Consider the following 115,343-nt stretch of genomic DNA (forward strand, 5'->3'; position numbering starts at 1 on the left):
ATGTGAAAAAGAAATATAGCGCAGAACAGTTTGTGACAAAAGTGCGCGAGAAAGAAATTGTCACACCGCTAAAGACGAAAAGTTTAGCAGGTTTAGACATTCCAAAAGTGGCGTTGCCGAAGTTTAAAGATTACGGGGAAATTTTACGCTGGCTTTATAAAGAAAATGTTCCAGGTGCATTTCCATTTACAGCTGGTGTATTCCCGTTTAAACGGCAAGAGGAAGATCCGAAGCGACAATTTGCTGGAGAAGGTACGCCAGAGCGGACGAATCGCCGCTTCCATTACTTATGCAAAGACGACCCAGCGAAACGGTTAAGTACGGCATTCGACTCCGTGACGTTATATGGAGAAGATCCGAATGAACGTCCAGACATTTTCGGAAAAATTGGCGAGAGTGGTGTAAGCGTTTGTACGTTAGATGACATGAAAAAGTTGTACAAAGGTTTCGATTTGTGCGATCCCCTCACGTCCGTATCGATGACGATTAATGGACCTGCGCCGATCATTTTAGCGATGTTTATGAATACAGCGATCGATCAACAAGTGGAAAAGAAAGAAGCAGAGCTCGGTCGAAAACTGACGCAAGAAGAATACGAACAAGTGAAAGCGCAGACGTTACAAACGGTACGTGGAACGGTCCAAGCGGACATTTTAAAAGAAGACCAAGGGCAAAATACGTGCATTTTTTCAACCGAATTTGCTTTGCGCATGATGGGAGATATTCAACAATATTTTATCGACAATCGTGTCCGTAACTATTATTCTGTTTCCATCTCAGGCTACCATATTGCGGAAGCTGGAGCAAATCCGATTACGCAATTAGCGTTTACGCTTGCGAACGGCTTTACGTACGTCGAATATTATTTAAGCCGAGGCATGCACATTGATGACTTTGCACCAAACTTATCATTTTTCTTCAGCAACGGCCTTGATCCAGAATATACAGTAATCGGTCGAGTAGCAAGACGCATTTGGGCGGTTGCGATGCGAGAAAAATACGGGGCGAACGAACGAAGCCAAAAGTTGAAATATCACGTACAAACATCAGGACGTTCGCTTCACGCCCAAGAAATTGATTTTAATGACATTCGCACAACGTTACAGGCGCTCATGGCGCTTCATGATAACTGTAACTCGCTTCATACGAACGCTTACGACGAGGCAATCACAACGCCGACTGAAGAGTCTGTCCGTCGCGCGATGGCGATTCAGCTCATCATTACAAAAGAACATGGGCTAACGAAAAACGAAAATCCGCTACAAGGTTCATTCATTATCGAAGAATTAACAGATTTAGTTGAGGAAGCGGTGTTGAAAGAGTTTGAGCGTCTCGATGAGCGTGGCGGTGTGCTTGGCGCGATGGAAATGCAATATCAGCGTGGCAAAATTCAAGATGAATCGATGTATTACGAAATGAAAAAACATAGTGGGGAACTGCCGATCATTGGCGTAAACACATATTTAAATCCGAACGCAGCAGTCGAAGAAGAAATTGAAAGCTTGCAGCTCGCGCGGGCATCATATGAAGAAAAGCAGCTTCAACTCGAAAACTTACGCAAATTCCATGAAGAACATAAAGACGAAGTGGAAGAAGCGCTTGCGCGGTTAAAACATGTCGCGGTAAGCGGCGGAAACATTTTCGCCGAGCTGATGGAGACAGTCAAAGTCGCTAGCTTAGGACAAATTACAAAGGCGTTGTATGAAGTCGGTGGACAATATCGCCGCAATATGTAATGTCGGGGGATGTCCCGACATTTTTTTTGGGCAACGCTCTAGCATAAAGTAAATGAATTTGTTTATAATGAATGGTATGGATTTTTGTTGTTTTCATACGTTGGAGAAAGGGAGTGCGGAAAGTGAGTTTGGAGCAATACTCTCAAGAACAATTGCGAGAGATGTCTTTTGTCGAACTTGCATATTTGCTATTGTGTGAGAAAAAGCAGACGGTATCTTTTCAAGAGATGGTCGAACAGCTAGTCGCGATTAAAGGATTATCTGAAAGCGAAGTGAGCGCGCGGTTGGCGCAGTTTTATACAGATTTAAACGTCGATGGACGGTTTATTTGTATCGGGGAAACAGCTTGGGGCTTGCGCGCATGGTATCCATACGACCAAACAGAAGATGAAGCGGTACCTGTCGAGCGCGTGAAGAAGAAGAAAAAAGTGGCGGATGACTTTGATGACTTTGATGACATGATCGATGAAGACGAATTAGTATATGACGATTTAGATGAAGAATTATTAGACGATGAAGAGCTGTTAGACGATGATTTTGTATTAGATGAAGATGAAGAAGTGATCGATGATTTATTAGATGAAGAACTAGATTTAGATGACGCCCCGCTTGATGAAGAGCTGGACGTCGTCGATGAAGAATTAGAGTTAGAAGAAGACGAGGAATTATAACCTTGACTTTTTACATCGATATATGTAGAATTCTGTTTGGGCTCTTTTCATAGAGATACGTTCGCTCCCTTACATATTTGTAAGCGGAGCGTTTTTATTTTTCCCCGAATTCGCACACACTGTAACTATTCCAAATGAGTTGAGGGGGAAGGTTTGATGACGAAATATATTTTTGTAACAGGCGGCGTCGTTTCATCGCTTGGGAAAGGAATTACGGCTGCTTCACTCGGTCGATTATTAAAAAATCGTGGTTTGAAAGTAACGATTCAAAAATTTGATCCGTACATTAACGTTGACCCAGGAACGATGAGTCCGTATCAACACGGAGAAGTGTTCGTCACAGATGACGGGGCGGAAACGGACCTAGATTTAGGTCATTATGAACGCTTTATTGACATTAACTTAAACAAATACAGCAACGTGACAACAGGAAAAATTTATTCGACCGTATTGAAAAAGGAACGCCGTGGCGACTATTTAGGCGGAACAGTACAAGTTATTCCGCACATTACAAACGAAATTAAAGAACGTGTGTTCCGAGCAGGACGTGAAACGAACGCTGACGTCGTCATTACGGAAATTGGCGGAACGGTTGGCGACATCGAATCTCTTCCGTTTTTAGAAGCGATTCGTCAAATTAAAAGCGACGTCGGTCGCGACAATGTGATGTACATTCATTGTACGCTTGTGCCGTACATTAAAGCGGCAGGTGAAATGAAAACGAAACCGACGCAACATAGCGTCAAAGAATTGCGCAGCTTAGGCATTCAGCCAAACGTCATCGTCGTGCGCACAGAAATGCCGATGTCTCAAGATATGAAAGATAAAATTGCTTTATTCTGTGACATTGATCCGAAAGCGGTCATTGAAGCGCGCGATGCTGATACGTTATACGCTGTACCGCTCATGCTTCAAGAACAAAAGTTAGACCAAATTGTTTGTGAGCATTTAAAACTAAACTGCAAAGAAGCGGATATGACAGAATGGATCGCACTCGTTGAAAAAGTGCGCAATTTATCAAACAAAACAACGATTGCACTCGTTGGAAAATACGTTGAGCTTCAAGATGCGTACATTTCTGTCGTGGAAGCGTTACGTCATGCAGGATATGCGTTTGATGCGGATATAGACATTCGTTGGATTAACTCAGAGCATGTCGATCGCGACAATGTGGCGCAGTTGCTTCAAGGAGTAAATGGTATTCTCGTTCCAGGCGGATTTGGCGATCGTGGAATCGAAGGAAAAATTGAGGCGATTCGCTATGCGCGTGAGCAACGCATTCCGTTCCTTGGCATTTGTTTAGGTATGCAGTTAGCATCTGTGGAGTTTGCTCGTCATGTCGTCGGATTAAAAGATGCCCATTCAGCAGAAATTAATCCAAACACACCACATCCGATTATCGACTTATTGCCAGAACAAAAAGATATCGAAGATTTAGGGGGAACGCTTCGTCTTGGCTTGTATCCGTGCAAGCTCGTTGAGGGAACGAAAGCGTACGAAGCATATCAAGATGAAGTCATTTATGAGCGCCATCGCCATCGTTATGAATTCAACAATGAATATCGTACGATGATGGAAGAAAACGGTTTTGTCTTTTCAGGAACAAGCCCAGATGGCCGTCTTGTAGAAATTATCGAATTGAAAGATCATCCGTGGTTTGTCGCAGCGCAGTTCCATCCGGAATTCACATCTCGTCCGACGCGCCCGCAACCACTTTTCCGCGAATTTATTCGCGCATCGCTAGAAAAATAATAGAGGATGTCCGCTATGGGCATCCTCTTATTCATATTCGGCAACCATTTCTTTTGTCATTAGCACTAAACTATGATAAGCGAACAAAGCGGCGACAGCCGAAGGGAAGCCGATACGTGTGCCATCTTCTGTTGGAACGAGGGGCTGTTTTAAACATAAATCAATATGTACGTCGACGTAGTCAACGAGCGACGGTTTCGTTTCCTCTGCGATAGATGACATACCGATCGTCCATATGTTTTGTTCGTGAAGCTGTTTGGCGATGCGAATCGCTTCTTCATCTGTGCAAAAGCGCGAAACGATGAGCACGCGGTCAGCCGTTGTTACTTCGTTCATGTTTAGCGGTTTAACGTTCGGCAATTTTTCAGCTCCATGTAGCGCTTCAGCAACGACAGCTTCCATTTCGTCCATGCCGTAAACAAAAATGGTGCCGTCGCTAATGATCGCTTGGGCAAATAAACGGGCAGCATCTTCAAACTGCTCTTCTTCTTGCGCACTTATTCGCTGAAACACACCTGCAAGCTGCGTCGATAATATTTTTAACATAATCCATCTCCTTTTCATGCGACTTTCGCTTTGTTGCCCATTATATTAAAAAATAAAAAAATGATCAAAATTAGAACATGAAGCAGGATAAATGGTAAAAATTTCGAAATAATGATACGATAATAAAAATAGGAATGTTACATATGAAAAAGAGAAAATAGAGGTGTTTATCATGGCGGGGAAGATTTTGATTGTGGACGACCAATTCGGCATTCGCATTTTATTAAACGAGGTGTTTCAAAAAGAAGGATATGAAACGTATCAAGCAGCAAACGGTGTTCAAGCGCTCGATTTGTTTGCGAAGCACTCCCCCGATTTAGTGTTGTTAGATATGAAAATTCCAGGCATGGATGGGGTAGAAATTTTAAAGAAGATGAAAGAAATGAATGAACATGTAAAAGTCATCGTGATGACGGCTTACGGCGAACTCGATATGATTCATGAAACGAAAAAGCTTGGTGCGCTGACCCATTTTGCGAAACCTTTTGATATAGACGATATGCGTGATGCAGTGAAAAAATATATTGGTTAACCGTTGACAGCTTTTTGAACTTTTTTCACAAAGTTTTGTTCGTTTCGGTGAATAAGGTTGATGTATGGAAACAAAGTTTGTTATTCTTATAATGTACATACTATTCGATATCGTCTTGTATAAATTTGTCGTATTTTGGTCATTGTACATGTGAAAGGCGCTTTCGGATAGTGAATAATGGCTACATTTAAGGAGGATTTAGCGATGCCTTTAGTTTCGATGACGGAAATGCTTAAACAAGCATTGGCAGGCAAGTATGCAGTCGGTCAATTCAATATTAACAACTTAGAATGGACACAAGCCATTTTAGCAGCAGCGGAAGAAGAAAAATCTCCTGTGATCCTTGGCGTGTCTGAAGGAGCAGCTCGCTACATGGGCGGCTTCAAAACGATTGTGAACATGGTGAAAGGATTAATGGAAGACATGAACATTACTGTTCCTGTCGCGATTCACCTTGACCACGGTTCAAGCTTTGAAAAATGTAAAGCAGCGATTGACGCTGGATTTACATCAGTCATGATCGACGCATCACATCATCCGTTTGAAGAAAATGTTGAAATTACAACAAAAGTTGTTGAGTATGCTCATGCGCGTGGTGTATCTGTTGAAGCGGAGTTAGGAACAGTCGGCGGACAAGAAGATGACGTTGTTGCAGAAGGAATTATTTATGCAAATCCAGATGAGTGCGAAGAGCTTGTCAAGCGCACAGGCATTGACTGTTTAGCGCCAGCGCTCGGTTCTGTACACGGTCCATACAAAGGAGAGCCGAAATTAGGATTTAAAGAGATGGAAGAAATTCGCGATCGTACAGGTGTACCGCTCGTTTTACACGGCGGAACAGGTATCCCGACAGAACAAATTCAACGTGCCATTTCGCTCGGTACATCTAAAATTAACGTCAATACAGAAAACCAAATGGCATTTACAAAAGTTGTGCGCGAAGTGCTAGCGAAAGATGAAAAAGTGTACGATCCGCGCAAATTCCTCGGCCCTGGTCGCGACGCGATTAAAGAAACAGTCATCGGCAAAATGCGCGAATTCGGTTCTTCCGGCAAAGCGTTGTAATACAAGCCGCGCCGTTTCAGCCTTGCTGAAGCGGGCGGTTTTGTTTCATTCCATTTTTGAAAGCGTTTAGGAGGTTGAAAATTATGAAATTTTTTATTGACACGGCAAATATTGATGAAATTCGCCACGCCCATGAACTAGGCATTTTAGCGGGAGTAACAACAAATCCAAGCCTCGTGGCAAAAGAAAACGTATCGTTCCACGATCGTCTTCGTGAAATTACTTCTCTCGTTTCCGGTTCCGTTAGTGCGGAAGTGATCGCAACCGATGCAGAAGGAATGATTGCAGAAGGGGAAGAATTAGCAAAAATCGCACCAAACATTACAATTAAAGTGCCGATGACGCCAGAAGGATTAAAGGCGGTAAAAGTATTTAGCGAAAAAGGAATTAAAACAAATGTCACCCTCATTTTTAGCGCGAATCAAGCGCTGTTAGCAGCGCGTGCTGGTGCGACATACGTATCGCCGTTTTTAGGTCGTTTAGATGATATCGGTCATAACGGCTTAGAGTTAATTGAAACGATTGCGAACATTTTTGCCATTCACGACATTGATACAGAAATTATCGCCGCATCTATTCGTCACCCACAACATGTGACAGAGGCAGCATTAAAAGGTGCACATATTGCGACAGTACCTTACAACGTGCTTATGCAACTATTTAAACATCCGCTTACAGATCAAGGCATCGAAAAGTTTTTAGCAGACTGGAATAAAGCAAACCAAAAATAATGATTTAGCAGTTTTCCGTCGCGTTCTAGGACTTGCTTTGCGAGAAGGGAGACACATATGGAAAAGTTAAAAATCGTTGGCGGTGACCTCCTTCAAGGCTCCGTGCGCATTAGTGGAGCGAAAAATAGCGCCGTCGCGCTCATTCCAGCCGCTATTTTAGCCAACTCACCTGTAGTCATTGAAGGGTTGCCGAACATTTCAGACGTTCATGTGTTAGGACAGTTAATTGAAGAAATTGGCGGTACATTTCATTTTGACGAAAACGAAGTCGTCATTGACCCGTCGCATATCGTTTCCATGCCTTTGCCGAACGGAAAAGTAAAAAAATTGCGCGCGTCATATTACTTGATGGGCGCGATGCTTGGACGTTTTAAAAAAGCGGTCATCGGTCTTCCGGGTGGCTGCCATTTAGGGCCGCGGCCGATCGATCAGCACATTAAAGGGTTTGAGGCGCTTGGAGCGAAAGTGACTAACGAGCAAGGAGCGATTTATTTACGGGCGGAAGAGCTTCGTGGAGCGCGCATTTATTTGGACGTTGTCAGCGTTGGGGCGACGATTAACATTATGTTAGCTGCCGTCCTAGCAAAAGGAAGAACAATTATTGAAAACGCGGCAAAAGAGCCGGAAATTATTGACGTTGCGACGCTGTTGACGAACATGGGTGCACGCATTAAAGGAGCAGGAACGGATGTCATTCGCATTGACGGTGTAGAACAGTTGCACGGTTGCCGCCATTCCATTATTCCGGATCGCATTGAAGCGGGAACGTATATGATTATCGGTGCAGCCATGGGGAAAGAAATGATTATTGACAACGTCATTCCCCAGCATTTAGAAGCAGTCATTGCAAAAATGCGAGAAATGGGTGTCGTTGTCGAAACGAGCGATGACCAAATTTTTATTGCGACGAAAGATCATCTTCGTGCCGTCGATATTAAAACGCTCGTTTACCCCGGCTTTCCGACCGATTTACAACAGCCATTCACTTCACTATTAACGAAAGCGTCTGGGACGAGCATTGTGACAGATACGATTTATAGCGCCCGATTTAAACATATCGATGAATTGCGGCGCATGAACGCCAATGTGAAAGTCGAAGGACGTTCAGCCATTATTACAGGTCCATCACGACTACAAGGAGCGAAAGTGCGTGCAACCGATTTGCGTGCAGGTGCCGCGCTTGTCGTCGCCGGATTAATGGCCGAAGGGGTTACAGAAATTACAGGATTAGAACATATTGATCGCGGCTACAGCAACTTAGTTGACAAACTTGTCAACCTTGGCGCTACCGTTTGGCGCGAACAAATGACAGAACAAGAAATCGAGCAACTGAAGAACACATAATGCACCAAAGGGGAGAGGGAGAAACGATGGAAAGAAGTTTATCAATGGAGCTTGTCCGCGTCACAGAAGCGGCTGCATTAGCTGCAGCCCGCTGGATGGGGCGCGGGAAAAAAGACGAAGCAGACGAAGCGGCCACGTCTGCGATGCGGGACGTATTTGATACGATTCCGATGAAAGGAACGGTCGTCATCGGTGAAGGGGAAATGGACGAAGCACCGATGCTATATATTGGAGAAAAGCTCGGCAACGGGTACGGTCCGCGCGTTGATGTGGCGGTTGATCCGCTTGAAGGAACGAACATCGTCGCTTCTGGTGGATGGAACGCGTTAGCGGTCGTCGCTGTGGCGGATCACGGCAATTTGCTTCATGCGCCAGATATGTACATGGACAAAATTGCGGTTGGGCCAGAAGCGGTCGGCATGATCGACATTAACGCGCCAATTATCGATAATTTAAAAGCTGTTGCTAAAGCGAAAAATAAAGATATTGAAGACGTTGTGGCGATCATTTTAAATCGTCCGCGCCATGAGCGCATCATTGCGGAGTTGCGTGAAGCAGGCGCGCGCATTAAGCTCATTAATGACGGTGACGTCGCTGCTGCAATTAATACAGCGTTTGATCATACAGGTGTAGACATTTTATTTGGGTCAGGAGGCGCTCCAGAAGGGGTGTTAGCCGCTGTGGCGCTCAAATGTCTCGGCGGGGAAATACAAGGGAAGCTATTGCCGCAAAACGATGCGGAACTCGAGCGATGCAAAAAAATGGGGTTAGATGTAAACCGTGTATTGCGCATGGAAGATCTCGTAAAAGGGGACGATGCCATTTTTGCCGCAACGGGTGTAACGGACGGAGAATTGTTGCGCGGTGTGCAATTTAAAGGAACATACGGCGAGACGCACTCCGTTGTCATGCGCGCGAAATCAGGTACCGTTCGTTTCATTGAAGGTCGTCATAGCTTAAAGAAAAAGCCGAACCTCGTCATTAAATAATCGCGAGATGCGCGAACTTTTCGCGCGCTCGCTCTTTTTCTATTGATTGACAACATAAAAAAAGGGTAAAATAGTCATGTTACGTTTCTTCTCGTAATCATCTTTTCATCTTCGCTGTTTCCATCCAAAAGAGCAATTCATGAAAATTAAATAAAAGAGTGGTGTAAGTATGGAGTTAGGAGATTTAACGATTGCAACGCTAGAAAATATGACGATTAAAGAGCTATATGAATTAGCTCGCCAATACAAAGTTTCATATTACAGTAAACTGACAAAGAAAGAATTGATTTTTGCCATTTTAAAAGCGCGCGCTGAACAAGACGGCCTCTTTTTCATGGAAGGCGTGCTTGAAATTATTCAATCAGAAGGATTCGGTTTTTTACGTCCAATTAACTATTCCCCTAGTTCGGAAGATATTTATATTTCCGCATCGCAAATTCGCCGCTTTGATTTGCGCAACGGTGATAAAGTATCAGGAAAAGTGCGCCCGCCAAAAGAAAATGAACGGTATTTCGGCTTACTGCACGTCGAGGCAGTAAACGGTGAAGACCCAGAAATTGCGAAAGAACGCGTTCACTTCCCGGCGCTGACACCGCTTTATCCGAACCGACAAATGAAACTAGAGACGACACCAGACAAGCTATCTACTCGCCTCATTGATTTGATTGCTCCGATCGGATTCGGTCAGCGCGGTTTAATTGTTGCGCCTCCGAAAGCGGGAAAAACGATGTTGTTAAAAGAAATTGCCAACAGCATTACGACAAATCATCCAGATGTTGAACTTATCGTTTTGCTTATTGATGAGCGCCCAGAAGAAGTGACGGATATTGAACGTTCTGTATCGGCGGATGTCGTCAGCTCGACGTTTGATGAAGTGCCGGAAAACCATATTAAAGTGGCAGAGCTTGTGCTCGAACGTGCGATGCGCCTCGTTGAACATAAGCGTGATGTCGTCATTTTAATGGATAGTATTACACGTTTAGCGCGCGCATACAACTTAGTTATTCCGCCAAGCGGACGTACGTTATCGGGAGGAATTGACCCGGCCGCATTCCACCGTCCGAAACGGTTTTTTGGAGCGGCGCGAAACATCGAAGAAGGGGGCAGCTTAACGATTTTAGCTACCGCTCTTGTCGATACAGGTTCGCGCATGGACGATGTCATTTATGAAGAATTTAAAGGAACAGGAAATATGGAGCTTCATCTCGATCGTTCATTAGCGGAAAAACGAATTTTCCCTGCTATCGACATTCGTCGTTCTGGCACGCGAAAAGAAGAGTTATTAATTCCAAAAGAACATTTAGAAAAATTGTGGGCCATTCGTAAAACGATGTCAGATACCCCAGACTTTATTGAGCGATTTATTCATCGATTAAAGCAAACGAAAACGAACGAAGAGTTTTTTGCGATGTTAGATGAAGAGTGGAAAACAGCCGGAAATTTAAAACGGTTATAAATGGATAGTTGCAAAACAGTGATACGATTGTTATAATTTTATCATGTGTGTTTTTCATTGCATATAAACTCTGTTTCGAAAAGATTCAGGGCGGAAGGAGATGAAATAAGATGAAAGCAGGAATCCATCCAAACTATAAAAAAGTGATGGTTAAATGCGCGTGTGGAAACGAGTTTGAGAGCGGTTCTGTGAAAGACGAAGTGCGCGTAGAAATTTGCTCAGCGTGCCACCCATTCTACACAGGACGTCAAAAATTCGCTTCTGCTGCAGGACGTGTTGATAAATTTAACAAAAAATACGGCCTTAAGTAATCCGTATGTCATGAAAACAGGCAAGCGAACTTTTTTCACTTGCCTGTTTTTTTCGTGAAAGTTTGAAAGAAAGGGGTCGCCCTGATGTATGTTATGAAGCAATCCGGCTGGCTAGAGGTCATTTGCGGAAGCATGTTTTCCGGAAAATCGGAAGAACTGATCCGCCGCGTACGACGCGCGCAGTTTGCGAAACAAGAAGTGAAAGTGTTTAAGCCAGCGATCGATAATCGATATAGCGAAGAAGCTGTCGTTTCCCATAATGGAACATCTGTTATTGCTATTCCTGTGTCATGTGCATCAGACATTCGAAAGCACTTGACAACGCATACAGACGTTGTCGCGATCGATGAAGTGCAATTTTTTGACGAACATGTCGTTGATGTTGTTCAACAGCTCGCCGATGAAGGATATCGCGTCATCGTAGCAGGCTTAGATCAAGATTTTCGCGGCGAACCGTTTGGCCCTGTTCCAACGCTGATGGCGATTGCTGAATCGGTGACAAAGCTACAAGCGGTTTGCACCGTTTGCGGTTCCCCTGCATCGCGCACACAGCGGCTCATTAATGGGCGTCCAGCATCTTACCACGATCCCGTCATTTTAATCGGAGCAAGCGAATCGTACGAACCACGATGCCGCCATCATCATGAAGTGCCTGATCATCCAAAGAAAAATAAAGCATGTAAAGAAACGGCCACTCGTCCATAAGGGCGAGTTTTTTCATATGATCGTTTATGATATAATGAAAAGTCGAGGTGAGAAAAATGTTCGATCGTTTACAGGCGGTAGAAGCCCGTTATGAAAAATTAAATGAACTATTAATGGATCCAGAAGTATTAAATGACCCGAAAAAATTACGTGATTATTCAAAAGAACAATCCGATTTAGCGGAGACGGTACAAACGTATCGCGAATATAAATCGGTGCGCGAGCAGTTGGCGGATGCGAAAGCGATGCTTGAAGAAAAGCTTGATCCGGATATGCGCGACATGGTGAAAGAAGAAATTAGCGAACTAGAAGAACGTGAAGAACAGCTTGTTGAAAAGTTAAAAGTATTGTTGCTTCCAAAAGATCCGAATGACGATAAAAACGTCATTATGGAAATTCGCGGAGCGGCAGGTGGAGAGGAAGCGGCGCTTTTTGCAGGCGATTTATATCGCATGTATACGCGCTATGCCGAGTCGCAAGGATGGAAAACAGAAGTGATTGAAGCACATCCGACAGGACTTGGCGGCTATAAAGAAATTATTTTCATGATTCAAGGAAAAGGGGCATATTCGAAATTAAAATTTGAAAACGGTGCCCATCGTGTTCAGCGTGTACCAGAGACGGAATCAGGCGGACGCATTCATACGTCAACGGCGACAGTCGCTTGCTTGCCAGAAATGGAAGAAATCGAAATTGAAATTAACGAAAAAGATATTCGTGTCGATACGTTTGCCTCGAGCGGTCCGGGCGGGCAAAGCGTCAATACGACGATGTCAGCCGTTCGTTTAACCCACATTCCAACAGGCATTGTCGTGTCTTGCCAAGATGAAAAATCGCAAATTAAAAATAAAGAAAAAGCGATGAAAGTATTGCGTGCGCGCATTTACGATAAATATCAACAAGAAGCGCGTGCAGAATACGACCAAACGCGCAAACAAGCGGTCGGAACAGGCGATCGTTCCGAGCGGATTCGCACGTACAACTTTCCGCAAAATCGCGTCACCGATCATCGGATCGGATTGACGATTCAAAAACTTGATCAAGTGTTAGAAGGAAAATTAGATGAAATTATCGATGCGCTCATTTTAGACGATCAATCGAAAAAGTTGGAGCAAGCGAACAATGAGCAGTAAAATATATGAAGTCCTCCAATGGGCTTCTTCTTTTTTCCGAGAGCACGGGAAGGAAGAAACGGCAGCGGAATGGTTATTGCGTCATCATTTACACATGACGCGTGCGCAACTATTTGCCAATTTGCGTGAGCCGATCGATGAAACGTGCAAACAAACATTTGTGGCGGATGTGAAAAAACATGCGCTAGAGCATATCCCGATTCAATATTTAATCGGATACGAACAGTTTTACGGACGGACGTTTATCGTCAATGAACACGTATTAATTCCGCGCCCAGAAACAGAAGAGCTTGTTTCTCATGTGCTTGCCCGAACAACCGAAAAGCCGCTTTCCGTCGTTGATGTCGGAACGGGAAGCGGAGCGATTGCAGTGACGTTGTCGTTAGAGCGACCAACGTGGCATGTGTACGGTGTGGATATTTCTGCTTCATCGCTTGAAGTGGCGAAGCGAAATGCCGAGCAGCTTGGCGCTCGCGTTCATTGGTTAGAAGGGGATTTACTGCAACCGATTATCGACCGTGGTATACGAGTGGATGTTGTCGTTTCTAATCCGCCATACATTCCAGCACACGACATTTCGACGCTATCGCCTATTGTACAAAAAGAGCCGCTTCGAGCGCTCGTCGGTGGCGAAGATGGGTTGCTATTTTATCGTCGTTTAGCGAGCGAACTTCCGCATGTCGTTACCCCACAAGCGCTTATTGCGTTTGAAATCGGTCACGGACAAGGGCAAGCGGTGCAAACGATGTTGCAACAAACATTTCCTTCGGCGCGCATTGACGTCCTGTTTGATATAAACGGCAAAGAGCGCATCGTCATCGCCGATCTCGCTTCCGAGTAACATCGGAAGCTTTTCTTATATTTTTTCATTTTCATAGTTTATCAACTTCTCTTTCTGGTTACACTGCATAACAAGAAAGGGGAGGTAAACGATGAACAAATACGTTATCATTTTATATATGACGATCGTGATGATTGGGGGCATTGTCACGATATATGGGCAACAAACAGAGGCGCAAAGCGATGTTGTGATTCCAAACGAGGCGGTACGGTTGCGCATTTTAGCAAATAGCGATTCACCAGAGGATCAAGCGTTAAAACGCGCGGTTCGTGACGCAGTAAATGAACAAATAACAACATGGGTTAGCGACTTAACATCATTTGAAGAAGCGAAACAAGTCATTGCCCAACATGTGCCAGACATTGAACAAACGGTCGCTCGCGTTCTTCGTGAGAAGAAGAGTAATCAATCGTACAACGTGACGTTTGGACGCGTGTCATTTCCGACGAAAATATACGGATCATATATATATCCAGCAGGTGAGTATGATGCTGTATTAATTACGCTTGGCAAAGGGGAAGGAGCAAACTGGTGGTGCGTCTTGTTTCCTCCGCTCTGTTTTCTCGATTTTTCCACAGGTGAAGCGGTTCGTCCTGTGGAAAAACAAATAGGGCAACAAGAACGAATCGATGAACAACCGCTTGTTGTGGAAGACGAACAGCAAATCGAAGTGAAATTTTTCGTTGCGGAAGTATGGAAAAAGCTTATTCAATAACATATCCACAAAATTATCAACAAAAAAGAGCGACTTATTCACAATTTGTGGACAATTGTTGTGTATTTTGGGCGAATCTTTTATACTCATTGAAGAAAAAAGTTGTAAAATGCTTGTAGAATGTTGATAAAAAAACAAGCGATTTGAATATTTATGAGGTGAAAACGTTGAAGACACATGTGTTTTTTGTGGATAAAAATGTGGATGATTTAAATACTTATCCACACATTTTGCAAGCTGCTTCGTATTTACAGCGAGGTGAACTTGTCGCCTTTCCGACAGAAACGGTATATGGTCTTGGGGCGAACGCGATGTCCACAACTGCTGTGGAGAACATTTTTGTTGCGAAAGGAAGACCGAGCGATAATCCACTGATTGTCCACATTGCGACAAAGGAACAACTGCACGATATTGCCTGCGACATTCCTCCTGTCGCACATACATTGATGGAACATTTTTGGCCTGGTCCACTAACGCTTATTCTTCCAAAAAAAGAAGCCGTTTCTCCACATGTGACTGCAGGGTTGAACACGGTGGCCGTTCGCATGCCGAATCATCCGATTGCCCTTGCGCTCATTCAGGCAAGCGGCCTGCCTATTGCTGCGCCAAGTGCGAATCGTTCCGGAAGACCGAGTCCGACGACAGCCAAACATGTGCTTGATGATTTAGATGGGCGCATTGCGGCTATTGTCGATGGGGGGGCAACAGGAGTCGGGGTTGAATCGACGGTTATTGACTGCACGACAGCCATTCCAACGATTTTACGACCGGGTGGCGTAACAAAAGAGGACATTGAACAAGTGATCGGTGTTGTGGATATCGATCGTGCGCTTGTGGAAAAAGGGGCGGTGCCGAAATCTCCGGGAATGAAATATACACATTATGCTCCGAAAGCGCCGTTAATTGTCGTGAACGGTTCTTCGACATTTTTGCAACAACTTGTGAATGAAAAGCGCGCCAACGGCTTAAGAGTAGGAGTGTTGACGACGGAAGAACGTCGTCACACATATGAAGCTGACGTTGTCATTCCTTGTGGACGACGGAACGATTTGCGAACGGTTGCTCAACATTTATATGATGTGCTGCGAACGTTTGATGAAACGAATGTGGATATCATTTATAGCGAGTCTTTCCCGAATGAAGAAATGGGTGTAGCCATTATGAACCGTTTATTAAAAGCAGCAGGTCATGAACAAGTTATGGAAAAATGACGTCTAAACGCCTTAGGATGTGCATATGTTAACGTGAAGGCACGTCCTAAGGGGGCATTCGTATGATTGGGGAAATGATCACATTAGCGATGATGGCATTTGCGTTAGGGATGGATGCATTTTCAGTCAGCTTAGGCATGGGTTTGCTTCGGCTTCGTTTGAAACAAATTGCTTACATCGGTTTAACAGTAGGTTTCTTTCATATCGTCATGCCTTTAGCAGGCATGATGATTGGGCAGCTATTATCTGTCCAACTCGGTCATATGGCGACGTATATCGGTGGGGGATTGTTGTTTATTCTTGGTGTGCAAATGGTCATCGCTTCGTTTCGTCATGAACAAGAACGTTGGCTGAGGCCCGTTGGCATCGGTTTGTTTTTATTTGCATTTAGCGTCAGCCTCGACAGTTTTTCTGTCGGACTCAGTTTAGGGATTTACGGAGTACAGATCGTATTAGCGGTCATGTCGTTTGGGGTCACGAGCATGGTGTTAACATGGATCGGTTTGCTTCTTGGGCGGCGCTTTCAACGTTGTTTAGGTACATATAGCGAGGCGCTAGGTGGCGCCATTTTGCTTTTGTTTGCATGCAAACTTTTATTTCCGCTATGAGCTGGGGCGTTTCCAGTTCTTTTTTCTTTTTTTTTGCTCTATATTTTGTCCAACCGTTTGCTTTATAATAATAGTAAACATGTGGGAAATGATGCGAGGTGTGAATCAGTGAATCAAACGAACGTTTTGTTTGTATGCACAGGAAATACGTGCCGCAGTCCGATGGCAGAAGCGTTGCTAAAGCATAAACAGTTGCCGCATGTGCAAGTGAGATCAGCCGGCATTTTTGCATTTGATGGAAGTGACGCTTCACAACATGCGAAAGCTGCGCTCGCTGAAAAAGGAATCGATATTGACCATCGTGCGACGTTATTATCGAAAGAACATATTGATTGGGCGACGTACGTGTTGACGATGACCGAAAGTCATAAACAACATGTGTTATCGCGCTTCCCAGAGGCAGAAGGAAAAACGTTTACGTTACATGAATTTCTTGGGGACGATAAAGATGTCGTTGATCCATTTGGTGGCTCCATCGATGTGTATCGTCAAACGTGCGATGAGCTCGAACAAGCAATCGAAAAGCTACATGAAAAGCTATAAAGCAAGGGGGATGTATGATGGGGGGAAAATACACATTTAGCTTACAAAAAAAGCTAGCCATTTTTACAACTGTATTAGCAATTATTACGTATTCAACGAGCGCTTTTTACATTTATGTGCTTTACGACTACGTAAAACAATGGATTCCGTTTAGTAAAAATACGTTTACAATTTTGACGTTGCTGCTCGGTATTTTTTGGTCAGGTGTCTTAGCGTATTTTGCAGCGCGCTTTATTACGAAACCGCTTTCTCAACTAGAACAAGCCGCGTTAAAAGCTGCGGAAGGTGAAATTGGACAAGATGTGCCTGTGCCAAAATCCGATGATGAAATTCGTTCGCTTGCGCTCGCGTTTAACGATATGTTGCGGAACTTGCGTGAAATGGTGCGCAACATTCAACAAAATTTTGCGCATACGAATGAAAAAGTAGTAGAGATGACAAACGTGTCTCGCGTCGCTGCGGAACAAGCGGAAAACATTGCGCGCACGATTGATGAAATTTCAAAAGGAGCGGACAATTCAGCGGTTGCGATGCAGACAACGGCAGAAGCGGTGGAAGATGTGTTGGCGATCGCAGGAAATGTACAACAAAAAGCGATGCAGTCTGAAAAGCTATCGATGGATATGGTCGAAACGCTTGAACAAAGCCGTCGCGTCATCGGCTCACTTATTGTGGGCATTCAACAATTAGCGGAAAACAACGAAGCGTCATTACATGTTGTGCGACGTTTAGAAGATCATGCGAAAGAAGTCGGACAAATTATTTCGCTCGTTGGAGATATTGCAGGGCAGACGAATTTACTTGCGCTCAATGCTTCGATTGAGGCGGCGCGTGCTGGTGAACATGGGAAAGGTTTTGCTGTCGTTGCGGAAGAAGTAAGAAAGTTGGCAGATGAAAGCGCCAAAGCGGTACAAGGTATTTCTGAGCTCGTGCAAAACATTCAACATGAAGTAGGAAACGTCGTTAATCAAATTACAGAGCAAGTGAAAAAAGCGAATGACGAAGCGAAAAAAGGAAATGAAACAAATGAAGCGATTTCGCATATGAGCGCATCGATTCATGAAGTGGCAGAAGCGGTGAAACAAATTGCCCAACTTGTCGATGAACAAACGAAATACATTCAACAAACATCTGTTCAGTCGCAAGAGGTTGCGGCGATTGCCGAACAAACGTCGGCCGGTGCTGAAGAAGTGACAGCGGCGACACAAGAACAAACAGCGGTCATTGAAAGCATGCGCGAGCTAGCGACAGAACTTGGAGAACAAGCAGAAAAATTAAAACAAACGATTGCCCGTTTTCGTTTATAAGCATAATAAATGATGAAAAGACCGTCTCGACCCGTTAAAATGAAAAGAGACGGCTTTTTCTTTATAACGATAAGGAGGGGTTTGAACGTGAAAGTAGCGATTGCATCAGATCATGGTGGCATCCGAATTCGTGAGGAAATAAAACAACTAATGGATGAAATGGGGATCGAATATACAGACTTTGGTTGTGAGTGTGAGACATCGGTCGATTATCCAGATTATGCTCTGCCAGTTGCGCAAAAAGTGGCGAGCGGGGAATTTGACCGCGGGATTTTAATTTGCGGAACAGGAATTGGCATGAGCATCGCAGCAAACAAAGTGAAAGGAATTCGTTGTGCCCTCGTTCACGACGTATTTAGTGCAAAAGCGACGCGCGAGCATAACGACAGCAATATATTAGCGATGGGAGAGCGCGTCATCGGACCAGGATTGGCGCGGGAAATTGCAAAAGTATGGTTGACGACTCCGTTTGAAGGAGGACGTCACGAAAAACGCATTCAAAAAATTTCTGCTTATGAAAACGAGCAATAAAGGTGGGAGTAGCGTGACGGACATGGAACGATGGCGCAATGAATGGCAAACGGCGCTAGCTGAGTTTCGTGCACAAGTGCCGCTAACGGATAAAGATGTGGTCGTCATTGGATGTAGCACAAGTGAAGTCATTGGAGAAAAAATTGGGACGGCAGGAACGATGGACGTGGCGGCGATGCTATTTCAAGAATTAAAATGGTGGCACGACGAAACAGGAGTACAGCTTGCGTTTCAATGTTGTGAACATTTAAACCGTGCATTAGTTGTGGAACGACAAACAGCTGTGACAAAGCAGCTTGACATCGTGACGGTCATTCCGGTTCGCAACGCTGGTGGAGCGATGGCGGCATATGCATATACGCAATTCCGTGATCCTGTCGTCGTTGAACATATTCGGGCAGATGCAGGCATCGACATCGGCGCTACATTAATCGGTATGCATTTAAAGCATGTCGCTGTCCCTGTGCGAACATCGATCAAACAAATTGGACATGCGACGCTCACATTTGCGAAAACACGACCGAAACTGATCGGGGGCGAGCGCGCCGTTTATTCACAAGAAAAGGCGAACAAATCATGTTCAATCGGTTAAATTTGTTCACTTTTTCATTTGAAAATGTGTTAAGATAAAAAAGAATATTCACACTTTAGGGGAGGATTGTCGATGAGTCGCTTGTCACAGCAAGATCCGCAAGTATTTCAAGCTATTCAAGATGAATTAAAACGACAACAAACGAAAATTGAATTAATTGCATCAGAAAACTTCGTTAGCGAAGCGGTCATGGAAGCGCAAGGATCGGTATTAACGAACAAATATGCAGAAGGATACCCGGGACGTCGCTATTACGGTGGTTGTGAACATGTTGACGTCGTTGAAGAGCTTGCGCGCGAGCGTGCAAAACAATTGTTCGGAGCCGAGCATGCAAATGTTCAGCCGCACTCAGGGGCGCAGGCGAACATGGCTGTATATTTTACCATTTTAGAGCACGGTGATACGGTACTTGGCATGAACTTATCACACGGAGGGCATTTAACGCACGGAAGCCCGGTTAACTTTAGCGGCATACAATACAATTTTATCGAGTATGGCGTCGATCCGGAAACGCACCGTATTAACTACGATGACGTTCGTGAAAAAGCATTAAAACATAAACCGAAATTAATCGTTGCTGGGGCAAGCGCATATCCTCGCACGATTGACTTTGCGAAGTTTCGTGAAATTGCCGATGAAGTAGGCGCTTATTTCATGGTCGATATGGCCCATATCGCTGGGCTTGTTGCGGCAGGGTTGCATCCAAATCCTGTTCCGTATGCCCATTTTGTGACGACAACGACGCATAAAACGTTGCGCGGTCCACGCGGGGGAATGATTTTATGCCAAGAGCAATTTGCGAAACAAATTGATAAAGCGATTTTCCCAGGCATTCAAGGCGGTCCGCTCATGCATGTCATCGCTGCGAAAGCTGTCGCGCTCGGCGAGGCGTTGCAAGATGATTTCAAAACATATGCGCAAAACATTGTGAACAACGCGAAACGTTTAGCAGAAGCGTTAACGGCAGAAGGGTTTACGCTCGTCTCTGGCGGAACGGACAACCATTTATTGTTAATTGACTTGCGTTCAATCGGATTAACAGGAAAAGTTGCTGAAAAAGTGCTTGATGAGATCGGCATTACCGTGAATAAAAATACGATTCCGTACGATCCAGAAAGCCCGTTTGTCACAAGCGGTATTCGCATCGGTACAGCAGCCGTAACAAGCCGCGGCTTTGGTCTTGAGGAAATGGATGAAATTGCGCGCATCATTTCCATTGCGCTCAAACATAAAGACGATGAACAAAAATTAGACGAAGCGCGCCATCGCGTTGCAGCATTAACTGAAAAATTCCCATTGTACGTATAACGACAGGTGTCCCGACTGGGGCACCTTTTCTTCGGTTGAATCATCGTCTGTTTTTATGTAAAATTTACAAGAATGCATATAAAAAAGGAGCGATTGACATGAGTAAAGTGTACGTATTTGATCATCCGTTAATTCAACATAAGCTTACATACATTCGCGACAAACATACAGGAACAAAAGAGTTCCGTGAGCTTGTCGAAGAAGTAGCAACGCTCATGGCATTTGAAATTACACGCGATTTGCCGCTTCAAGAAGTTGAAATTGAAACGCCTGTCAGCAAGGCAAAAGCGAAAGTGATCGCAGGGAAAAAATTAGGCATCATCCCAATTTTACGTGCAGGAATCGGAATGGTTGACGGGATTTTGAAGCTTATTCCAGCCGCAAAAGTTGGACATATCGGCCTATATCGCGACCCAGAGACGTTAAAACCGGTCGAATATTACGTGAAACTTCCAACGGATGTTGAAGAGCGCGACTTCATTGTCGTCGATCCGATGCTTGCGACAGGTGGATCCGCTGTGGAAGCCATCCATGCGTTGAAAAAACGTGGCGCAAAAAATATTAAGTTTATGTGTTTAATCGCTGCACCAGAAGGAGTCGAAGCGGTGCAACAAGCGCATCCAGATGTCGATATTTATATCGCTGCGTTAGATGAAAAGTTAAACGATCACGGCTATATTGTGCCAGGTCTTGGCGATGCTGGAGACCGTCTATTCGGAACGAAGTAAGGTGGGCGTGATGAATAAACGAAAAAGGGATGTGACGACGCATCCCTTTTTCTTACCAAAAATTTTCCCTATTTTTGTGACCGAACGCATTGACATCGCGTTTTCACTATTGTATGCTTACAAAGGGATAAGGATAACCTTTTTAAAAATACAGTAAATTCTGAAAATGAAAAGTGAGGCTTTCGTATGCGACAACATGAGCGCCATCCGTTTCGAGCGATCGGTTTGATGACGGCCATCTCTTCTCAACTTGTCGGTTCCGTTTTAGTTGGGATTTTTGGAGGGCGTTTTGTCGACGAGCGTTTTGGTACCGAACCGCTTTTTTTAATTGTCGGTTTGCTTCTCGGATTAGCGGCTGGTGTTTATGCGATGATTCGCCTCATTGGCTCATTTTTTTCAGGAGAGGAAAAATGAACGAGTTACAGCAACATTGGCGCCGTCACAAATCATACATACTATACTTGTTGTCGATTTACGTGTTAGGCTGGGCTTTTACGCCTTATGAGCAAGCGTTTTCAAGTTTGCTTCTCGGGACGGTGATCAGCCTATATAACGGTTGGACGATGGTGCGGAAAGTGGAACGGTTTGGACAAGCGGTTGCGTCTGGGCAAAAAGCGCGTTCGCTTGGCATGATGTCGCGCATGGCTGCTGCGGCGCTTGCAGTATTTATTGCTTTTCGTTGGCCTGAACAGTTTTCTGTCGGGTGGATCGTATTGGGATTAATGACATCTTATATTGTCATTATAATAGATTTCTTTTTCCAAAAAACAAAAGGGGAAGAGAGGTGAGTACAGATGCATCACGAAGCTCCTTTATACACGCTGTTTGGCTTAACATTTAACTTAGCCAACGTATTAATGATTACGGTTACATCCGTCATCGTCTTTGTCATTGCCGTATTAGCCACGCGCAACTTAGCGATGAAGCCAACGGGAATGCAAAACTTTCTTGAATGGGTTATGGACTTTGTCAAAGGAATTATTAAAAGCAACATGGATTGGAAAACAGGTGGACGCTTTCATATGCTCGGCATGACGCTCATCATGTACATTTTTGTAGCGAACATGCTCGGTCTGCCGTTTTCAGTCGTCATCGACAATAAGCTATGGTGGAAATCACCGACAGCTGATCCAGTCGTGACGTTGACGTTGGCGACGATGGTTGTCGCGTTATCGCATTACTATGGCATTAAGCTTAACGGGTTTAAAGAATATGCAAAAGGATTCGTTAGCCCGATGCCAATTTTGTTCCCATTAAAAATTATTGAAGAATTTGCGAATACATTAACGCTCGGTCTCCGTCTATACGGGAACATTTTTGCGGGTGAAATTTTGTTGGCGCTCTTAGCGGGAAGTTTAGCGACAGGAGTCGGCGGAACGATTGCGGCGATCATTCCAACGATCGCATGGCAAGGATTTAGTATTTTCGTCGGCGCCATCCAAGCGTTTATTTTCACGATGTTAACAATGGTTTATATGGCGCACAAAGTGAGTCATGACCATTAATTTTCAATACACATTCATTTCAACATAAAAAATTGAAGGAGGACTTTTCAAATGGGTGTATTAGCAGCTGCAATTGCAATTGGTTTAGCGGCACTTGGTGCTGGTATTGGTAACGGTTTAATCGTATCTCGTACAGTAGAGGGAATTGCACGTCAACCAGAGGCGCGCGGTATGTTACAAACAACAATGTTTATCGGGGTAGCGTTAGTCGAAGCGATTCCGATCATCGCGGTCGTTATCGCGTTCATGGTTCAAGGTCGTTAAAACTGAGCGCTCGTTCGAAACGAGCGGTAACTGCATACGGAAACGAAACTCGTTCAACAATGGCGAAGATCATTCCATGAGAACCTTCGCCATTCCTTTATGTTCGTACGCACACGTTCCGACTAGTATTCGGGCGATTTTTGAAGGGAGTGAAACGCGCGGTGGTAAACATGTTTGTATTAGGCGCTGGTGGACATGGGTTCAACGGCGGCGATATCGCATTCCAATTAGTCATGTTCCTATTGCTTATGTTTTTGCTTCGCAAATATGCGTTCGGTCCATTAATGGGCGTCATGAAACAGCGCGAAGAGCATATTGCGAACGAAATTGAGCAAGCAGAAAAGCATCATCAAGAAGCGAAAAAGCTTGCAGAAGAGCAACGTGAATTAATGAAAAAGTCACGCCAAGAGGCGCAAGCGCTGATCGAAGAAGCTCGCAAGCTTGGCGAAGAGCAAAAAGAGCAAATCATTCAAGCCGCTCGTCAAGAAGCAGAGCGCTTAAAAGAGGCAGCGAAAAAGGAAATCGCACAAGAAAAAGAACAAGCGATGGCAGCGTTGCGTCAACAAGTGGCTTCTTTATCTGTACTTATTGCATCAAAAGTCATTGAAAAAGAGTTGAGCGAACAAGATCAAGCGAAGCTGATTAGCGAGTACATTCAAGAGGTAGGAGAAAGCCGATGAACAAACAAGTCGTAGCGAAACGATATGCGTCGGCACTTTTTGAAATTGCGAAAGAACAGCAGCTTCTTGATCAGCTCGAACAAGAACTTCGCGTCGTCAAACAGGTGTTTGCACAAAATGAAGCGCTTCTTTCTGTGCTAAACCATCCAAAAATTGCGCTAACGAAAAAGAAAGCGCTCGTCCAAGAAGCGTTTGCGAACATTTCGACGGTATTGCAACATACGCTCATGTTGCTTTTAGATCGCCATCGCATCGACATCGTAAGTGATTTAGCAGATGCGTTTATTGCGTTAGCAAATGAAGCGCGCGGTGTAGCTGAGGCGATCGTTTATTCGGCTCGTCCGTTAACGGAAGACGAAACGAATGCGCTTGCAGACGTGTTTGCGAAAAAAGTTGGCGTCGACGCGCTTCGCATTACAAACGTCATTGATAAAGATGTGATCGGCGGCGTCAAAGTGCGCATCGGAAACCGCATTTTCGACGGAAGCGTCAGCGGAAAATTAGCAAGATTACAGCGACAGTTAACTCGCTAACATTTATAGATAGGGGTGAAATGCATGAGCATCAAAGCGGAAGAAATTAGCGCGCTGATAAAAAAGCAAATTGAAAACTATCAGTCTGAAATCGAAGTGAGCGATGTCGGTACAGTCATTCAAGTTGGTGACGGAATCGCTCGTGCTCATGGCCTCGACAACGTTATGTCAGGAGAGCTTGTTGAGTTTGCCAACGGCGTCATGGGATTGGCGCTAAACTTAGAAGAAAACAACGTCGGTATCGTTATTTTAGGACCGTACACAGGCATTAAAGAAGGCGATGAAGTACGTCGTACAGGTCGCATTATGGAAGTGCCAGTAGGTGAAGCGTTAATCGGTCGCGTGGTGAATCCATTAGGTCAACCAGTCGACGGACTTGGCCCAATTGAGACGACAGAAACTCGTCCAATTGAAAGCCCAGCGCCTGGCGTTATGGACCGTAAATCTGTCCATGAGCCACTACAAACGGGAATTAAGGCGATTGACGCGCTTGTGCCAATCGGTCGCGGTCAACGTGAGTTAATTATCGGAGACCGTCAAACAGGAAAAACGTCCGTTGCAGTAGATACAATCATTAACCAAAAAGGGAAAAACATGATTTGTATTTATGTGGCGATCGGACAAAAAGAATCAACCGTTCGTAACGTCGTTGAAACGTTGCGTAAATACGGTGCATTAGATTACACAATCGTCGTTACAGCGTCTGCGTCACAGCCAGCTCCGCTTTTATTCTTAGCACCATATGCGGGCGTAACGATGGGCGAATACTTCATGTACAAAGGACAACACGTTCTTGTTGTATACGATGACTTATCAAAACAAGCGGCAGCTTATCGTGAGCTTTCGTTATTATTACGCCGTCCGCCAGGTCGTGAAGCGTATCCGGGTGACGTATTCTACTTGCATTCTCGCTTGCTTGAGCGCGCAGCAAAATTAAGCGATGCAAAAGGTGCAGGTTCATTAACAGCGTTGCCGTTCGTTGAAACACAAGCGGGCGACATTTCAGCATACATTCCAACGAACGTCATTTCCATTACAGACGGACAAATTTTCTTGCAGTCTGACTTGTTCTTCTCGGGCGTGCGTCCAGCGATTAACGCCGGTCTTTCTGTATCGCGCGTCGGTGGAGCAGCACAAATTAAAGCGATGAAAAAAGTATCTGGTACGTTGCGTCTTGACTTAGCGGCATATCGCGAGTTAGAGGCGTTCGCGCAGTTCGGTTCTGACCTTGATAAAGCGACACAAGCGAAACTTGCTCGCGGTGCGCGCACAGTTGAAGTGTTAAAACAAGGTTTACATGAGCCGCTACCAGTTGAAAAACAAGTAGCGATTATTTACGCATTAACACGCGGCTTCTTAGATGACATTCCAGTAGAAGACATTCGCCGCTTTGAAAAAGAGTTCCATGCATGGTTAGACAAAGACGAAAACGGTCAAAAACTGATGGAACATATTCGCACAACAGGCGATCTTCCAAACGAAGAAGACTTCAACAAAGCGATTGAAGCGTTCAAAAAGACGTTTGTTGTATCGGAGTAAGAAAAGTGAGCGGAACAGCTGAGCTGTTCCGTCCCCTTTCAACAATTGAGCGAAAAAGGTGGTGAAACCTTTGGGAGCATCGTTACGCGATATAAAAGCGCGCATTAACACGACAAAAAAGACGAGCCAAATTACAAAAGCGATGGAAATGGTCTCGGCATCAAAATTAAATCGTGCGGAACATAATGCAAGATCGTTTACGCCGTATATGGAAAAAATTCAAGAAGTCGTAGCGAGCGTTGCGCTCGGAAGCAACGACGCTTCTCATCCGATGCTTGTGAAGCGCCCAGTAAAAAAGACGGGATATTTAGTCATTACATCTGACCGTGGCTTAGCTGGCGCCTATAACAGCAACGTACTTCGTACCGTTTTTCAAACGATTCAAGAACGTCACCGTTCGACAGAAGAATATGCGATTATTGCGATCGGTCGCGTCGGCTTAAATTTCTTTAAACGCCGCAATATTCCGGTAGCTTTACATATTACCGGTTTGCCAGATCAACCAGCGTTTGCGGACATTAAAGAAATTGCGAACAAAACGGTGAACATGTTTGCAGATGGTACGTTTGATGAGTTGTATATGTTTTACAATCATTTCGTCAGCGCCATCCAACAAGATGTGACGGAGAAAAAGTTATTGCCATTAACTGATTTAGCGTCGGAGAAAAAGTTAACAACTTATGAATTTGAACCGTCACAAGAAGAAATTTTAGAAGTGTTGTTGCCGCAATACGCTGAAAGCTTAATTTATGGCGCGTTGCTCGATGCGAAAGCGAGCGAGCATGCTGCGCGGATGACAGCGATGAAAAACGCAACAGACAACGCAAAAGAATTGATTCGGACACTTACGCTTTCTTACAACCGTGCCCGTCAAGCAGCAATTACGCAAGAAATTACAGAGATTGTGGCCGGAGCGAACGCCTTGCAATAGCTTAAGCAGTTAGTTAGGAGGGAAAACGATGGCAAAAGGACGCGTTATTCAAGTTATGGGTCCTGTTGTAGACGTAAAGTTCGAAGACGGACACTTACCTGCGATTTACAACGCCCTAAAAATTAAACATAAAGCGCGTAACGAAAAAGAAGTCGATATCGACTTAACGTTAGAAGTAGCCCTTCACCTTGGGGACGACACAGTGCGCACAATTGCGATGTCAACGACTGACGGATTAGTGCGTGGGATGGAAGTCATCGACACGGGAGCACCGATTTCTGTTCCTGTCGGTGAAGTCACGCTCGGACGCGTATTTAACGTATTAGGAGAGCCGATTGACTTAGGAGAAGATATTCCAGCAGACGCTCGTCGCGATGCAATTCACCGTCCAGCACCAAAATTCGAACAACTTTCAACACAAGTTGAAATTCTTGAAACAGGAATTAAAGTTGTAGACCTTCTTGCTCCTTATATTAAAGGTGGAAAAATCGGCTTGTTCGGTGGTGCAGGGGTAGGAAAAACGGTTTTAATCCAAGAGTTAATTAACAACATCGCGCAAGAGCACGGTGGTATTTCCGTATTCGCCGGCGTTGGTGAGCGTACGCGCGAAGGAAACGACTTGTACCATGAAATGAAAGACTCTGGCGTTATTAACAAAACAGCGATGGTATTCGGTCAGATGAACGAGCCACCTGGAGCACGTATGCGCGTTGCGCTAACAGGATTAACAATGGCGGAATATTTCCGTGATGAGCAAGGACAAGACGTATTGTTCTTCATCGACAACATTTTCCGTTTCACGCAAGCAGGTTCAGAAGTTTCTGCCCTATTAGGACGCATGCCTTCAGCGGTAGGTTACCAACCAACGCTTGCGACAGAAATGGGTCAATTACAAGAGCGTATTACATCAACAGCTGTCGGTTCTGTTACGTCGATCCAAGCGATTTACGTTCCAGCGGACGACTACACTGACCCAGCGCCAGCGACAACGTTCGCGCACTTAGATGCGACAACAAACTTAGAGCGTAAATTATCAGAGATGGGTATTTACCCAGCGGTTGACCCGCTTGCATCGACATCTCGTGCGCTTTCACCAGAAATTGTTGGAGAAGAGCATTACCAAGTGGCGCGCAAAGTGCAACAAACGTTGCAACGCTATAAGGAATTACAAGACATTATCGCCATTCTTGGTATGGATGAGCTTTCAGAAGAAGATAAACTTGTCGTTCATCGCGCTCGTCGCATTCAGTTCTTCTTATCACAAAACTTCCACGTCGCTGAACAGTTTACAGGGCAACCAGGTTCATACGTACCTGTAAAAGAGACAGTTCGTGGCTTTAAAGAAATTTTGGAAGGAAAATATGACCATCTTCCAGAAGATGCGTTCCGCTTAGTTGGCCGCATTGAAGAAGTAATTGAAAAAGCGAGAAAAATGGGCGTAGAAGTTTAATAAGGGACCGAGGAGGATTTTTTCATGAAGACGATTAAAGTCAGTGTCGTAACTCCGGACGGCCCAGTGTATGAAGCGGATGTGGAAATGGTAAGCGCTAAAGCACAAAGCGGCGAACTCGGCGTGTTGCCTGGGCACATTCCGATGGTCGCACCGCTAGAAATTGGCGCGGTTCGTTTAAAAAAAGGAAACGCGACTGAGCTCGTGGCGGTGAGCGGTGGCTTTTTAGAAGTTCGCCCTGATCGTGTGACGATTTTAGCGCAAGCAGCAGAACGAGCAGAAAATATTGACGTTGCGCGCGCAAAAGCGGCGAAAGAGCGGGCTGAACGCCGCTTGCAAGCGAAGCAAGATGATATTGATCATAAACGGGCGGAATTAGCTTTACGTCGTGCGATTAACCGTTTAAATGTTGCAAATCGCAATTTTTAACCCTAGGAGCATCGTCTCTTAGGGTTTTTTGTTTATTTTTGGAACAAGTTTTATCGACACATATGTGAAGAAGTGATATAATGTTATCGGTTACAGTCTTAATAGTGTGACGTTTTCGAAAAATGTGTATAAAGTCACAAAGGGGTGGGGCATCGTTGAACGTTTATGTAAACAGTTATGTAGTCGTCTTTGTGTTTCTTTGTTTAGGCATTTTACTTCCAATCGTTGCGCTTACGGCGGGTCGTTTTCTTCGTCCACATGCGCCAAATGCAGCGAAACAAACAACGTACGAAAGCGGATTAGATCCGTTCCACGATTCGCGTGTGCAGTTTAACATACGGTATTACATTTTTGCGTTATTGTTCGTCATTTTTGACGTAGAGACTGTATTTTTATATCCGTGGGCGGTAGCGTTTGAAAAGCTCGGTGCATTTGCGCTCATTGAAATGCTCATTTTCGTCGTCATGTTGTTGATTGGACTTGTGTATGCTTGGAAGAAGAAGGTGTTAAAATGGATGTAAAATTATTGAACGTATCAGATCAAGAGATGGAAGAAATGCGTCGCAACGTTTTTTTAACGACGTTAGAACAGCTCAAAGCATGGGCGCGCAGCAACTCGTTATGGCCGCTCACGTTCGGTCTTGCCTGTTGTGCGATTGAAATGATGGGGGTTGGCTCTTCGCATTACGATTTAGATCGTTTTGGTTCTTTTTTCCGTACATCCCCTCGTCAATCAGACGTCATGATCGTCTCTGGAACGGTGACGAAAAAAATGGCGCCAATCGTTCGTCGTTTATACGATCAAATGCCTGAACCGAAATGGGTGATTGCGATGGGATCTTGTGCGACAGCAGGCGGTCCGTATGTGAAATCGTATTGCGTCGTAAAAGGTGTCGATCAAATTGTACCGGTTGACGTATATATTCCAGGATGTCCGCCAAACCCAGCTGCATTAATTTATGGCATTAACAAACTAAAAGAAAAAATTCGCTACGAAGCGAAAACAGGAAAGAAGGTGCTGTAAATGAGTGATGAAAAAGATTTACAGCAACTAAAAAAAGAGGCGGCGGAACGGGCGAAACAATTAGCGAAAGAGCGACTTGCGGCGAAGCAAGCAGCGGAACAAACTGAGCCTCCGCTCGAAAGCGAAGAAGACCTTGCGCTAGCGAAGAAAAAAGCGGCAGCAGCGGCGAAAGCGAAAGCTGCAGCGTTAGCGAAACAAAAAGCGGCGGAGTCGGGGGAATTAAGCGAAGAAGAATTAGCGAAGAAAAAAGCGGCAGCAGCGGCGAAAGCGAAAGCTGCGGCGTTAGCGAAACAAAAAGCGGCGGAGTCGGGAGAATTAAGCGAAGAAGAATTGGCAAAGAAAAAAGCAGCGGCAGCGGCGAAAGCGAAAGCTGCGGCGTTAGCGAAACAAAAAGCAGCGGAGTCGGGGGAATTAAGCGAAGAAGAATTAGCAAAGAAAAAAGCGGCAGCAGCGGCAAAAGCGAAAGCTGCAGCGGCAGCAAAAGCAAAAAGTGCAGATGTCGCTGAAGAAAAAGAGGAAAAACCGTCACCAAATCAGCCATATCTCGACAAATACGTCAAAGTTATTGAAGAACATCTCGGAAAAGACGTATTAGAAAACGCTTACATCAATCGTTTGTCGAAAGATGTGCCGACGCTCGTTGTAAAAAAAGATACATATTTTAAAGTGGCTGAGTTTCTAAAATATAATGAGCAGCTAAGTTTTGATTATTTATCAGAATTGCACGGAACGGACTTTCAAACGCATATGGAAGTGTATGTGCACTTATATTCGTATAAAAATCGCCAATCAGTTGCGTTGAAAGTAAAAATTGATCGCGATCAACCGGTCATTGACTCGCTCGTTCCGCTTTGGCCAGGGGCAAATTGGCCGGAGTGTGAGGCGTATGATCTGCTTGGCATTCGTTTTGAAGGTCATCCACAACTCATTCGCATTTTCTTAGGGGAAAACTGGGTCGGCTATCCGCTTCGGAAAGATTACGAGCCGTACGATATGGAGGGTTAAGGCGTGCTGAGAACAGAGGAGATGCTTTTAAACGTCGGACCGCAACATCCGAGCACACACGGCGTGTTTCGTCTCGTATTAAAAATCGATGGGGAAATCATTAAGGAAGCGACTCCTGTCATCGGTTATCTTCATCGCGGGACAGAAAAAATCGCAGAAAATTTGCAGTATACACAAATCATCCCATACACTGATCGCATGGACTATTTATCAGCGATGACGAACAACTACGTCATTTGTCACGCAGTAGAAACGATGATGGGCATTGAAGTGCCGGAGCGTGCCGAGTATTTACGCGTGCTTGCGATGGAGCTCGGTCGCATTGCGAGCCACCTCGTTTGGTGGGGGACGTATTTGCTTGATATTGGTGCAGTCAGTCCGTTTTTATATGCGTTTCGTGAGCGGGAAATGATTATTAATCTATTAAATGAACTATCAGGTGCGCGCTTAACGTTTAACTACATGCGTGTGGGTGGCGTGAAATGGGATGCGCCAGACGGATGGATCGACAAAGTGAAACAGTTCGTTCCATATATGCGCAAACAGCTCGAAGGATATCATGAACTTGTGACGGGAAATGAAATTTTCCGTAACCGCGTCATGGGAGTTGGCAAGTACACGAAAGAAGAGGCGTTAGCATATTCGCTAAGCGGCGTCAATTTGCGTTGTACCGGTGTGAAATGGGATTTACGAAAAGACGAACCATATTCCATTTATGATCGATTTGATTTCGATGTTCCTGTACGTACAGAAGGGGATTGTTTTGCGCGCTATGAATGCCGCCTTGCTGAAATTGAGCAATCGCTTCGCATTATCGAGCAGGCGTGCGAGCAGTTTCCAGATGACGGTGAGATTATGGCCAAAGTGCCGAAAATTATTAAAGCGCCACCGGGAGAAGCGTATGTGCGCATCGAGTCGCCGCGTGGGGAAATTGGTTGTTATATTGCGAGCGACGGGAAAAAAGAGCCGTACCGCTTAAAATTCCGTCGACCGTCATTTTACAATTTACAAATCCTTCCGAAATTATTAAAAGGGGAAAATATCGCGAATTTAATTGCGATACTTGGCGCGATTGATATCGTGCTTGGGGAGGTCGATGGATGATGATGGAACAACTTTTGCAGTCGACGCCAAGCTGGACGAATGTTGCCATTTTCTTTGCGATTGGCGTTGGGCTATTGCTCGTTGTATTAGGATTTGTCACGTACGGCATTTTAGCGGAACGAAAAGTGATGGGATTTATGCAAGGTCGCATCGGTCCGAACCAAGTTGGAGGACGCTGGGGATTGCTGCAAACGGTGGCTGACGTGTTAAAGCTATTGTTAAAAGAAGATACGATTCCAAAAGCAGCCGATCGCCCGTTGTTTATTTTAGCACCGGTCATCGCGTTTGCCCCTGCGTTTATGGTGCTTGCCGCACTGCCGTTTACAGATGCGTTGCAATTTGCTGATATTGGCGTTGGGCTATTGTATTACATTGCCGTTTCCGGATTAACGACAATCGGAGTTGTGACAGGCGCATGGGCATCGAACAACAAATATGCCCTGCTTGGAGGCATGCGCGCAGCTGCGCAAATGATTTCATACGAAGTACCGCTTGTCATGTCTGTCATTGGCGTTATTTTGTTGTCGGGAAGCTTAAACTTAAACGACATTGTCGAAGCGCAAAAAGATGTATGGTTTATCGTTGTCCAACCGATCGGCTTTCTCGTTTTTCTTGTCGCCGCTGTGGCGGAGTTAAACCGGACGCCGTTTGACTTGCCGGAAGCAGAATCGGAACTTGTTGCAGGATTCCATGTTGAATATTCTGGATTCCGTTGGGCGTTTTTCATGCTCGCAGAGTACGTGTACTTTTTTGCGATGGCAGCATTAACGACGGTGCTCTTTTTAGGAGGATGGCATCCGCTTCCGTTTCTCGGCTTTATTCCAGGTGCTGTATGGTTTGCGTTAAAGTTTAGTCTCGTCGTCTTCTTATTTATTTGGTTTCGCATTACGTTTCCGCGTGTGCGTGCCGATCAATTGATGGAGTTTGGTTGGAAAGTGTTATTGCCTGTGGCGCTCGTCAATATTTTTGTCACAGCTCTTGTGAAACAACTATTTTTTTAAATAAAAAGGTGGGTGGGCAGAAATGCTCGGTTTAATGAAAGGATTAGCGTATACGCTGAAAAACTTAACAAAAGAAAAAGTGACGTACGATTATCCGAATGAACCGCTTCCGCTTCCGGATCGCTTTCGCGGCATTCAAAAGTTTTATCCGGAAAAATGTATCGTTTGCAATCAGTGCGCAAACATTTGCCCGACCGACTGTATTCAGCTGACGGGCAAAAAGCATCCGGATCCGACGAAAAAAGGAAAAATTATTGATACGTACGACATTAACTTTGAAATTTGCATTTTATGCGATTTATGTACGGAAGTATGTCCGACCGAGGCGATTGTGATGACGAACAACTTTGAATTAGCGGAATATAGCCGCGATGAATTATTTAAAGATTTAACGTGGCTTGATGAAAACGATACGAACGTGCGGAAGGTGAATAAGCCATGAGTGGACAATATCTCGCATTTTTCGTTCTTGCGCTCATTGCGCTTGGCGGCGGCGTGTTTATGTTAAATTTAAACAAAGTTGTTCATATGGTCGTCGCCCTCGTTTTCACGTTCGTCAGCATCGCCGGCATATACGTTCTTTTATCGGCTGAATTTGTGGCGGCCGTCCAAGTACTTATTTACTCTGGTGCGATTACAATTATTATGTTGTTCGGCATTATGCTTACGCGCCATCAAGATGACGGCCAATCGACAGGCAGCCCGCTTCGAAAAGCATTCGCATTGCTCGGTACGGTTGCTTTTGGGGCGGTCATGTACATCGGCATTCGCACGCTTGACTTTGGCAGCGAAGCGGTTGGGCTTCATGATAAAAATACGGAACAAATCGGAATCGCCCTCTATTCGAAGTACGTCATTCCGTTTGAACTAGCATCCGTTTTATTGCTCGTTGCACTCATTGGCGCTGTCATTTTAGCGAAAAAAGATGATAAGGAGGCGGGAAAATGAATGTACCGTTATCCGCCTATCTCGTATTTGCGCTTTTATTGTTTTGCATCGGATTGTACGGAGCGTTAACGAAACGAAATACAGTCATTGTGCTGATTTGTATCGAACTTATGTTAAATGCCGTGAACGTCAACTTAGTTGCATTTAGCAAATACGGGGTAAATCCAGGCATTACCGGTCAACTATTTTCGCTCTTTACCATTACTGTTGCCGCAGCGGAAGCAGCAGTCGGTTTAGCTATTTTAATTGCGTTATACCGCAATCGCAAAACGATTCATATTGATGAAGTCGATTCGATGAAACGATAAAGGATGGGAAACAAAGGGGTTACATATAAATGCACCTGAAAAAGGGGATGATTGAACGATGATGGAAAACGCATGGCTCATACCGCTTTTTCCGTTCGTCTCGTTTATTGTGCTGCTTGTTGTTGGCAAGCAGTTAAAAGAACGAAGCGCGTATGTCGGAATGTTGTTGACGCTTCTTTCGCTCGTCTTCGCCCTCGGGACGTTGTACGAGCGCTGGACGGAGCCAACATATAAACAAGCATACACATGGTTGACAATCGGGGATGTGCATTTGACGGTCGGTTTTGAAGTGAACGCATTAAATGCCCTCATGCTCGTTGTTGTATCGCTTGTTAGTTTTCTAGTACATACGTATGCGAAAGGATATATGCACGGTGATGAGCGCTTTCCGGTATTTTACGCCTACTTAGGTTTGTTTACATTCGCGATGCTCGGGCTCGTCGTATCACCAAATTTACTGCAAACGTATATTTTTTGGGAACTTGTCGGTCTCGGTTCGTTCTTACTCATCGGATTTTATTTTTACAAAGAAGAAGCGAAAGCTGCGGCGAAAAAAGCGTTTATTATGACGCGCATCGGGGACGTTGGCTTATTGATCGGCATGATTTTATTGTTCCTTGAAGTAAAAAGTTTTGAATACGAGACTATTTTTGCTGCGTTACAACAAGGGGATGTTTCAACGACAATCATTACGTTAAGCGCCATTCTCATTTTTATCGGTGCGATTGGAAAATCAGGTCAATTTCCGCTTCATACGTGGCTTCCAGATGCGATGGAAGGTCCGACGCCTGTATCGGCATTAATTCATGCGGCAACGATGGTCGCTGCTGGGGTATATTTAGTTGCGACGCTGTTTCCGCTTTATGAAGCAAGTGAAGTGGCGATGACGACCGTTGCTTACGTCGGAGGATTTACCGCCATTTTTGCAGCGTCAATCGGCTTAGTGCAAACGGACATTAAACGCGTGCTTGCCTATTCGACTGTTAGCCAGCTCGGTTATATGATGTTAGCGCTCGGCTCTGCTGGGTACGTGGCAGGCGTCTTTCACTTAATGACACACGCCTTTTTTAAAGCGCTCCTTTTCTTAGCGGCAGGTAGTGTCATTCATGCGGTGCATACGCAAAACATTGATCAAATGGGCGGGTTATGGAAAAAAATGAAATGGACCGCTCCGCTCTTTCTTATCGGAACGTTAGCCATTAGCGGATTTCCGTTTTTCTCAGGCTTTTTCAGCAAAGATGAAATTTTAATTGCAGCGTGGACGCACGGGCATGTCGGCTTATTCGCTGTCGCTGTTATCGCTGCCTTTTTCACAGCGTTTTATATGTTCCGCTTATTTTTCCTCGTGTTTGCGGGAGAAGCGCGGACAGCAAATGACGATGTGCACGAATCACCGATGGTCATGGTGTTTCCGATGATCGTCCTCGGTGCGTTGGCCGTCGTTTCTGGTTACGTTCAAACACCGTGGGGAGCGTTTTTAGGCGAGTGGTTGACAGAAGGAACGAATTGGCATGCACATATGGAAGGTCCGAGTTGGATTATGATTGTAGCGACCGTTGTGTCGCTATGCGGAATTGCTCTCGCGTGGCTCATATATGGCAAACGTGCCATTGCTCGCGACTGGCTATCGTCACGTTTTCCGCTTACGTACAATGTGCTCATGAACAAATATTACATTGATGAGTTTTACGGATTGACAGTCATCCGTGCGACGTCATTTGTTAGCTTATTGTTTGAGTATATTGACCGTTTCCTCATCGAAGGAGTGGCTCAGCTATTTGCAGCAACCGCGCGCGGCATCGGACGAATCGGTTCACGTTTACAAAACGGTCAAGTACAAATGTACGGTACGGTGACGATTGTTGCTTTAGCGATTCTCGTCGTCATTTTTGCGGTGACAGGGGGGTATTTATAATGCAGCCATACTTTTTATCGCTCTTAATTTTCTCCCCGCTTTTAGGCATACTCGTTCTTTCGCTCCTTTCGAAAGAACAAGAAAAAGCGATGAAATGGCTTGGCGTTTTAGCGACGTTGCCATCGTTATGTTTATCGTTATTTGCGTTTTGGCAATATCAAAACGGCTACGATATAAGCAAATTAGCGGAAAAACGGTCATGGATTCAATTTGGCGAGTTTCCGTTTTTAAAGGAGACAGATTTTACTGTCGCATATGAACTTCATGTGGACGGTTTTGCGCTCGTTATGATCGTTTTAACGACCGTCCTCGCGACGCTTGCTGCGATCGCTTCCATGTCCATTCAAAAAGAATGGAAAGGATATTTTCAACTGTTTTTATTGCTTGAAATCGGTATGCTCGGCGTGTTTGCCGCAAGCAACCTTGTGCTCTTTTTCATCTTTTTCGAGCTAACGCTCATTCCGATGTTTTTCTTAATCGGAAAATGGGGATATTTCGAAAAAGAAAAAGCGGCATACAGCTATTTAATTTATAACGGGCTCGGTTCAGCCGTTTTATTGATCGTCATTGCCGTCTTGTTTGCGCGCACGGGTACATCGAATATCGATGAGCTGCGCCACATATTAACGGATCCGATGGCACAAACGATTTCGCCAATTTCCGACGCGCTTCGCTACGGATTGTTTCTTGCGTTGCTCATCGCATTTGGGGTTAAGCTACCGATCGTGCCGCTTCATCGCTGGATGTTGCACGTGCACGTACAAGCGCCACCATCTGTCGTTATGCTACATGCAGGAGTTTTGTTAAAAATTGGTGCTTTCGGTCTTGTCCGTTTTGCGTTTGGATTATTTCCCGGGCAATTCCAACAATTTTCGACATGGCTCATCGTTTTAGGCGTTGTTAACTTGTTGTACGGTGCGTTTTTAGCACTAAGACAAACCGATTTTAAAATGGTGCTTGCTTATTCGAGCGTATCGCACATGGGCATTGTATTAATCGGTCTCGGTTCGCTCACTGAGGCAGGAATACAAGGAGCGATTTTCCAAGCGGTGTCACACGGATTTATCGCTGCGTTTTTATTCTTCTTCGTCGGTGTCATGTACGAAAGAACGCGCACGACGACGCTTGCTCGTTTAGGTGGGTTAGCGAAGACAATGCCGTACGTATCAGGATTTATTCTTGCTGGGGCGATGGCTTCGCTCGGTTTGCCAGGGACGTCTGGATTTATTAGCGAGTTTATGGCGTTCGTTGGGGCATTTCAAGCGGAACTTTTGCTCGCTGCGATCGGTACGCTCGGCATTATTATGACAGCTGTATATTTATTGCGCGCTGTCCTCGGCATGACATTCGGGCAAACAACGGTGACAAACGTTCCCGATTTACGTGGGATAGAATGGGTACCAGCGATTAGTTTACTGTTGCTTATTATCATCATCGGGGTATATCCGAACGTGTTGGCGATGCCGCTACAAACGACGATTGAAACGATGATGAATGGGTTAGGGGGTTGATGAGATGGATTTTGAAACATTACTTAGCTATGAATGGGGCGTGATGATGCCGGAATTTATTATTCTAGGCGTCGCCGTTGCGCTCTCGCTCATCGACCTATTTATGCCAGAAAACCGAAATCGGCAACTGCTTGGCTTATTCGCTTTTGTTGGCGTCGCCGTTTCATTCGTCTCGCTACTCGGTTTATGGACGAGTGATGTCACATCCATTTTAGGCGATACGTTCCGCCTTGATTCGTTCGCCAAATCATTTAAAGCGTTATTGCTGATCGGTAGTGCGCTCGTTTTATTGCTTTCGATTCATTATGAACCAAAAGAGCGCATCGCCTATCGTGGCGAATTTTATTACTTATTTTTAACAGCGCTTCTCGGCGCAATGATGATGGCATCAAGCGGCGATCTCATTACATTGTTTGTCGGGCTTGAGCTATTGTCCATTTCTTCTTATATTCTCGTCGCCATTCGGAAAAAACATACACTCGCAAATGAAGCAGCGTTAAAATACGTCATTACTGGAGGCATTGCAACGGCGATTACGTTGTTCGGGATGAGCTACATATTCGGCTTCACCGGATCGACGAATATAAAAGAAATTGCCGTGCAGCTTGCGAGCACGTACGATGAAAACCATCAATACATTTTATCGCTCGCCTTTTTGCTGACGTTCGTCGGGCTATCGTTTAAATTAGCATCGGCTCCGTTTCATATGTGGGCACCTGACGTATATCAAGGAGCGACGACCCCTGTTGTTTCTTTTTTAAGCGTCGTCTCGAAAACAGCTGGGTTTGTTATCGTCTTGCGCGTCGTCGTTTCCGTCTTTGCTCAAATACCGACGGGAAGTTCGAATTCCATGCTCGTGACGCTTGCGCCATATATCGCTTTTTTAGCAGGAGCAACGATGATCATCGGCAATACAATTGCCCTTCGTCAACGAAACGTCAAGCGCATGCTAGCGTATTCGAGCATCGCACACGCAGGATACGTGCTCGTTGCTTTCGCAAGCTTATCGATGTTTATGTTTGAAGCGATTTGGTTTTACTTGTTCGCGTACGTATTTATGACGATCGGGGCGTTTGCGATTTTGCAAGTCGTTTCTCAACATCACGATGACGAAGACATTAGCATATTTGCTGGCTTATATCGACGCTCGCCGCTTATGGCGGTGGCGATGACGATCTTTTTACTATCGCTTGCAGGCATTCCGGGGACAGCGGGATTTATCGGAAAAATGAACATTTTCCTCGGCGCATTTGTCGTTGAGCCTGCTCATTATGTGCTCGCGTCCATTATGGTAGTCACGACCGTCATATCGTACGTATATTACTTTGGTATTTTCGTCCAAATGTTTTTCCGACCTGTCGAACATACGGATCGATTACAATGGCCACCAGGTGTCATTGCTGTGGTTGTCATTTGTATCATCGGTACGTTGTTGTTAGGGGTGTTTCCAAACTTTGCTTACGATTGGATTGCACCATTTGAACATTTTCGCGATTTTCTTCAGTAGGACGTATAATGGAAGGGGTGTACCCTTCCATTTTTTTATGTGAGGAGAGATAAGTATGGAAACATTCGGACAAGAAGCGTTAATTAGTTTATTGTCGCATTTATTTTTCATTACGGTGACGTGGTGGACGTTACAAGCTGTTCGACTTGAAGTAATTTTTAAACCGAATCGCATCGTTCAAGCGCGCGTCTTTTACATTCTCATTACGATTGCGATCGGCTCGTTAGTGAGCAATTTCTTTTTAGATTATTTACGCTGGTCACGCCAATTGCCATTTTTACTTTAAGCGCGAGCGTTGTCGATTTTTTTCACGTATGTTCCCTTCCGATCTGGCAACAATAAAAGCTAAGGAGAGGAAGGGAAAAGAGATGAGAAAAAGATGGTTGGCACTCGTTATTTTTTGTTTGTTATTAAGTGGTTATCGGATGTATGATGATGAACGTGTCGAAAGAGAAATAACGAAAATAAACGACATGCTCGGCGTATTTGAAGCCCATCATATTCACCTCAAACGATGGAACGTCTACGCCAAAGAGCAAGTGCTTACAAAAGACCCTCACAACTGGATCCAACAACACGTGAGAACATGGTCCTCTTTCCATTGGACAGTTGAACCGCACAAGATGATTGGCAAACGTGAAACCTCCGCTTACGTTGAAACGATTCAACTCATCACGGTCGCTCATCATCCCGCAGTCATTATTTTATATGAAGCAACCGGTTCAACGTGGAATAAACAACTCGAACGCACGCTCGTCCGACAAACGACAAAATTATTCGCAAAACCTACATTTTTCACTTGTATTACAGGGGAATTCGATGGTAAGATGAAAGGTGTTTTGTTTGACAAGGCGGTTCGCTTGCTTTCTTCCTTTCAAGCGGAACCGATTGAATCATTACGTGAAGAGACATTTGTCTCCGTCTCAGCATATACTGAGCAGTGGAAGACGTCACTTTCTGTCGGACAACAACAAATGAATCTTCAACTGGCATTACGACAAAACGGATTGGGCGCGCGAACGACCGTTGTCATTGGCACCCCAATCATAACAGCTGAATATTAATATAGAGACTTTGGACGCGGAGGGGAATGCCTTGGAAAAAATCATCGTCCGCGGCGGGAAGCGGTTGAGCGGCACAGTGAAAGTGGAAGGTGCGAAAAACGCTGTGTTGCCTGTCATCGCCGCAACATTATTAGCGAGTGAAGGAAAAAGCGTCATTTACGATGTACCTGAACTCTCCGATGTATATACGATTAGTGAAGTGTTACGTCACTTACAAGCAGACGTGACGGTTGGCAAAAACAACATTGTCGTCGATGCATCTGGAGAGCTAAGTATTGAAGCTCCATTTGAATATGTACGAAAAATGAGAGCATCTGTATTAGTGATGGGTCCATTGCTTGCGCGCAAAGGTCGGGCACGAGTCGCACTACCAGGTGGCTGTGCGATCGGGTCAAGACCAATTGACCAACATTTAAAAGGGTTTGAAGCGATGGGTGCGACGGTGAAAATCGGGAACGGTTTCATCGACGCTGAAGTGAACGGAAAATTACGCGGGGCAAAAATTTATTTAGATTTCCCGAGTGTCGGCGCGACAGAAAACATTATGATGGCTGCCGTTTTGGCAGAAGGAACAACCGTTATTGAAAACTGCGCAAAAGAACCAGAAATTGTTGACTTAGCGAACTTTTTAAATGCGATGGGCGCGAAAGTGCGCGGTGCAGGAACAGGCACGATTCGCATTGAAGGTGTTACTACATTATATGGTGCAGAGCATACCGTTATTCCTGATCGCATTGAAGCAGGAACATTTATGATTGCCGCTGCGATTACGGGCGGAAACGTCCTCGTACAAGGGGCGGTGCCAGAACATTTAACGTCGTTAATTGCCAAACTCGAGGAAATGGGTGTCACTATTGTTGAAGAAGACAACGGCTTGCGCGTCATCGCTCCGGACAAACTGAAAGCAGTCGACGTGAAAACAATGCCTCATCCCGGCTTTCCGACCGATATGCAGTCGCAAATGATGGCGTTGCTTATGAAGGCGGAAGGCACAAGCATGGTGACAGAAACGGTATTTGAAAACCGCTTTATGCACGTCGAAGAATTTCGTCGCATGAACGCTGATATGAAAATTGAAGGCCGTTCGGTCATTATTAACGGTCCGTGCAACTTGCAAGGGGCAGAAGTGGCGGCAACGGACTTGCGTGCTGCTGCAGCGCTTATTTTAGCTGGGTTAGCGGCAGAAGGATACACGCGCGTAACAGAGCTGAAACATTTAGATCGCGGTTACGTTCGCTTTCATGAAAAATTAGCTGCTTTAGGGGCAGATATTGAACGTGTACGCGAACATGTGGACATCGTACAAACGCAAGTGACAGATGTGGGATAATGTAAAAAGACGACCGTTTGCGAAAAGCTAATGGTCGTTTTTGCATATATGCTTGTCCTCCTGCATACAGTTTAGTAATGATAAAGGGGGGATGGCATTTGCGACAATGGATGATCGCAACCGTTGCGTTATTTACACTTATTTTACTTATTCCTGCATTGGTCGTTTTAGCGTTCGGGGAAAAGCAAAACACACCCCTTCCTGCCGAACCGAAGCCCGTTCAAGCGCGCGATGAACCGACGGTGGAAGTGGCTGTATACCGAAGTAAAGAAAAAAAGGTCGAACGGCTTCCGCTTGAACAATATGTCGTTGGTGTTGTAGCGGCAGAAATGCCGGCAGAATTTGAAATGGAAGCGTTAAAAGCTCAAGCGCTTACCGCAAGAACGTATATCGTGAAACAGCTCATGCATAACCAACCGATCCAACTGCCTGAAGGAGCGAACGTGACCGATACGGTCATGCATCAAGTGTATTATAACGACGAGCAATTAAAAGAAATGTGGGGAATCAGTTACGAATGGAAAATAAAAAAAATTAAAGAAGCGGTTGAGGCGACGCGCGGGCAAATTTTAACGTACAACAATGAGCCGATTGAAGCGGCATTTTTCTCCACAAGCAACGGCTATACGGAAAATTCGGAAGCGTATTGGCAAAACGCGTTTCCTTACTTAACGAGCGTGGAAAGCCCGTGGGATACACAGTCGCCAAAGTTTTACGAACAAGTGACGCTATCTGTTCGCGAATTTGAGCAGCGGCTCGGTGTCAAATTGCCAAAAGACGGATCAGTCGGCAAAGTGCTCGCACGCACGCCAGGAAAACGTGTCGCCCTTGTCGATATTCATGGAAAACAGCTGACTGGACGGGAAGTGCGCGAAAAGCTGCAATTAAAATCAACGGATTTTACATGGACAAGGCAAGGAAACAACATTGTCATCACAACGAAAGGATACGGTCACGGCGTTGGGATGAGTCAATACGGGGCGAACTTTTTAGCGAAGCAAGGAAAAACGTATAAAGAGATCGTTCAATATTATTATCGCGGGGTACAAATTCACGATGTGTCACTTGTCGCTTCAAAATTTTGAAGCGGCAAATTTTTTTATTTTCTTGTGTATAAATGTTCTTCTTTCTGTTCACAATGGTTGCTGAGGTGATGAACATGAAAGAAGAAAACAAAAAAGTTTCAAAGTTGTTCCGTAAACGTTGGGTTGTTCCTTCGATTTATTTGTTAAGCGCAGCGCTTATTTTAACAGGCGTGCTTTGGTTCCAAAGCAAAACAAACGATATCGTGCAACCGCCTGTTGATGAAACAAAACCGGGCACAGCTGTCAACGAACAAGAATCTGTTCCTGTCCAACAAGCCGTTGAACAAATCGCGATGCCTGTCCTTGATCCAAACGCTGTCGAAATTGCAAAACCGTTTTACGACTTTAATGCATCAGCCGAAGAACAAGAAGCTGCTCTCGTCTCTTATAATGATGAATATTATCCGAACAAAGGTGTCGACATCGCGATGAAAAACGGCGAAAGCTTTGATGTGACCGCATCGTTAAGCGGGACGGTCGTTAAAGCCGAAAAAGACCCACTCTTTGGTTACGTCGTTCATATTCAACACGATCGCGGCGTCGTGACGGTATATCAATCATTAAAAGACGTACAAGTGAAAACAGGTGATACAGTAAAACAAGGACAAGTGATTGCGAAGGCAGGAACAAACGAGTTTAATAAAGAAGCAGGCGTCCACGTCCATTTTGAAATTCGGAAAGATGGGCAAGCCGTTAACCCGGTCGCTTACTTCGATCAACCGCTTAGCGCATTAGAAGCGAAAGAACAACAAACGGAACAACAAGAAACAAATCAAAACAAAACAAATGAACAAGAAAGCGATCCGTCAAGCACTGTTCCAGATGCTTCGATCGGAATGGCAAGAACATGAACAGATGGGCAAAATGCTCATCTGTTCGCTTTTTTATGGAATATATTTTCTTCTTCCCTAATACACTATTACAAACTTGAACAACGAGGGTGTTTGAGGTGAGATGAACGATTAATAGATGAGATTGACGACTTTGTTATGAACGAGTAAACGCCACTGCGATCAACGCCTTATACGTCTCATTTCACACTTCTCACATCCAACTTAGGGAGGGCGAGCAGTGTGCACGATTACATCAAAGAGCGTACAATCAAGATTGGCAAGTATATCGTGGAGACGAGAAAAACCGTTCGCGTCATCGCGAAAGAGTTCGGTGTGTCCAAAAGCACCGTGCATAAAGACTTAACGGAACGGCTCCCGGAAATTAACCCCGAATTAGCGAATGAAGTAAAAGAAATTTTAGATTACCATAAATCCATTCGCCATTTGCGTGGAGGAGAAGCGACGAAGAAAAAGTATAAAAAAGAAACGGAGCAAGCGACGTAAATTTGTTGTTCCCCTTGTCAAAAATATTCTCTTTTTTTCGCCATCGTTGTGGTAGAATATCTTATTAGGAGAAACGGCAAGGAGGAACATATATGTTTTTAGCAAGAGATATCGGCATCGATCTCGGCACGGCGAACGTGTTGATTTATGTCAAAGGAAAAGGCATTGTATTAAACGAACCTTCTGTTGTGGCGATTGACCAGCATACGAAGCGGGTGTTAGCGGTCGGAGAAGAAGCGCGGCGCATGGTCGGACGTACGCCTGGGCATATTGTTGCCATCCGTCCGTTAAAAGATGGTGTCATTGCGGATTTTGAAATTACAGAAGCGATGCTAAAACATTTTTTAAGCAAGCTGAACTTAAAAGGATGGTTTGCGAAACCGCGCATTTTAATTTGTTGCCCAACAAACATTACATCAGTAGAGCGTAAAGCGATTAAAGAAGCAGCAGAAAAAAGCGGCGGCAAAAAAGTGTACTTAGAAGAAGAGCCGAAAGTGGCAGCGATCGGCGCAGGGATGGATATTTTCCAACCTTCTGGAAACATGGTCATCGACATCGGTGGCGGTACGACAGACGTTGCCGTTTTATCGATGGGTGATATCGTCACATCTGCATCAATTAAAGTAGCGGGCGATAAATTTGACCAAGAAATTTTAAGTTATATTAAACGAGAATATAAACTATTAATCGGTGAGCGAACGGCGGAAGAAATTAAAATAAACATCGCTACGGTCTTTCCAGACGCGCGCGATGAAGCGATGGACATTCGCGGACGCGATTTAGTGACAGGGTTGCCAAGAACGATTACGATTCGTTCTGGAGAGATTGAAAAAGCGTTACGCGAAACGGTATATACGATCGTCCAAACGGCAAAAAGCGTCCTTGAGCGCACACCGCCGGAATTATCGGCAGACATTATCGACCGCGGCATTTTCTTAACAGGCGGCGGTGCATTGCTTCACGGCATCGATCAACTGCTTGCGCAAGAGTTGAAAGTGCCTGTCTTTATTGCAGAAAATCCGATGGATTGCGTCGCGATCGGCACAGGATTAATGCTTGATAACATTGACAAAGCTCCATATCGTCAACTCGTGTAGGTGCCATTGGGAAATGGTACCTATTCGCTTTTTTTCCCCATTTCTTTTATAATGGAAGTAGTGTAAAAACGATTGGGGAGGACGTTTTATGTTTCGCGGACTATATACAGCGGCTTCAGGCATGCTTTCTCAACAGCGGCGCATTGAAATGATGACGAACAATATCGCAAACGCCAACACGCCAGGCTACAAAGCTGATCAAGCGTCATTACGAGCTTTTCCAGATATGCTGATGCATCGCATTCAACAAACGACGATTCCGACTGAAAAAAAACCGACGTGGCGTGATCGTACATATATCGGTCCGCTATCGACAGGCGTGTACGTGCAAGAGCTTGTGCCAAACTTTGCCCAAGGGGATATACGCGAAACAGGCAATAACACCGATATGGCAATCGTTGATGGGACAGGCACATCGTTTTTTATCGTACAAAATGAAGCAGGCGACGTTCGTTACACGCGAAACGGTCATTTCACCATAGATGCAGACGGATTTTTAACGACGGCGGACGGTTTTTACGTGCTTGATGAAAACGGGAACCGCATGCAAGTAGGCGATGAGCAGTTTACAGTACGTGAAGACGGCACGATTACAAAAGATGGACAGACGATCGCACGCCTTGGCATCGCTTATGCGGCAAACGTTCAATCGCTAGCGAAAGAAGGGAACGGTCTATTTCGAGCAGAAGGCGAGCTTCCGCGTGCTGAAGCGTATACGATTCGCCAACAATATATTGAACGCTCGAACGTCGATTTATCTCGCGCGATGACAGATATGCTTTCAGCTTACCGAGCGTTTGAAGCGAACCAAAAAATTTTACAAGCGTACGACAAAAGCATGGACAAAGCAGCCAACGAAATTGGCCGCCTAAAGTAGGAGGATATGTATGTTGCGCTCAATGATTACTGCTGCTAATACAATGAACCAGCTACAACAACAGCTTGACGTCATTAGCCACAATATCGCAAACGTCAACACGACCGGGTTTAAAAAGCGCGATGCCGTATTTGGCGAACTGCTCGCTCAACAATTTCAAAACTCGCCAAAGACAGACGAAGCCCCGCGCTTCACGCCTGACGGTCTTCGTCTTGGCGTCGGAGCGAAAGTAGCGTCGACACATATGCAAATGAAGCAAGGGTCTGTTGTAAAAACAGATCGTCCGCTTGATCTCGCTTTTACAAAAGAAGGGCAGTTTTTCCGCATTCGTGTCGATGATGCGATTCAATATACGCGCGACGGTGCGTTTTACCTTAGTCCGTCCGCGAACAATCCAGATGAACTGATGCTTGTCACAGCGGATGGTTATGCGGTATTAGATGAAAACGATGAACCGATTACCGTGCACGAAGGGTTTAAAGATATTCAAGTCACTCAAAACGGCACGATGCAATTCATTGCGCCAAACGGAAACATCATGCAAACGGTAAACATCGGTGTTTCATACGTGCCGCGCCCGCAGCTTATGCAAGCGCTCGGCGACAACCGATTTGCTTTCCCTGCTGATGTAAATGCACCAAATACGGTCATCAATTTAACTAACAACAACCGTAACGCCATCTCAATGCAACAATACGCCCTTGAACAATCGAACGTGGAACTAGCGACAGAAATGAGCGAACTCATGATCACGCAACGGTCATACCAGCTCAATGCTCGGGCAATTACATTATCGGATCAAATGATGGGGCTCATTAACGGTATTCGTTCATAGAGAGGGAAAACGATGGAGGAAAAACAAACGAAAAAACGTTCACTTCGCCGTCCGCGCCGTCGTCTCATTCCGATTTGGCTTCGCCTGGTGATTGTGCTCGTTCTCGTAGCGCTAAGCGGGGCGATCGGGGCGATGGTCGGTTACGGTATACTCGGCGACGGCAAGCCATTTGACGCACTCAAACCAACAACATGGCAACATATTATCGATTTAATCGAAAAACAGTAGTGGACAGACCACTTGAAAACATGATACATTGAAAACAAATACGGAAGGGAGATCCTTCCGTTTTTTTATAAAGGAGGAAGAAAGTATGCTTGATATGCAACAAATTCAACAAATTATTCCACATCGCTATCCGTTTTTACTCGTTGATCGCATTGTGGAAGTGGAAGAAGGAAAACGAGCCGTTGGCATAAAAAACGTCAGTGCCAATGAACAATTTTTTGTCGGTCATTTCCCTGAATATCCCGTCATGCCGGGCGTATTAATTGTTGAAGCGCTCGCACAAGTTGGGGCTGTCGCCATGTTAATGAAAGAAGAAAACCGCGGCCGTCTCGCCTTTTTCACAGGCATTGACAACTGCCGATTTAAAAAGCAAGTGAAACCAGGTGATCAACTTCGTTTAGAAGTCGAAATGATTCGCTTTAAAGGTGCCATCGGCAAAGGAAAGGGCATCGCTACAGTCGATGGCGAACTCGTTTGCGAAACAGAAATTATGTTTGCACTTGGAGAAAAATAATGTATAACCGTCTCCTTTCTGGGCATGTTATGAGTGATTACATACATGACAGAAAGGAGAACAACGATGAAAACAAAATGGCTATTCAAACTACTTAGCGCGCTCATCGCCATTATGGTCGTGACCGGTTGTAACAATGACGATACAGACAACGACATGAACAACCAAGAAGAAATGCAGCCGGGCGAAGACACAAATGAAGGTGTCGGCGACGATGAAAACGACGCTGTGCCAGACGAAGAAGACGCTGTCGAGGACGCTGAAGATATGAACGATGCAGACAATACGGACGAATAAGCGCAAGAGATTTCCTCTTGCGTTTTTTTATTCCCTTCCTTCCTATAAACGTTATCATAGTTATAAAAAAACTTTGTCAATACACGTTTCTTTAGGATACATTAACGGTTGACGATAATGATATGGAGGGTTTTTATATATGTTAAAACAGCTTCCTCATCGCTTGAAAATGAACATCACGCTATCGATTAAAAAAGTGTTCGAAAGATATATGGCGACGATTGATTGGGATGAAACGAAATACGATGCGGCAGCGTTGATGGAACAGTGGCGTCATTATTTATACAATGAAGCGACATGGTTTGCACAATTAGACGATAAGATGAAAACAAACCCGCAATTTCATGAACAGCTCGCTGACCGCATGAACGAAATTATCGACCAACTCGTCAACGAACCTCCAACAGACGACCAAATTGCAGAAATTAACCGTCTCGTTGAACGGCTCGGCATCGATGATTTTCCATACGGCTGTAAGTTAGAAGCAAAATATCATATCGAACGTCTCCGACAAGAATTAAAAAAAGGGGCACCTCGTCTGTAAAAGGTGCCTAAACTTTGCTTTTTCTTACTATTGCATTTGCAAATGTTCTTTTAGTTTATTGGAAATTTGCAGTCTTTCTTCTTCTGGTACCATCAAATAATATACTCCATTCATCTTCGTCCCTTTTCCTTTTATGTGTAATTGTTCAATATTGTGACGAGCTTCTTTATAGTTTGATTGAATGAGCTTCATTTCTTCAAATGTTAAATTTGTTTTTATATTTTTCCCGATGGCAGATAAAACATCGCTGTAGTTAGTTAACGAAGAAAAGCTAGCCCCTTTTTTAATAATGGCTTCGATAATTTGTTTTTGGCGATCTTGGCGCCCAAAGTCACCACGTGGATCATCATAGCGCATGCGCGAGTATTTTAGTGCTTTTTCACCGTTCAGCGTAATTTCTCCTTTAGGGAACGAAACTCCTTCATATGTGAACGCAAAAGGGTTGTTTACAGTAACTCCACCTAAAGCATCTACAATATCTTTGAAGCTTTCCATATTTACTTTAATGTAGTAATCAACAGGAATATCTAAAAACTTTTCGACAGTTGCGATTGTCATTTCAACGCCGCCAAAAGCATACGAGTGGTTAATTTTATCCGCTTTCCCTTTTCCTACAATTTCAGTTCTTGTATCGCGAGGAATACTTAACATTTCAACGGATCTCTTTTGTGGATTAACCGTCATAATAATTAGTGAGTCCGCTCGTCCGCGATCGTTTTTTCTCTCATCCACTCCAATAAGTAAGATAGAGATAGGATCTTTATTTTCTAGGGAAAATTCCTCTATTCGTTTCTCGGATTTTGTTCGATTAATAGGCTCGTGCATATTACTTACTGTTTCTTGAACCTTATTATAAAGTGAGTAAACGTATCCTCCTATGGCAAGAAAAATAAGGGAAATCAATATCCCAGCGATAAATAGGCGTTTTCGTCTTTTTTTGCGACGATCTGTTCTCATAAACATCTCCCTCTATTTTAAAATTCTAACCATGATTATATGTTTTTTTTTATTTGTATACAATGTTAAATTTTGAGCAGTTAATTTTTGAATGTTATCGTTTTAATTTTGCTAAAATGTTCTTCTACTAATATACGTTGATGTTCATTTGTTTGTATGTTATCATAGAGTGTGTTATTGTGTGATATAATTGCGAAATATGTATTTTTTTGTCTTAAACATCCTACTTTTTTCTTAGCTTATTATTTAATTCTTTTTCTTTATATGTTTTCGTCTATTAACTAAGCTTTCTGTTTCAAAGAGGGGGATTTTATTGAAAAAAGTTCGTAAAGCCATCATCCCAGCGGCAGGGTTGGGCACACGCTTTTTACCAGCGACAAAGGCAATGCCAAAAGAGATGTTGCCAATTGTAGATAAACCTACTATTCAATATATCGTAGAAGAAGCTATCGATTCAGGAATTGAAGATATTATTATTGTAACAGGAAAAGGGAAGCGTGCAATTGAAGATCATTTTGATTATGCAGTAGAACTAGAGTATAACTTAAAAGAAAAAGGAAAATGGGATCTTTTAGAGAAAGTGAAGGAGCCTTCTAAAGTTGATATTCACTATATTCGTCAAAAAGAGCCTAAAGGATTAGGGCATGCTGTTTGGTGTGCTCGCAAATTTATTGGGGACGAGCCGTTTGCAGTACTTCTTGGAGATGACATTGTTCAATCAGAAACACCTTGTTTAAAACAGTTGATTGATCAATTTGAAAAAACAGGATTTTCTATCATTGGGGTTAAGTCTGTGCCTGATCATGAAACTTCGCGATATGGTATCATTGATCCGCTTCAGAAACAAGGAAATCTCTATGAGGTTCGTCAGTTTGTTGAGAAGCCCCCGAAAGGTATGGCCCCATCTAACTTAGCTATTATGGGGAGGTATATTTTAACTCCGCAAATTTTTGAGCTTCTCGAACAGCAAGAAGTTGGAGCGGGCGGGGAAATTCAATTAACTGACGCTATCCAGAAGCTAAACGAGATGCAGAAAGTTTATGCTTATGAGTTTGAAGGAAAACGTTATGACGTGGGAGAAAAGCTCGGCTTTATCCAAACAACAATTGAGTTTGCGCTTCAAAGTGAAGAACTGCGAGATGATTTAATTCATTTCATGAAAAACATTATTAAAGTATAGAAAGAGATTCATATAAACATTGAAATGATCAAGGAGGGGAATGTGAATGAAATCGGAGGCTGTTGCTCGAAGTATACAAGTAGAACATAGTCAAAGAAGTATAGCAGTTAACGATAGCATATTTTATTTAGCTGCTAAAAGAACGTTAGATATACTCGGCTCTTTATTAGGTTTAATTTGTTTATCATGGTTATTTATTATTGTGGCGATTTTAATTAAATTAGAGGATCCAAAAGGTCCTGTGATTTTTAAGCAATTGCGCGTGGGGAAAAACGGTAAACAATTTTATATGTATAAGTTTCGATCAATGGTGACAAATGCTGAAGAAATGTTAGAATCTTTATTGCATTTGAACGAAACAACGGGAGCCATGTTTAAAATGAAAGAAGACCCACGAGTCACGAGAATAGGAAAGTTTATTAGAAAAACAAGCATTGATGAATTGCCGCAACTTTGGAATGTTTTAAAAGGAGATATGAGTTTAGTTGGTCCTCGTCCTCCATTACCAAGGGAAGTGGCACATTATACTGAATATGATAAGCAACGCTTGCTCGTTATGCCTGGTTGTACAGGCTTGTGGCAAGTAAGTGGAAGAAACGACGTAGGATTTAGAGAGATGGTTGAACTAGATTTACAATATATTCGGAATCGTTCGTTGCTTTATGATGTGAAAATCATCCTTCAAACAATTAAAATTATGTTTAAACCGAACGGTGCATACTAATTCAATATACTTCTTGCTACGCCAACCGATTGCACGAACTCTTTTGCTATTGAGCTACTCTGTTTCAATACCTGTATATTATTTGAGGTATTGAAATAGGGTAGCTGAGTTGTTTAAATAAGTGCAATGTATGCAGCTTCCAAACTGATCACCCCTTATATACTAAATCCCTAACTTTGCTACATTGCTTCCACTTTTATTCAAGATGCTTGATAAAGCAACTTAGAGAGGAGCATCGAAATGAAGCGAAAAATTGAGTATTTCCAAAGCATTCTTTTATATAAAGATCAAACAAATATAAAAAAATTTTTGCCTTTTTTATTTGTTTTTCTATTGTTTCAAGACGTGTTTTTTCAAAATGTGAATATGTTGAGTCATTCCGTTGGGAAAATGGTGAATTACTTTGATGAAATTGTCATTATCTTAGGCTTGCCATATGTTTTTCGTCTTTTTAATAGCCACAATTATAGTTTAAAGGGAGATTATATTGCGAAATCGTTGTTAATAATGTTATTAATAGGTATGATTTCTAGTATTGCTAATGAAGTTCCATTTCATATTATGCTTCAAGGAGCGTTTTTAACTTTCAAAGGCTTTTTAGTATTTTACATTATTCGTTCCATTTCGTTCACACAAGAAGATATTCAAAAGTTTGTGACCGTATTTAAAAATGTGACGATTGTAGTCATTTTTTTTAGTATCGTTGATATGATTTTCCCTGAATTTTTAAGGAGTTTGCTTCATACAAATGAACGAATTGACATTCGTATGGGAATGGTGAGTATACAGTCAATATTTAATCATCCGGGTGTGTACGGGTGGTATATGGGATTTGTTAGCTTATATTTGCTAGCAAAGTATAAGGTGATACGGAAAAAGAAAGATGGATTGCTGACCATTGGAGCATTTATTGCATCGTTTTTATCTTTTCGTTTTAAAACGGTTTTAGGTTTAATTGTAAATACTATTTTTTCCTTTGTAAGCTACTATCGATTATTTTCTTTAAAAAAGTATAAAGATAACAGGAAGTTTTGGTGGATTATTTTTGTTGGCATTGTTGTTGCTGCAAGTTTTATCATCGTAGCCGGTTATTTAACTGTTTTAACTATTCAGCGATACATTGCTGTTGATTATACTGAATCTGCTCGAAAAGCTTTATATGTTTTTGGATTTGTAATTGCTTATAAAGAATTTCCTTTCGGTGTTGGGTTAGGTCGTTATGGGAGTTGGACCGCTCGAGAACATTACAGTCCTGTTTATTTCGAATATGGTCTTGATAAAATTTATGGGCTTTATTCAAAAGATCCGAAGTGGGCAACAGATACGTATTGGCCAGCAATAATGGGGGAATTTGGGTTTATCGGTGCCGTTTTATTATTGAGCATTTTCTTTGCTATGTTTATGTTTATTTATAGAGCTTATAAGCGACATCACCAAGGTCAATTAGAAGAAAAAGCTTTCCTGTTTTTTGGATTACTCGTTATTATTCAAAGCTTTATTGAGTCGTTTGGAGAACAAGTTTATAACAGCGGTCCACAATATATATTTATCTTTTCAGTTTTAGGAGTATGTTTTTCGATAGCCGATCGAACAATGAAAGAGAAAGGTGACAACATGAAGCCAACCGTTTTAACGATAGGTTCTTCCTTAAAAGATAAAGGAGGGATCGTAACAGTTATTCATAATATACGCGATTCTTTCATATCTGAAAAGTTTCATTTAGATATGGTCGAAACATATATTACAGGAAGTAAAAGGGATAGACTGAAAATATTTTTAAAAGGTTTCTTTCAATTTCTGTACAAAATGTTTATGAATAGACCAGATGTTGTTCATATTCATATGTCTTACAAAGGAAGTTTTTACAGGAAATCAATATTTATTTTGCTTACAAAGCTAATATTTCATGTGCCAACAATTGTTCATATTCACGGTTCAAGTTTTAAAGATTTTTATGCGAGCTTAAGTAATGTCCAGAAGAAATATGTTAAGTATGTGTTGAACCAAGCAGATAAGCTCATTGTTTTGTCAGAGGAATGGAAGAAATTCTTTAGTGAAATAGCTAACGAACATAAAATTAAAATTTTGTACAACGGAGTACATTTATCTCACTTTACGGGAACACGAGCGAACGATGTACCTATTTGCTTGTTCCTGGGACGGTTAGGAAAACGGAAAGGAACTTACGATTTATTAGAATGTGCACGTGTGATGAAAGATCGAAAGTTAAAGTTTAAATTGCTGTTAGCTGGAGATGGAGAGATCGAGAAGGTAGAGGAGTATATTAAAAAATATGAATTACAAAACTATATCGAAGTGTTAGGTTGGATTAGCGGGAATGAGAAAACAGAGCTGTTAAAGAAGGCAGATATTTTTGTATTACCTTCTTATAACGAAGGGTTGCCGATGGCTATATTAGAAGCGATGGACTTCGGATTGCCGATCGTAAGCACGCCGGTAGGAGGAATTCCTGAAGCGGTTAAGCACTTAGAAAATGGATTTTTAGTTCAACCGGGAGATACCGAGTCTATCGTTTTAGCGTTAGAAAACCTCATTATAAATAAAGATTTGAGGGAAAGAATGGGAGAAAAAAATAAAGAAAAAGTAAAAAATAAATTTGATTTAAATGTGTTATTACATGACTTAGAACAAGTATACAATGAACTTATAAAAAATAGGTGATGATGAGTGATGGCGGAAGAAAAACTAAGAGTTTGTTTAATTAGCTCAACAGGGGGACATTTAGCTCAATTGTTGCAGCTTATCCCTATTGTAAAAAAATATGAGTATTTTATTGTAACAGAAAAAAGCGAGATGAGTATGTCGTTACCTAAGAAACATCAAACGTATTTTTTAATGCAGCAAGATCGAAAAAATCCTTTCTTTTTATTTCAGTTTATAAGTAATGTCTTCCGATCGATAACTATTTTAATTAAAGAAAAACCAGACGTTGTTATAACAACCGGAGCAGGAGCGGTTATTCCCACTTGTTTATTTGGAAAGATGATGGGTAAGAAAATTGTTTATATCGAAAGCTTTGCTAAAATCCATTCACCAACATTAACTGGTAGAGTGGTATATAAATTTGCTGATCGCTTTTACATTCAGTGGGAAGAGTTAAGAGAATATTATCCAAAAGCGAAATATCGAGGTGTTATATATTGATTTTTGTCACAGTAGGTACACAACGGTTTCCTTTCGACAGGCTATTTAAAAAACTGGATGAGTTAGTCGAACAAAATGTTATTCGTGATTCGATTGTTGCTCAAGTAGGTTATACACAGTATACACCGAAACATTTTCGCTCTTTCCCCTTTATTAGTGCGGAAGAGATGGAAAAATATATTCAAGAAAGTGATCTCATTATAACGCATAGCGGAACAAGTTCAATTATTAAATGTTTGAAGTATGGGAAAAAGGTTGTAGTTGTCCCTCGTTTAGCAAAATATAAAGAGCATGTTGATGATCATCAGCTCGAGATTGCACAGCTGTTTGCGGCTAAAAACTTTATCGAACCGGTATATCATATAGAGGAGCTCGGGGAGAAAATCGAAAAAGCAAAGGTGGGGCATTACGCCTCATACAATTTCGATAATAGTCGTTTATTACAGTCTATCAGCAATTATTTAGATGAGCTAAACAAAGATTTAAAATAATGGGGTTTTTGTCATGGGAAATAGATTACTAAAAGCGGGAGCATTTATTTTTATTGTTACTTTAATCAGTAAAATTCTTGGCTTTTTAAGAGAAACGCTCATCGCATACCGCTTTGGAACATCTTTGGAGTCAGACGCTTACTTTGTGGCGTTGACTCCTTCTATGTTAGCTGTTACCTTCTCGATGAGTTTAAGTAGTGTATTTTTACCTACGTTCATTAAACATTGTAAAAACAAAAAGAAAGGGTTTTTATTTTCGAATCGAGTTTTAGTTTTATTTTTTAGTATTTTTGTTTTGATGTATATGCTTATATTGTTACGAGGAGATGTGTTTGTTTCTTTAATGGCTCCAGGAATGAATGGAGAAGGAAAAATACTAGCAGCCCATATGCTGAAAATTTTATTTCCGGTTTCTTTCCTTGTTATAGCTATTCAAATATATACGGTGATGCTGAACAGTTTTGACCAATACTTTTTACCTTCTGCTAGCATTTTACCTAATAATTTACTCATCATTTTATACTTGTTGTTATTTGGTGATACATTTGGTATTTTTGGAGTGTCTTATATTACATTTATTGCATTTTTCATTCAATTTATCATTTTATACTGGAGCTTAAGTAAAATCGGATACTCTTTTCGGGTTGTTCATTTTTTTGATGTTACAACGAAAGAGTTTATGATTCTTCTCATGCCTCTTCTTGTTAGTACGATGTTTAGCCAATTCAACGCTATCGTTGATCGACTGTTAGCTTCTACTCTCGAAGAAGGGAGCATTTCCGCCTTAATGTATTCATACAAGCTAAGAACATTAATCCTTGGTGTTTTTGTGACGAGCATTATTTCTGTTACAGCTCCAAAAATATCGAGGCTTGTTCAACAAGACGAGTTAGATGAGGTTGGTACGGTCACAAGAGAAAGTGTTTTAAGTGTTTTTTTATTTATGGCACCACTTACATGGATATGTATGTTATTTAGCGAGGAAATAATTCACATTCTTTTTGAACGAGGGGAATTTGATCGGCGAGCGACTATTTTGACTTCTGAAGTATTTTTTTATAGCTCCATTGCCATTTTAGCAGCAAGTTTTCGGGATATTGTTGTTCGCACATTTTATGCTTTTGGGGATACAAAAACTCCGACAAATATTATTATATTAAGCCTTATTTTTAACATGGTATCAAGCTATATATTTGTGAAAATGATCGGACTCCCGGGGTTAGGTCTTTCGTTGTCACTCGCTGTTTCTGTTTCAGCATGGATAATTACTTTAAGGTTAAATAAATTAATACCAAATGTGTGGAAGTTCAAAGCGTTTTACACGGACATGTTAAAAATTTTAATATGCTCAATTGCTCCAGCCGCTCTTTTCATATTACTAAAGAACAATTTTTCTATCTTTCATCTTCATTTTTATGAAACATTTGTGACGAAGTTTATTTTTTTGGTCAGTTGTTTCACTTTGTACTATTTTATCTTTGTCCTACTTTTGTTAGCATTTAAGGTTGAAATATTAACGATTTTTATGAGAGATACTGTACTTAAAAAATTAAAAAAAGGATGATGAGACGTGAACGTTTTAATCATTAATGCCCATTCGTCCAAAAACAAAGGTGATGCTGGCATCATTCTTTCAATGATCGATTCTTTACAAAAACATATCCCCAATTGCCAAATAAAAATTAAAAGTCGTTTTCCGGAGATCGACATGAAAGCATATGATGTCCCCGTTTCCTCTTGTGTGGCAAATGTATCGATTGATCCAAAAAAAAGTAAAATATACAAATTAGGAAGCGCCATAAAATTATTAAAACTGTTAGTAGGGGATGCGAAACATATTCCTTATGCCGAAGATTATGAGTGGGCAGATGTTGTCATTAGCTGCGGTGGAGGCTTTTTGCTTTCCCACGGATTTAGCGTAGCTTTGTTACAACACCTCGTTCAAATAAAAGTAGCACTTGATTATAACAAGCCTGTTGTTATTTATTCTCAATCGATTGGTCCTTTTTACAACCGGTTTATGCAGAAGGTTGCTAAAAATATATTAAATCGGGTTACAAGAATATATATTCGAGAAGAAATATCAAAACGATGGTTACAAGAAATTGGTTGCAATCATAAAGACATTTATGTTGTTCCTGATGCAGCGTTTTGTTTATGTGCTGAGCAATCTGAGCGAGTGGATCAGCTATTTGAAAATATAAAAAAGCAGCATAACGGTCCGTATATTGGAATGACGGTTCGTGATTGGAATTTTCCAGAGGTAAGTAACAAGGTGTATCATAGACAAAAATATATTGAGAGCATTCGAACAGCAATAAAATTTATTGAGAACAATTATAATGGGAAAGTATTGCTTATGCCTCAAGTTTTAGGACCGAATCCGTTTAATGATGATCGAATTATAAGTAGGGAGATTTTGAGGGAGCTTTCCGACATAAATGCCGAGTTAATAGATTGTGATCTTCATCCTAGAGAATTAAAGTATTTTTACTCGAAAATGGATATGTTTATCGGAACTAGAATGCATTCAAATATTTTTGCGTTAGCTTCGGAAGTACCAACAGTCGCCATTAACTATGAACATAAAACGAAAGGAATTATGGAACTATTACAATTAGGAGAATATGTTTTAGATATTAACGATATTACACCAGAAAATATCGTCCATGTTATTGAACAATGTTGGAACAATCGAGTAGCTTTAAAAAACCATTTAGCATCGCATATTCCGGTTGTTGTTGAACAGGCTGAAAGCCCTGCACAATTTGTTTCTGAACTAAAAAATTAAATTTTTAAGAAAGGATCGAATCGAAATGAGAAAAATAACTGTTGTTGGAACAGGTTATGTTGGTCTAGTTACCGGAGTTTGCTTATCAGATATTGGACATGAAGTCACTTGTTTAGATGTAGATGAAAAAAAAGTAGAAATGATGAAAAAAGGAAAATCTCCTATTTACGAGCCAGGGTTGGAAGAACTTATGGTAAAAAATATGGAACAAGGCCGTCTACATTTCACCACTAATACCAAGCAAGCCTTTGCTGATGCAGAAGTCATTTATATCGCTGTCGGAACACCGCAAAAAGAAGATGGTTCTGCTAATTTACAATTTGTGGAACAAGTTGCTAAACAAATTGCAGAGCATATTGTTCGAGACACGATTGTTGTCACAAAAAGTACAGTACCAGTTGGAACAAATGAAAAAATTTATAATATTATTAACGAACATAAAAAGGAAAATGTTCAAGTGGATGTTGTATCGAACCCAGAATTTTTAAGGGAAGGTTCAGCAATTTATGATACGTTTCATGGCGATCGCATTGTCATTGGTGCTCAAAATGAGAAAGCTGCTGCAATTATAGAAGAAATTAATAAACCTTTTGGTTTACCTGTTGTAAAGACGGATATCCGAAGCGCAGAGATGATTAAATATGCTTCAAATGCTTTTTTGGCGACAAAAATTAGTTTCATCAATGAGATTTCAAATATTTGTGAAAAAGTTGGAGCAAATGTAGAAGATGTTGCTTACGGTATGGGGCTTGACCAACGTATTGGTAGTCAATTTTTGAAAGCAGGAATCGGCTATGGAGGATCTTGTTTTCCTAAGGATACTCGTGCACTCGTACAAATTGCAGGAGACGTGCAACATAAATTTGAATTACTAGAAGCAGTTATTAATGTAAATAATAAACAACAGTTACTTTTAATAGAAAAAGCTAAAAAACGATTTGGCAGTTTAAAAGGTAAAAAATTTGCAATATTAGGTTTAGCTTTTAAACCAAATACTGATGATATGAGGGAAGCTGCGTCGATTGTCGTTTCTAAAAAGTTAATTGATGAAGGTGCTGAGGTTGTCGCCTTTGATCCTATTGCGATGGACAATGCAAAAAAAGTATTACCTGCTGACGTACAGTATGCAAGTTGTGTTGAAGAGGCTTTAACAGGTGTTGATGCGGCATTCATTTTGACAGAGTGGGAAGAATTTAAACAACTGCCAATTACAACATATGAAAAACAAATGAAGGAACCAATTATTTTTGATGGACGAAACTGTTATTCTTTAAAAGAAGTACAAAAATATAAAGTGGAGTACTATTCCGTTGGAAGACCTGTAATTAATAATGTGTTTACGGCTTCTTTTTAGCTATTATATGGTAGAGATCGACTTGTCTAAAATAATCGAATGTTCACATCGAAAGCGATTGCGATGAAAGGAGTTTGTGTATGATTTTAGTCGTTGGTGGGGCAGGGTATATCGGTAGCCACGTCGTCAAACAGTTAGTGGAAACAAACTCAGTCGTTGTGCTTGATAATTTATCGACAGGACATCGGTATTTAGTCGATAAACGAGCGGTGTTTGTGCATGGCGATTTAGGTGATCGGGCAGCGCTCGTGCGCATTTTTGAAAAATATCCGATCGATGCGGTCATGCATTTTGCGGCAAATAGTTTAGTTGGCGAGTCGGTTGTCGATCCGATGAAATATTATAAAAATAATGTGGCAGCGACGTTAACGTTATTAGAAACGATGATGGAATATGGAGTGAAGCGCTTCATTTTTTCGTCGACAGCTGCGGTGTATGGCATTCCGAACGTCGATATCATTACAGAACAATGTCCGACGCTTCCAATTAATCCGTACGGTCGCTCGAAGTTAATGATTGAGCATATGCTTTCTGATTTTGCATCAGCGTACGATTTACGTTACGTTGTGTTGCGCTATTTTAATGCGGCAGGTGCGCATGTAAGTGGCGACATTGGGGAGGATCACGACCCAGAGACGCACCTAATTCCGCTTATTTTGCAACATTTGCTCGGATTGCGCGATAAAATTTCAGTGTTTGGCACAGATTACGATACGCCAGATGGCACATGTATTCGCGATTACATTCATGTGATGGATTTAGCGGAGGCGCACATTCTCGCTTTGCATGCCCTTCTTTCTGATGAGAAAAAGACGGCTGTATACAACCTTGGCAACGGGCTCGGCTATTCGGTGAAAGAAGTGATCGACATGTGCGAGCGCGTGACAGGGAAAAAAGCAACGATTGAATATACAGCGCGCCGTCCGGGAGATCCGGCTCGCCTTGTTGCTTCGTCCGAAAAAATTGCCCGCGAACTCGGTTGGCAAGCGACACGTTCGTTAGAGGACATCATTAAAACCGCTTGGAATTGGCATAGTAAGCAAAGAGGTTGAATACGTTTCAGCCTCTTTTTTCGTTTGTTCCCAAATTTGACAATGGATTTATGTGTTCGTTACTCTATCATTAGAACAAACATGGGGGGAGATATAATGGGCATTAGCCATTTTTCGATTCGGCGTCCTGTGCTGACATTTGTGTCGATGATTATCGTCATTCTTTTAGGGGCGGTATCGTTATTAAATATTCCGATGAAGTTAATTCCAGATATTCAGCCACCTGTTGGGGTTGTTGTGGCGACGTATCCGGGGGCAGGGCCAACGGAAGTGCTTGAAAAAGTGACGAAGCCGTTAGAAAGCAGTTTAGCGACGTTGCCGGGGTTAAAGTCGATGACGTCAACATCCCAAGAAGGCTCGGCGCTCATTTTATTGCAGTTTTCATGGGCGACAGTCATTGATGAGATGCAAAATGATGTGATGCAGCGCATCGATCAAGCACCACTTCCAGATGATGTGCAAAAGCCGCGATTTTTAAAGTTTGACCCATCGCAGTTTCCGGTCATTCAAATGACGTTAACGAGCAAAGACGGGACGGATGAGTTGAACGCATTAGCGCAACAGTTAAAAGCGGAGCTTGCAAAAACAGAAGGTGTGGCGAGCGTGAACGTATCGGGCACGTTAACGAAACGGGTGCGCGTGCTCGTTGATCAAAATAAACTTCGTACATATCGCCTGTCGCAACAAGATATCGCTAACTTGATTTCAGCCAATAACGTGTCGCTTCCGGGTGAAACAGTTGTCATCGATGAGCGGCAATTGTCGACGCGCATTTTAAGTACCGTGCAATCGGTTGATGATTTAAAAAAGCTTGTTATTGCGATCAATCCGTTGACGAATGAACGCATTCGTCTACAAGACGTGGCGAAAGTTGAGCTCGTTTCACCAAAGCAACAAACGATTACGCGAACGAATGAACGACCATCTGTGCTCATGAGCGTACTGCAAAAGGCAGATGCGAATACGGCAGAAGTGTCACAATCGTTTCAAAAGCAGCTAGATAAGCTATTGAAAAAAGAACAATTTAAAAACGTCCATGTCGATATTTTATTTGACCAAGGGGAGTTTATTGAACGGACGATTCGCAATATTGCCCAGTCGCTCGTTTTAGGTGGCGCGTTTGCGATGGCTGTGTTGTTTTTATTTTTACGCAATATAAAAAGCCCGATTATTATCGGCATCGCCATTCCGTATTCCGTCATTGTGACGTTCGTTTTAATGTATTTTTCCGACTTTACGTTAAATATTATGACGCTTGGCGGATTAGCGCTCGGAATCGGTATGCTTGTCGACAACTCGATCGTCGTCATCGAAAATATTTCGCGCCATTTAGCGATGGGGAAAGAGCCGAAAGAAGCGGCAAAAGACGGGGTGAGCGAAGTCGGAAGCGCCATTGTCGCCTCGACGTTGACGAGCGTGGCTGTATTTATTCCTGTATTGTTTATTACCGGATTAATTGGTGATTTGTTTACCGAATTTGCGTTAACGATTGCGTTTAGTTTGCTTGCTTCGTTATTTGTCGCGTTAACGGTTGTCCCGATGCTTGCGAGCCGTTGGCTACGTCCGCGCAGACGTTATCGGGAAGAAGCGCGATTATCTTCTGCCCCGATGCGCGCGCTGGAAAAAAGTGTGCGTTGGGCATTGCGCCATCGTTTGATCGTGTTATTGTTCGCGGTTGGATTGCTTGGCGTCGGTGTTGTCGGGTTAACGAAAGTAGGCATGCAGTTTTTACCGAATACAGATGAAGGATTTTTCTCCATTCGCGTGCAAACGGATGACGGCTATGCTTTAGAAGCGACAGAGCGCGTCGTTGCGGCCATTGAACATGAGTTAAAGAAAGTCGATGAGATTGAAACGTACGTCAGTCTCATCGGTTCAACGCAAGAACAGTCGTTTCGCGGGACGACGCAAAGCAACGTCGCTGAAATATATGTGAAAATGAAGCCGAAAGATGAGCGAAATCGGTCTGTGTTCGTCGTCGTTGACGAATTAAAAGCGCCCGTGCAACAAGCGGTAAAAAACGTGAATCAAACTGCGGAAGTATCGTTTAACTTGCAAGCGTCGACAGGAAGTGCGCCAAATACGTTAATATTTAGTGTAAAAGATACGGATGAACGGCGCTTAAAGAAAGTCGTTAGCCAAATTGAAAAACGAGTGAAGGCATTAAAAGAAGTGAAAGAAGTATCGACAGATTTATCAGAAACGGTCGATGAAATTCAAGTACAGATCGATCGCGATAAAGCGTTGCAGCATGGACTGACACCTGCGCAAGTGGCGGTCGTTGCCCAACAAATGACGCGCGGAATGACAGCGACGCGCATCATTGACGCATCTGCGAACGTGTACGATGTGACGGTCGAATACGATGAAAACGTGAAAAATTCTGTATCCGACTTAAAGCAGTTGCTTGTGAAAAAGCCGGACGGTTCGTTTGTGAAACTCGGCGATATCGCCTCGGTTACAGTTGGAAAAAGCCGCGTCCAAATTCAGCGCGTAAATGAGCAAAGCGCGGTACAGTTTACAGTGAAATATAAAAGCTCGGTGACGCTGAGTGATATATCTGCCCTTGTTGACCGAGAAATTGCCAAGCTCGATCTTCCGTCTGAAACGGACATCGTCTTCGGCGGCGATCGGGAGCTATTAGAATCGTCGATTGATGATTTAGCGTTAGCGTTTGCGTTGGCGGTGACGTTCGTCTATCTTGTTATGGCAGCGCAGTTTGAATCGTTTAAACATCCGTTTATTATTATGTTTACCATTCCGCTCATGATCATCGGCATTACAGCTGGATTATGGCTAACACAAACGCCAATGAGCGTTATGGTCATTATTGGTGGCATCGTCCTTGCGGGCATTGTCGTGAACAATGCGATTGTGCTTGTGGACTACATGAACCAGATGCGTGCGCGCGGGGAGCGAGATATTATTGTCACAGGGGTGAAACTTCGTCTTCGACCGATTTTAATGACGGCGTTAACGACGATTTTAGGTTTGTTGCCGCTTGCTTTTGGTATCGGTGACGGAGCAGAACTCAATCAACCGATGGCGATTACGGTCATTGGCGGATTAATCAGCAGCACCTTTTTAACTTTATTTATTATCCCGATTGTATATAGCTTTACGTTACCAAGAAAGTTTTACATTCAAAAATAAACAGCCGGTCGTGCCGGCTGTTTATTTTTTTCGCTCTGCTAGTTTTTTTGCCATTTGTTCAAGCAGTTTTTCCCATAACGTTTGTTGTTTCGTTCCTTTTTTCTTTGCCATGTTTCACCTCATGAAAGCGTAAATAGTTCACGCAATTGTTCGTTCGACATTTCGGTAATCCACGTGTCGCTTTGGATGAGCTGTTCATTGAGCGCTTGTTTTTTCTCGAGCATATCATCAATTTTTTCTTCAATTGTACCCGTTGTAATGAATTTATGCACATGGACGAATTTCGTTTGCCCGATGCGATACGCACGGTCTGTCGCTTGATTTTCAACGGCAGGGTTCCACCAACGGTCAAAATGGATGACGTGATTTGCGGCGGTTAAGTTTAACCCTGTGCCGCCTGCTTTCAGCGACAAAATGAATATATGAAACTGTCCGTTTTGAAATTGCTCAATCATCGTGTCGCGCGTCTGTTTCGGTGTGCTTCCGTTTAAAAAGACGACGGTTTCTTTCAAATGTGTCGATAACACATGTTGGATCATTTCACCCATTTGAATATATTGGGTGAAAATTAAACAACTTTCCCCGTTTTCACGAATTTGTTCGACAAGTTCAAGCAATTTTTCTAGTTTATGTGACCGTTCAACGACTTGTTTTGGATGCTCTTCTTTTAAATAAAGCGCAGGGTGATTGCATAGTTGCTTTAAATTGTTTAACATTTGTAAAATAATCCCGCGCCGCGCAAAGCCGTCTACTTGTTCGAGTTTTTCGAGCGATTGTTGCACAATTTGTTCATATAACGAAGCTTGCTCGACGGTTAGCGGGCAATATTCTTTTTGTTCTAGTTTATCTGGTAAATCAAGCGCAATGCGTTCGTCTGTTTTCGTTCGGCGCAGTAAAAACGGGCGAATCAAGTTTTGTAGTTTTTCTGTTGCCTGCTGATCGCCATTTTTTTCGATCGGCGTCGCAAAGCGGCGTTGAAATTCTGTTTGTGAGCCTAAGTAGCCCGGATTTAAAAAGTGGAAAATGCTCCATAGCTCGTTTAACCGGTTTTCAATCGGTGTTCCTGTGAGCGCAATTTTATGCTGTCCTTTCAGCTTGCGAATGGCGCGCGCTTGCTTCGTTTGGGCGTTTTTAATGTTTTGCGCTTCATCTAAACAAATGACGTCCCAGTTGATGCTGGCCAAATCGTCAAAATCTAAATGCGCCAAGCTATACGATGTAATGACGAGATCGTAGCTTTTTACCTTTTCGGCAAACGCATCGCCGTGTTCGCGATTTGCTCCGTGATGGACGTAAACGTTTAAAGACGGCACGAATTGCTTACATTCTTTTTGCCAGTTGCCGATGACGCTCGTCGGGCAAATGAGCAAGGCGGGTCCTTTTCGTTTTTCATTTTCTTTCACATATGCAAAATAGGCGAGCATTTGGATCGTTTTTCCGAGTCCCATATCATCAGCTAAACAGCCGCCAAAGCCGAACTGACGCAAAAAGACGAGCCAATCGACACCGCGTTGTTGATATGGGCGTAACGTACCGTGAAACGTTTTTGGCACGGGGACGGTCGGAATATGGTCGATATGTTTTAATTTTTGAATGAGCGACGTAAACGAACGGTTCAGTTCAATGTCAATCGGATCATCATGTTCATCTTGTTCTGTTCGTTGGTCGGCAAGTGTTTGCGCAAGCACGTCGCGAATAGATAGCCCTTCTTTTTTCGCTTGTTTGATTAGCGTTTGAACGCGTTGAATAAGCGCAGGATCAAGCTGCACCCATTGATCGCGAATGCGCACGAGGCGACGTTTTTGAGCCACGAGTTCCGCAAATTGCTGTTCTGTCAATTCGACACCGTTTGTGGCGATCCGCCAGTCGAAATCAAGCAGTGCATCTAATCCGAATACAGATTTCGATGATGATTTGACGCGGGCTTTTACCCGAAGTTTTGTTTGCTTAACGACTTCCCACCATTCTGGTACAATGACGCGGACACCTGCTTCGGTGAGTTCAATAGTTGCTTCCACTAAAAAGCGCCACGCTTCTTCTTCGTTTAGTTCGTTGCGCAACGCGCCGTTTTCGCTCAGCCACGGGACGATCGCTTGCCATCGTTGTTGTGCCCGTTCGACGTGACTAGCGTACGCTTGCCAAGCTTTCGGCATATGTGGATAAACGGTGATGTCGTTTGTTGTTGTGTCGATGAGCCCCGTTTCAAGCGACCATGCTCCACCACCTTCCTTAGGTTCGTTTAAACGAATCGCAACGACAAAAGGCGGACGGTTTTGATCCCAACCGATTTCCGTTAACCAATCGTGCTCGTCCATCAATGGCGCACCGTCGCTTGTCAGAAGCGGATACGTTTTCGCGATTTGTTCCCACATTTCTTTTAGTTTTATGTCAGATTGAATCCAGTCGTTTATCGCTTCTGAGCGCCACATAGCAACGAACGGATGGTCTTCTTCTATTCCTTTCCAGCCGAATTGTCCGTTTTTCCATGCTTCAAAGTCAGGCATAAACTGTTTTTGTTCGATATGTGCAATAATTTGTTTTGCCCACGCTTGAAATTGTTTACTTTGTTCATCCCATATGATGTCAACGAACTCGTTTGTGGATGGATAAGCAAAAAACGTGAGCGCTTCCCAAGGAGAAAGGAGAACGCCAATATGTGTTCCAATCGTCTCGATAGGGGCAAATGTGCCATAAAACGTTTCTTCATGCCAACAAAAGACGAGGTCTCTCCAATTACTTGGATGTGTATCGTCGCTATAAATGAAAAATTGTTTTTGTTCCTCAAGCCAGCGGCTTTGTAATTCCAGTTGCATCATATGAATTTCCCTTTCCGTAATAAATCTTGAAAGGCACGCAATCGTTTTGTTTGTTCAGCGAGTTTTGTAATATATGTTTCCCAGCGAGGCATTTGTTTTAAAGCACGATAATGAGCCCGTAGTTTTCGTAAATGTTTGATTGCTTGTTCGTATGCGCTCCGATTTTTTTGTTCGATGTAGTACATAATCGTTTGATGATAAAGCGGAAAAACGAGCGAATGATCTGCTTGTTCAACAGATTTCAAATGATATGGTGGAATCATATCGACGGTTGCTTTTTCGAGCATATATAAGTCGGTTAGTTTTTTCCATTTTTGTTCATCGAATAAGTAGTCGATGTACATATAAAAACTATACGGAAGAAGCTTTTGAAGAAGCTGTTCGTATCGTTCTGTTTCGTCGCTTTTTGTTGCGATGCGGTATTGACTATACGCAGATAATACGGTGCGAACAAACCAATCGCGGTCAGTCATACGAAGCGAATGTAAGTATGATTCCATATTTTTTTCAAGCCGATGAAACCACTCAGCTCCGCGTTGTATTTGTTTTTTCGCAAATGACATATGCATAAAATCGACGATATGTTCCGTTGCTAAATATGGAAACGGTTCAATGAGCTGATAAGCTTGCTGATCGTTTTCAAGCAAAAACGATACGTATGAAGCGGTAGCGATAAATGGTAGTTTTTGTTCGACTGTTTCTTTCTCATTTAGCTGTTTTATCGCCCAGTTGCATTCTTCTTCGCGATATGACGGATCGGTGAATACATATGTCCACATTGTTTCATATACATCTAGTATTTGTCTAAAGTACGTTAATTCGCCTGACAATATGCTTCGTGCGTACGGCATTGACGCATATATGAGTTGTTCGTGCAGCTTTGTACGCGGCTTTTTCGCTAAGTCTTTGATCGCTTGTTGTACTTTTGGAACAAACTGAGTGATATGTCGCTCTTGCATGATCGCGGAGTAGCCCCATGCATGTTGTGGGATATGAACGAGTTTCACAAATGTAAATAAGGCGGCATGGACATAATAAAAATGATCTAAAAACGGTGCTTTTGATGTTGGACGTTCGAATGTTGAAAAAAAAGATTGAACGAGCTTGCGCATATGTTCTTCCTCTGTGAGATCGTAAAGAAACATGCGACCATACCGTTCTTCAAACGATTGCCACCACGCATCAACGACGTTTGTTTTCGTCGTATCTTCTATGTTTGAATTTGATTGAGTTTTTGTGACCTTTTGTTTTTCTTCGCTTATCGCCTGTTTTTCCTTGCTTCCTGTCTGTTTTTGTTTTGCATTTGGCTCTTTCCATTGCCGAATCAAGTTTCCGACCGCATCGATTTGATTGTACGCATATAAAAATAACGCAACATTGTGCGGACATAACCCGATTGTTGTGCAAGAACAAGACGAGCCGGCCGCTTGTTTCAGTCGAAAAGAAGGTTCATACGTTTGACCGCGGTCTGTCACCTTTCCTTTTAATATATCCTCCTCAACTGTTACGTTATATACATGTCCTGTGCGATACAGTTGCCATGCTCGCTTGATGACGTCGCTATGCTTTTTGTACGGTAAAAGTTTCATGAGACGTTGAGCCGCTTTTGTCATCACTTCTTGCGATAACATCGTCTGTAACATACGAAAGCTCCTTTTTCATCAATTTGCCCTTATTTTAGCATGTGTGTTTGTTGTTTACAAATGGAACAAATCAATCGTACAAAGGCGATGAAAATGGTAAAATGATGTGTAGATTTCCATATGTAGAAAGGGCTTAAAAGATGACGAAAACAAATCGTTTGATATGGTGGGGACTTGTGTTTATATGGTGTGGGCTTATTTACTATTTTACGGAGTCTCCGCTATTTACTGGAGAGCAAACCGCGCAATGGATTCGCCAGTGGTTAAATTATTTTGGAATTGAAACGAACCGTCCTGTGAGCGATGGGGTATTTTCGTGGAATTTCATCGTTCGGAAATGTGCGCACATGACGGTGTTTGGAACGTTAGCGTTTCTTGTGTGGAAAGCTACGCACCCACACCGCTATCGTTACCGAATTGCTTGGATTTTTACGCTCATATATGCTATCTTCGACGAATGGCATCAATCGTTTCAGCCGAAACGAACGGCACTATTTTCTGACGTCATGATCGATATGGTCGGAGCAACGATCGTTTTATGGATCGTTTGGAAAGTGAATAAGCGAGCATAGTCGCTCGCTTATTCGTCTGCAGGAAAGACAATGCCTGTTTGTTTTCGTGCTTCTTCCATAATCTTCATCGTTGCGAGCGAATGAGCGTGTGAGTTGATCGTTGATTCCTTTTCTCCTCGTTCGATGAGCGTCATAAATTCAAGTGCCTCGTAGTACATTGGCTCATGCGGTTGCGGAACGCTTATATCTTCTATACGCCCGTCGCGGTAATGAATATGGACGCGCGTGGGGGTATGAATCGTGTCGATCACGATTGTTCCTTCTTCCCCTTGAATTTCGGCAGGAGTATAAGAGTTTGCGATTTTTGAATACATAACAACCGCATCCATTTCACCGTAATCGAGTATAATGCTTCCTTCGCCATCTACTCCAGACGATAGGCGGACGCTATGCGCCTGAATCGACTTCGGTTCACCAAATAACACAACGAGCGGATATAAACAATATACGCCAAGATCCATTAATGCGCCGCTTGAAAAGGCAGGATGAAAGGCGTTGGCGATCGTTCCTTGCTTAAACGCATCGTAGCGCGAAGAATATTGGCAATAACTTGCGACGTAACGACGAATTCGCCCGATTTTCGACAAATGATGTTGAATGGCTTGAAAGTTTGGCAAGCACGTTGTTTTCATCGCTTCCATGAGCACGACATCGTTTTTTCTTGCTGTTTCAATCATCGCTTCTACTTCTTTTACGTTAGAAGCGAGCGGCTTTTCACATATGACATGTTTGCCGTGATTCATAAGCACGATCGCTTGTTCAGCATGAAACGCGTTTGGGCTTGCGATATATACGGCATCAATATCATCGCATGCGGCAAGCTCGTGTAAATTAGTAAACGTTTGCGTGGCGCCTGTTTTTTCGGCGAAAGCATCTGCCGTTTCTTTTTGGCGAGAATATACAGCTTGTAAATGAAATGACGGGACTTGTTTGGCGGCGCGAATAAACGCCTCTGTAATCCAGTTTGTTCCGATTGTTGCAAAGCGAATCATTCGTTTTCTCTCCCTTTGATGTATGTCCAACCGTCTTGTTGGTACACTTTGTTTTCTTTCATTAATCGTCCGAGCGCTCGTTTAAAGGCAGCTTTACTCATATGAAAGCGCGCTTGAATATCTTCGGGATCGCTTTTGTCGCCATATGGCATCGCCCCACCGCGACTTTCGAGATATTGGTAAATCGTTTCGGCATCCGTTTGTAAGCTTTCTTGTTTGCGAGGAAGCAGTGATACGTTCATCGTTCCGTCTTCTTTCACCGCGATGACGCGTCCTTCCACAAGTTCACCAAGACGCGGCTCTCGTCTTCTTTGTGATTCGTGAATAAATCCGAGATAGCCAACGTCTGTGATGAGGAAAGAGCCAGCTTTGATGAGGCGATAAATGCGCCCGCGCACGTTTGTATTAAACGCAGAAGGTGGCGCAGGAACGCTTATTTGTTTCATCGTTTCTTCATCTGCCAGTTTAGCGAGCAGTCGCCCTCGTTTGTCCACTTGGAGTGAACAGTACAATTCATCTCCTTTTTCAGGCCAAAGCGTCGCAAGCGACGGTAAGTCGTCAATCGATAATAACATATCTTTTTCGATGCCGATATGAACGAAAACGCCTAATTGAGGTACAACGTCGACCACTTCTACCCAACCGTATGACGATGTTGTAATGAGCGGTTTTTTCATCGTCGCGCGCATGCGTCCGTCGTGATCATGATATAAAAATACATGCACATCTTCCCCAATGTGTAATTCGCCTTCACATTGACTTTCATGAAGCAAGGCCGTTTCTTTTCCGTCTGTGACGATATAACCGAACGGTTTTTGTTCTTTTACTTTCCATGTAACCATTTGTCCAATCATGTATCTCTTCCTTTTTTGTAAGTAGTTTATCCATTATTGTACATGATTAAAATGAAAGAGACAAAGGATGTATCTTGTTCCAGTTTGGCGTGATACAATAAAAGAAAAAGAGATTGAGGTGACGACGATGAATAAAGTAGCACGAAACGCGTTATGTCCGTGCGGAAGCGGGAAAAAGTATAAACATTGTTGCGGCAATAATGTCATTTCCATTCATAAGCTCGTCGATCAAGAAGTGGAACAGCATATGCACGATTTCATTCGCTATGCCACTTTCGAACACGAGTCATTTTTATATCAACGTACAAAAGCATACATAAATCAAAAAGAACGAGATGAAGACGCGCTCATGATTTTTCGATTTTTTATTAGCGTGTGGGTGATGTTTTTTAAAAAAGATATGCGCGGCATGACGATTCTCGATTATTACTTAAGCACGATTCGGAAACATCACGTCCGCCCAACCGTGCTGTCTATTTTGACGTCTTGGAAAGAAGCGCTTCCGTCATTTGTACAAATCGATCATATGGACGGTTCGTTTGCGTTCGGAACAGATCTCGTCACAGGCGAAACGAAACAAATTAAATTTTTAGATGAACATATTGATTACGATCTCGAAGTGGGGCAAGTGATAACAGGCGTTTTCGTTCCACATGGGCAATATACCACTTGTTTTTCAACATTTTTCCCGATGCCGATCGTGTTATCGAACGCTGTAAAACATTTTGTACAAGAGCATTGGGAGCAATGTAACAACGACCGTCAACAATGGATCGAGCAATATCCATATATTTTTCAACAGTCGCTATCGCTCTCATTAATTGATACGGACGAGTTGTCACCGAAACATCAAGAAGTATTAACGATACTTGAACAAAAAGCAAACATTGACGATCGAAACGTTCTTGATACTGCGCGTATTATATGGCGCCAATATTGTCGCGCGAAAAACCCGAACATTCGCAAGCCGGAAGTGTATGCGGCTGCTTTGCATTACCTTCTTATAGAAACTGTTTTGCAAGAAGAATGGATGTCGCAAAAACAGCTGGCGGAAATGTACGGCATATCAGCAAGCACGCTTTCGAAACGCATTGATGATTTATATATCGCTCTTGAAGATTTAGATTTCATGTTGGAAGAACAGATTGACGAATTAGCCGAAGCGCTTGGAGTAGATGAAGACTGGGACGATTGGGATGATGACGATTGGGACGATGAAGATATATTCGAAGTATGTGAAGATTGCGATGAAGAATAAAGGGAGCGCGTGGCTCCCTTTTTTATATGAGTTCGATTCCTTCTAAAATCATGCTGGCGAAAAAGCCGCTGATATGATGAAGCGCTTCGAGCACAGCTTTCGGATCTGCGTCGAAAAAATCTTTCATCATCGGTTGATTTTGTTCATGAATGAAAGCGAAAATGAAATCTGTTTTGATGCGATTACTTAGTAACATAGGGCAATAACTTAACTCTAGCTTTCTTTTTATATTTTCTTCGCCTTGTGCGTTGCTAAAATGTTTCCAATACACGTCGCGCAACGTTGGCAATTGTTCTTGAATTTTTTCATGCGCATCCGTTAGCCAAGCTTGTACCGCTTCAGCAGGTGGAAATTGTTTATTTAATAAAATAAGCTCAAATATTTTTTGTAAGGCAAAACTCGATTCCGTAGCAAAAGCGACATTCGTTAAAAGCAAGTTCACATATTCTTCTTCGTTTTTCGTTTCTAAACGCATGTTCATGAAAATTTCTAATATTTCTGAGTGTACTTTCGTTTTCGTCCAATCTTTCGTTAATTGTTGTACGAGTGCCATAACTGCGCGATTTACTGTATCATTCGTCCATTCCATCCATGTGCAGTCCTTTCCCATTGAAAAATAAACATTACCCTCATTATTGTACCAAGTATTTTATAAAGAAAAAATAGCTGACTTTTTATGTATATAGGCATAATGACCTATTTTTATTTTTGTTATATAACTTTTACGAATCGTCTGATAAAATAGAAAACAATATAGACATATTGTTTTCGTAAGGAGCGTGAATGCGCCGATGTTTACGTTAGGAAAAGAGCTATTGAATCGCTTGCCCTTTAGTAAAAAGTTTATGTTGCTTGCGACCATTTTTATGTTCACCCTTTTTTCAATAAGCGTCTTGTACGTTCGGTTATTGACCGATAAAGCGACGCTACTTGAAAAAGAAAAGCAAGGAGTGGCATACATCGCGCCGATGATTGATGCGATGTACGGCATACAAAAACATCGCGAATATACGACGGTCGTTCTTCTCGGACATGGGAAAGAAGACAAAGTAGCAGAGGCGCAAGCGATGTTGAAAAAATCAATACAAACATTACGAAGCGTACATAAAGAGCAAAACGCAAACTTTATTGAGGAAGAGAAATGGAAGCAGCTGTTGCAGCAAATGCAAGATGTGCAAGACAATTGGAAAGTGTACACGGCAAGCGAGGCGGTGAAGCGTCATAACGCTCTCGTCTACGATTTGCATCAATTGTTGCTTCATGTGGCTAGCCGTTCGAACGTGTCGCTCGATAACGATATGAACAATCATTATTTAGCCCGTCTATTTGTTGAGCATGTGCCATTTCTGACGGAAACGATCGGAGGGGCGCAGTCGTTTGCGGCAGAGCTGACGTTAAAAAGCGAATTGTATGAAATTGAACGTTCAAAAATGACATATTGGATAAACGTATTAGAAACGTCGATGCAAACGATCAGCCGTGCAACTGCTCCGCTTTTTGCTGACGATGAAAAGATGCGCAAAAAAGTACAACAATATAATGACATCATCTCAACGGATTTATTAAGCATGACAAGCTTATTTCAACGCGAATTTTTGCAAACGAATCGCATTTCGTTAACATCGGTTGACTTATATGAAAAAACGAACGACGCACATGAGAAGCTTCATGATTTGGCTCGCTTTTCATTACATGCGTTTCAAACGCACTTAGATGGTGAATATCGGGCGGTGACGATTGAGAAATGGGCGACGATCGGCTTAGGGGCTTTTGCTGTTTCAGCTGTCATTTACTTGTTTATCGCTTTTTACATGGCGGTGCGTGAACAAATTACAGCGATTGAGCAGGCAAGCAAACAAGCGGCAAGCGGGGATTTAACAGTGCAAATGTCCGTCTCGTCAAACGACGAATTTGCGCATATTGCTCAGTCATTCCAATCGCTCGTTGCTTCATTCCGGTCAATGATTAGCGCCAACCAACAATTGACGTATGACGTGTCCGCATCCGCCCACGAGTTGACTGCGATTACTGAAGAAGCGGCGCAAGCGATGGAACAAGTCGGTGCAACGATGGAAGAAGTCGCCGTTGGATCGAGCAAGCAACGCATATGGGCACAACAAAATGTCGAGGCTGTTCATACGCTTGTCGACGATACAAACTACATTTTATCTCGTTCACAAGAAGCAGCAGAGGCGGCGCGAGCAATGACAAATGAAGCCGAAAAAGGAACAGCAGCGATGGATAAAATGATTGCACAAATGAAAACGATGAACGATTTTATTACGCAATCAAGCGAATGGATTCAAGCGTTGCATCAACGCTCTGCCGATATTGCCCAAATGGCGACGATGATTACAAACATTGCAGAACAAACGAACTTGCTTGCATTAAATGCCGCCATTGAAGCCGCGCGCGCAGGCGAGCACGGTCGCGGATTTGCTGTTGTCGCAGACGAAGTAAGGAAACTGGCGGAACAATCGTCTTTATCTGCAAAGCAAATACGCGAGCTATTGCAAGAAGTACAAACGGATACATCACAATCGGTTCAAGCGATGCAACATGTGCAACAACAGTCCGAAAAAAGCATGGTGATCGCACACGAAGCGGACGAAACGTTTAACCGCATTCACCAAACGACAAATCATGTGATGACACAAATGGACGACGTCGCTCAAAAAATTGCGGTGATGACAAGTGCGTTTGATGAACTGGCGATGACGATGAAAGAGACCGAAGCGATCGCACAAGAAGCAGAACAGCAAACACAAACGGCAGCAGCTGCACACGAACAATTGCTTTCTGCTGTTCAAGAAATTGCCGCAAACGTGCAAACGTTAAGCGACAAGGCGCAACATTTAGCCGAAAAAGGAAAGCAATTTACCGTTTAGTCCCGGATATTTCTCCGGGATTTTTGTTGTTAAAATTATGAAAATTCATTATAATAAATGCGAACATATATTTGTGAGGGGGAGTTTGGATGGAACGGATGGAAGAATACATTATTATGGAGGAAACGGCTGCGCTCGTGCCGCAATATGATGAATACGGTCGGCTTGGCACAATCGTTTATGAGCTGTACGACACGTACAAAGTGGACCAGTCGCCGAAACAAATTATGCAACAAAGCTGCCGCTATTATGGAAGTACGTATGAAGGGAAAGTACAAGCAGCAAAACATATTCTCGGCATTCGGCAAATGGCTCCCGTCTCCGTTTGTGAAGCGCTTCGGCTTTACTTCTTTCCAACATGTTCTCCTGACAGCGACCGATGCGTATGGATTGCTCAATCTCACATCAAGACGATACAACCGCATGGGAAAAAGAAAACGAAAGTCGTTTTAAAAAATAATAAACAATTAATTGTTGATATACAAAAAGGAACGATGGAAGGGAAGATGTATAAAACGGCGATGTTAATTTTCATTTTACAACAAAGAATAGTGAATAACTATGAAAAATAGTGTATAATATTTCGAGAAAGAAAAGAGGAAAACGATGCGGACGTTACGAGGACATCATTTATTATGTGTACATGGGTTTCAAGGAATGGGGTATAGTGAATCGTTCGTCAAAAAAATGAGCGAAATTGTCGATGATATACGAAACGACGAGTACGATTTTCCGATTCGCGTCATCGCCGCTCTCGATGAAGCATGTGATGCATGCCCGCATCATGGGGTGGATCGCTGTGAAGCAGATGAAGCGTCGAACGATCATGTGTTGGCAATGGATCGACGTGTGCTCAACCAGTTACAGCTAGAAGAACGAGGTATATATATGAAATCCGAGCTGATCGAACGAACGAAACGAATGGTTGAACCGAATGATTTAGACATGCTTTGTGAAGGGTGTTCGTGGCTGTCGTATGGCGTTTGTAAAGAAGGAATACGAAAATTAAAAAACTTTTCTGACAAAAACAAATAAAGTTGTGCTATGATTATGAAATAAAAATAGAAAGAAAGGGTTATTGCATATGAAAGTAGCAAAATTCGGGGGAAGTTCTGTTGCGAATGCAGCGCAATTTCAAAAAGTAGCAAACATCATCACATCGGATGAAGCGCGCAAATTTGTCGTCGTCTCTGCGCCGGGAAAACGGTTTAAAGACGACACAAAAATGACGGATTTGTTAATTACATTGGCGAAAAAAGTCATTGAAAATGACATATACGAAGGGGTGCTCGCCCAAGTCGTTGCGCGCTATGATGAAATTGTAACTGACTTACAGTTGTCGCGCGACATTTTAGATGTCATTTCTGCCCATTTACAACAACTCATCGATACGTATCATGATCAGCCAGAACGTTTACTCGATGCGTTAAAAGCGAGCGGGGAAGATAACAATGCAAAACTGATGGCGCATTATCTCCGCCAGCTCGGATATGAGGCGCATTACATCAGTCCGAAAGACGCAGGCATTTTCGTCACAGACGAACCGGGCAATGCGCAAGTGTTACCTGAGTCATACGAACAGCTCGCCAAATTAAATGAACGAAGCGGCATTTTAATTATTCCAGGCTTTTTCGGCTACTCCCGTTCAGGTCATATCGTCACATTCCCGCGCGGCGGCTCGGACATTACAGGTTCGATCGTGGCGGCAGGTGTTGGAGCAGAGCTGTATGAAAACTTTACAGACGTTGATTCCATTTATTGCGTCAATCCGTCGATCGTTGAGCATCCGTGCCAATTAAAAGAATTGACGTATCGTGAAATGCGCGAATTGTCTTATGCTGGGTTTTCCGTTTTTCACGATGAAGCGCTTGAACCTGTATATCGCCGCGGCATTCCAGTATGTGTGAAAAATACGAACAATCCAGAAGCGCCAGGAACGATGATCGTCGCAACGAGAGACCATCGTGAACGTCCGGTGGCAGGCATCGCCAGCGATACAGGATTTTGCAGCATTAACGTCAGCAAATATTTAATGAACCGCGAAATCGGATTTGGACGCCGTCTGTTACAAATTTTAGAAGACGAAGGCATTTCATATGAGCATACACCATCAGGCATTGATAACATGTCTGTCATTTTACGTGAAGAACAATTAGCTGGCGACGTCGAGCGTCGCGTATTAGATCGCATCGTGAACGAATTGCGTGTCGATGAAGTGTCGATTGAACGCGATTTGGCGCTCATTATGGTCGTCGGGGAAGGAATGGAGCGCAGCGTCGGTATTGCAGCTAAAGCAACAGCGGCTTTCGCACGCGCGAACGTCAACATCGAAATGATTAACCAAGGCTCATCGGAAGTCAGCATGATGTTTGGCGTCAAAGCCGATGCGGTAGAAAAAGCGGTGCGCGCACTATATGAAGTATATTTTTAATCGTATAAAAATGGAATAATCGAACAAAATAACCATAGCACACATAAGGGAGGAAAAAAGATGCGCGTGCTATGGTTATTTCTTTTTTTATTCGCCACACCAGTGCAAGCAGCGACATATGAAGAAGCAGTAAAACAGTATGTACAAGACATCGGGTGGACGATGGAAGATTTGACGCGTTATTTGGCGAAATGGAATATGACGATTCACGATTTTTCATCGCTTGATGCGTTAAAAAAGCAGCTCGGTACCCCGATCACGCCTGAACGTCTCGATGCGTTGTTGTTACGGTACGATATGACGAAAGAAGAAGCGGAGGCGCTTCTCGGGCAGTTCGGTGAACAACTGCAACATTATACGTTCGTCGAAGATTTAGATTATGCGTTATCGTTTTACCGCGACCGTTACGATACGATGCAAGCGATGACAGATATGTTAGCGACGATTGGACTAACGGAAGATGAAATTCGTCGCTTATTTGAACGTACCCCTCCGTCTGCAAAACAAACATTTGAACGTCTCGACGAACAAATGCAAACGCTCGTCTTGCGCGATCCATCCACACCGTTAACAAAACAAGAGCGCGAAACGGTGCTCCATTTTTGGAACGAATGGCTTTCGCTTTATCGGCTTCAAGCGAAAGTATATGAAGTCAACGAACAAGGACGAACACCAATTTCGTTTGAACAATTACAGACTGTTCATGCCCCTGTCGTGATGGAGTGGTACGATGAGAAAGGGAATTTTGTTGCGGATGTGTACATTCCGCGCGAACGAATGAATGAAAGTACGTTTATTGATGTAAGCGAACAGCTCGCACATATCGGCATGATGGCGCTCGATTTAGAAAGCGGCTTGCTCGTTGCGCGCATGCCAAAAACAGCTTCTTCGTACGGAATGAACATCATCATCGGCGTTTGCTTTTTGTTAGCAAGTTTCGTGTTATGGAGGAAGGGAAAACGATGCGAGCCGTTGCGATAGCGTTGTTTCTTTTTGGGGCATCTTTCATTTGGGCAAATGCGCTTGGCTGGCATCGGGCGTATGAAGCAGTGCAACAGAGTGAACAACCGCATGATGCGATCGGGACGCTTTTCATTCCGAAACGAAACATATATATGCCGATTTATGAAGGGATGGAACAATTGGATAAGGGAGTCGCACATGATGAACGAAGCGCGCTCCCAGGGGAGGGAAACCATACCATTTTAGCAGGGCATCGCGATACGGTATTTCGCCAGCTCGGTGACATTCAATTAGGCGATGAGCTGATCGTGCGGACGAACGACAAAACGTGGACGTATGTCGTGCAACATATTCGCATCGTTCGTCCTGACGATCAAACGGTGCTCGTTCCAAAGGCACATCCGACGTTGACGTTAATTACATGCTATCCGTTTCGCTGGATCGGGGATGCTCCGAAACGGTATGTCGTCGTGGCGAAACAAAAACGTTAGCTTCTTTTTGTATGCATTTGTTGTTTAAATTGTTGTAGAAGCGTTTCGCCGTGCAGTCCGCGTTGAACTAAATCTTCTAATACGACTTCAGCTAAATTGGAGCGTTTCACAATTGTCGCATCCATTAATACGCTTATTCGTTCGCCCATCAACGTCACCGAACGGACGGTGGCACGGACATGGGCGGGATCGTTCGTTGTTCGTGAAATGGTGACGAGTGCATCAAACGTCGTTCCGTTTTCTTTTAACGATGTAAACAACTCGCGATATGTTTGCTCGATATACGCTTCAACGAGCCATCGTTTATTTTCATCTTCTTTATTAATCATTAAACCGTCAATGAGCGGAATGTCTTGTTTTTGCTCATGTAATAGCGTGAGCGCAACGAGCTTAAATGTTTTCACAAAACCACCTCGCAACAGTAGTTATTTCCATTATATCATACGAACAACATACAACAAAAAAAGAAAAGAAAAAGTGAAAATTGAATTTTCAAGCACTTTTTTCGTCAAAAACGGCCGAAAAACGGCAAAAAAACGAAAAAAATCGCTTGAAAATTGAAAAATCGAAATTTTACATTATTTTTTCCTTCCCGTATCATATGAGTCGAGGAGGTGATGCAAAACCGATTCCTCTCATTTCCTTCCAAAATGCGTCCTCTTACTGCTCCCTCACAGTTTGGCTAGCCCCCCTTGCTAGCCTCTTTTTTTCAATTGACCGTCTATGATGGGAGTGATATGCTAGGGGGGAGAAAGGGGTGAATAGAAAATGGAAAGCCAAGTTTTACAAGCCGTAAAAGAATTGCTGTATGAAGTGCGTGAAATGCGCGCAGAGATGGAAAGCTTTAAACAAGAGATGCGTGCAGAGATGGAAAGCTTCAAGCAAGAGATGCGTGCAGAGATGGAGAGCTTCAAACAAGAAATGCGTGCAGAAATGGAGAGCTTCAAACAAGAAATACGAGAAGAAATCAAAGAATTGCATGTGCGCATCGGAAAGTTAGAAACAAAAGTGGACAAGCTGCACGATAAATTTGAATTGCATGCGCAAAAACAATGGCAAACAGAAGCTGACGTGTATCGGTTAAAAAAATTAATCGGCATTGAATAAAGGGCAAAAAGCCCCTTTTTTTATTTCAATGCTTCAATCATTTCATCAATCATTTTTATGACTACTTCTTCCACTCGTTTTCGCTTATGCGAAGGCAATGATTGCAACGCATATAGACGCTTCGCGAGCTCACGCTGTTCATTGATATAACGAATAAGCGCGAGTCGTTCTTCATTCATCTCGTTCGTTCCGTATGCGAGTTTGACTTCTTGCAGCAGTTGTTCATCTGTCGGATGTTTGCCAAGTAAAAAATCAACGCTCACACGAAACAAATCGCTCATGTCAATAATCGATTTTAAATCAGGGAGCACTTCGCCGTTTTCCCATTTGCTCACTTTTGAACGAGATACGTTTAGCCGTTGCGCCAGCTGCTCTTGCGTCCAATGGTTTGCTTTGCGCAAACGTTTAATTTGTTCGCTCATATGTTGTAACATCATCTTCCACCAAATTCCCTTTTTTCTTTTTACAATAGAAGAAGAACAAGGGATGTTTTGTTCTTTTTAAGAACAAAAATCAAAATGTTCAAAAATAGAACAAAAATCAACAAGTTCTTTGTCGAAAAAAGTTGATTGAATATTCTTAAAATGTAAAAATATACATAACGATGATTTTGAAAAAAGTGGGGGATGAACAGTGGACATTTATTTTTTCGATTTCATCGTTCATAAAAGTAAAAAAGAAGGAAGAAGATGTAACATACTCATTAAAGAAAAAATACAGCCACCATTTAAATCATGGGGATTTATCGTTCCGATCCATTTCTCTGACTCACTCCAATTCATTTCACCAAAACCAATGCAACAATCACCACAAGACCCGATTCGCTACCGAATGATTTCATGTAAACAGTATGACGATTTAATTTTACTTTTTAAAACGGCAGACGAACAAAAGATGATCGCTATTTTTATGCGCTTAGCAACCCAAACACTTGACATCATTGTCCACAGATGGAATGACCTCGACAAAAAATATGTACGCATCAAAACAGATCAATATACAGCCACTGATGAACGATACATTCACTACATTTTACGCTCCATTTCTGTTCGCTCAGGTCGGAAAATTGCCTACTGCCTATTTTAAGCAAGCGCCGGATGCTTGCTTTTTTACATGTAAAGAAGGAAAAACAACAAACAACACGAATGACATAACATTGTAAATCAACCGTAATGGAGGGATAATATGAAAAAATTTTTTCCATTCCTTTTACTTCTTTTGTTGTTTCACATCGCCACTCCTGCGGAAGCGAGCATGAAATGGGGAAGTGTCGAAGTTAAAAAAGGGGTGATTGGGAAAATTGTTACGTTGCGTCCGACGGGGGTGTATGAACAAAAAGGAAAGCAACTCGTGCGAAAGTATGCGTTAAAAAAAGGAGTTGAGCGCCCGGTCTACAACGTTGTGAAACAAGATGGGAAAACGTTTTATCAACTTGACAAAAATGAATACGTGCCAAACGATACGCGCTTAAAATACACACCGCTTCATGAGGACACGATGAAAAAATTAATTAAACGTTCGATGAGAGGAGCGTATGAATTAGTCATCGATGAAAACCAACGAGCTTCTTTTTTTATCGAAAAACAAAATGGCAACTATGTAAAAGGAACATATGTATTTGCCGGCACAATCCCGCTTATGCTTGAAGGGCAAATTCAAAAAGACAACGTTCGTTTACGCGTATATTTCGACGATCGTACAGATGCGATTCGTTTATCGATCTCTTATTTAAAACAAGTGATGAGCGATGAACAAATGGAACAAATTGCTCAACAACTAACAAACAACGATGATTACTATTTTGAAATTCAATTTCCGATTAAAAACGATCCTGAACAATTTATCGCACAAGTATATGTGATGGACATATGGATTGATGACCGATTTAACGTTGTAGGGACAAAACAAATGCCGCCAATTACTGTGTCAGTTAGAAAAAAAGGATAAAAAAATATACAATGTTTTTTCATTCCATGGTAAAATAATGTTTGTGTTCCATCGCCCGTTAAAACTGCAGTCAATTACACACACTTTTTAGCATATTTATAAATTGTTATCTTTTTGTAATATTATTGTAACAAAGTTGTATAGTTGTAATATGTAAAAAAAATATTAAAACACTAGAAATTTTAGATGAAATGCATTATTATAGTAAACGTGGAGCGATGGGGAAGCTTAGTAACAAACTAGACTTAAATGTATATTTTTCTTTTTATGGTTTAAGTTTAGTAGAAAGTCTGACCCTGTTAGGCCTTTTAGGCAATGAAACTACTAATCAATTCATTGTTTAGTACTCATTGCTCTAAAGTTTAGATAAAGAAGGGAGACGTAGAAATTCTATGGACAAAAAGAAAGCGATTAAAATCGTAACTGCAAGTACGATCGCGGCAAGCGCATTCGTTACTGCAAACCCTTATGCGTTTGAAGCGTCAACAAGCGTTGATGCAGTAGTGAAAAACGCAAAAACAGCAATGAAAGGTGCTTACCTTGCTTACAACGAGGTTGTAAAAACTGGTAAACTTGTAGATGTAAAAGTTGTTCAAGAAGCAATTAAAAAAGCAGATGCTGAGTACAAAAAAGCAGTTGCTGAAGTGAAAAAGAATGGCGGTAAAAAGAAAGACGCCCTTCTAGCAGACTTAGACGCAACATATAAAACATATGTAACAAACGGTGCGAAAAAATACGTTGCTGCATACCCAGCATTAACAGCGCTTAGCAAAGTTGAAAAGCTAGTGAGCGATGCAATAGCAACAAAAGATCTTGCGAAAGTAAAAGCAGCTTACGATCGCCTTGTATCTGAAGTGAAAAAAGCACAAAACGCAACAAAAGCTGTTTACGGTTCAGATGCTCGCGCAGCATTCGTCAAATCTGCGAACGCAACAATCGCAAGCTTACAGAACGACACAACAGCATACGTTGCTTTGACAAAAGCACAAGATGCATTAAGCAAAGAAGACTTCGCGACTGCGCAAGCGATGTTAGACAAAGCGGCAGCTTCTTTAGAGAAAGCAACATCGCTTAAAGCAGAATTAACTGCATTAAACGATACAGTAAAAGCAAGCTTTGAAGAAAAAGCTGGCGCTGTGAAAGAAGTAAGTGCTGTTGCTGATGTAACAGTAAACGAAGGCGAAAAAGTTACACTTCCTGAAAAAGTAGAAGTAACGCTTAAAAACGGCAAAAAAGTTGAAAAAGCAGTTACTTGGGAAAGCAAAGACCTTACAAAACCAGGCGAATATACGCTTAACGGAACATTCGAAGGCACAGAACTAAAAGCAACTGTAAAAGTTGTTGTAAAAGAAGTTGCGCCGAAGGTTGAAAGTGTAAGTGCGAATAACAATGCAAATGAAACAGTAACATTAAAAGGTAAAGTAACAGGTGCGGAAAAAGTTACTGTAGTTGTTAAAGATAAAGATAACAAAGAAGTAGCAAAAAATGAGAATGTTGAGGTTAAGGACGGAGAATTCTCATTTACTACTGGCGTTTTAAAAGCAGGAGATTATACATACAGCGTAGTAGCTGTTAAAGGTGATAAATCTTCTGAAGCTAAAGCTGGTACAGTAACTGTTGCAAATGTACGTCCTACAATTGAAAAAGTAGAAGTATTAAACGCTAAGCAAATTAAAGTTACATTCTCTGAAGAAGTAAATGAGACTGAAGCAATCGATACTCAAAACTATACAATTGTAGTTAAATCAAACGGTACTTCAAAAGCTCTAACTACTGATTCTACTGCTGTATTAAGTGCAGATAAGAAGTCTGTAACAATCACACTTGGCTCTACTGATTTAACTGCATTTGCTACATCTGCTGGTTTATTACCAGTTGATTATTTATTGTTCGTAGATAACTCTTCAGCTGCTATTAAAGACCTATCTGGCAACACAGTTGTAACAAACTCTAACGTGGCGTTTACTGGAACAACAGCTCCAGACACGCAAGCACCTGTTATTGAAACAGTTTCTTTCAATAAAGGCACGGGTGTATTGACTATTAACTTCAATGAAGACGTGAAGTTATCTGATAGCGATGTAAATGAATTAGGTATTTCATTTACAAACGGCACAGATTCAGTAGCTTTAGTTGATGCTGATTATTCTGGAACAGCTAATGGAAGAACAGTAACAATTACATTATCTGCAGATACTTTAACAAAAGTAAAAGCATTAACAGGGACATTGTCTGTTAAATTAGCTGCAGGTGCATTCAAAGATTTGAATGACAACTCAATTGCGGAGGTTACAAAAGCAGTTACATTAACAGCTCCTCCAGAAGTTCAATCAGTTGCATACAATAGTGTTACTGACCGTTTAGTTGTAACGTTTGATAAAACTGTTAAACTTTCGTCTGTGGATTTAACTAAATTTGCTATCACAGGTAAGACATCTAGTGGCGCAAGTGTAAATCAATCTTTATCTAGTGGTACAGTAATCGTTACAGCAGCTGACTCTAACACTCTTGAATTAATTCCTACAGAAGCTCAGCGTGAAGCTATTGAAACAATTCGTACAGACGCTAAATTAGTGTTAACTGCGGGTGCGGTTCAAGATACAAATAGTGTTAACAGTGTAGCACAAACTGTTAATGCAACAGTTTCTAACGAAGTGCCTACGATTGTTTCTGCAGAGTACGACGCAAATACAAACAAATTAAAAGTTAAATTTAGTGAAAAAGTTGACAAAGACACAGTAGCAGGTGCTAAATTCACAGTTTACGGTGACGGTGCATCTCTTGGTACTTTGACAGGTATCACAGTTGATGAACTAGCTAACTCTGATACAATGACATTTACTTTAACAGGTTCTACTGACGTAACAGCTACAGAAGTAGAAAGTGTATCTGACAAGTCAACTCTTAAAGTATTTACAAACGACACTAATGCTGTTCTTGACGAAGGTGACGATGCTGTTGCTAAAGGTTCTGCTGAAACGGCAACGCAAATCACTTATAAGGACACAGCAGCATTAGGTTTTGTTTCTCAATCTGCACATAGCAAGAACCAAATCAAAGTTAAATTTGATGCGAAGATTTCAAAAGATAGTCTAAACACAGCAACAGTTAAAGTGTTTGTTGACGGAACAAACAAATCTGTTGAAGTTCCTGTAACATCTGTTGAACTTCTTTCAGATGAGCAAACTGTATTCATTAACACTGGTTCTAACTTGAGTTCTGGTGTAAGCTATGTTGTTGAAGTAACTGGAGTTAAAAATAAATATGGTTCTACAGCAACTGATAAGTTAACTACTTCTGCGTTCTCTGGTTCTTCTGTTAACGGTAGTGCACCAGTTCTTGTGCAACCTAGCCTCAGTGCATTAACTGGAAATGTTAACGCACCACTAATTGATGCTGATGGTTCACAAAACATTTCAGCAGGTGACAAATTTAAGCTTGTTTTTGATCAACCAGTAAAATTTGACAGCACTAAAACGTTATCTGCTGCTGACTTTGCTCTTACTGGCGGAGTGAGCCCAAGCTTAGGTAGCAACTTCACTGTGGTACCTGGCGAGTACGCAAACGAAGTGTATGTTGTACTTGGAAGTTCACCATCTTTATCTCTTGGAACTACAACAGTTGATTTAGCTTCGAATGACTACATTGTGAGCAAAAATGGTGTAGCTGCTACTGCAGTTGTTGCTGGTGATTATGCTTTACAATTACCAACTGATGCAACAGCTGCTAAGATTAAGTCTGCTGTATATAACGATGCAAACTCTAACGGTGTTATTGACGCAAACGATACTTTAACTGTTCAGTTTGATAAAGCAATTAACACTTCAACACTTTCAAATATTAACCATGCTGACCTAGCATTTAGTAGTGGTCCAGTAACATTATCAAACCCAACATTGTCTGGTAACGATACGTTGGTATTTACAATTACGGGCGTAACAACACCATTCACTGTTGGTACGACTACGCTTGATGTTGCTGGCAGTAACGATATTATAAATAGCTGGGGAGTACCTGCAGCTGGAGTTGCTGCTGCTGATGAAGTGAAAATTACATCTAATGACAAAACTGCACCTACACTTGTATCTGCAGTATACAAAGACAATGGTACACCAGGTAACGATACAGATGATACAATTGTATTGACATTCAGTGAATCCGTAAATGCAACAACTGCGTCTATCGCAATTGGTCAGTTCGCATTTGCTAATGGTTTAGCTCCATCTGCAGTAACAGCTGTTAAGACTGGTGATAAAGAAATTACACTAGATATCACAAATGCTAGTGGCATGGATATCACACCAGGTTACACAACTATTAAGATTGCAGGTTCTGCTAACCAGTACATTAAGGATGCTAGCGGTAACGCTGCTGTAGCAACTGCGCCAATCACGATTACAGCAGGTACTGCTGATACAACGGCTCCTACTGTGGTTTCTGTTACTAGAGTTAGTGCAACGACTGTAGATGTAAGATTTAGTGAAGCTGTTGATCAAACAACTGCAGAGGGTGCTGCTTATACAATTAGTACTGCTGCGTCGGGTGATACAGAGACTTTCACATCTGCGACATTACTATCTGATGGAAAAACTGTACGTGTAGTATTTAGTGGAGCAAACATTGTGGCTGGCGATGATGTAACTGTTCCTAATACAGTAGAAGACCTTGCTGGAAATACTGTAACTACAGCAACAGTAGACGTAAGTAACTAATTAATAGAATTATCGTTGTCTAAGGGTTGCGTGCTGTCACGCCCCGAAGATTGTCGAGATTAATAGAAACAGAGAGTCATATGGCTCTCTGTTTCTTTTTTTTTTCGCATTAAACGTGGTTTGGAATATATATTATATTTTTGAATGCCTCAATTCCCTTCAAGGAATTGGGGCGATTTTTATTTTTAGGAGGGAGTCGTATGCAGTCTGCAAAGCGCGTGAACATTGTGAGCCTAAAGCTCGTTCGGGAGGGGAGTGTGTTGTACAGGGAGCGGCGTGTTCAGTCGCCAGAGGATGCGTACAAGCTGCTGAAGCCGTTTCTTGCCGATGCGGATCGGGAGGTGTTTGTCGTCGTTTGTTTGGACACGAAAAATCAGCCGACAGCCATTCACGTTTGCCATGTCGGGAGTTTGAATGCAAGCATCGTCCATCCGCGCGAGGTGTTTAAGTCGGCGATTTTGGCAAATGCGGCGTCGGTGTTAGTGGCGCACAATCATCCATCGACCGACCCGACGCCGTCAAGAGAAGACATTGAGGTGACAAGAAGGCTCGTGGAGGCAGGGAGAATTGTCGGGATTGAACTGTTAGATCATGTCGTCGTTGGCGGTGAGCGATTCGTGTCGTTGAAAGAAAAAGGGTACGTGTGAGGGGGAAGAATCATGCTCGAATGGTTTATAGAGAAAATGAAACGTGCGTTTGGCGTGGAAGTGAACATGGAGGAAGTCGGGTACGAAGCGTATGCGTTTGACCATGAGGAGATCGATGACTTACTCATTCCTGCCGAACATGTGGCGAAATTGCCAAATCCGCTCTTATTAGAGGCGTTCATGTATGTGGATGCAGAAGGGAATGAGTGGATTGCTGGTGTGGTCGTTGCGGAAGGAACGAGGGAAAGATTGTACGAAGTGTGGATCAAAGACGGAAAGCTAATCGGTTATACGATGTATGTGTGAAACTCCCGACATTTCTGTTGCCAAACTCCCGACAAAACGAAACATGTTCCAACGATCGCTGGTACATTCGATGTGTGCCGAGACATCGCCAGCATTTTCGCGCCAAAAAACTCATGACATTATGATATAACTGTCGGGAGTCGGGAGGGAAAGGAGGGGAAAAAGACATGTGGGAAAAAGTTGTTGCGACCATTGTGGTGACGGTTGCTACGGAAGCGATGAAACAATGGATGAACGAAGGACAATGAAAAGGAGGAATGACCGATGAAAGTATTTCCGTGTTCTTGCCTATGCAAGCAATCGTGCCCTTTATGTACGGTGAAAACCATCATTGACATCATTAAACGATGAAACGATGGATGAATGAGGTATCCATCGTTTTTTCTGTTTTAGGGGGGATTTTGTGCAAGATTTACTCCATGCATTTAAGCAGTGGCTCATTGAAGAAGGGAAATCGCCGAAAACGATGGAGTCGTATGTCGGGGATGTGGCAAAGTTTCAGGCGTATATGGTCGAGAAGGCGGTCGATTCACGTCAGCCGCTTTCTCGTTTTTCATTTGTCCGTTATAAGCAACATTTAATCGACCATGGCTATGCGGTGGCGACGATCAACAAAAAAATCAACAGCTTAAAAGTGTACAATGACTTCCTGCAAAAGAAGGGAATCGTAAGCGACAGTTTCATTCAACTGAAACGCGACCGCATCTCGATTGCCGCTGGAAGTGAACATGTCGTGACGGCATTATCGGAACAACAAGTCGAAAAGCTGTTGTTTTATTTAGAGGATCAGACAAAAGTAAGCCAACGGAATAAACTGATTGCTTACTTATTGCTTTATACAGGCGTGCGCGTGTCGGAGTTGGTGAACATTAAACGAGCCGACATTGATGCTTTAGCCCGTACGCTCACCGTTCGCGGCAAAGGGGGGAAAGTGCGCGAGATCACGTTGCGGCAAGATGTGCTTCACGTCATGAAACAATACGAACAAGGCGAACGAGCGAACTCGCGTTTTGTCGACAGCGACTATTTGCTTGTGAGCCAACGAGCGCCAAAGATGCATCGCGATGCGGTCAGGGAGTGGCTGGCGAACGTTTCAAAGGAACTCGGATTTCACTTGCATCCGCATTTGTTTCGCCATACGTTTTGCACGCGCTTGTTGAAAAAAGGAGTCGATTTAACAACGGTCAGTAAATTAGCAGGGCATAGTACAGTGAACATGACCGCAAGGTTTTACATTCAAACGACAAGGCAGGAAAAAATGGATGCTGTTCAGCTATTGTAGGAAGGGGAAATGGAACGATGAAAGTCATTCAATGTGTCAATGACATCGAAGCATTAAAAGCATACAGGCGGGCACCACAGCCGCTCATTCAAGCGATCGAACAGGACTTCCTGCATCTTTATGAGGCAAGTGGAAAAGAAACATCGTTGCATGCTTTCTTCTTGCCATACGATCAAGCGCTCATTTTACTCGAAAAAGAGGATGACGTCATGGCACAAGTAGATGATCCATTTACGTTGGAATATGTCGAAAGACATCATCATGGAGGGATGGTCTTTTACCGCATCGCGAAACGATGGGGGCATGAGTTTCAGCTATTTTATACGCTCGTTGGCATACATGATGAAGCGACGGAACAATGGCTGTTGGAACAAGCCGATTGGAACGAAGGAAGAGGGGATTTTTATGTTTGAACGATACAAGCCTCGTTATATGACACGTGCGGTCGCCGACACATTAAGTGAAGAACATCTACAGTTCATCCTTCGGTATGTGGATGAAAGGAATGAGAAAATGACGGATTACTTACAAGTGTTTGAGTTTTACGTGCAAAATCACGAACAATGGCTCGTTCAACGGCAAGAACAGCCAGAGCGAGAAACGACGGTGTTTGTGCCGCTGGAAAAAGCCCCTCCCATCGAACAGACGGTGTGGGTGATGGATCAACAAGACCATGTCATCGTCTTATTTCCGAGTTGTTATTGATTAATATTAGCGAATAAAGAATGATACGTTCTTGGAAATGTGGGATGAGGTCAAAGCAGAAAGAAGCATTTGACCTCATTTTTTTTGCCGCTTATTCGGTTTCGTTTTTATGATGACGGACTAATTCGTCCAGAAAGGAAGAAAGATCAGGAATGACTCCTTTTTCCTTGAGCGCTTTTAAATAAGCGATCGTTTCTGGCAACAAATGTGCTGTAAATTTGACACGTTGTTCTTTATACGTCGTTCCTGCTTCTTTTTTTGGTCGCCCTCTGTTGTCTTTATACCCTTTTTTCTTCAATTCTTCCTTTGCCATCGCTATGCGCCGCTCGAGTGACTGCATTTTGTATGTGATTCGCTTCTTTTCGAATGCATCACTTTCCGTTTCGAGTGCTTTTTTTAACGCTTTCCATTCGGACAAAAATTCCTTTTGTTTTTCCAACAAGTGTTCGATTTGTTTCTTTTGCTTTTTCTCATATTGTTCCAAGTCAAACAGCCGCTTGCGTGGGTTGGTTGGTCTCAATTCCATCATTCCTTTCGCGATGTCTTAATTTATTGTTTTCATTTTTTGGTCGACTGGAAAATCCAAAATGTGCCTCATTTTGTGCATGGACAGAAACATTCGCATCGCATGTTTTTTCGGTCGACCGAAAATGGGAAGCAGGAGGGGAAAGAACGATGGAGTCATGGACATTTGTCGTTTGTGGATTCAAGAGAAAGACGAATCAAAAGATGCATCAAGCCATCGTTTTTTGCCCATGAGGGAAACAGTGATGCAAAACAAGTGATCCACCTGAAACAAGGAGTTTTACAGATATATATTATTATCTTGAATCATCGGGAGATCATGGAGGGAGGAATCGCGATGAAGAACAAGTTGTTTCGTACATGCGCGAAAGAGTTTATGGAAGGATTGAAGGCAAGGAATGCCAGTCCAGAAACGATTGCTGGATATGCCAAAGATTTAGAAATGGTCAGTCGCTTTTTAGAAAAGAAGTATAATGGATTCGTTTGTTTAGACGATATTCAAACGAAAGATGTAGAAGAATATTTGCGTATGTTGCGAGTGGAACGCCATTATCAACCTGCGAGTGTGAATCGGCATTTGAATACGTTGCGGTCTTTTTATAAATATGCGATCAAAAAAGGTTGGACAGTGCGGAATGTCGTCGCACCGATTGACCAATTAAAAGCACCGAAAAAAGAGCGGACGTTTATTGACGAGAAAGAATATGAACAATTAGTCCAAGCCATCCAACACCCGACCATTCAAGTCGTCATTCAATGTCTCTTTTACACAGGATTGCGCATTACGGAATGTTTGTCGCTCACGTTGGAAGATGTGAATTTGGAGAAAGGCATCATTTTTGTGCAAAACGGAAAAGGGAACAAACAAAGAAAAGTGCCAATCAGCCCAAAGTTGCTTCCGTTGTTGAAGCATTACAAAGAGCACATTCGTCCAGCCACAGACAGCCCATTTTTCTTTGCTTTGTCCAAAACAGGAAAGCTGTCCGATGTGTACGTGAATCGCGTGTTGCATGAAACGACACGGAAGCTTGGCTGGAAAAAGAAAGTGACGTGCCACGTGCTTCGACATAGCTTTGCGTCCAATTTAGTGAAAAACAATGTGCACATCGTTCATATTCAAAAATTACTCGGACACGCGGATTTAAAAACAACATCGGTATACGTGCATGCGAATCAAGAGCAACTGGTGGAAGCGATTCGCACGTTATAAAGTGGGAGAGACCTCTCGTCTCTCCTCCATTCATCAGGAAAGAAGGTGTAGCACATGGCGACATCGGAAAAGCCGATCTATGATGAGCGAGTAAAGGAAATTTTGCAGGGATTGGCGGAAGGATTAACAAGAGATGAATTAGCGGAAATGTTTGGTCATGCCAATTATAAAACGCTGGATATTTACATGAGAAGAAGGAATTTCACGTGGGATAGTGAGAAAAAGACGTACGTTCCAAAGATTCCACGTGAGAAGCATCAGGAAGAAAAGGCATTGCCGCTGACAAAGGCGCAAATCGTCATTAATATGTTGAAGCAACCAACGGTCGATATTGAGGAAGTATGCAAAAAGGCAGGGGTGAAAGATCATCGGGAGCTGGCGGAATATATGACCGCCAAAGGTTATATATGGTCTCCGGATGAAAGAAACTATGTGAAAAAAACAGGGAAAATCGAACCGACACCTGCCGAACAAAAGGATGCGTGCAAGGTCAACCAAGAAGCGGAAAGGCAAGAAGAAACGCACATGTCCATTCGTTCAACGGACGAGCTTCGTCAGTTCCAACAATACCTTCCGCTGCTGGAAATGTTGCAGAAAAATAAGGAGAAGCTCATGGAATGGCTCGTGCCTACGCAAGCACCAGACACGATCCCGCGTTACATCATTCCGGGAAAAGCGAGCGGAAAGACCGTACAGATTTCGGATGCTTTGCAAAATTTGACGGTCGAATTTTGTAATCAACGAAACATTAAACAGCGTGAATTATTTGAGGTGGCATTGATTGAATTTTTCAAGCGATATGGATTTGAATATGAAATCGAGCGTCTGCTTCGATCGCATGAGTGAGGGGGCTGGCATGTGTTGTGTCAGCCCTTCCCCTTTCCCCCGACGCAGTCCCCCGAAAAGAGAGACGTGAAACCCCAACAGCCACAAGGACAGACAGCCTTTCCCCCGCGTCCCCCATTTTTTTTGCAGTCAGATGAATGAAGCAAACGAAAGATATTTTGTAAGGAGTTAGGGAGTTATCCTTCCTTTGTGTTTTGGATCGTGATTTTTTGTATGTTTTCGTTTGTAAGGATTCCTTTCCATTATATGTTTATGACCTTGTCTTTTTTTCTGTTTCATGCGTAGAAACGGATCATCCTTTCCTCGTTCTTTAAAAAGACGATTGTATATGATGTGGTTTGTTCATCTGTTTTTGATTGTTACATGCAGTCATTGACATATTCCGTAAGCTTGTTTGTTTTCAAACGTATGACGCTTATCATGATAAGAAAACCAATAGATGATGGAACATGATTTTGCATATTTTTTCTTCCTGTGACATCCATTCGAAGGTTCGAGGTTGGACAACATCTTTACTTTTTACAAAACAGCATGCGGCATCATGTTTTTATGTGATGATTTTTGGAATGGGGGAGATGGGGGACATGGGGGATTTCTTGTGCCCCATCGACAGGCACGGTTCAGACATCGGGGGATGTGAATGGGGATGGGGGATGTGTTGTTTTGGGGAACACAATCAATTGCCTTTGGTTTGTTTCATTCGTGTGCTGAAACATCATCGTGTCAAGGTCACGAGCTGACCAATGGGGAAAAAGCATGTCGGCAACTTTCTTTCTGTGGATTTGGTCGGCATTTTTTCTGTATGGATTTCGTATGTATTCGAAAACTTTCTCGTTTTTTTGTCTGCGGCAACTATGCAAGGAGTGATGGAACTTTGCCAATTCCTTGAGCCTCTTGGGGTTTCGGAATGGTGTTTGTGGAAGAAAATGGGGTTGCTTTTGTGCGATTACCTCTAAGTCTTTAAAAGTAACTTTCAGCAAACCTGTTGATGATACTAAAGCAGTATTTGCTGTTACAAAAGACGGAATCAAAGGGAATATCTCGAAAGTAACTTTTGCTGAAGATAAGAAATCTGCAACAATTGAATTGTCTACTAAGTTAACAAAAGGTGAGTATACAGTTCAAGTTACAGGTTTAACTCAAGCTCCTTTAACAGGTTCAGTATCAGTTGAAGATGAAAAAGTAGCTTCAATTCAAATTTTATCTGAAAATGCTCCTTTATTAGATGCTGATGGTGATGGCTCTAAAGATGATGTAACTGTAGGTTACAAAGTTCTTAACCAATACGGAGAAGATATTACAAAGACTACAGTTTTAACATCTAATCTTGGTAGTGCTGCCGATATAACTAATGGTAAAGTTACTATTACGGGCAATTACAAAGTAGGAGACAAAATCCCATTAACATTAATTAATGTGGAAAACGCTGTTTCTGCTACAGCTGTATTAACTGTTTCTTCTGAAGCTCGTGTAGCTGACATTGCTATTACTGGTTTATATAATAAAGACGGTAAAGCATTAAACGAAGATACAGACCTTTCTGCTGATGCTTTCTACCTACTAGTAGATGCTAAAGACCAATATGGAAATGCTGTTACAAGCACTGCTCAATTAAATAATGACATAATCATTAACGAAACGAACAATACTGTAGCAGATGTAGCTGCCACATTTACAACTGTTGATGTTAATGGAGTTACTAAAACTGCATTAAAAGTAAATGCACCTGGTAGTGGTATTAAAGCTGGTACTAATACAGTAACTTTAATTTCTAACACTACTGGAAAGAATGCATCATTTACTGTCAATGTTGCAGAATCTACTCGTGCAGATGTAGTGACTCTTTCACAACCTTCATTAGTTGTTGCTGGTGAAGATGCATATGTTCCAGTGTCTGTAACTGACAAGAATGGAGCTGCGATTACAGATGTTAAGACACTTAACAATGCTGTGAAAGGTGTTAAAGTAACAGTTGGAAGCAAAGTTCTAACAAATCCATTTGTTGTAAAAGATGGAGTTTTATCTATTAAAGTTCCAAAAACAGAATTAACTACAGATGGATATGTTTCTCTTGTAGCACTTTCATCTACTAATAAGGTTGCTACTTTAACATTAAATGTTAAGAAAGCTGCTGTACCAACAGTTATTCGTGGCTTAAGCAGTGACTTCGGAACAACTATAAAAGTAGGCAACTCTACAAACCTTGGTGTTGACTCCTTTGTAATTGAAGACCAATATGGTCGAGTAATGAGTTCTGACGCTGTTAAAGCATGGATTGCAGCTGGTGGTAAGATTATTGTATCAGAAGACGAAAATTCACCTGTTGTAGCTATTTCTAACAATCCTGGTGATAATGACATTGCCGGAGCTTCTGAAACAGTTACAGTGACTGCTGGTAGTGCAAACGGTACAGAAAAACTTTCTGCTGTTTTAAACGATGGAACTAAAAACCTTACTAACAGTACGAAAGAATTCACACTTCGTGTAACGGACGGTACTGAATATAAATCATATACTGTAGATACTATTGGAACAGTTTATGATGAAGTTGCTGCTAGTAAAACTGATGCTGATGCTTACGATAAAACAATTAAAGTATATGGGGTTCTTGCAGACGGCAGTAAAGTTCTATTAACAAATGGTACAGATTATAATGTAACTTCAACAAACTCTGGTATTAACACAGATGTAGCTGACGGAGTTATTGATTTAACTTCTGCATTAACATACGATACAAATGCAACTACAACTGTAATTCCAGTTAAAGTTACAATTAATGCGACTGGTCAAGAATTTACACAAGATGTAACATTCTCTAAAGTAGCTCCAAAAGTAGCTTCTGTTGCTTTAGTAGATGATAATAAAACTACAGCTAATACAGTAACATCTATTAAAGTAGCTGCTGGTAGTAACTTTGACATCTCTACTCTTACAGCAGGAGCTGGAAAGTACAATTTACTTGTAACAGACCAATACGGAGTTAAGAAGGTTGCTGCTGCTGGCGGTGCAATTGCATTCGATGATACTACTGCGGTAGCTGCTCCTACTCTAACTATCGTACCAGTATCTGGTTCTGTAACGATTACTGGAAACGGAACTGCTAGTGCATCTGTTACTGGTTCAAGCATTAATGCTGGCGATGCATTCGATGTTAAAGTAACTTATGCAGGTGGAGCAACAACTACTATTCGCGTTACTGCTGAATAATTGCGATAGGTGCCTGTCACCAATCGAGATATGTCAAGAAGCTCTGTGGAGAGAAATCTCTGCGGGGCTTTTCTTTTTGCTATGAAGTTTGTTAATCCACTGATAGTCCAGTAATCTCTTCTAAGAAACCGTATCAAAAAACTTTTTAAGCATTTAATATAATTATGAACATCAGATGCAAATTCCATACACTTTGACCAGCCTCAATTCCTTTCGGGGAATTGGGGCTATTTCTATTTTGGGAGGGAAAAGGATGAGCAAGTATCAAACCATCAACCACCAGCAGCTAGAGTTGCTAGAAAGAGAGGTGTCTACCAAACAGCCAGCGAAGCGCGTCAACATTGTCAGCCTGAAGCTCGTTCGTGAGTCTAGCGTGCTGTACAGGGAGCGGCAAATCAAATCCCCGGGGGATGCGTACAAGCTGTTGAAGCCGTTTTTGGTGGATGCGGATCGGGAGGTGTTTGTCGTCGTTTGTTTGGACACGAAAAATCAGCCGACTGCCATCCACGTGTGCCACGTTGGGAGTTTGAATGCAAGCATCGTTCATCCACGTGAGGTGTTCAAGTCGGCGATTTTGGCAAATGCGGCGTCGGTGTTGGTGGCGCACAATCATCCGTCGACCGACCCGACACCGTCAAGGGAGGACATCGAAGTGACGAGAAGGCTTGTCGAGGCAGGGAGAATTGTCGGGATTGAACTGTTAGATCATGTCGTCGTTGGCGGTGAGCGATTCGTGTCGTTGAAAGAAAAAGGGTACGTGTGAGGGGGAAGAATCGTGTTCGAATGGTTTATAGAGAAAATGAAACGTGAGTTTGGCGTGGAAGTGAGGCTTGAGGAAGTCGGGTACGAAGCGTATGCGTTTGACCATGAGGAGATCGATGACTTACTCATTCCTGCCGAGCACATCAAGAAACTGCCGAATCCGCTTTTATTAGAGGCGTTCATGTATGTGGATGCAGAAGGGATTGAGTGGATTGCTGGTGTGGTCGTTGCGGAAGGAACGAGGGAAAGATTGTACGAAGTGTGGATCAAAGACGGAAAACGAATCGGTTGTACGATGTATGTTTGAAATTGACGATATGAAAGTGACAGACGAAAGGGGAAGGGAAAATGGCAAAGTACCATCGCATCATCATGAATGGGGAGTCATACTACCGAGAATACAGGTATGGGTCAGATAGCTATGGGGAGATGCTTAGCGAAGAAGAACTTGTTCACATGTTGCTGGAGGAAGTGGTGGACGAGGAGATTGAGATTAGCGAACGAGAGATTGAATCCGCTTTGCGTCGCATTCCAGATCGTGAAGACCGCTACTTACTGCAAAATTATATTCGTTGCTTAGAGCGAGTTGGTCGGGAATAACAAAAGCTCCCGACATTTCTTTTGCCAAACTCCCGACAAAACGAAAAGGATTCCAACCATACATGACAGATTTGATGAATCTCAAGGAACCGCTATGCTTTCATTGCCAAAAAGCTCATGACATTATGATATAACTGTCGGGAGTCGGGAGGGAAAGGGGGTGAAAAGGCATGTGGGAAAAAGTTGTTGCGACCATTGTGGTGACGGTTGCCACGGAAGCGATGAAACAATGGATGAACGAAGGACAATAAAAAGGAGGAATGACCGATGAAAGTATTTCCGTGTTCTTGCCTATGCAAGCAATCGTGCCCTTTATGTACGGTGAAAACAATCATTGACATCATTAAACGATGAAACGATGGATGAATGAGGTGTCCATCGTTTTTTCTGTTTTAGGGGGGATTTTGTGCAAGATTTACTCCATGCATTCAAACAATGGCTCATCGAAGAAGGGAAATCGCCGAAAACGATGGAGTCGTATGTCGGGGATGTGGCAAAGTTTCAGGCATACATGATTGAGAAGGCGGTGGATGCAAGTCAGCCGCTTTCTCGTTTTTCTTTCGTTCGTTATAAGCAACATTTAATCGACAACGGCTATGTGGTGGCGACGATCAACAAAAGACAGCTTGTTGTAATGATAGTGTAATGATTTCATTTGTAAAATAATTGTCGGGGAGGACGATGTGAGAGTTACAAAAAATGCAATATCATTAATATAATATATCGTTGGCTATTTGGTCATGAAGAGTAAATGTATTGGGATTTTAAGGAGATTTTTAAGAAAGGAGAGTTTGTGTGAGCAGGAAGGTTGTTTTTGCTTCAGCAGTAGTTATATTTTTTGTCATATTCATATTTGGGATAAGAATATTTATCGGTAACTCAACTACTTTTACGAGTAGCATTGAGAGAGATACACCAAAAAAAGAAATAAAGAGCGAACAGAAGGACAACGCAGTAAGTGAACAAAATGAAGTAACAATTCGGCAAAAGGTAGATGAGCTTACAGATGTAAAAAAGTCTTACTACGATATTTTAGGTAAGGTGATCGAGAAATATGGCATCCTTACTAAAGATGAAGGACTTTATGACGAAAATGAGGGATTAGCGTACGTAGAATTAATTGATTTTGATAAAAATGAAATGCCCGAATTGTATATGGTTTATAGAGATACGACAGATGACGGTTATAGTAGCTATATAGAAGAAATATGGAGTTACATAGACGGGAAAGCAGTAAAAGTTCACTCTCAAGAGTTTAATAATGGAGGACTTATATCTGATGCTGCTCGTTCTATCACAATAACGAGCTCAAATGTGTATTTGATTGAATCTGGAGAATATTCTGCCGGGGGGCGAGGTGATTATCCAGATGGATCTGAATATGTGTTTTGGCATGCTTTTTCAACTTTAAAAAATAATAAAATGGTTAAAGTTGCTGAAGTGCATATATCAGAAGTGGATTTAGATAGTGGACATATAACTGTTTACAAAGTTGTGCAAGATGGTAAGGAGAGAAAAGTAGAGAAAAGTGAATATGAAGAATTTTTGAAACAATTTAACTTTAATGAAAGAAAGAATTTAATAGATAGTGGCGCAGGTGAGAAAGTTTTAGCTTTTGATGTTTCAAATAACGCTTATAAAATTGATGAATTTTTAGAACAACTAAGAAAAGAGATAACCAGTATAGGAAATCCAACAGATAGTTCGGAAAGTAGTGAAAATTTTTATGAAAAAATGACAATAGAAGAAAAGAAAGAATTACTCAAGTTGCTTTCCTATTTCTCACATGTCGATAAAGTTGATGTGAGCAGTGAAAGTGCAGACAAGGACATTGCGGCTTTCCTGTATATTGCTTCCAACTACTATGACATTACGGATGAGGAGTTGAAACCTGATTTTACAAAGGAGTCCATTCCTGCTGAATATGCCGCGTTCATTCCTTATGCAAAAGGGGAATTTGAGAAGTTTGTAAATAGTTTGTTCGGAAGGATTTTGAAACCAGGAAGCTACTCCTATAACGAATATGGGGAAGTAATATTATACAAAAACAACACGTTTTATATGAAAAAAAATGAGGGGGATTCACCGATGAATATATATTTCCCTCAGATAGGGAAAATCTACCCTTTGGGAAAAAATGTGTTTCTAGTAGATTTCATTGTATATGATTATGACCCTTCAGAAGTTGAAGAAAATATCGATGGAGATTTTATTCATAATCCAATGGAAACGTGGACACCTGAACAAAAATATTCTCGGGCCATTTCTAAAGCAAAAGAAGGGTATGCTGTGATGAAGAAAGTGGAGCTTAACGGAAAATCGCAGTGGAATATGGTGAAATATGTATTAAATAAGGAGTACGAAGAGTAATACTAAAATATTTTACTTATTTACTAAAAAGGTATGGAGGGATAAGTGTGAGAAACAAGTTGGGTATAACTTTTTTATTAGCGATTATGCTTGTGTTTGTCAGTATTCACTCATCTTATGCTACGGGGGATAGTTTAAGTGCTTTAAAACAACAAGTAAAAAAACTGATACAGCAAAATAATGAATTAAAAAAGGAAGTTAAATCGTTGCGACTTAAATTAGAAGAGCAGAAGAAACTAGAGAAAGGAATTAAAAAGAAAAATTCGAACGGGACATTAAAAAGTATAAAAGTAGTGACTGGTGGAGTTGATGTTTACATTGATGGAAATTTATTCAGACCAATTAGTGAAGCTGGTAGTGTCGTGGAAACAATTACGTATGAAAATGACGTATATGTACCTGTAACAGCTTTTGTTGATGCATTAACAAATCACTCCAAGCAAGTAACATGGACAAAAGATAAAAAAGCTGTATATATTGGAAAGGAACCTAACTTTGGTCAAAAAGATATTACTGAATTGTTAGAGCCTTATAATTATAGTGGAAATATATTCAAAGGGACAGAAGCGGCTTTTAAAATTCTAGATAAGTCGTATTATCCATTCAATCGTTTTGATTTCTTCTCTAGTTGGGATCATTATACTTATATGCTACATTCAAAATACAGCCAACTAAGGGGGCAGTTTGTTATTCCTTACAAATATTTAGGTGAAGATGACAAAGCAACGTTGAAGTTTTATAGTGTGAATAAAAGAGGGGAGAAGAGTCTTATCGGAGAATATAGCACTGAAACAGGAAAAGATCCGATGGAAGTGGAAGTAGACGTTGTAGGTGTAGATATTTTGCGTATTGAATGTGAAGGTGATTATAGTGTTTTGTATAACGTCACTTTGGCAGGAATTGAGTAATAAACGGAGGGAGATGTTACGAAGGTATTAAGAGTAATTATAACTGGATGGTTGATTTTCTCGCTGTTCCTTCACACTTCCCATGTTGTAGCAGCGAAAACACATTTACAAAAATATGGTCCCTATTTAAAATTTGAAAACGTTGTGATTTATTATAAAGGGGAAAAATATGGTGTTTACACACTAAAAAAAGGAAGTGGATTTCTCTATTTCAATGAAAAAACAGGAGATATAGTTAGTGATAAAGATACTGCAGACAAATTATTTAAGTTACTAGCTATGGGTAAAACGTATTCGCAGTATAAGAGAATGATGGAGGATGTTAAAAAGTTAACACCTGGATTGCTGTATGGGAAAGAAGCGATTAAACAAATAGGGGATTCAGCTATAAAAGCAGTCATAACAAGAAACCCTGGAAGAGCATTTAGTGATTTTATGAAAAAGCAAACTGAACCGAGCACCCTTCTCACTTATGTGAAAATGTCGTGGGGGTTTTATGAGTATCAAAGAGGTATTCTTCCTAAAATGGAGTCTGTCTACTCAAATACAAAAGGAATAAAAGTAACTTCAAGCAAAAATGTTATCATTGTTAATGATAACAAAAAAGAAGTAAACAAAGTTTTTAATAATTACTTGGAAGGTTTCTATAGATGGAAATACTTCTTAGATGCACTTGACCGATTAGGGTTAACTGTTGAAGGAGGAGTGAAGGGAATAGTAAAAGAAACTGTAGATGTTTTTAAAGATTCAATTTCATTCGACTCCATGCCAGACTTACCTCCTAATGAGGAAAAAGATGTTTTAATGTTTTACAAGGAGTTAACAAAGGCAAAGGATTTGGGTGAATTAGTACAAGAGTTAAGAAATAATATACTAGCTATAGATAATTACTATAAATATTACGAAGAAGCAGTTAAAGAATTCAGTAATTTAGACTACGACATGTATGTTGAAAGAGTTAAAGGGCTTGATCAACATATTAAATATAACTACTCTTCGAAACAATAATAAAGGCTGTTTGAGGTAACATACTAGTGTACTAAGATCCGAAAAGTAGACAGTATAAATTCAGCTCACGTGAAGGAATCAGAGTGATAAAACTCTGGTTCCTTTCCTTTTCTCGTCTTTTTTTAGTAGCTCTGAATGCCTTGAAACTGTTAAGGAAAGCAATTGGTACACGGAGTTAGGAGAGGTGGGTAAGACGCGAAGGAGGAGATGTAACTCATACGCGCTCGTTTTTAACTAACTTTTGCATATTGAGTCGGTGTTTCATAATGAAGAACGCTTTGTGTACGTTGGTGGTTGCAATATCGAATGTAATCATGAATGAGCTGCGTTGCCTCTTCCACACTTTTCGTACGTCGCAAATCCTGCTTCATTCCTGTTTAGAGATAGGGGAAAAAGCTTTCTATGCATGCATTATCAAGCGCATTCGCTTTTCTCGACATGTTTGGTGTGATCGAAAATGCATGTTAATTAATCGATTCAAATGATTACTTTTTTGACGAAAATATTTGTTCGACAAAAAATCAAAGGTATCATTTTTCGGAAGAATGTATATACTATGTATATACGTTTTAGGCTGAGGGTGATATCATGAACTCAAAGGAACATTTAGAAAGCAAAATAAACCAAAGGAAAGGAGGGGACTACGTGTCTACAGTTGTTGCTCAAAAATGGGGAAACAGTTTGGGCATTCGTATCCCAAAAGATGTTGCTGATCAAATAGGGATTAAACAAGGTTCCGAAATAGAATTAAACGTGATTGAAAATGAAGGTATCATCACATTAAAGCCAAAAAGAACAAGAAAGAAATACACGCTGGAAGAACTAGTATCACAGATTACACCTGAAAATCGACATGAGGAAATTGATTTCGGGATAGAAGGGCGTGAATGGATTTAATGCCAGTGGACGTACCGGAGAGAGGCGATTTTGTTGTTTTAAACTTCAATCCACAAGTCGGTCATGAGCAGGTGGGGAGAAGGAATGCGATTGTTTTATCGCCTAAAGAATTCAATCAAGCAACAGGATTTATAGTTGTTTGTCCGATTACCAATCAAAAGAAGGGTTATCCTTTCGAGGTTTATTTACCAGAAGAAGGAATATATCTTGGTGGCGATAGCTATCCAATAACAGGGGTCGTTTTAACTGATCAAATTAAATCATTGGACTGGAAAGCTCGGCATTTAAAAATTTTAAAAAAGTATAATCCAGAGGATGCGCAAATTGAAGAAATAGATAAAATCATTGATGAATGCCTAGCGAAAATAGAAACATATTTAACTTAATTCCGTGTCAATCACCGCACGAAATTTGTCGGAGATTGGTAGAGACAGAGAGTCATTGAAATTGAATGGCTCACTGTCTTTTTTACATTAACGAGCGTTTGGGGCATATACATGTGATGTAATTCAACAAGGCGTTGCCATACATCGCTAAATCACAACAAGTCCTTAATTTTTCTTTACGTGATACATAAAAAATATTGGTTCTTCACCAAAAGTTGTGTTTGATTTTTTCATAACATGTCCCACTTGTGGTTGTGAGGAAAAATCAGTAAGTCAATGTTTTTTTGCACATCCTTGTTCAGTAGAACATATCGCTTGTCAAGTACACGTTGTAGTGATGAACCAAATTTAGATTTATATAGTTAAGGATGTTGATTTTGTGTAAAATGTAATATATATTTATATACGTAGATTAATAATTCCGATTCTCTATCGGAAAATTGTGCTTGATTTTTCTAAAACCTGTCTTACTTTCGCCCTTGATGAAAAAAAGTTAATTGATATTTTTGAATATTGTTTTACTTTGTCAAGCACATGTTGTGATGATCGCTCTAAAATAAAAAACTAGGTATCAGTATTTATAATAACATTAATATAATAAATTTTCTGAAGAATGGAGTTTCTGACGTGAAATTAGCTAGACTGACAGCATCCTTAACATTAGGTATAGGGGTTTTACTAGGTAGCGGATTGGGAGATGTAGTAGAAGCGAAAGGGGCAGTAAGAAAGACCGCTGAAGACCTATCTGGTTTTCCACTTGGTTCTTATGCAGATTCGGATTATGACCAGTATAATGTAGAAGATATTAAGAATGGCACTAGTCAGTTTTATAATACAACGTACATCGATACAAAAAACAATCGTATAAACCTTGCATTTATTACTACTGTAGTGGTAGAAAAAACATCTAAATCTCTAACGCTTAAATCACTTAAAATTTCTGGATTCATTGGTAAAGGATATGAGTCGACAGCGTATATTACCGAAGTATGGATCCAATATAATGGGGGGAAAGTGAAATATTTTACACCTAAGGGAACTGATAAACTTCTTAAAGACGGTGTTACACTTTCTGTGAATAATTTAAATATAAAGAATATTGAAAGTATTAATGTACATGTCAATGATAATTTATTTGCAAGTGCGCAAGGGGAAGGAAAAAAATATCCACAAGGGATTATTTTTTACTATGGAAAGAGCAAATAAGTGAAAAGTGATTTGTATCATGGTTTGACTTTTGAAAATCCATTGCTGACAAGTCACTAAAATTCTCAATCTGTTAGTAACGTAATACAAAAAAATGCAGAATTGGTTTTGCGTTTTCATGAGTATGAGTTCATACATGTGTACTCAACGTTTTTCTCATTTCTCAAGAAGAAAGACAAATTGTTTGGAGGATAATAGAAATGCGACTGTGCGTTCTGCCCATGTATCCACTTGCTGGATGAATCACTAACCCTTCATATTTGGGGAGAATCTTAGTTCCACCGGTTGCTTTCTTTCTAAGGGAAGTACTAAGTGTGTGTAACTATATATTCGGGTAATGAGCTGTCACTCACTCGATTCACCTTCGTGTCTACCGTTATTCATATGGTAGACCCAGAGCGCACAAATATGCAGTTCATTTTCTGATGTGATTGAATAGTTATTAATTGGAATTAAAAGTAATAAAAAGAATTTTGGAACACAAAAAAAGCTAGCCTCGCAATAGGCTAGCTCTTTTCAGTTAGTATGTTAAAACTTGTAATAAATTTGTTTTATTTTGCTTCACGTATATTGTTCTTGTTTTCTCGTTGATTGCTACGATACGGATTTTTGTGGTCGGTTTGTACAAGCCTATTTGCTTTCCGTTCTCAAAAAGATAGAACCATTTCCAATATAATCCATATGGATCTTCCCAATATTCCTCTTCTGATTCATATGATTCATAAGGTTTAAAAATCGCGATGCTCTTTCCGATGAAATCTAAATATCCTTCTTGAGGGTATTTTATTGTCCACTTCCGTTTCAATTCTAGAGACATAAGCGCTGCGGATTGCTTATTTTTTAACAACATGTATCCATCATCTACAAATTCAACATAACCATTTTTCGTTTCGAAATATTTGCTTTTCTTTCCTTTGTTATCGATGAAATAAACTGTATTTCCTTCAAAAGAAAGCGATCCATTTTTATAGTCTTTTACTGCGATGGAAAGACTGGAGCTAGAATCGGCTTCCATATTCGATTTGACAGACCAGGCGATTTTTCCTTTCGAGTCGATGGCGTTAATCATTTCTACCGTTTTTGATACGTAGCTTGGGTTGGTTTGGCTCAATATATATGGAATATTGACGTATACATACTTTTTATCTACATAAATCTCCTTATCAGCGTCTCTGTAACTATGATATTGCATGTCCCAACCTTTTTGATTTTTCATCGGAGGGATATTTACTTTCCACTGTAACTTTCCTAACTTATTATATTTTAGTAGCGTCACTTGTTTTCCTTTTGAATCGCCAGTAATGTATGGAGAATCTGGATAATTGATAATATATATGGAACCATCTGAACCGATGACAGGGTCATTAGTGATTTTGAGTGAACCGATTCGCTTTCCTTTCGAATCAAGCATAATCATTGTATTTTTTGTCTGTAAGTAAGTTGTGTCTTTATATTGATCGATCCATGTAATCGCTGCCCCCGCTTTATGTTCCCATAACTTCTTTCCATTTAAGTCATAAGCAGCAACTACTCCTTTTTCGCTTTTGACACTTACTACATATTCTTTTTTGCCAGCTTAACCGACAAATATTTGTTCAGCTTCCAGTCCCCATGTTTTATTCACAGTTCCTTTTTGGCTAATGTTCATAATATCGATGTGATATACGACAGTTGATGTTCCATATGATTGCTCTGTTCCATCGATGTAAACGAGCGACCCATCTGCTTGTGGCAAAGCGAAAAAAGTATACTTCCCATTTACGGGAACTTTCCATCCTTCTTTCATTCCAGCAGCAAATGACAGAGAGTTAGTTGTACTAAAGAGGATGATCAGTGCAGTGAAGAAAAGGAATAAAGTGTTTTTCTTAAACATATATACCTCCTGAGATTGTAATTGTCAAAAACAATATAACATCATTATTAATTTGTGTAAATATATAGGTTGTGTGTAATTACAAATAAGGGACTAACCCGAAGACGCATTTTCCTGTTTGGATTAGTCCCGTTATTTATTTTATGTTGTTTTGTACAGAGTAAGCCAAAGAGTGGAAAGTTAAGTTCGTTCGTTTGGAATGATGAAGGTTTCTGATTTTCTTGTCCGTAAAAACTCTCGGATTTGCTCGTATTTTTTCCGAAGTTTTTGATCCTGTTCTTTTTGAATGATTTCGTTTAACAATTGTCCTACAGTTTCAATGCCTGTAATGAATTTGGTTGTTTCTTCATATACGTGATTAATTTTTTGGGGGGTGTCTACGAATGTACCTGTCAAAATGTGTTGCAGACGTCCACGATTTGCGGCGGTTACTCCTCGTTTAATTAAGCCATATTTGATAAGCTTTTTTTCTGAAAATGGTCTTCCGATTTCTTTTGCGACAACAAAATATGCAAAACGAGTTACACTAATTTGAAGTTTAACGGCTTTTTTTATTTCGTCCAATATGTTTGTATGTCTCATCAAGTAACTGAAATCTTGAAGTGAATACTCTAAGATGTTTTTACTCATTTTGTTTCCTCCTCAATGATTTCTTTTAATTCAGCGATACATTCTACAAGCGCATGATAATTCGTTCTCTCGTTTTTGTTTAAAGATAGCGGATCAATGTTTTTTATTAGGCGTTCTTCATCTAAATTGCGAATGAAGTTTTTTACAGCAGCAATCAGTTTTTGATATTCTCCTTCTACATAAACGTAATATACTCCATCCTCTCTTTTTTCCACAGATAAATGTGGAACTGGATAGTGAGGAAGTTTATTTATAATTCCACGTAGCACACCAACACGATCTTCACCATGTTCATTCACTAATTCTGGGATCATCGCTTTTAGTCGAGAAAACAGTTGATCAAATTTTAATCCTTTCCTCTCCTCCTTTAGAATAGTAGGGATAAGATCACGCACTTTTTTTGTTACTTCACCCTTTTTCATACATACACCTCCTTCACTTTTTTATGATGGATCATCGTTCTTTCATTCGAATGAATGATCCTTTATTAAGATATGTATGAGCCATTTTTTCTACATATGACTCAAAAATGTATTTTTCGTAAAAAAAATCTAAGAAGGGGTTTATTTACTTCGCAAACGTTTTAATTTTCTTCTCAAAGGGGTTGTTTTCTTTTATAATGATCGATAGGTATTTTCCTTAATTATAAAAAAGAGATGGAGGGTGATGGAAAATGAAGAAGAAGCTATGGATGTTTAGCTTTGTGTTTCTATGCTCCATTGCATTGTTCAGCGCTGGGGTGATTGCTGCGCCAAAGGTCACTTTGTTTTTCAACAATAAAGCGTATAAAACAGACGTTAGAATCATTAACGGAAAACCGTATGTTCCACTTGCGGACGTTGTGGCATTGTTTGGTGGAAAGATGACATATGAGAAGAAAAGTAATTCTTATAAAGTGACTTCTAAAGATTATAAGCCGGTTAGCACAAGTGCGGTGCAAAGTTTTAACGTAAATGTTACAGGCAGCTCGGGCCCGATGAAAATTAAAATTCATAAAGTCACGTTATATCCATCTTATAAGTACGATCCGTATCTTCCACCCATTCGGGCGATTGTGTTAGATGTTACTGTAGAAAATACATCTTCAAATAAGGTAAGTTGGTATCCTGTGCAAGGAACATTTGCATTAAATACAGGAGAGCAAATTGAAGATGCGATTCTTTATTCAGAAAATGTAGAGGGGGATTTTCTCGGACGAACAGTGAAGAAAGGAAAAATTGTGTTGAAAGTAAAAAGTGACTTAAACGCTGTTCGTTCGATGCAATACTATATTCACGGGGCTGTTGGCGACTCATTTGAAACGATCGGAGAAGATGTATTGTTAACAATTAAATGGAAGTAATAGGGGAAGAGAGGTGTCACTCTTCCCTTTTTTGTATTAAAAATGTAAAATATATGAATAAAAGATTATTTACATAATAAAAAATATAATTTACTATTATTATTAGTATATTACATATATTGATAAAGGAGGAATGAACATGCTCAAACGTTCTTTTCTGTCCTTTATTATCGTTGGGGTGCTTTTTTTCAGTACAATCCCAAACTATGTTACTTTAGCAGCAACGAAACAATTAAAAAGTGTTTGGGAGATGCCCCTTGATCGCGGTTTCCCTCTCCACATTTTACCGAATTCAGATGGATCCATTGTACATGTTAAGGCCGAAAGAATAGGTGAGTTCCCAATTTTCAGTAACGTATACAAACTTGATATTATGTCCATTGATAAGAACGGCAAAGTGAAAAAGAGATGGAAGCCATCTGATGAGAACATGCTTGTCGTTCAAACAAAAAAAGAAACATCTTTAGTAGGGATCCATTACAAAAAAGGAACGGTCACAGGTTACAATCTGGAAGGAAAAGAAAAATGGAAATATAAATTTGGGAAAAAAATTAAATCTGCTCAGGCAGTCGGTGATACGGTTTATATAGATTTAGAAAAGAAAACCGTTGTTCTTTCAGCTGATGGAAAACAAATGGCCTCTTTTAAGCCATTACATGGTTTAAAATATTTTGAGAAAAAAACGGGCTCGTTTTACATGCTTAGCGAAGATCAATGGCCTAAATATACGTTGTTTAAATATACGAAGTTAGGAAAACTGCAATGGAAGTTCGATTTCCCTTTGCCAAAAGTGCCTGACGGTTGGCGTGTAGGTAGCGAGTGTCACATAGTTAATGTAACAAATCAACGCATTTATGTGCTGGCGAATTTCTGGTCTATAAAAGAGGATGAATTCGGTGCGCAAGAGGAATTCAGATTTCCACGAACATTATATGCTCTTGACGAGAATGGAAAAGTTTTATGGACTATGAATGTTGAGGCACATAATGCGTTAGACTATGGTGACGGTACGCTTGTACAAGAAGATGGTAAAATTTATTATGTTGACTCAAAAGGAACATCGACTCAACTATTTGCTTTCAAAAATGCCGACGTTTACTTTATGCCAAATGGGGAGTTTATTTTATGGGACTATTCACAAAAAAATAAAAATGTCGTTTCTCTCGTTCATCCGAATGGAACATATAAGTGGAAAGCGACGATTCCAATTGATAAAATCGGCAGTTTATCACAATATAGCCAAGACGTTTTAGTATTTAGAGATTGGGACTTTCAAACGTTATACGTGTACGATAAAGGAAAGCTGATGGGGATATACAAATCTGACGAACCCGAAGAATCTGTCTCTCTCGAATTGGTAGACAAACGCACAAGAACATTGTACGTGAGAAGCGGTAATATGTTATGCGCTGTGCGGTATTAAATGATAAGCGAGGAGGGCGGTCATCCCCTCCTCTGAATGTTTACCTTTCGCAAGCAATAAAGTCTTTATCGCGATCAAGCCTTTTATTTGCATCGTACAAAGGGGCGGAAATAAAAGGCTTGTATTTCGTTTTCCCGCCTTTGTTTTTGACCGCATTTGAACGTGCTACGCCTCCAGGATACGTTTTATTTAAATCGGCACATCGTTTATACACTATGTTTTCGGCGGAAGCGTGGTCGAATAAAAACTGGGAGGAAGTAAGCAACATTCCAATGGTTAAAAAGAATATAAGAAATCTTCTCATTTTTTCTCCTTTTTTATTTTTATATGGGGTTGATCATGTTAATTTTCAAAAATAAGTTGTGATTTTATTTTCTGTATAAGTGCATAAATAGGGTCGTAAATAAACATCGGAACAACTACACAAAGCAATATTGTATACACGTAGTGTGGTGCCCATGCATAAAAATGTTGAAAATCAATATAGCTATATATTCTTATAATACTATCTCGTACAAAGATGTGCAGGATGTAAATAGCTAGCGCATATTTTGAGAGTGAGGTAATAAAACTGTTCTCCCCGAAATTAGGGTTTTTCACGCAAATAACAAACAAATAAAAAGCCCATAAAGCTAAGAATATACTTGTTAATGTACCTATATGTTTATACGAAGCGAGAAAGTATAAAAAAGCGAATATGAGCATATAAAATAACGGGAATTTTATTTTATGAATTTTTTCATAATGGCTTATAAAATAGCCAAGACTGACATAAAACAAACCGAACACAATGCTCCCGTGATTGAACAATGTTGGGGTTTTTACTAAATCAGCGGAAGCGAAAAAGTATAAAAATACGCTTATAGCAAAGACGTGCGTGTAATGAACTTTAAACCGAATGAGAACATATAGCATAATACATGCGTATATTAAACTTGCTAGAAACCATAAATGGAAAGACCCGATCGAACCATTTAGTATACTTTTGAAAGAGATGTTTTGGAGTAAATCGGCAATTCCACGATGTATAGGTCGATCTTTAAAGAGCCAATCTCCTAAAATAAAGACAATTTTAACAAAAATATAAAACAAAGAAAATGATAAAAGATACGAAAATATTTTTTTTGTATATTCTAAAATATCATTCGGATTGTTGCGAGTTAAAAGTTTCTGTCCGATAAAAAAGCCCGAAGACATGAAGAAGAAAGGGACTGCTATATTTAAAAAGTACCTGTAAATATAGTAATTGCTCAATGTGTCTAGTTTATGAATGGCTATGTATGTCGTGTTATGAATGAGAACGACCGCAATTGCGCAAAAAAATTTCACATAATCAATTGAGTAGTAGCGTATTCGTTGCATGAGAAAATCCTCCCTATTTACTCCACTTTATATGATATATTTTTCACACATATGTGAAGGCAGAGAATTTCATCCCTGCCTTTTAAAGTTATGGCGTATAAAAGTTTTGTGTATAATATGGTTGCCCAAGTGAGTTAAAAGCTACTCCAACACCAAGTCGGTGAAAAGACGGATTCAATATATTTTGTCGATGGCCAAGGGAATTCATCCATGCTTCATGTGCGAAAATGGCATTGAATTGTCCGTAAGCGATATTCTCGCCAGCGGTAGAGTAAGAAATGCCATCTATTCTCATACGATCAAATGGAGATTGTCCTCTTAAATTTGTGTGGCTAAAGTACCGATTGTTTGCCATATCTTCACTATGTTTCCGAGCAGTATGCGCTATTTTTCCGTCCCATGATAATAAAGGAGCACGGTTTTTCAGGCGAGCAGCGTTGACTAAATCGAAAATTTGATACTCATAAGCCGTTCTTAATTCATTATTCGGATTACCATAAAAACCGTCTTTCTTTTCTTCTAAATCTCTTCTTACGATTTGTACAGCGCTTAGTTGATCGTTTTGATGTTTGTCAAAGAAAAAGGTGACATAGTTTCCGTCTAACATATATGTGCTATATTCATCGTCTTTAATAATATAACTTATCCCTCCTTTGTCAATGGATAATAGTGGTGTGCCGTACGTTTGTTGCACTTGTTGTTTCGACGAGTTTAATGTAATGCCTGTTTTCGTTTGAACAATATGTTGGTTTGTATACATCGCTGCAATTTTATCATTTTCGTAACTAATCATAATAAATTGTTTGTAATTTCCTTGATCGTATGTCTCCCAATACAATCCGTAGTCGTTAATTGTTTTTCTTTTTGCTTTTCCATATATCGCTTCTACTTTTGCACGGGTATCACCGATCGACAGTCCGTTCATTGAAATAGTGGCAGCAGTTGCTTTTTTGTCGCAGATAAGAAGTGCGAGTTTTTCTTTCGGGACAGCTTTGTAACGAATGTTTGCATCGTTTTTAATATATTGATTGTTCCCGATATGAAAATATTTTGCGTAAATGGCATATACGTTGTAAACATTGCCACGCTTAGCTTTGCGAGTGAAGACAGTTTTTTTGTTTTTGAACGTTACAATAGATGTGTCTTTTAACACAGTCACTTTACCAATTTGCCCTTTTTGTAATTTTGCGCCTTCCCACCAAACGTCGTTTGTACATGTTGCCTCTGCTTGAACAGAAGTTCCAATGATCATGATTAAGATGACAATGAAACTGGTGACATATGAGTGAAATCGTTGCATGTGCCTCCCCCTTTCTTTGTATATTGCTATCATACTATAAAAAGAAGATTTTTATAATATCCATTTTCTAGAACGATTTAGTTACAAATGTTCTATTTACCTTTCATATATAGTTTGATACATTGTTTGATAAGAAGAGATGATAGTGATGAAAGAGCGGATGGATAATAAAAGGAAAGCGGTGAGTAGAAAATGAGTGGCATAGTGCGAACGTTGATGTTTGTAGGGTTCCTGTTACTATCTTTTATTTGTCATTTTTCGACTTCTCCCGTTGTCGAGGCTTCAAATATTGTAAGTGCCACATACGAAACAACTGCAAATGTTCGATTGAGAGCAGGGTCAGGTATAAATTATAAAGCCATTTTCACTATCCCAAAAGGAAAGTCAGTGATTGTGATAGAGAAAAAGGGAAGTTGGTATAAGGTTTCTTACAACAAAACGGTTGGATGGGTTAGCGCAAATTATTTAAAACAAAAAGCGGTAAACGTAAAAACAGCGACAACATCTGTGGAGGGCACAACGACTACGGGAAAAATAATATATGAAACGACTTCAAGCGTTCGATTAAGAACAGGGGCAGGAACGAATTATAAGGCGCTTGCAACGATCCCAAAAGGGAAAATAGTGATATCGAGTGAAAAGAAGGGGGACTGGCATAAAGTATCGTATGAGTATGTTTTAAATGGGAAAAAGAAGACGATTACAGGTTGGGTTCATTCTTCTTCAGTAAGAGAGTTTTATAAGTACGTACAAACGAAAGGTAATTATTATTTATTAAAAAAGTCAACAAATGTTTATAGCACTCCGGATGGACGGAATGTAGGAGGACAGTTACCACAAAATAGTGTAGTATATTCAAAGAGGACGGTCATTAATTTTATTGGTCAAACGTTATATGAGATACAGTTAAAAGGGAAAACCGGGTACGTATTAAGCACAGACGTGATGAACGTACAGCCAAAAAATTTTACGTCGACAAAATATACCGCTACGAAAAATACATTTTTATATCATTCTTTTGGAAATATATATGGCACATTAGATACTATCCCACAAGGTACGGTCGTTGTTACAGATTTTAGTGTTGGGAATTGGTATAAAGTTGTATATAAAAACAAGACAGGATATATTTTTATAAATGATTTCGTTCCGTATGTTGAAAATAATGAACAACAAACGCCCCCGACACAAGTGAGCGATGAAACGCAAAATAATGATGAATCAAATGAACCGAATAAGCAGCCAGAAAGCGATGAACCGATTCCTTCGGATTTTGTAGAAAAAGGAATAACAGGGAGGGTATTTTTAACCGTTCGTCCGCCAGTTGTTCGTCAGCAACCGAACACGGCTGCACAATCAGTAGGCACAATAGCGCAAGGAATATTCATCATACCGACACATGAGACATCAAACAAATGGTATAAAGTTTTTTATCAAGGTGTCGTTGGGTACGTTCAAGCTGAGGACGTTGTAGAGGTAAAAACAGGCGCTCCATTAGATGGGAGTAGAGATAGTTATCAGTTTATTGATTTGCGTACCCCATCATCTGTAACAGCTCAACAAATTAATAGTTATATTCAAAACTACGTTAATGCAACAAAAAAGCAAAGTGTATTACTTGGCAAAGGACAAGTGTTTATTGATGCAGGAAATAAGTATGGAGTGAATCCGTTATTTTTAGCTGCTCATGCGATTCATGAGAGCGCTTTTGGAACATCGAAGTTAGCGTTAACGAAGTACAATTTGTTTGGATTTGGCGCATATGATGCAACGCCGTTTGTTGGAGCATACCGATTTTCATCTGTTGATCAATGTATTTATTACATTGCTCAACAACTAAAAGCAACGTATTTGAATCCGAAAGACTATCGCTTTCAAGGCCCGTATCTCGGGTTTCGGACGAACACATTATCTGGGGTGAGAATTAATACAAGTAGTGAGGGAATGAATTTTTATTATGCGAGCGATCCGTATTGGGGAATAAAAATCGCAAAACATATGTCGAATATGCTCGCATACAATAGCAACGATTATCGCTCAGCAAAAGTGAACGAATCGGTTCCTTCGCTTCCAACCATTCCAGCTTTGTCAGACGTGTTTCCAAATCATATTGTGGCAGTAGCGAATGCTGATCTAGATCTTTACATGAATCGCGGAGATACAAAAAAAACATTGACCTTGCCAAAAGGTGCTACATTTCTTCTTTTAGAAAAGACGAACGATTTTTGGGTGCGGATTGTGTATAATGAGCAGGAATATTGGACAAACTCGATTAAGTTTTATGAGTATAGCAAATATATATCTGTGAAAAACTTAGCTAGTGTGACAGCTAATTCATTAAACGTAAGACCTACTCCATCAACAGCACAACCTCCTATACGTACGTTAAGTCTTGGGGAATATATTGAATTAGCATTGGACGACAAAGGGGAGTTACAAGTTCAAAACAACTGGTATAAAGTAATTTTAACGGATGGAACAGAAGGATGGGTAAGCGGGGCATATATAACGATAGAACTAAAATAGAGGGGACTTCCCCTCTATTTTAGTTCTATCGTATGTAACGAACTTTCCTCGTCATATTTTCTACTTCATTTATTGCGATGTGGAGTCTTATACACCACGTTGTTTTCAAGCATATCATTAAATAAATCAATGTTTCATTTCAAGAAATTTCGTTGATCGTTCCACTTTTGTTTTTTTACTTGTTGTTTTAAAATTTCCATTCTTTCTTTTGTTTTCTTTGCTTTCTCTCCCCATAAATAAGCTTCGTCGCCATTCGTTTCTTTTAATCTTTTTAAATAGAAATCAATTAAAAATGTGTATTTATTTATATCAAATCGGTCAGTAGCGAGTGACCGTTCGTAATAGGTAGCTGCTTGTTCGATATTTTGTTGCTTTTCAGCATTTTTCCCTGCATAAAACAATAGCAACGAATGATTAGGTTCGTATGTTAAGGCGTTTTTAAGCGCTTGTTGCTCTTCTTTGACAGATAATAATTTATTTTCAACTGCAAAAAGAACGTACGTTATATTCCATTTATTTTGTTTCATTGCTTTTATCGTTAACGCACGTGCTTCTTCTTTTGTACTAGCGTATTGTGCAGCAACAAACGTTTGCTCGGCCTTTATGAATAGGAAGCATAAAATAATACACATCGTGAACATGAAAAAACTAAATGTCGTTTGGATAGATGTAAACTTAAAGGAATGTGATTTGTTCATTCCTGATATAGCTAGCATGATTGTTAACATGATGAGCACAGGGAAAGAAAACGTAAATTCGATCACGGCATGAAGAATAAGGAATATAAATGGGACGAGTTCAATTGCTCGCTGTTTCCAAAGATTTTGGCTCGCATAAAGAACAAGAAACAAAACATATAATGTCCCGACCATGCCGATTTCAACGATTAGATTAAGATAGCCATTATGTAACTCACCTGATAAATAAGGAAACGACTGCACACGATACATTAGTATTTTCCACGCTTTCCCCCCGAGTCCAATCCATATAAATGATTCCCACTCCTTCCATGCATCTTGCCAATACAATACCCGTTCTGTTAGCGTTCCAATATCGAAAGAGAAGCGACGTTGTAATGCAACAGGAAGCATACGGTATATAAACCCTTTAAAGTAAAGATCAGCAATGAGTAAAATGGCGATTGTAAACAAAGACGATGGAAATGTGTGAAGGGAGCGTACAGTCGGAAATTTTATATTTACTCCTCTTTTCTCCCACATCCATATGAGCAATATGAAAAATATAAGCATACATGCAGATAAAAAGGAAAAATGAATATCCCCGTTTATTGTCATAAGTGCGTATATAATCGTTCCGCCGATGAATGAAAAAATGGATAGCGTCGTATACATAAAGTGTTGATGTTTTGGAACGACATAAAATGAAACGAGCCAAGCGAGAAAAAATATTACCCACGCTCCACGAGATTCAGTTAATAAAAACAGTGTCCATAAAGGTAAAATAGCGCATCGATGAAGCAATGATACAGTTTGTTTTTTTTCTTTCACAGCATAGCCAAGGTGAAATAATAAAAGGCTGCCTAATAATGATGCAAAAGCGTTTGGGTATTGGAAAAAGCCACTGAGACGCTTCCCTAATCCAGACACTTCTTGAGAAACGGATAAAATAAAATCTGGGAAAGAAATTATGCGTACGAGTATGACATAGGTAGCAACTATAACTGTCCAACTTATCCATGTTATGACCTCTTGTTTATTTTTCGTAAATAAAAACAATGTAATAAAAGCGATGCAACTTATCCAAACAATCAGTTGATCAATCGTACCTTGGGTCGTTTCTACATGAAAAAGAAGTGGAAATAAGTAAAAAAAAGGAATAGGAAACAAGAATACTGGAAAAATAACTCGCTCTCTTCGAATCAAAGTATATAGCAATAAAAGTATACATAATGCGCAAATAGCAAGTGCAAATGAATAAATGTTGTCATATAAACCAAAAGAAAAAATGGCAATAATAAAGAAAAAATAAACGATAAACGCCATTACAATCTCCTTCCTTTTTTATATCTTTATCTTTCTTCGGAAAATTGTACAGTAATATTTATTCATTGTCACTATAAGTTACATTTTAATAAAAAAACATAAAATGTTTTTATTGTAATGATTATGTAATGATCTGTTTTATATCATAATGCTTAGTATGATATTTGATGGGGAGGGTGAAGGTTATTGAAAAAGTTTATGGTCTACGTTTGTTTAACGATTTTTGCGCTATTTACGTTCCAAGGTACGTACACAAAAGCA

General features: G+C 41.4%; 119 protein-coding genes (2 of these 119 cut by a window edge). 100 read left to right on the top strand and 19 right to left on the bottom strand.

Translation table 11 applies throughout. The features are described 5' to 3' along the window. The 3 genes from icmF to pyrG form a co-directional block, all read left to right on the top strand. Window positions 1-1,736, top strand: partial view of a fused isobutyryl-CoA mutase/GTPase IcmF gene (gene icmF, locus HNR63_RS00585; protein ID WP_085788620.1) — the 3' portion only. It extends 1,519 nt beyond the left edge of the window; the window shows 1,736 of its 3,255 coding nt (coding positions 1,520-3,255); its start codon lies beyond the left edge, outside the window; its stop codon occupies window positions 1,734-1,736. A gap of 122 nt (window positions 1,737-1,858) precedes the next feature. Further along, window positions 1,859-2,407, top strand: coding sequence for a DNA-directed RNA polymerase subunit delta (rpoE, locus tag HNR63_RS00590; protein ID WP_181519455.1), 549 nt, complete (start codon window positions 1,859-1,861; stop codon window positions 2,405-2,407). Between the two features lie 156 nt (window positions 2,408-2,563). Then, on the top strand, window positions 2,564-4,159 hold the full coding sequence (gene pyrG, locus HNR63_RS00595; protein WP_042534956.1) for a CTP synthase: 1,596 nt from the start codon (window positions 2,564-2,566) through the stop codon (window positions 4,157-4,159). 27 nt (window positions 4,160-4,186) lie between these two features. On the opposite strand, the gene HNR63_RS00600 is transcribed toward pyrG, so the two are convergent. Next, window positions 4,187-4,705 carry a DUF2529 domain-containing protein gene (locus tag HNR63_RS00600; RefSeq protein WP_181519456.1) on the bottom strand — a complete coding sequence of 173 codons (519 nt, stop codon included), beginning with the start codon at window positions 4,703-4,705 and terminating at the stop codon, window positions 4,187-4,189. 172 nt (window positions 4,706-4,877) lie between these two features. On the opposite strand from HNR63_RS00600, the gene HNR63_RS00605 reads away from it, so the two are divergent. The 53 genes from HNR63_RS00605 (at window position 4,878) to HNR63_RS00865 (ending at window position 48,217) form a co-directional block, all read left to right on the top strand. Continuing rightward, a complete protein-coding gene (locus tag HNR63_RS00605; RefSeq protein WP_009360982.1) occupies window positions 4,878-5,237 on the top strand; it encodes a response regulator in 360 nt (119 codons plus the stop codon). 204 nt (window positions 5,238-5,441) lie between these two features. After that, entirely contained in the window at window positions 5,442-6,302 is an 861-nt protein-coding gene (locus tag HNR63_RS00610; RefSeq protein WP_021094333.1) for a class II fructose-bisphosphate aldolase, read from the top strand. Between the two features lie 83 nt (window positions 6,303-6,385). Further along, entirely contained in the window at window positions 6,386-7,033 is a 648-nt protein-coding gene (gene fsa, locus HNR63_RS00615; protein ID WP_009360980.1) for a fructose-6-phosphate aldolase, read from the top strand. A gap of 57 nt (window positions 7,034-7,090) precedes the next feature. Further along, on the top strand, window positions 7,091-8,377 hold the full coding sequence (locus HNR63_RS00620; RefSeq protein WP_009360979.1) for a UDP-N-acetylglucosamine 1-carboxyvinyltransferase: 1,287 nt from the start codon (window positions 7,091-7,093) through the stop codon (window positions 8,375-8,377). Window positions 8,378-8,403: 26 nt separating this feature from the next. Further along, a complete protein-coding gene (gene glpX, locus HNR63_RS00625; RefSeq protein ID WP_181519457.1) occupies window positions 8,404-9,366 on the top strand; it encodes a class II fructose-bisphosphatase in 963 nt (320 codons plus the stop codon). 169 nt (window positions 9,367-9,535) lie between these two features. After that, the gene (rho, locus tag HNR63_RS00630; protein ID WP_181519458.1) at window positions 9,536-10,822 is read left to right on the top strand and encodes a transcription termination factor Rho; all 1,287 of its coding nucleotides are present in this window, start codon (window positions 9,536-9,538) and stop codon (window positions 10,820-10,822) included. Window positions 10,823-10,932: 110 nt separating this feature from the next. Then, window positions 10,933-11,133 carry a 50S ribosomal protein L31 gene (gene rpmE / locus HNR63_RS00635; RefSeq protein ID WP_003397039.1) on the top strand — a complete coding sequence of 67 codons (201 nt, stop codon included), beginning with the start codon at window positions 10,933-10,935 and terminating at the stop codon, window positions 11,131-11,133. A gap of 84 nt (window positions 11,134-11,217) precedes the next feature. Then, entirely contained in the window at window positions 11,218-11,838 is a 621-nt protein-coding gene (locus HNR63_RS00640) for a thymidine kinase (RefSeq protein WP_181519459.1), read from the top strand. Between the two features lie 56 nt (window positions 11,839-11,894). Beyond that, window positions 11,895-12,971 carry a peptide chain release factor 1 gene (gene prfA, locus HNR63_RS00645; RefSeq protein WP_006320978.1) on the top strand — a complete coding sequence of 359 codons (1,077 nt, stop codon included), beginning with the start codon at window positions 11,895-11,897 and terminating at the stop codon, window positions 12,969-12,971. Continuing rightward, window positions 12,961-13,812, top strand: coding sequence for a peptide chain release factor N(5)-glutamine methyltransferase (prmC, locus tag HNR63_RS00650; protein ID WP_181519460.1), 852 nt, complete (start codon window positions 12,961-12,963; stop codon window positions 13,810-13,812). Before prfA ends, prmC begins: the two co-directional genes overlap by 11 nt. A 91-nt stretch (window positions 13,813-13,903) precedes the next feature. Then, complete coding sequence (gene spoIIR / locus HNR63_RS00655) at window positions 13,904-14,527, top strand: stage II sporulation protein R (protein ID WP_181519461.1); 624 nt, start codon at window positions 13,904-13,906, stop codon at window positions 14,525-14,527. A 167-nt stretch (window positions 14,528-14,694) separates the two neighbouring features. Beyond that, window positions 14,695-15,738 (top strand): L-threonylcarbamoyladenylate synthase, encoded by a 1,044-nt coding sequence (locus HNR63_RS00660; RefSeq protein ID WP_181519462.1) that lies wholly within the window; start codon window positions 14,695-14,697, stop codon window positions 15,736-15,738. 62 nt (window positions 15,739-15,800) lie between these two features. After that, window positions 15,801-16,346, top strand: a complete 546-nt coding sequence (locus tag HNR63_RS00665) for a manganese efflux pump MntP (protein ID WP_085789041.1) — start codon at window positions 15,801-15,803, stop codon at window positions 16,344-16,346. A 108-nt stretch (window positions 16,347-16,454) separates the two neighbouring features. Continuing rightward, window positions 16,455-16,889, top strand: a complete 435-nt coding sequence (locus HNR63_RS00670) for an arsenate reductase/protein-tyrosine-phosphatase family protein (protein WP_181519463.1) — start codon at window positions 16,455-16,457, stop codon at window positions 16,887-16,889. Between the two features lie 14 nt (window positions 16,890-16,903). Next, window positions 16,904-18,196 (top strand): methyl-accepting chemotaxis protein, encoded by a 1,293-nt coding sequence (locus HNR63_RS00675; protein WP_181519464.1) that lies wholly within the window; start codon window positions 16,904-16,906, stop codon window positions 18,194-18,196. Between the two features lie 87 nt (window positions 18,197-18,283). Beyond that, on the top strand, window positions 18,284-18,727 hold the full coding sequence (rpiB, locus tag HNR63_RS00680) for a ribose 5-phosphate isomerase B (RefSeq protein ID WP_009360969.1): 444 nt from the start codon (window positions 18,284-18,286) through the stop codon (window positions 18,725-18,727). A gap of 22 nt (window positions 18,728-18,749) precedes the next feature. After that, window positions 18,750-19,319 carry a TIGR01440 family protein gene (locus HNR63_RS00685; protein WP_246316706.1) on the top strand — a complete coding sequence of 190 codons (570 nt, stop codon included), beginning with the start codon at window positions 18,750-18,752 and terminating at the stop codon, window positions 19,317-19,319. A 72-nt stretch (window positions 19,320-19,391) separates the two neighbouring features. After that, window positions 19,392-20,627: a serine hydroxymethyltransferase gene (gene glyA / locus HNR63_RS00690; RefSeq protein ID WP_043968150.1), complete on the top strand. Its 1,236-nt coding sequence runs from the start codon at window positions 19,392-19,394 to the stop codon at window positions 20,625-20,627. A gap of 98 nt (window positions 20,628-20,725) precedes the next feature. Further along, window positions 20,726-21,355 (top strand): uracil phosphoribosyltransferase, encoded by a 630-nt coding sequence (gene upp, locus HNR63_RS00695; RefSeq protein ID WP_009360966.1) that lies wholly within the window; start codon window positions 20,726-20,728, stop codon window positions 21,353-21,355. 186 nt (window positions 21,356-21,541) lie between these two features. Further along, complete coding sequence (locus tag HNR63_RS00700; RefSeq protein WP_181519466.1) at window positions 21,542-21,769, top strand: AtpZ/AtpI family protein; 228 nt, start codon at window positions 21,542-21,544, stop codon at window positions 21,767-21,769. After that, window positions 21,766-22,143: an ATP synthase subunit I gene (locus tag HNR63_RS00705; protein WP_181519467.1), complete on the top strand. Its 378-nt coding sequence runs from the start codon at window positions 21,766-21,768 to the stop codon at window positions 22,141-22,143. The genes HNR63_RS00700 and HNR63_RS00705 overlap by 4 nt, the downstream gene beginning before the upstream one ends. 6 nt (window positions 22,144-22,149) lie before the next feature. Further along, on the top strand, window positions 22,150-22,860 hold the full coding sequence (gene atpB / locus HNR63_RS00710) for a F0F1 ATP synthase subunit A (RefSeq protein WP_006319877.1): 711 nt from the start codon (window positions 22,150-22,152) through the stop codon (window positions 22,858-22,860). Window positions 22,861-22,911: 51 nt separating this feature from the next. Then, window positions 22,912-23,124, top strand: a complete 213-nt coding sequence (atpE, locus tag HNR63_RS00715; protein WP_003253662.1) for a F0F1 ATP synthase subunit C — start codon at window positions 22,912-22,914, stop codon at window positions 23,122-23,124. A 170-nt stretch (window positions 23,125-23,294) separates the two neighbouring features. Continuing rightward, window positions 23,295-23,804 (top strand): F0F1 ATP synthase subunit B, encoded by a 510-nt coding sequence (gene atpF, locus HNR63_RS00720; RefSeq protein ID WP_009360963.1) that lies wholly within the window; start codon window positions 23,295-23,297, stop codon window positions 23,802-23,804. After that, a complete protein-coding gene (locus tag HNR63_RS00725) occupies window positions 23,801-24,337 on the top strand; it encodes a F0F1 ATP synthase subunit delta (RefSeq protein ID WP_171335064.1) in 537 nt (178 codons plus the stop codon). Before atpF ends, HNR63_RS00725 begins: the two co-directional genes overlap by 4 nt. A gap of 24 nt (window positions 24,338-24,361) precedes the next feature. After that, window positions 24,362-25,876 (top strand): F0F1 ATP synthase subunit alpha, encoded by a 1,515-nt coding sequence (atpA, locus tag HNR63_RS00730; RefSeq protein ID WP_009360961.1) that lies wholly within the window; start codon window positions 24,362-24,364, stop codon window positions 25,874-25,876. A gap of 70 nt (window positions 25,877-25,946) precedes the next feature. After that, entirely contained in the window at window positions 25,947-26,807 is an 861-nt protein-coding gene (locus HNR63_RS00735; RefSeq protein WP_021095062.1) for a F0F1 ATP synthase subunit gamma, read from the top strand. A gap of 28 nt (window positions 26,808-26,835) precedes the next feature. Beyond that, window positions 26,836-28,257, top strand: a complete 1,422-nt coding sequence (atpD, locus tag HNR63_RS00740) for a F0F1 ATP synthase subunit beta (protein ID WP_009360959.1) — start codon at window positions 26,836-26,838, stop codon at window positions 28,255-28,257. Window positions 28,258-28,281: 24 nt separating this feature from the next. Beyond that, window positions 28,282-28,686, top strand: a complete 405-nt coding sequence (locus HNR63_RS00745; protein WP_009360958.1) for a F0F1 ATP synthase subunit epsilon — start codon at window positions 28,282-28,284, stop codon at window positions 28,684-28,686. Window positions 28,687-28,808: 122 nt separating this feature from the next. After that, the gene (locus tag HNR63_RS00750) at window positions 28,809-29,207 is read left to right on the top strand and encodes an NADH-quinone oxidoreductase subunit A (RefSeq protein ID WP_181519468.1); all 399 of its coding nucleotides are present in this window, start codon (window positions 28,809-28,811) and stop codon (window positions 29,205-29,207) included. Beyond that, entirely contained in the window at window positions 29,198-29,710 is a 513-nt protein-coding gene (locus HNR63_RS00755) for a NuoB/complex I 20 kDa subunit family protein (protein WP_006319894.1), read from the top strand. The genes HNR63_RS00750 and HNR63_RS00755 overlap by 10 nt, the downstream gene beginning before the upstream one ends. Next, window positions 29,711-30,715, top strand: a complete 1,005-nt coding sequence (locus HNR63_RS00760; protein WP_181519469.1) for an NADH-quinone oxidoreductase subunit C — start codon at window positions 29,711-29,713, stop codon at window positions 30,713-30,715. 3 nt (window positions 30,716-30,718) lie between these two features. Beyond that, entirely contained in the window at window positions 30,719-31,819 is a 1,101-nt protein-coding gene (locus tag HNR63_RS00765) for an NADH-quinone oxidoreductase subunit D (protein WP_181519470.1), read from the top strand. Continuing rightward, entirely contained in the window at window positions 31,819-32,820 is a 1,002-nt protein-coding gene (gene nuoH / locus HNR63_RS00770; protein WP_085789003.1) for an NADH-quinone oxidoreductase subunit NuoH, read from the top strand. Before HNR63_RS00765 ends, nuoH begins: the two co-directional genes overlap by 1 nt. A gap of 22 nt (window positions 32,821-32,842) precedes the next feature. After that, on the top strand, window positions 32,843-33,262 hold the full coding sequence (nuoI, locus tag HNR63_RS00775) for an NADH-quinone oxidoreductase subunit NuoI (protein ID WP_003396988.1): 420 nt from the start codon (window positions 32,843-32,845) through the stop codon (window positions 33,260-33,262). Then, window positions 33,259-33,768, top strand: a complete 510-nt coding sequence (locus tag HNR63_RS00780; protein WP_181519471.1) for an NADH-quinone oxidoreductase subunit J — start codon at window positions 33,259-33,261, stop codon at window positions 33,766-33,768. The genes nuoI and HNR63_RS00780 overlap by 4 nt, the downstream gene beginning before the upstream one ends. Beyond that, entirely contained in the window at window positions 33,765-34,076 is a 312-nt protein-coding gene (gene nuoK, locus HNR63_RS00785) for an NADH-quinone oxidoreductase subunit NuoK (protein ID WP_181519472.1), read from the top strand. The genes HNR63_RS00780 and nuoK overlap by 4 nt, the downstream gene beginning before the upstream one ends. A gap of 58 nt (window positions 34,077-34,134) precedes the next feature. Then, window positions 34,135-35,991: an NADH-quinone oxidoreductase subunit L gene (gene nuoL / locus HNR63_RS00790; RefSeq protein WP_181519473.1), complete on the top strand. Its 1,857-nt coding sequence runs from the start codon at window positions 34,135-34,137 to the stop codon at window positions 35,989-35,991. Continuing rightward, on the top strand, window positions 35,991-37,502 hold the full coding sequence (locus tag HNR63_RS00795; RefSeq protein WP_181519474.1) for an NADH-quinone oxidoreductase subunit M: 1,512 nt from the start codon (window positions 35,991-35,993) through the stop codon (window positions 37,500-37,502). Before nuoL ends, HNR63_RS00795 begins: the two co-directional genes overlap by 1 nt. Before the next feature lie 4 nt (window positions 37,503-37,506). Continuing rightward, window positions 37,507-39,009: an NADH-quinone oxidoreductase subunit NuoN gene (gene nuoN / locus HNR63_RS00800; protein WP_181519475.1), complete on the top strand. Its 1,503-nt coding sequence runs from the start codon at window positions 37,507-37,509 to the stop codon at window positions 39,007-39,009. Window positions 39,010-39,064: 55 nt separating this feature from the next. Next, on the top strand, window positions 39,065-39,295 hold the full coding sequence (locus HNR63_RS00805; protein ID WP_021095069.1) for a DUF1146 family protein: 231 nt from the start codon (window positions 39,065-39,067) through the stop codon (window positions 39,293-39,295). Between the two features lie 82 nt (window positions 39,296-39,377). Next, window positions 39,378-40,073 (top strand): YwmB family TATA-box binding protein, encoded by a 696-nt coding sequence (locus tag HNR63_RS00810; RefSeq protein ID WP_021095070.1) that lies wholly within the window; start codon window positions 39,378-39,380, stop codon window positions 40,071-40,073. A 31-nt stretch (window positions 40,074-40,104) separates the two neighbouring features. Beyond that, complete coding sequence (gene murA / locus HNR63_RS00815; protein ID WP_181519476.1) at window positions 40,105-41,403, top strand: UDP-N-acetylglucosamine 1-carboxyvinyltransferase; 1,299 nt, start codon at window positions 40,105-40,107, stop codon at window positions 41,401-41,403. A gap of 98 nt (window positions 41,404-41,501) precedes the next feature. Beyond that, window positions 41,502-42,488 (top strand): stage II sporulation protein D, encoded by a 987-nt coding sequence (gene spoIID, locus HNR63_RS00820; protein ID WP_425485153.1) that lies wholly within the window; start codon window positions 41,502-41,504, stop codon window positions 42,486-42,488. Window positions 42,489-42,562: 74 nt separating this feature from the next. Then, window positions 42,563-43,339 carry a stage II sporulation protein SpoIIQ gene (gene spoIIQ, locus HNR63_RS00825; protein ID WP_246316693.1) on the top strand — a complete coding sequence of 259 codons (777 nt, stop codon included), beginning with the start codon at window positions 42,563-42,565 and terminating at the stop codon, window positions 43,337-43,339. A 222-nt stretch (window positions 43,340-43,561) separates the two neighbouring features. Beyond that, window positions 43,562-43,825, top strand: a complete 264-nt coding sequence (gene spoIIID, locus HNR63_RS00830; RefSeq protein WP_003396966.1) for a sporulation transcriptional regulator SpoIIID — start codon at window positions 43,562-43,564, stop codon at window positions 43,823-43,825. 92 nt (window positions 43,826-43,917) lie between these two features. After that, window positions 43,918-44,922 (top strand): rod shape-determining protein, encoded by a 1,005-nt coding sequence (gene mreB / locus HNR63_RS00835; protein WP_181519478.1) that lies wholly within the window; start codon window positions 43,918-43,920, stop codon window positions 44,920-44,922. A gap of 88 nt (window positions 44,923-45,010) precedes the next feature. Beyond that, window positions 45,011-45,799 (top strand): flagellar basal-body rod protein FlgF, encoded by a 789-nt coding sequence (gene flgF / locus HNR63_RS00840; protein WP_181519479.1) that lies wholly within the window; start codon window positions 45,011-45,013, stop codon window positions 45,797-45,799. Window positions 45,800-45,809: 10 nt separating this feature from the next. Next, window positions 45,810-46,634: a flagellar hook-basal body protein gene (locus tag HNR63_RS00845; RefSeq protein ID WP_181519480.1), complete on the top strand. Its 825-nt coding sequence runs from the start codon at window positions 45,810-45,812 to the stop codon at window positions 46,632-46,634. A gap of 12 nt (window positions 46,635-46,646) precedes the next feature. Further along, the gene (locus HNR63_RS00850) at window positions 46,647-46,862 is read left to right on the top strand and encodes a DNA-directed RNA polymerase subunit beta (protein ID WP_181519481.1); all 216 of its coding nucleotides are present in this window, start codon (window positions 46,647-46,649) and stop codon (window positions 46,860-46,862) included. An 85-nt stretch (window positions 46,863-46,947) separates the two neighbouring features. Beyond that, window positions 46,948-47,376, top strand: a complete 429-nt coding sequence (gene fabZ, locus HNR63_RS00855) for a 3-hydroxyacyl-ACP dehydratase FabZ (RefSeq protein ID WP_021095078.1) — start codon at window positions 46,948-46,950, stop codon at window positions 47,374-47,376. Window positions 47,377-47,442: 66 nt separating this feature from the next. Beyond that, on the top strand, window positions 47,443-47,673 hold the full coding sequence (locus tag HNR63_RS00860) for a hypothetical protein (protein ID WP_009361897.1): 231 nt from the start codon (window positions 47,443-47,445) through the stop codon (window positions 47,671-47,673). A 139-nt stretch (window positions 47,674-47,812) separates the two neighbouring features. Continuing rightward, complete coding sequence (locus HNR63_RS00865; RefSeq protein WP_181519482.1) at window positions 47,813-48,217, top strand: hypothetical protein; 405 nt, start codon at window positions 47,813-47,815, stop codon at window positions 48,215-48,217. Window positions 48,218-48,244: 27 nt separating this feature from the next. Here HNR63_RS00865 and tagU read toward each other — a convergent pair whose 3' ends face one another. Then, a complete protein-coding gene (gene tagU / locus HNR63_RS00870) occupies window positions 48,245-49,174 on the bottom strand; it encodes a polyisoprenyl-teichoic acid--peptidoglycan teichoic acid transferase TagU (RefSeq protein WP_181519483.1) in 930 nt (309 codons plus the stop codon). A gap of 313 nt (window positions 49,175-49,487) precedes the next feature. Between tagU and galU the strand changes: the two genes are divergently transcribed. The 10 genes from galU (at window position 49,488) to HNR63_RS00920 (ending at window position 63,084) form a co-directional block, all read left to right on the top strand. Beyond that, window positions 49,488-50,354: a UTP--glucose-1-phosphate uridylyltransferase GalU gene (galU, locus tag HNR63_RS00875; RefSeq protein ID WP_181519484.1), complete on the top strand. Its 867-nt coding sequence runs from the start codon at window positions 49,488-49,490 to the stop codon at window positions 50,352-50,354. Window positions 50,355-50,400: 46 nt separating this feature from the next. Then, window positions 50,401-51,078, top strand: coding sequence for a sugar transferase (locus HNR63_RS00880; RefSeq protein WP_181519485.1), 678 nt, complete (start codon window positions 50,401-50,403; stop codon window positions 51,076-51,078). A gap of 240 nt (window positions 51,079-51,318) precedes the next feature. Further along, a complete protein-coding gene (locus HNR63_RS13815) occupies window positions 51,319-53,760 on the top strand; it encodes a glycosyltransferase (RefSeq protein WP_246316694.1) in 2,442 nt (813 codons plus the stop codon). Window positions 53,761-53,769: 9 nt separating this feature from the next. Beyond that, complete coding sequence (gene pssD / locus HNR63_RS00890; protein ID WP_181519655.1) at window positions 53,770-54,243, top strand: PssD/Cps14F family polysaccharide biosynthesis glycosyltransferase; 474 nt, start codon at window positions 53,770-53,772, stop codon at window positions 54,241-54,243. Continuing rightward, on the top strand, window positions 54,240-54,734 hold the full coding sequence (pssE, locus tag HNR63_RS00895) for a PssE/Cps14G family polysaccharide biosynthesis glycosyltransferase (RefSeq protein WP_181519486.1): 495 nt from the start codon (window positions 54,240-54,242) through the stop codon (window positions 54,732-54,734). Before pssD ends, pssE begins: the two co-directional genes overlap by 4 nt. A gap of 13 nt (window positions 54,735-54,747) precedes the next feature. After that, entirely contained in the window at window positions 54,748-56,298 is a 1,551-nt protein-coding gene (gene murJ, locus HNR63_RS00900; RefSeq protein WP_181519487.1) for a murein biosynthesis integral membrane protein MurJ, read from the top strand. A 6-nt stretch (window positions 56,299-56,304) separates the two neighbouring features. Continuing rightward, entirely contained in the window at window positions 56,305-57,525 is a 1,221-nt protein-coding gene (locus tag HNR63_RS00905) for a polysaccharide pyruvyl transferase family protein (protein ID WP_181519488.1), read from the top strand. Between the two features lie 25 nt (window positions 57,526-57,550). After that, the gene (locus HNR63_RS00910; protein ID WP_181519489.1) at window positions 57,551-58,879 is read left to right on the top strand and encodes a UDP-glucose dehydrogenase family protein; all 1,329 of its coding nucleotides are present in this window, start codon (window positions 57,551-57,553) and stop codon (window positions 58,877-58,879) included. Between the two features lie 80 nt (window positions 58,880-58,959). Then, window positions 58,960-59,931: a UDP-glucose 4-epimerase GalE gene (gene galE / locus HNR63_RS00915; RefSeq protein WP_181519490.1), complete on the top strand. Its 972-nt coding sequence runs from the start codon at window positions 58,960-58,962 to the stop codon at window positions 59,929-59,931. A 96-nt stretch (window positions 59,932-60,027) separates the two neighbouring features. Then, the gene (locus HNR63_RS00920; RefSeq protein ID WP_181519491.1) at window positions 60,028-63,084 is read left to right on the top strand and encodes an efflux RND transporter permease subunit; all 3,057 of its coding nucleotides are present in this window, start codon (window positions 60,028-60,030) and stop codon (window positions 63,082-63,084) included. Between the two features lie 119 nt (window positions 63,085-63,203). Here HNR63_RS00920 and HNR63_RS00925 read toward each other — a convergent pair whose 3' ends face one another. Further along, entirely contained in the window at window positions 63,204-65,900 is a 2,697-nt protein-coding gene (locus HNR63_RS00925; RefSeq protein ID WP_181519492.1) for a DEAD/DEAH box helicase, read from the bottom strand. Then, a complete protein-coding gene (locus tag HNR63_RS00930) occupies window positions 65,897-67,543 on the bottom strand; it encodes an SWIM zinc finger family protein (RefSeq protein ID WP_181519493.1) in 1,647 nt (548 codons plus the stop codon). The genes HNR63_RS00925 and HNR63_RS00930 overlap by 4 nt, the downstream gene beginning before the upstream one ends. Window positions 67,544-67,683: 140 nt before the next feature. Here HNR63_RS00930 and HNR63_RS00935 point away from each other — a divergent pair, with 140 nt between their 5' ends. Beyond that, the gene (locus tag HNR63_RS00935; protein ID WP_181519494.1) at window positions 67,684-68,115 is read left to right on the top strand and encodes a VanZ family protein; all 432 of its coding nucleotides are present in this window, start codon (window positions 67,684-67,686) and stop codon (window positions 68,113-68,115) included. A gap of 8 nt (window positions 68,116-68,123) precedes the next feature. Here the strand turns inward: HNR63_RS00935 and HNR63_RS00940 are convergent, their stop codons facing one another. Continuing rightward, window positions 68,124-69,107, bottom strand: coding sequence for a Gfo/Idh/MocA family protein (locus HNR63_RS00940; protein WP_181519495.1), 984 nt, complete (start codon window positions 69,105-69,107; stop codon window positions 68,124-68,126). After that, on the bottom strand, window positions 69,104-69,961 hold the full coding sequence (locus HNR63_RS00945; protein ID WP_042535304.1) for a CvfB family protein: 858 nt from the start codon (window positions 69,959-69,961) through the stop codon (window positions 69,104-69,106). Before HNR63_RS00945 ends, HNR63_RS00940 begins: the two co-directional genes overlap by 4 nt. 67 nt (window positions 69,962-70,028) lie before the next feature. On the opposite strand from HNR63_RS00945, the gene HNR63_RS00950 reads away from it, so the two are divergent. Continuing rightward, window positions 70,029-71,219: an SEC-C metal-binding domain-containing protein gene (locus tag HNR63_RS00950; protein WP_281363142.1), complete on the top strand. Its 1,191-nt coding sequence runs from the start codon at window positions 70,029-70,031 to the stop codon at window positions 71,217-71,219. 22 nt (window positions 71,220-71,241) lie between these two features. On the opposite strand, the gene HNR63_RS00955 is transcribed toward HNR63_RS00950, so the two are convergent. Beyond that, window positions 71,242-71,808, bottom strand: coding sequence for a hypothetical protein (locus HNR63_RS00955; RefSeq protein ID WP_246316695.1), 567 nt, complete (start codon window positions 71,806-71,808; stop codon window positions 71,242-71,244). 190 nt (window positions 71,809-71,998) lie between these two features. Between HNR63_RS00955 and HNR63_RS00960 the strand changes: the two genes are divergently transcribed. The 6 genes from HNR63_RS00960 to HNR63_RS00985 all read left to right on the top strand — a co-directional run bounded on the left by HNR63_RS00960 (window position 71,999) and on the right by HNR63_RS00985 (window position 77,992). After that, a complete protein-coding gene (locus tag HNR63_RS00960; RefSeq protein ID WP_181519497.1) occupies window positions 71,999-74,107 on the top strand; it encodes a methyl-accepting chemotaxis protein in 2,109 nt (702 codons plus the stop codon). A gap of 89 nt (window positions 74,108-74,196) precedes the next feature. Continuing rightward, window positions 74,197-74,679, top strand: coding sequence for a competence protein ComK (locus HNR63_RS00965; RefSeq protein WP_021094681.1), 483 nt, complete (start codon window positions 74,197-74,199; stop codon window positions 74,677-74,679). Between the two features lie 34 nt (window positions 74,680-74,713). Next, the gene (locus tag HNR63_RS00970) at window positions 74,714-75,142 is read left to right on the top strand and encodes a DUF1284 domain-containing protein (protein ID WP_181519498.1); all 429 of its coding nucleotides are present in this window, start codon (window positions 74,714-74,716) and stop codon (window positions 75,140-75,142) included. A 49-nt stretch (window positions 75,143-75,191) separates the two neighbouring features. Further along, complete coding sequence (locus HNR63_RS00975) at window positions 75,192-76,538, top strand: aspartate kinase (protein ID WP_181519499.1); 1,347 nt, start codon at window positions 75,192-75,194, stop codon at window positions 76,536-76,538. A gap of 60 nt (window positions 76,539-76,598) precedes the next feature. Beyond that, window positions 76,599-77,519, top strand: a complete 921-nt coding sequence (locus HNR63_RS00980) for a processed acidic surface protein (RefSeq protein WP_181519500.1) — start codon at window positions 76,599-76,601, stop codon at window positions 77,517-77,519. Next, the gene (locus HNR63_RS00985) at window positions 77,501-77,992 is read left to right on the top strand and encodes a class D sortase (RefSeq protein WP_085788698.1); all 492 of its coding nucleotides are present in this window, start codon (window positions 77,501-77,503) and stop codon (window positions 77,990-77,992) included. Before HNR63_RS00980 ends, HNR63_RS00985 begins: the two co-directional genes overlap by 19 nt. Here HNR63_RS00985 and HNR63_RS00990 read toward each other — a convergent pair. Beyond that, a complete protein-coding gene (locus tag HNR63_RS00990; RefSeq protein ID WP_085788699.1) occupies window positions 77,989-78,396 on the bottom strand; it encodes a YwpF-like family protein in 408 nt (135 codons plus the stop codon). The two genes, HNR63_RS00985 and HNR63_RS00990, sit on opposite strands and share 4 nt — an antisense overlap. 364 nt (window positions 78,397-78,760) lie before the next feature. On the opposite strand from HNR63_RS00990, the gene HNR63_RS00995 reads away from it, so the two are divergent. Next, complete coding sequence (locus tag HNR63_RS00995) at window positions 78,761-79,099, top strand: DUF1640 domain-containing protein (protein WP_181519501.1); 339 nt, start codon at window positions 78,761-78,763, stop codon at window positions 79,097-79,099. Between the two features lie 20 nt (window positions 79,100-79,119). On the opposite strand, the gene HNR63_RS01000 is transcribed toward HNR63_RS00995, so the two are convergent. After that, window positions 79,120-79,536, bottom strand: coding sequence for a helix-turn-helix domain-containing protein (locus tag HNR63_RS01000; protein ID WP_246316696.1), 417 nt, complete (start codon window positions 79,534-79,536; stop codon window positions 79,120-79,122). Window positions 79,537-79,732: 196 nt separating this feature from the next. Here HNR63_RS01000 and HNR63_RS01005 point away from each other — a divergent pair, with 196 nt between their 5' ends. The 8 genes from HNR63_RS01005 (at window position 79,733) to HNR63_RS01040 (ending at window position 88,698) form a co-directional block, all read left to right on the top strand. Further along, a complete protein-coding gene (locus tag HNR63_RS01005; RefSeq protein WP_181519502.1) occupies window positions 79,733-80,185 on the top strand; it encodes a hypothetical protein in 453 nt (150 codons plus the stop codon). 99 nt (window positions 80,186-80,284) lie between these two features. Further along, the gene (locus tag HNR63_RS01010) at window positions 80,285-81,046 is read left to right on the top strand and encodes an SLAP domain-containing protein (protein WP_181519503.1); all 762 of its coding nucleotides are present in this window, start codon (window positions 80,285-80,287) and stop codon (window positions 81,044-81,046) included. Between the two features lie 392 nt (window positions 81,047-81,438). Further along, window positions 81,439-85,758 carry an Ig-like domain-containing protein gene (locus tag HNR63_RS01015; RefSeq protein ID WP_181519504.1) on the top strand — a complete coding sequence of 1,440 codons (4,320 nt, stop codon included), beginning with the start codon at window positions 81,439-81,441 and terminating at the stop codon, window positions 85,756-85,758. Window positions 85,759-85,910: 152 nt separating this feature from the next. Then, a complete protein-coding gene (locus HNR63_RS01020) occupies window positions 85,911-86,405 on the top strand; it encodes a JAB domain-containing protein (protein ID WP_343047594.1) in 495 nt (164 codons plus the stop codon). 12 nt (window positions 86,406-86,417) lie between these two features. Further along, window positions 86,418-86,711, top strand: a complete 294-nt coding sequence (locus HNR63_RS01025; protein ID WP_181519506.1) for a hypothetical protein — start codon at window positions 86,418-86,420, stop codon at window positions 86,709-86,711. A 403-nt stretch (window positions 86,712-87,114) separates the two neighbouring features. Beyond that, entirely contained in the window at window positions 87,115-87,993 is an 879-nt protein-coding gene (locus HNR63_RS01030) for a tyrosine-type recombinase/integrase (protein WP_181519507.1), read from the top strand. 17 nt (window positions 87,994-88,010) lie between these two features. Then, window positions 88,011-88,406 carry a hypothetical protein gene (locus HNR63_RS01035; RefSeq protein ID WP_181519508.1) on the top strand — a complete coding sequence of 132 codons (396 nt, stop codon included), beginning with the start codon at window positions 88,011-88,013 and terminating at the stop codon, window positions 88,404-88,406. Next, entirely contained in the window at window positions 88,399-88,698 is a 300-nt protein-coding gene (locus HNR63_RS01040) for a DUF960 family protein (RefSeq protein ID WP_181519509.1), read from the top strand. Before HNR63_RS01035 ends, HNR63_RS01040 begins: the two co-directional genes overlap by 8 nt. Window positions 88,699-88,789: 91 nt before the next feature. Here HNR63_RS01040 and HNR63_RS01045 read toward each other — a convergent pair whose 3' ends face one another. Continuing rightward, a complete protein-coding gene (locus HNR63_RS01045) occupies window positions 88,790-89,218 on the bottom strand; it encodes a hypothetical protein (protein ID WP_181519510.1) in 429 nt (142 codons plus the stop codon). 342 nt (window positions 89,219-89,560) lie between these two features. Between HNR63_RS01045 and HNR63_RS01050 the strand changes: the two genes are divergently transcribed. The 10 genes from HNR63_RS01050 to HNR63_RS01095 all read left to right on the top strand — a co-directional run bounded on the left by HNR63_RS01050 (window position 89,561) and on the right by HNR63_RS01095 (window position 100,134). Next, on the top strand, window positions 89,561-90,433 hold the full coding sequence (locus HNR63_RS01050; protein ID WP_181519511.1) for a tyrosine-type recombinase/integrase: 873 nt from the start codon (window positions 89,561-89,563) through the stop codon (window positions 90,431-90,433). A 54-nt stretch (window positions 90,434-90,487) separates the two neighbouring features. Further along, entirely contained in the window at window positions 90,488-91,279 is a 792-nt protein-coding gene (locus HNR63_RS01055) for a hypothetical protein (protein WP_181519512.1), read from the top strand. Between the two features lie 894 nt (window positions 91,280-92,173). Beyond that, window positions 92,174-94,486, top strand: coding sequence for a hypothetical protein (locus HNR63_RS01060; RefSeq protein ID WP_181519513.1), 2,313 nt, complete (start codon window positions 92,174-92,176; stop codon window positions 94,484-94,486). Between the two features lie 253 nt (window positions 94,487-94,739). Then, window positions 94,740-95,249: a JAB domain-containing protein gene (locus HNR63_RS01065; RefSeq protein ID WP_181519514.1), complete on the top strand. Its 510-nt coding sequence runs from the start codon at window positions 94,740-94,742 to the stop codon at window positions 95,247-95,249. 12 nt (window positions 95,250-95,261) lie between these two features. Then, the gene (locus tag HNR63_RS01070) at window positions 95,262-95,555 is read left to right on the top strand and encodes a hypothetical protein (protein ID WP_181519515.1); all 294 of its coding nucleotides are present in this window, start codon (window positions 95,262-95,264) and stop codon (window positions 95,553-95,555) included. A gap of 41 nt (window positions 95,556-95,596) precedes the next feature. Next, a complete protein-coding gene (locus HNR63_RS01075) occupies window positions 95,597-95,848 on the top strand; it encodes a hypothetical protein (RefSeq protein ID WP_181519516.1) in 252 nt (83 codons plus the stop codon). A 406-nt stretch (window positions 95,849-96,254) separates the two neighbouring features. After that, window positions 96,255-96,494 (top strand): site-specific integrase, encoded by a 240-nt coding sequence (locus HNR63_RS01080; protein ID WP_181519517.1) that lies wholly within the window; start codon window positions 96,255-96,257, stop codon window positions 96,492-96,494. A 149-nt stretch (window positions 96,495-96,643) separates the two neighbouring features. Then, window positions 96,644-98,218, top strand: a complete 1,575-nt coding sequence (locus tag HNR63_RS01085) for a hypothetical protein (RefSeq protein WP_181519518.1) — start codon at window positions 96,644-96,646, stop codon at window positions 98,216-98,218. Window positions 98,219-98,265: 47 nt separating this feature from the next. Beyond that, window positions 98,266-99,126, top strand: coding sequence for a hypothetical protein (locus tag HNR63_RS01090; protein WP_181519519.1), 861 nt, complete (start codon window positions 98,266-98,268; stop codon window positions 99,124-99,126). A 144-nt stretch (window positions 99,127-99,270) separates the two neighbouring features. Further along, a complete protein-coding gene (locus tag HNR63_RS01095) occupies window positions 99,271-100,134 on the top strand; it encodes a hypothetical protein (RefSeq protein WP_181519520.1) in 864 nt (287 codons plus the stop codon). A 230-nt stretch (window positions 100,135-100,364) separates the two neighbouring features. On the opposite strand, the gene HNR63_RS13960 is transcribed toward HNR63_RS01095, so the two are convergent. Next, window positions 100,365-100,505 (bottom strand): IS3 family transposase, encoded by a 141-nt coding sequence (locus HNR63_RS13960; RefSeq protein ID WP_425485154.1) that lies wholly within the window; start codon window positions 100,503-100,505, stop codon window positions 100,365-100,367. A 217-nt stretch (window positions 100,506-100,722) separates the two neighbouring features. On the opposite strand from HNR63_RS13960, the gene HNR63_RS01105 reads away from it, so the two are divergent. The 3 genes from HNR63_RS01105 (at window position 100,723) to HNR63_RS01115 (ending at window position 102,623) form a co-directional block, all read left to right on the top strand. Then, on the top strand, window positions 100,723-101,031 hold the full coding sequence (locus HNR63_RS01105; protein ID WP_181519522.1) for an AbrB/MazE/SpoVT family DNA-binding domain-containing protein: 309 nt from the start codon (window positions 100,723-100,725) through the stop codon (window positions 101,029-101,031). Beyond that, the gene (locus HNR63_RS01110) at window positions 101,031-101,417 is read left to right on the top strand and encodes a type II toxin-antitoxin system PemK/MazF family toxin (RefSeq protein WP_181519658.1); all 387 of its coding nucleotides are present in this window, start codon (window positions 101,031-101,033) and stop codon (window positions 101,415-101,417) included. Before HNR63_RS01105 ends, HNR63_RS01110 begins: the two co-directional genes overlap by 1 nt. A gap of 627 nt (window positions 101,418-102,044) precedes the next feature. Then, window positions 102,045-102,623, top strand: coding sequence for a hypothetical protein (locus HNR63_RS01115; protein WP_181519523.1), 579 nt, complete (start codon window positions 102,045-102,047; stop codon window positions 102,621-102,623). Window positions 102,624-103,143: 520 nt separating this feature from the next. Here the strand turns inward: HNR63_RS01115 and HNR63_RS01120 are convergent. The 4 genes from HNR63_RS01120 to HNR63_RS01135 form a co-directional block, all read right to left on the bottom strand. Continuing rightward, entirely contained in the window at window positions 103,144-104,040 is an 897-nt protein-coding gene (locus HNR63_RS01120) for an RNA-dependent RNA polymerase family protein (protein ID WP_220127358.1), read from the bottom strand. A 159-nt stretch (window positions 104,041-104,199) separates the two neighbouring features. Next, a complete protein-coding gene (locus HNR63_RS01125) occupies window positions 104,200-104,496 on the bottom strand; it encodes a hypothetical protein (protein WP_181519525.1) in 297 nt (98 codons plus the stop codon). A 180-nt stretch (window positions 104,497-104,676) separates the two neighbouring features. Beyond that, window positions 104,677-105,126 carry a hypothetical protein gene (locus HNR63_RS01130; protein WP_181519526.1) on the bottom strand — a complete coding sequence of 150 codons (450 nt, stop codon included), beginning with the start codon at window positions 105,124-105,126 and terminating at the stop codon, window positions 104,677-104,679. Next, complete coding sequence (locus HNR63_RS01135) at window positions 105,123-105,548, bottom strand: hypothetical protein (protein WP_181519527.1); 426 nt, start codon at window positions 105,546-105,548, stop codon at window positions 105,123-105,125. Before HNR63_RS01135 ends, HNR63_RS01130 begins: the two co-directional genes overlap by 4 nt. A 251-nt stretch (window positions 105,549-105,799) precedes the next feature. On the opposite strand from HNR63_RS01135, the gene HNR63_RS01140 reads away from it, so the two are divergent. Together HNR63_RS01140 and HNR63_RS01145 are read left to right on the top strand one after the other, a co-directional pair. Further along, window positions 105,800-106,468: a hypothetical protein gene (locus tag HNR63_RS01140; RefSeq protein WP_181519528.1), complete on the top strand. Its 669-nt coding sequence runs from the start codon at window positions 105,800-105,802 to the stop codon at window positions 106,466-106,468. 139 nt (window positions 106,469-106,607) lie between these two features. Continuing rightward, on the top strand, window positions 106,608-107,891 hold the full coding sequence (locus HNR63_RS01145; protein ID WP_181519529.1) for a PQQ-binding-like beta-propeller repeat protein: 1,284 nt from the start codon (window positions 106,608-106,610) through the stop codon (window positions 107,889-107,891). 40 nt (window positions 107,892-107,931) lie between these two features. On the opposite strand, the gene HNR63_RS01150 is transcribed toward HNR63_RS01145, so the two are convergent. The 3 genes from HNR63_RS01150 to HNR63_RS01160 form a co-directional block, all read right to left on the bottom strand. Further along, on the bottom strand, window positions 107,932-108,159 hold the full coding sequence (locus HNR63_RS01150; protein ID WP_425485158.1) for an excalibur calcium-binding domain-containing protein: 228 nt from the start codon (window positions 108,157-108,159) through the stop codon (window positions 107,932-107,934). Window positions 108,160-108,233: 74 nt separating this feature from the next. Beyond that, on the bottom strand, window positions 108,234-109,253 hold the full coding sequence (locus tag HNR63_RS13965) for an acyltransferase family protein (protein ID WP_181519531.1): 1,020 nt from the start codon (window positions 109,251-109,253) through the stop codon (window positions 108,234-108,236). 88 nt (window positions 109,254-109,341) lie between these two features. Further along, complete coding sequence (locus HNR63_RS01160; RefSeq protein WP_181519532.1) at window positions 109,342-110,553, bottom strand: CAP domain-containing protein; 1,212 nt, start codon at window positions 110,551-110,553, stop codon at window positions 109,342-109,344. A 216-nt stretch (window positions 110,554-110,769) separates the two neighbouring features. On the opposite strand from HNR63_RS01160, the gene HNR63_RS01165 reads away from it, so the two are divergent. Next, entirely contained in the window at window positions 110,770-113,079 is a 2,310-nt protein-coding gene (locus HNR63_RS01165; protein ID WP_281363145.1) for an SH3 domain-containing protein, read from the top strand. Between the two features lie 134 nt (window positions 113,080-113,213). Here HNR63_RS01165 and HNR63_RS01170 read toward each other — a convergent pair whose 3' ends face one another. Beyond that, window positions 113,214-115,082, bottom strand: coding sequence for an O-antigen ligase family protein (locus HNR63_RS01170; protein ID WP_181519533.1), 1,869 nt, complete (start codon window positions 115,080-115,082; stop codon window positions 113,214-113,216). A gap of 186 nt (window positions 115,083-115,268) precedes the next feature. Between HNR63_RS01170 and HNR63_RS01175 the strand changes: the two genes are divergently transcribed. Next, window positions 115,269-115,343: the beginning of a hypothetical protein gene (locus tag HNR63_RS01175; protein ID WP_181519534.1), read on the top strand. It continues 630 nt past the right edge of the window; 75 of the gene's 705 nt are visible here — the first part of the coding sequence; its start codon is at window positions 115,269-115,271; its stop codon lies off the right edge, out of view.

This window comes from Anoxybacillus ayderensis, assembly GCF_013761015.1.
GTDB classification, from domain to species: Bacteria; Bacillota; Bacilli; order Bacillales; family Anoxybacillaceae; genus Anoxybacillus; species Anoxybacillus ayderensis.

Excerpts from the sequence above, each read along its gene's own strand:
- pyrG (WP_042534956.1), top strand. The coding sequence starts at position 2,564 with ATGACGAAATATATTTTTGTAACAGGCGGCGTCGTTTCATCGCTTGGG.
- HNR63_RS00600 (WP_181519456.1), bottom strand. The coding sequence starts at position 4,705 with ATGTTAAAAATATTATCGACGCAGCTTGCAGGTGTGTTTCAGCGAATA.
- HNR63_RS00605 (WP_009360982.1), top strand. The coding sequence starts at position 4,878 with ATGGCGGGGAAGATTTTGATTGTGGACGACCAATTCGGCATTCGCATT.
- HNR63_RS00610 (WP_021094333.1), top strand. The coding sequence starts at position 5,442 with ATGCCTTTAGTTTCGATGACGGAAATGCTTAAACAAGCATTGGCAGGC.
- fsa (WP_009360980.1), top strand. The coding sequence starts at position 6,386 with ATGAAATTTTTTATTGACACGGCAAATATTGATGAAATTCGCCACGCC.
- HNR63_RS00620 (WP_009360979.1), top strand. The coding sequence starts at position 7,091 with ATGGAAAAGTTAAAAATCGTTGGCGGTGACCTCCTTCAAGGCTCCGTG.
- glpX (WP_181519457.1), top strand. The coding sequence starts at position 8,404 with ATGGAAAGAAGTTTATCAATGGAGCTTGTCCGCGTCACAGAAGCGGCT.
- rho (WP_181519458.1), top strand. The coding sequence starts at position 9,536 with ATGGAGTTAGGAGATTTAACGATTGCAACGCTAGAAAATATGACGATT.
- rpmE (WP_003397039.1), top strand. The coding sequence starts at position 10,933 with ATGAAAGCAGGAATCCATCCAAACTATAAAAAAGTGATGGTTAAATGC.
- HNR63_RS00640 (WP_181519459.1), top strand. The coding sequence starts at position 11,218 with ATGTATGTTATGAAGCAATCCGGCTGGCTAGAGGTCATTTGCGGAAGC.
- prfA (WP_006320978.1), top strand. The coding sequence starts at position 11,895 with ATGTTCGATCGTTTACAGGCGGTAGAAGCCCGTTATGAAAAATTAAAT.
- prmC (WP_181519460.1), top strand. The coding sequence starts at position 12,961 with ATGAGCAGTAAAATATATGAAGTCCTCCAATGGGCTTCTTCTTTTTTC.
- spoIIR (WP_181519461.1), top strand. The coding sequence starts at position 13,904 with ATGAACAAATACGTTATCATTTTATATATGACGATCGTGATGATTGGG.
- HNR63_RS00665 (WP_085789041.1), top strand. The coding sequence starts at position 15,801 with ATGATTGGGGAAATGATCACATTAGCGATGATGGCATTTGCGTTAGGG.
- HNR63_RS00675 (WP_181519464.1), top strand. The coding sequence starts at position 16,904 with ATGATGGGGGGAAAATACACATTTAGCTTACAAAAAAAGCTAGCCATT.
- HNR63_RS00685 (WP_246316706.1), top strand. The coding sequence starts at position 18,750 with ATGGAACGATGGCGCAATGAATGGCAAACGGCGCTAGCTGAGTTTCGT.
- glyA (WP_043968150.1), top strand. The coding sequence starts at position 19,392 with ATGAGTCGCTTGTCACAGCAAGATCCGCAAGTATTTCAAGCTATTCAA.
- upp (WP_009360966.1), top strand. The coding sequence starts at position 20,726 with ATGAGTAAAGTGTACGTATTTGATCATCCGTTAATTCAACATAAGCTT.
- HNR63_RS00700 (WP_181519466.1), top strand. The coding sequence starts at position 21,542 with ATGCGACAACATGAGCGCCATCCGTTTCGAGCGATCGGTTTGATGACG.
- HNR63_RS00705 (WP_181519467.1), top strand. The coding sequence starts at position 21,766 with ATGAACGAGTTACAGCAACATTGGCGCCGTCACAAATCATACATACTA.
- atpB (WP_006319877.1), top strand. The coding sequence starts at position 22,150 with ATGCATCACGAAGCTCCTTTATACACGCTGTTTGGCTTAACATTTAAC.
- atpE (WP_003253662.1), top strand. The coding sequence starts at position 22,912 with ATGGGTGTATTAGCAGCTGCAATTGCAATTGGTTTAGCGGCACTTGGT.
- atpF (WP_009360963.1), top strand. The coding sequence starts at position 23,295 with ATGTTTGTATTAGGCGCTGGTGGACATGGGTTCAACGGCGGCGATATC.
- HNR63_RS00725 (WP_171335064.1), top strand. The coding sequence starts at position 23,801 with ATGAACAAACAAGTCGTAGCGAAACGATATGCGTCGGCACTTTTTGAA.
- atpA (WP_009360961.1), top strand. The coding sequence starts at position 24,362 with ATGAGCATCAAAGCGGAAGAAATTAGCGCGCTGATAAAAAAGCAAATT.
- atpD (WP_009360959.1), top strand. The coding sequence starts at position 26,836 with ATGGCAAAAGGACGCGTTATTCAAGTTATGGGTCCTGTTGTAGACGTA.
- HNR63_RS00745 (WP_009360958.1), top strand. The coding sequence starts at position 28,282 with ATGAAGACGATTAAAGTCAGTGTCGTAACTCCGGACGGCCCAGTGTAT.
- HNR63_RS00750 (WP_181519468.1), top strand. The coding sequence starts at position 28,809 with ATGTGTATAAAGTCACAAAGGGGTGGGGCATCGTTGAACGTTTATGTA.
- HNR63_RS00755 (WP_006319894.1), top strand. The coding sequence starts at position 29,198 with ATGGATGTAAAATTATTGAACGTATCAGATCAAGAGATGGAAGAAATG.
- HNR63_RS00760 (WP_181519469.1), top strand. The coding sequence starts at position 29,711 with ATGAGTGATGAAAAAGATTTACAGCAACTAAAAAAAGAGGCGGCGGAA.
- nuoH (WP_085789003.1), top strand. The coding sequence starts at position 31,819 with ATGATGGAACAACTTTTGCAGTCGACGCCAAGCTGGACGAATGTTGCC.
- nuoI (WP_003396988.1), top strand. The coding sequence starts at position 32,843 with ATGCTCGGTTTAATGAAAGGATTAGCGTATACGCTGAAAAACTTAACA.
- HNR63_RS00780 (WP_181519471.1), top strand. The coding sequence starts at position 33,259 with ATGAGTGGACAATATCTCGCATTTTTCGTTCTTGCGCTCATTGCGCTT.
- nuoK (WP_181519472.1), top strand. The coding sequence starts at position 33,765 with ATGAATGTACCGTTATCCGCCTATCTCGTATTTGCGCTTTTATTGTTT.
- nuoL (WP_181519473.1), top strand. The coding sequence starts at position 34,135 with ATGATGGAAAACGCATGGCTCATACCGCTTTTTCCGTTCGTCTCGTTT.
- HNR63_RS00795 (WP_181519474.1), top strand. The coding sequence starts at position 35,991 with ATGCAGCCATACTTTTTATCGCTCTTAATTTTCTCCCCGCTTTTAGGC.
- nuoN (WP_181519475.1), top strand. The coding sequence starts at position 37,507 with ATGGATTTTGAAACATTACTTAGCTATGAATGGGGCGTGATGATGCCG.
- HNR63_RS00805 (WP_021095069.1), top strand. The coding sequence starts at position 39,065 with ATGGAAACATTCGGACAAGAAGCGTTAATTAGTTTATTGTCGCATTTA.
- HNR63_RS00810 (WP_021095070.1), top strand. The coding sequence starts at position 39,378 with ATGAGAAAAAGATGGTTGGCACTCGTTATTTTTTGTTTGTTATTAAGT.
- spoIIQ (WP_246316693.1), top strand. The coding sequence starts at position 42,563 with ATGAAAGAAGAAAACAAAAAAGTTTCAAAGTTGTTCCGTAAACGTTGG.
- mreB (WP_181519478.1), top strand. The coding sequence starts at position 43,918 with ATGTTTTTAGCAAGAGATATCGGCATCGATCTCGGCACGGCGAACGTG.
- flgF (WP_181519479.1), top strand. The coding sequence starts at position 45,011 with ATGTTTCGCGGACTATATACAGCGGCTTCAGGCATGCTTTCTCAACAG.
- HNR63_RS00845 (WP_181519480.1), top strand. The coding sequence starts at position 45,810 with ATGTTGCGCTCAATGATTACTGCTGCTAATACAATGAACCAGCTACAA.
- HNR63_RS00850 (WP_181519481.1), top strand. The coding sequence starts at position 46,647 with ATGGAGGAAAAACAAACGAAAAAACGTTCACTTCGCCGTCCGCGCCGT.
- fabZ (WP_021095078.1), top strand. The coding sequence starts at position 46,948 with ATGCTTGATATGCAACAAATTCAACAAATTATTCCACATCGCTATCCG.
- HNR63_RS00860 (WP_009361897.1), top strand. The coding sequence starts at position 47,443 with ATGAAAACAAAATGGCTATTCAAACTACTTAGCGCGCTCATCGCCATT.
- HNR63_RS00865 (WP_181519482.1), top strand. The coding sequence starts at position 47,813 with ATGTTAAAACAGCTTCCTCATCGCTTGAAAATGAACATCACGCTATCG.
- tagU (WP_181519483.1), bottom strand. The coding sequence starts at position 49,174 with ATGAGAACAGATCGTCGCAAAAAAAGACGAAAACGCCTATTTATCGCT.
- HNR63_RS00880 (WP_181519485.1), top strand. The coding sequence starts at position 50,401 with ATGAAATCGGAGGCTGTTGCTCGAAGTATACAAGTAGAACATAGTCAA.
- HNR63_RS13815 (WP_246316694.1), top strand. The coding sequence starts at position 51,319 with ATGAAGCGAAAAATTGAGTATTTCCAAAGCATTCTTTTATATAAAGAT.
- pssD (WP_181519655.1), top strand. The coding sequence starts at position 53,770 with ATGGCGGAAGAAAAACTAAGAGTTTGTTTAATTAGCTCAACAGGGGGA.
- murJ (WP_181519487.1), top strand. The coding sequence starts at position 54,748 with ATGGGAAATAGATTACTAAAAGCGGGAGCATTTATTTTTATTGTTACT.
- HNR63_RS00910 (WP_181519489.1), top strand. The coding sequence starts at position 57,551 with ATGAGAAAAATAACTGTTGTTGGAACAGGTTATGTTGGTCTAGTTACC.
- galE (WP_181519490.1), top strand. The coding sequence starts at position 58,960 with ATGATTTTAGTCGTTGGTGGGGCAGGGTATATCGGTAGCCACGTCGTC.
- HNR63_RS00920 (WP_181519491.1), top strand. The coding sequence starts at position 60,028 with ATGGGCATTAGCCATTTTTCGATTCGGCGTCCTGTGCTGACATTTGTG.
- HNR63_RS00925 (WP_181519492.1), bottom strand. The coding sequence starts at position 65,900 with ATGATGCAACTGGAATTACAAAGCCGCTGGCTTGAGGAACAAAAACAA.
- HNR63_RS00930 (WP_181519493.1), bottom strand. The coding sequence starts at position 67,543 with ATGTTACAGACGATGTTATCGCAAGAAGTGATGACAAAAGCGGCTCAA.
- HNR63_RS00935 (WP_181519494.1), top strand. The coding sequence starts at position 67,684 with ATGACGAAAACAAATCGTTTGATATGGTGGGGACTTGTGTTTATATGG.
- HNR63_RS00940 (WP_181519495.1), bottom strand. The coding sequence starts at position 69,107 with ATGATTCGCTTTGCAACAATCGGAACAAACTGGATTACAGAGGCGTTT.
- HNR63_RS00945 (WP_042535304.1), bottom strand. The coding sequence starts at position 69,961 with ATGATTGGACAAATGGTTACATGGAAAGTAAAAGAACAAAAACCGTTC.
- HNR63_RS00950 (WP_281363142.1), top strand. The coding sequence starts at position 70,029 with ATGTATCTTGTTCCAGTTTGGCGTGATACAATAAAAGAAAAAGAGATT.
- HNR63_RS00955 (WP_246316695.1), bottom strand. The coding sequence starts at position 71,808 with ATGGAATGGACGAATGATACAGTAAATCGCGCAGTTATGGCACTCGTA.
- HNR63_RS00965 (WP_021094681.1), top strand. The coding sequence starts at position 74,197 with ATGGAACGGATGGAAGAATACATTATTATGGAGGAAACGGCTGCGCTC.
- HNR63_RS00970 (WP_181519498.1), top strand. The coding sequence starts at position 74,714 with ATGCGGACGTTACGAGGACATCATTTATTATGTGTACATGGGTTTCAA.
- HNR63_RS00975 (WP_181519499.1), top strand. The coding sequence starts at position 75,192 with ATGAAAGTAGCAAAATTCGGGGGAAGTTCTGTTGCGAATGCAGCGCAA.
- HNR63_RS00980 (WP_181519500.1), top strand. The coding sequence starts at position 76,599 with ATGCGCGTGCTATGGTTATTTCTTTTTTTATTCGCCACACCAGTGCAA.
- HNR63_RS00985 (WP_085788698.1), top strand. The coding sequence starts at position 77,501 with ATGCGAGCCGTTGCGATAGCGTTGTTTCTTTTTGGGGCATCTTTCATT.
- HNR63_RS00995 (WP_181519501.1), top strand. The coding sequence starts at position 78,761 with ATGGAAAGCCAAGTTTTACAAGCCGTAAAAGAATTGCTGTATGAAGTG.
- HNR63_RS01000 (WP_246316696.1), bottom strand. The coding sequence starts at position 79,536 with ATGATGTTACAACATATGAGCGAACAAATTAAACGTTTGCGCAAAGCA.
- HNR63_RS01010 (WP_181519503.1), top strand. The coding sequence starts at position 80,285 with ATGAAAAAATTTTTTCCATTCCTTTTACTTCTTTTGTTGTTTCACATC.
- HNR63_RS01015 (WP_181519504.1), top strand. The coding sequence starts at position 81,439 with ATGGACAAAAAGAAAGCGATTAAAATCGTAACTGCAAGTACGATCGCG.
- HNR63_RS01025 (WP_181519506.1), top strand. The coding sequence starts at position 86,418 with ATGCTCGAATGGTTTATAGAGAAAATGAAACGTGCGTTTGGCGTGGAA.
- HNR63_RS01035 (WP_181519508.1), top strand. The coding sequence starts at position 88,011 with ATGAAAGTCATTCAATGTGTCAATGACATCGAAGCATTAAAAGCATAC.
- HNR63_RS01040 (WP_181519509.1), top strand. The coding sequence starts at position 88,399 with ATGTTTGAACGATACAAGCCTCGTTATATGACACGTGCGGTCGCCGAC.
- HNR63_RS01050 (WP_181519511.1), top strand. The coding sequence starts at position 89,561 with ATGAAGAACAAGTTGTTTCGTACATGCGCGAAAGAGTTTATGGAAGGA.
- HNR63_RS01055 (WP_181519512.1), top strand. The coding sequence starts at position 90,488 with ATGGCGACATCGGAAAAGCCGATCTATGATGAGCGAGTAAAGGAAATT.
- HNR63_RS01065 (WP_181519514.1), top strand. The coding sequence starts at position 94,740 with ATGAGCAAGTATCAAACCATCAACCACCAGCAGCTAGAGTTGCTAGAA.
- HNR63_RS01075 (WP_181519516.1), top strand. The coding sequence starts at position 95,597 with ATGGCAAAGTACCATCGCATCATCATGAATGGGGAGTCATACTACCGA.
- HNR63_RS13960 (WP_425485154.1), bottom strand. The coding sequence starts at position 100,505 with ATGAAGCAGGATTTGCGACGTACGAAAAGTGTGGAAGAGGCAACGCAG.
- HNR63_RS01105 (WP_181519522.1), top strand. The coding sequence starts at position 100,723 with ATGAACTCAAAGGAACATTTAGAAAGCAAAATAAACCAAAGGAAAGGA.
- HNR63_RS01110 (WP_181519658.1), top strand. The coding sequence starts at position 101,031 with ATGCCAGTGGACGTACCGGAGAGAGGCGATTTTGTTGTTTTAAACTTC.
- HNR63_RS01120 (WP_220127358.1), bottom strand. The coding sequence starts at position 104,040 with ATGATTATGCTTGATTCGAAAGGAAAGCGAATCGGTTCACTCAAAATC.
- HNR63_RS01125 (WP_181519525.1), bottom strand. The coding sequence starts at position 104,496 with ATGTTTAAGAAAAACACTTTATTCCTTTTCTTCACTGCACTGATCATC.
- HNR63_RS01130 (WP_181519526.1), bottom strand. The coding sequence starts at position 105,126 with ATGAGTAAAAACATCTTAGAGTATTCACTTCAAGATTTCAGTTACTTG.
- HNR63_RS01135 (WP_181519527.1), bottom strand. The coding sequence starts at position 105,548 with ATGAAAAAGGGTGAAGTAACAAAAAAAGTGCGTGATCTTATCCCTACT.
- HNR63_RS01140 (WP_181519528.1), top strand. The coding sequence starts at position 105,800 with ATGAAGAAGAAGCTATGGATGTTTAGCTTTGTGTTTCTATGCTCCATT.
- HNR63_RS01145 (WP_181519529.1), top strand. The coding sequence starts at position 106,608 with ATGCTCAAACGTTCTTTTCTGTCCTTTATTATCGTTGGGGTGCTTTTT.
- HNR63_RS01150 (WP_425485158.1), bottom strand. The coding sequence starts at position 108,159 with ATGTTGCTTACTTCCTCCCAGTTTTTATTCGACCACGCTTCCGCCGAA.
- HNR63_RS13965 (WP_181519531.1), bottom strand. The coding sequence starts at position 109,253 with ATGCAACGAATACGCTACTACTCAATTGATTATGTGAAATTTTTTTGC.
- HNR63_RS01160 (WP_181519532.1), bottom strand. The coding sequence starts at position 110,553 with ATGCAACGATTTCACTCATATGTCACCAGTTTCATTGTCATCTTAATC.
- HNR63_RS01165 (WP_281363145.1), top strand. The coding sequence starts at position 110,770 with ATGTTTGTAGGGTTCCTGTTACTATCTTTTATTTGTCATTTTTCGACT.
- HNR63_RS01170 (WP_181519533.1), bottom strand. The coding sequence starts at position 115,082 with ATGGCGTTTATCGTTTATTTTTTCTTTATTATTGCCATTTTTTCTTTT.